Consider the following 115,343-nt stretch of genomic DNA (forward strand, 5'->3'; position numbering starts at 1 on the left):
ACCAGCAGAAAGCACATCTCTCAAATTCGCTTTCAACAAAGGTCGATAGCACAACGGCAGCAGGCAGAGTGATGCAATAGTAAATCGCGCCCCGATAAAGCCGAAAGGTGGTAAACCCTGTATTGTTTCCTTAGAAAAGATCCAACCAAGTGCCGCGATCATCGTTGTCGCAACCAGAATAACCGTCGCTTTGCGTTCTGAGTTAAACATAAGTACTCACAAAATATGGAACACAGTATCGCAGCAAGGGAAGTTTGCTGCGCTGTTGTATCAATTTGAAAGGAGTTTCTGTCGAGCGGAAGTGAAAGCCCGACTCTCTCCTATGTTGTTAAGCAGATTGAAGTTCTGCGGTCGGATACATTAAAGGCAGGCAAAGTCTTAAGGCAAGCGTTTTCGTATACTAAATTGCCTAAGCATCTTATGCATTAAACAAACTGGCTAAAACTTGGACCGGATGTCGAACTACCTCCCCTTCAAAACGCTTAACTTGACTGCGACAGGAATACCCCGTGGCTAACACACGCTCAGTGGGCAGGTTCTTTATATTCGGTTTCCAACTCAGCTGATAAATAGCTTCAGACGTACTTTTCTTATCCACTTCATGGCCGAATGTCCCTGCCATACCGCAACATCCCGTAGGTATCACATGCAGCTTTAAACCAAAGTGATAAAAAATAGACTGCCAAGATTTCTCAGTCAGCGGTATTTTTGTCTTTTCTGTGCAATGCGCCATCAAATACCAAGGCTCTTCATCTGATGTGCTTACAGCTGGCCATTCATCGAGTGTATCCACCAGCCATTCATGAGCCGTATAAACTGTAAATTCGCCTCGCTTTTCTTTTAGAACCTGATGGTATTCATCACGATAACAAAGCACTAAGGCTGCATCGATACCGATCATAGGAATTTCAAGATCAGCAACTTGGTTGAGAAAGTCCGAGGTGTTTTGTGCATTTCTGGCGAATTTCTTAAGGAAACCTTTTACATGTTGAGCTTTCCCATTAGGTTTGAAAGGCAGAACAACAGGGTGTTTCCCTAACCGCTGCAATAACTGAATAAAGTCCGCAACCAACTCGGCTTCATAAAAGCTGGTAAATGGATCTTGAACAATCAAGACGTAATTTTGCTTCACTTCTGGGGAAAGCGATTCTAGATACGCAAAGTCGAACGGGCTCACTCCAAGTGCCTGACATCGACTTTGCAACGTAGGGATCGATAGCACTGGCGAATCAACAAAACCGATGGATGTCTCTAATACTTGCGTAACAGGCCTACTAGATGCAATTTGATTAACCAGCTTGGGAGCTTTTGCCATAATCGGCAACAGTTGCTCAATATTCGACACCAGATAGTCGCGCAGCGGTCTGCGATAACGAGAGTGATAGAGGTTTAAAAAACGCGCTCTAAAATCAGGTACATCAACTTTAACAGGGCACTGACTCGCACACGCTTTGCACGCTAGACAACCGCTCATCACCTCATAAACTTCATGCGATAGGTCATCAGATGCGGGGCGAGATATCAGTTGACTCAGCTTCTGAGCCAAAAGCTTAACCGATAACGTTTGATTGAGAAGTTGCTGTTCGTTAGCGAGCAAATCGAAGCCACTGTCATTAAGACGACGCAGCCATTCACGCATTATCCCTGCCCTCCCTTTCGGAGAGTGGCGACGATCGGCTGTTACTTTAAATGATGGACACATTGGGCTATCAGCATCGTAATTAAAACACAGCCCATTGCCATTGCAAGACAGCACGGGCTTAAGCGACTCTCGGACTTCTACGGGGATCTGACGATCATAGTAGCCACGCTTAGTCGCTGTGACTTTTACCATTTCAGCGTCGCTATTCAGTGGCGTGCAAATCTTGCCCGGGTTCATTTTATTGTCGGGGTCAAACGCCGCTTTAATACGCCTTAATTCAATAAAGAGCTCATCACCAAAGAAGGCAGGTCCATATTCTGAACGATATCCTTTACCGTGCTCTCCCCACATTAAACCATTGTATTTTGCCACCAGCGCGACCACATCATCGGATAGTTGATGCATCAACGCTTCTTGCCCAAGGTCACACATATCGAGCGCCGGACGCACGTGAAGGACGCCAGCATCCACATGCCCAAACATGCCATAATGCAGGTTATTGCTGTCTAGCAACGTACGAAATTCCGCGATAAAGTCCGCCAAATTTTCAGGCGGCACACAAGTATCTTCCGCGAATGCAATCGGCTTTGCCTGACCTTTGGTCGCGCCAAGCAGCCCAACCGCTTTCTTGCGCATGCCATAAATAGCCTGGATGTCTTGGGGTTCGCGACAGACTTGATAACCGATGATACCACTGCGTCGGTGAGCCATTTCTTTATCGAGAATTGAAAGTAAACGTTCAACTTTATCCTCAATATCATCGTCGTGACTGCCTGCGAACTCGACAAAGTTAATCCCTTGCATCTCTTTGCCCCGCACATCTGAGATCGCGTGTTTTACCGAGTGCCAGACAATGTCTTCTCTTGCAAGATTGAGCACCTTTGCATCAACCGTCTCTACCGATAGCGCCTCTGCTTCGACCATCAAGGGAGCATTTCGCAATGCAGAATCAAAGCTATCGTATTTAACGTTCACTAACCGTCGCGTGGTAGGTATTCGCGTAAGATTGAGCTTGGCTTCAGTGATAAAAGCTAACGTGCCTTCAGAGCCACATAATATTCTCGTGACGTCAAACTCTTCACTCTTGTCGTTGATGGCGTTTTTTAGGTCATAACCAGTAAGAAATCGATTCAGAGGAGGAAACTTATCCAGAATCTGTTGACGCTTGTCTCGACAAACTTCCTCCGTAATTTTTAACGCTCGCGATACTGCATCACTGTTTAACCATTTGTTTTGTTGAATTGCTTCGGTATCGATTACCGAACCATCCGCCAATATGGCTTTGAGCGCCAACACATGATCCGAGGTTTTACCATATTGCAAAGAGCCTTGGCCTGATGCATCGGTATTAATCATCCCACCTAATGTTGCGCGGTTGCTGGTCGACAGATCTGGCGAGAAGAAATAACCATAAGGGCGAACGATGTCGTTGAGTTGATCTTTGACTATCCCTGTTTCCACTCTCACCCAGCCTTCCTGCTCGTTAATCTCTAACACTCGATTCATGTAGCGAGACAGGTCAACCACAATCCCCGAGTTCAATGATTGTCCGTTGGTGCCCGTTCCGCCTCCTCTGGGCGAAAAGGTCAGGTGCTTAAATTCATCACGTGCACTGACTTTGCCAAGTATTACCACATCATGATGGTTGGCAGGAAAGACGACCGACAAAGGAAGTTGCTGGTAGACGCTGTTGTCAGTCGCCATACTCAATCGAGTGGTATAACGAGCATCAGTATCCCCCTTGAAACCAAGCTGTTTAAGGGTGTTAAAGAACTTGATAACCAAAGGATCAGAGTAAACCTGTAGCGGAAGTGCAGGAAGCATAATTTGAATCGGTGCCTTACGGTTGTCTTTTTAGGTTCGTAACATGAATGCGGAGTTAAAAGTGGTAGAGGCGCTTGGGGTTATCGACCAGAATCTTGCCAAACAGTGTCGTATCTTGCGTCCAGTGCCACAAGGTATCTAATAGCTGGCCATCATTTGGCATCTCAGCAGCAAAACATGGATGAGGCCAATCCGAGCCCCAGACGCATTGCTCTTCATTCGCTTCTAACAAAGCTTGAGCAAACGAAGAAACGTCATCATAAGGCGGTGATTGAAGCGACAAACGATACGGCGCCGACAATTTTGTCCACACTTTCCCTTCGGCCTTAAGCTTCAATAAGGTTTGAAAACCAGGATGAGAAATAAGCTTGTTTGTTGGCATATGTCCAAGATGATCAATCACTACGGGCACGGGTAAAGCCCTTAATCGCTGATATAAGTCATCAAACTGCGAAACATCAATTAAGCATTGAAGGTGCCAGTGTCGCTCTGCAAGGCGAGCCGCTAAACGTTCAACATCTCGCCACTCAATACCACCTTTAAACAGCAAATTCATCCGCACCCCACAAAATCCGGCTTCTTGTAGCTCATCCAGCGTTTGCTCGGAAACATCCGCATCCACGACCGCGACGCCTTTGTAGTCGTAACCTTGCTGGCGTAAATACCGTAATGTATCAAGATGCAACTGGTTGTCATTGCCATACACACTCGGCTGAACCAGCACGCCATGACGGATGCCTAATTGCTGGTGCAAATGCAGGTACGCGCCAACGCTGGCATCGGGTGGCGTGTAGGTTCGCGTTTCACAGTACGGATAACGTGAAGAAAAAACGTGGGCGTGACAATCAACCGCGCCTTCAGGAATCGCGATTGTTGGTTTATGTACAAATGGGTCCGCCGCTTCACAAAATGGAATTATGCTCATCAAAAATCATCCTGTCAGAAAGGTAGAGGTGCCATCAACGAGAGCACCTCTTGAAGACTCAACTGAAGTTCTCACTCAACCAGTTTGCGATCACGCCAGAGAACTGAATAAACTTAGGATCGTCGTCCAACATCCACTCGGTGTGACCACCTTCCGGCAGTAAGAATAGAGATTTCGGCCCAGGGTATTTCGCGTACAGCGACTTTGCTTCGGTCACTGGGTGAAGGTCGTTTTCTGCACCGTGCGCAATCAAGATTGGCGCGTCTGCAAATCGCTCATCCAGTAGAGCTTCCGGTTTGAAATTGATGAGAGAATCCGCAAAATCCAGATCAGATGTCACGCCGTAGCCCGGCGCTTTGACCAGTTCAGTGAATACATATTCGCGGCTTACTGGATCAAGCGGGTAGATTTCAAATGGATCAATCCCCTGCTTTTCTCCACCAAGAGCAAGACGTGTACGCTCTTCTAACATAAATTGACGGAACGCTTTCCAGCCGTGCTCGCCACGTTGAGCAACCTGAACACGTACCGCATCATAAAAGCCGTTCATGGAGATAAGGCCATCAATCGCATCTTGGCAAACTCGGTAAGCATCAAGAATTAATCCCCCCGCCATGCCCCAGCCAGCCAGTACGACTTTGCGGCCTTCCTCGTCAGCGCGCTGTTTCACAACCGCAACCGCGTTCGCGATGTCGCGTACTTGTTCATCCAAAATAACTCGCTCACGAATGCCCTCAGATTCACCAAAGCCACGGTAGTCAAATCCGAATACCGTAAAGCCCTTCGCAGTTAAGGCTCTCGCGTAACGCTCTGGGTGAATATTTTTTTGCCCAGTAAAGCCTGAGCAGACAATAACGATCGGTAAGTCTGGGTTGTTAACGTTCTCGTCAGTAAAGAAAGCGCCATCAAGGCGTAGACCATCACTAATTACTGGGGCTTTTTGTTCAATCATAATTATCTCGTCCAAATGAATGTGTATGCTCGACAAAGAAGTCCTTGTCTTAAGTCACATCATGTTCGAATTTTGATAGCAATAATTTAACAATTGCGACATTCTTATCCAGAAATACGACATAGATGAACTGCCCACTTGGTGACCACAGAGAATGAAAACGACACACACGTATCGCATTGGTTTTTTCCTTATTCCTGATTTTTCGATGCTCTCTTTTTCGGCGGTTATCGAACCTCTTCGAATGGCCAACCGCCTCGCTGGTTGCGATTTGTATCAGTGGGATATTTATGGATTCGAAGATAAAGAAGTATCGGCCAGTAATGGCGTTTCATTCTCGCCAACACAGTCAGTCAACAACATTGCTCATTTAGACTTGCTGCTGGTTGTAGCAGGTATTGGCGCACACGTTGCTGCTGCGAGTGGCTCGATGAATCAGTGGTTAAAGCAAGCGCTTCGTCAAGGCATCGCCGTGGGCTCGACTTCGACAGGCAGCGTGTTGCTAGCAAAAGCTGGCCTGTTAAAAAACAAAACGTGTACCGTGCATTGGGAGTCCGCCAACAGCCTGGCAGAGGAGTTTCCAAACATTAACGTGACCAGTGAGTTGTACGAATTCGACCCACGCACACCAACTTGTTCGGGCGGCTTAGCCGGTTTGGATATGATGCTTCATTTAATTACAAACCAACATGGGAGCGACTTGGCGAATCAAGTGGCTGAGCAATGCATTCACCCTGCGATTCGACCAGCGCATGATAAACAGCGGATGTCGTTAATTCGTAAGCACAACATCCGCCACCCGCGCCTGCTCGACGCTGTAGAGATCATGGAAGCCAACATGGAAGAGCCGCTAAAGTGCTATGAAATTGGCGAACAAGTAGGATTATCGGTCAGGCAGATGGAAAGATTATTTTTGCAATACTTGCAAGACAAACCAGGTAATTATTACCTTCAATTGCGCTTAGAACGAGCTCAACATTTGTTGTTGCAAACCATGCTGTCCATTACTCAAATCAGCACCGCTTGTGGGTTCAGTTCTACATCGTATTTTGCGCGCTGCTACAAAAAACGCTATGAAAAAACGCCGCGTGAAGAGCGACGTTTAGCTTAAGGTTGAGTAAAAGAAAAGAAATTCGATCTCATCGTGATGTGTCAGGCGACGTGTCAGACGGCTTATCGGACAACGTGCCTTGGTAAAGCAGTGATAGCCAAGCAAGCACCTGCTCTTTACTGGCTTTATCAAGTTGCAAACAGCCCTCTTCTATCGCTGACACGCGCGAAGCGGACAATTCTTTCTCTGCCAAAGTGCGAAACTTACCTTGCATCTCGTCTCGACTGAGAGGATTTTCAGGATTACCTCGCGCAATACAGGGAGGCGAAGTCAGTTTGTCGCCATTTTTCAACGTCACCACGACATGCGCCCAGCGTTCGGCTGGAAACTTATCATTGTAAGCAGGCTCTTCAATTAACTTCATCCGCTCCGTAATTGCCAAGCGAGCAGGATCTTTCAGTCCTTTGGTAACGGCTTCTACCGTGACCGTATTATCCATGACCACACTCGCGACTGAAAATGGCAAACTGTACTGAGCCTGCTCGGTTGTCTCAGGGCGCTTGGTATGCAGGCACACCGCCTGGTGAAAGCTGTGAACTTCGATAAGTTCAATCTCATCAGGTTCTAGTTTATTTTCTTGTTGCAGCGCTCTCACTGCTTCAACCGCGGGTTGAGCCCAACGACAAACCGGATACGGTTTAAAGTATTGCTCCAGAATATACCAGCGCTGCCCTAAATCTGCCCACAAAGCGTGAGTTTGTTGGTCCAGCAGAGTCACGGCTGGCGCGCCAGTAAATCCTTCTTCTGCCAGCTCTGCACTGGCAAAGCCCGCCATCGCTCCCCAGCCAGAGCCGTCTTTGAGCATGGTTGGATGTTCAATACAACGCATCATTTGGCTGCGGGGACCATAAAACTCAGCAATGCCGAGCGCATGCTCTGTTTGTGCCTCCGTTAATTCTTTTCTTCTTGCAGACACCGCAGCGACGCCCAGCACATTCCAAGCACCAGAAGTATGGTAGTCACAAGCGGTTTGATGCAGCGCGATTCCGGCGCGAGTTGCTATTTCGTAGCCAATGACGAGGGACGTTAATAACTCTTCTCCCGTAATTGCTGACTCATGCATACTGGCGAGCAGCCCCGGCAAAACAGCGACGCCAACATGGCCTTTCGTCAGGACTTGGCCGTCGTGCGCGTCCATACTGTCAATCAACATGCCGCCATATAGAGTTGCCCCACAACCACTGGCCGTGTGATCAGAAAACAGCATCGGCGTATCACCGGCAAACTGCTTCTGCGCGAGTTTGGCTACCATGTTTTGCAGCTGCGTCGCTTTACCAGCTGCGGCGACACCTAACAAATCCAAGACGCAATATTTCGCTTGTTCAATAACGTCAGCAGGAAGCTGTTCAAAGGTTAATTCGTGAATAAATCGATGAATAGATTGCATCGTCTACTGCTCCAGTTTTAGCGTTTTGCCTTCGACAATAGTGTTGTGATCAATGGTGTATTGCTGTCTCGCATGGTAGGCAGCTCGAATCTGGCTTTATCAATATCGTCCAATGACAAGGTTGCAGTTATCAAGGTTTCACCGTCTTCTGCCTGCGCCAATAGCTCACCCGTTGCAGACAAAATACAGCTTCCTCCCCAAAACCACGCTTCGCCCTCTGGCCCGTAACGGTTGGCCATCAAAACTGGAGTTCCGTAGAGCACCGCATAAAATTTAACGTTAACTAACCAGTTGTCTTCATTGGAAAAATCTTTACTGACAATACTGCTGGCCGAATTGATCGGCGCGAGCAAGATTTCAGGCTTATCGAGTAGCGCGCAATGAACCAAAGGTGGATTCCATAAATCGGCACAAATTAAAACCGAGCCTCGCCAATTATCATCAAGAGAAACGCTGGTGGTTGCGTCTCCCGAATGAAACCACTTGCCCTCTTCAAGCCCACCATAGGTTGGTAAATTGATTTTGCGATGCACAGCAACCACCGTACCACCGAGCAACCAAGCCATCGCGTTGTAGTATTCTCCCGGAGCGGCCTGTTCCACAAAGCCGACAATCACGGACATGTGCGGTGCAAGTTGCGCAAGCTCTTTAAGCCGAGCATCATCACGCTTCATGGCAACTTCACGCACAGAAGATTGGAGCTGGTATCCGGTCAAGGAGAGTTCAGGAAACAGCAATAGCTGCGACCCCAACGCCGCAGCTTGCTTTATGTAATCCTGATGAGTATTCAGATTGGCATTCACATCGCCTAACTGGGCGTTGATTTGGGCCACACTGACTTGCAGGATAATCATGGTATTACCCCAAGTTATGCTCAGATAGGAACTGGCTTGCGACTTCTGAGATCGAACGTCGCTCCACATCAACTTGTTGATTCAAAGTCGACATCGTATCGCCATCGATCGCCGCAGAAAGCGCGTTCATTTGCTCGGCAAGCTCTGGGTTCGCATCTAGCGTTTCTTGACGAACCACAGGTGTGATCGCGTAATCAGGGAAGAACTGTTTGTCATCCGTTAAAACGGTAAAACCGAATGCTTTGATACGACCATCTGTTGCAAATACAAGCGCAGCATCGACTTCTTTCCCTTTTAGCGCATCATAAGTTAACCCCGTATCCATACGTTTCACTTGGTCTCTTGAAGCTTTAAATTTGTAGGTTTTCTGTAAAGGTCGGAAGCCATCTTTTCGTGCATAGAATTCCGCATTCAAAGCAATGGTCATTGGCGGGTCTTGGCGCATTTGCTCGGCGAAGTCGGATAAGGTTGAGATGCCACGTTGTTTCGCATCGTCACTGCGCATAGCGAGCGCGTAGGTGTTGTTCGCTTTTGAAGGGTTAAGCCAAACTAGGCCTTTCTTGGCATCCAGTTCCTTAACGCGTTGATACACTTGCTCTGCTGGGAGCTTGTCTTTGACTTTGTTGTAGATGATCAGTGATGTGCCCGTGTATTCCCAATAAAGATCAATCTGGCCGTTTTCTTGCGCTTTACGCAAAACCGCACTGCCCATGCCCGAACGTTTATCAACGTCGTAGCCTTTTTTGGTTAAATATTGAGACGTGATCTCCGTTAAAAGCTGTTGTTCTGTAAAGTTTTTACCACCTACGACGATTTCCGCAGATGCGTGAAAACTTGAAAGCACTACACCAACGGCCAGCAAGCGGCGAGTAATTTGCTTCAACATGTTTGACTCCTGTCTGTGTTCAATTTTTAGGATTGTTATTGTCTAGCTCTAATAGGGTTACAGCCTTTAGGTACAGTGACATAGGAAACGGCTCCTACCACACTGTCGATAGCGATAGCCAACATTGCTGTAGGAATAGCGCCTGCCAGAATCATGATGGGTTCATCCAGATCAATACCGGTAAAAATGAGTTCCCCTAACCCACCGCCACCAATTAAGAAGGCCAGTGGCACGGTGCCCACGTTGACAGCTAACGCCGTGCGGATACCGGCAAAAATGACGAACAGCGCATTAGGAATTTCAACCTGAAATAACATTTGTAACTCGGTCATACCAATGCCTGACGCCGCTTCTTTTAAATGAGCGGGCACTTCTTTCAGCCCGATGTAGGTGTTTCTGACAATCGGCAACAACGAGGCAATCGTCAGTCCAAATACCGCAGGCACGGTGCCAATGCCAAGAAAGCTCATTGCCAGCGCGAGAATGGCTAAAGTGGGAATCGTGGTCCCCACATTCAAAACCTGCATCGCCGATTCTGCGACTTTCTGAAAACGGGGACGGCTGAGCAATACGCCGACGGGAATCGCGATTAGGATCGCCAACCCACCAGACAGCAGCACCAGTTCAATGTGCTGAACCGTCAAATAAACAATGTCTTCTTGGTAGTAGAGGAAATCGTCGATCGTACCCGCGCCTTGTAAATAAATACCCAACGCAAAGACACACGCCAATAAAACGAAATAGTAGGTTTGTTTGAGCTGATTGGTCACGATGCCTCCTTAGCCTGATGCAATGGCTGCGGCTGACTAGGAGAGGTATCGCGCTGATAAGTTGCACCGAGATAATGGGTAATGCCGCGCTGTGTGACTTCGCCCACTAAGCGGCCATTCTCGTCAACACACGGCATCCAAACAATGTCGTGCGTGAACATCTTCGACGCGACTTTACGCAGATCATCCGTGGTTCGGGCGATTGTTTTCAGGCCGACATAATGTTCGCCGCAGTACCCCTTCATATTGATTGCGGTAGCTTTTGGCACATAACCGATAGGTTGGTGTTGGTCATTCACTAATATCACGGCGTCGCGATACCCATACGCGTCAATTTTGGTTAGAGCGTCGGCAAGCGTATCATTAGGTTTCACGTACGCAAAAGTGGTCTGCATGACGGACTCAGCCGTAACTAAGCGTAGACGTTTAAGTGCGCGATCATCTCCGACAAAGTTTTTCACGAAATCATCTTTCGGGTGTGCGAGCAAATCGTCAGGCGTATCGTACTGAACCAGATGACCATCACGGAAAATCGCGATTCTATCGGCCATTTTGACCGCTTCATCAATGTCATGACTGACAAACATGATGGTTTTGTTGAGCTCCTGCTGCATTTTAAGGAACTCATCCTGGATTACTTCACGGTTGATCGGGTCAATCGCACCAAAAGGTTCATCCATCAGCATGACGGGAGGATCCGCAGCTAGCGCTCGAGCAACTCCAATTCGTTGCTGCTGTCCGCCAGACAACTCATTTGGATAACGATTAAGGAAGACACTAGGATCAAGAGCAACCATCTCCAATAGCTCTTTTGCACGCGTCATGTACCTTGCCTTATCCCATCCTAATAACTTGGGAACCACCGCGATGTTTTCGCCGATCGTCATGTTGGGAAATAAGCCAATTTGCTGAATAACATAGCCAATGTTGCGGCGCAGAGTGACCGTATCCATCCCAGAAGTATCTTCACCGCCAAGATAGATCTTGCCCGATGTCGCGGGAATAATTCGGTTGACCATTTTCAGCGTGGTAGTTTTGCCACAACCGGATGGGCCAAGTAACACACAAATTTCACCACTGGGAACTTCCATCTCAATGTGATCTGCGGCAGTCACCGGGCCATTAGGCGTTTCAAAAATTTTGGTTAGCTTGTCAATTTTGATCATTTGAATGTCCCTATTATTTATCCTTTATCGAGCTGCAGTCAGGCCCGGTGGCGTTAATCTTTTTTGTAGTCGAATCAATCCGTAATCCGCGATGATAGCCAGAAGGCTAACGGCGATGGCACCAACGATCAGTTGTCGAGGATCACTTTGCGAGATGCCGCGGCTGATAAACACGCCCAACCCTCCTGCTCCGATATACGCGGCGATCGCCATAACGCCAATATTCATTACTACTGCCGTTCTCACACCCGCCATAATCACCGGAATCGCCAATGGAATTTCCACCATTTTCAAACGCTGAAAAGGCGTCATCCCGATGCCGCGAGCTGCCTCTCGGAGTGACGGTTCTACGTTGTGAATGGCGGTATAAGTGTTGCGAATAATAGGCAGCTGAGAATAAAGCAGTACGGTAATCACGGCGGGCACGTAGCCAATCCCATGACCAATGGTCGATAAGAGAGGAATCATCAAACCAAACAGTGCGATTGAAGGAATGGTGATAATGATGGACGCTACGTAAAGCACCACTTTCGCAACGCGCTCATTTTGTGTGATAAGAATGCCGATAGGTACGCCAGTTAGGATGGCAAGCCCAACAGCCAGAGCGACCAAAGAGATGTGCTCCATGGTAAGCGTACCTAGCAGCGCTAAGTTATCTATGGTGAAATTTAGTAAGTCCAAGTAGGTCTCCCCCAACTGTGATTCGCAACCAAGTTAACAGGAGATTAAATTACGCTACTTTTTATTAACAGTGTTGTAAAATAGCGACACGTTAAGATAGAAATACGAAATATTAAGGAGGGAAATAATTAGCTTTCTCATCACCAAAAAAAGCGCTTTATTGACGATGAGCCGCAGTAGTAAACAAGTTGATTATATCGGAACTGAAAACAGCCATTGATAGCATGAAGAACCAACTACAATGAGCGGTTAAATTGCTCCACAGCCTCTACGACACGGCTAGCGCCATCTTGTATTTCGTTCATCACATTCCCCGCTTTTTCTGAAAGCTCTAGCGTATCTAGTGCTTCTTTTTGGCATTTGGCGATCAGTTGGACAGCATTATCGGTTCGCTCTAAGTTTTCAGTTACCATTGTGACAATTTCATCAGTGGTCGCATTGGTTCTTGTGGCAAGCTGTCTGACCTCGTCAGCAACAACGGCAAAGCCTCTACCATGCTCACCCGCGCGAGCTGCTTCTATCGCCGCATTTAACGCTAGTAAATTAGTTTGGTCTGCAATACCACTGATGCTATTAACCAGTTCACTAATGCGTGATGAGTGCGCTTTGAGCTCGTCAATGGCCGTATTCGCTTGCTGCATCTGGTCAGACAGTGTTTGCACCTTTTCTAGCGTCGAACCTATCACTTGCTGACCTTGCAGTGTTTGTGTTCCGGTCTCTTGAGAAACTTCATTAGCCAATTGCGCAGCCTGAGCCATTTGCTGCTCTTGCATCACCTGCTGGGTGATGTCGGTCGCGAACTTGACTACCTTGTAGAGCTCTCCTCTATCGTTACGGATAGGGTTATAGGAGGCTTCTAACCATACCTCTTCACCGTAACGGTTAACTCGCTTAAATCGGTCTGAAGCAAACTGTCCTTTTGCCAAACGTTGCCAGAACTCGCGATAAGCTTCAGAACCAGCCTCTTCCTGATCGCAGAACATACGATGATGCTTTCCTTTAATTTGATCCAGTGTATAACCCATCGTAGTAAGGAAATTATCATTGGCCTTTAATACATTACCATCTAACGTGAACTCAATAACCGCCATAGAACGGCTCAACGCATTCAGCATGTCCTCTTGCTCACGCGATGTTTTGATCGTTCGCGTAAGCTCAGAAGCAAACACAAAAAAGCTTTCGACTTCTTGATGTTCGTTTAAAACAGGCTGGATAACCGTTCGTAACCACGCTTCTTCGCCGTTGCCTTTAAGTACTTGCATCGCGCCATTCCAAAATACTTTGTCTTGAACGGCTCTCTTCATTCGATGAAAGTGCTCTGTATTGCGCGAATTTGATGGAACCAACTCGGTAATCGGTTTCGCTAAAATATCCGCATCAGTGAAAAAGAGTTGTTGCTGAAGTTTTGTATTTACAGAGGTAATGCAGCCTTTCTTATCCAGCGTTAAGCGAAGCATTTCTTCATCTAAACTGTGTTGGATTTGCTGCAAGCGTTGCAGATCCTGCTTTAATCGTTGGTTTTCTTGCTGAAGCGACTTATTAAAAAACATAACTTTCTCTCATTTGACTAATCTTCGAACTAGTCAACGGTTTATTACTTATATGCCCAATAGCCTGCAAAGATACGATTTCGTTTGATCGTTCTTCAAACGCAATTCCTGTCTCCGAGCTGAGACACCTACATGACATAAGGCTATTTTTCTTTGGTATGACTTAAGCGCAGTATACTGAAATTTCTTCACCGCCCAAATTGTTTATATATTTATCAATATTAAGGCAATTGGCAGCTATTATAGATCCGTATTAATGCGGATAGTTGTATGGAGAAAGGATGTATTTGGATCAAAAAAAGCCCTTTCCATAAAGGAAAGGGCTTTGACTTAGTTCCCAAAATTTTTGCCGTTTTACAGCAGTTCCACCGACTGTTGAGCGATTACCCACTCTTCATTGGTAGGAATAACTAGTGCTTTCGCACCGAGCAACTCAGATGTTGCAATAACACCTGCGTTGCCAAATCTTGCATCTTCGTTGCCTTTCTCATCTTCAACAAAACCTAGCAGTTTTAGGTTTTTCAAGATTTCACGACGAATTGGTAGTGAGTTTTCACCAATACCACCAGTGAAGATGATGCCGTCTAATGAATCCAGAGCAGCTAGGTAAGAAGTAATGTATTTCGCAACACGGTAAGTGAAGATTTCAAATGCCAACTTCGCACGTGAGTTACCCGCTTCCATGGCTTCTAGTACACCACGTGCGTCACTTGTTACACCGGATACACCTAAGAAGCCTGACTTCTTGTTCATCATCTCGAACACTTCGTCTTTTTCCCAACCTTTACGGAAAAGGAACTCGATAACACTTGGGTCGAGGTCACCACAACGAGTACCCATCATTAGGCCAGCTAACGGCGTCAAACCCATACTTGTATCAACACATTCGCCATTTTTAACCGCACTCACTGATGCACCATTACCTAAGTGCACGGTGATAAAGCTGCTTTCTTCAACCGGCTTATCTAGCATTTTCGCTGCTTCACGGCTTACGTAGTAGTGGCTTGTGCCGTGAGCACCGTAACGACGCACTTTATGCTCTTCGTAAAGCTCGTAAGGAAGCGCGTACATAAACGCTTTGGCAGGCATTGTTTGGTGGAAAGCAGTATCAAACACAGCGAATTGAGGCAGTGAAGGGAATGCTGCCATTGCTGCTCGCATGCCTTCTGCATTCGCTTTGTTATGAAGTGGCGCTAGCTCAGCAAGACGCTCAACTTCTTGAATAACTTTTTCATCGACTTTTACTGTGCCTTTAAAGGTTTCGCCACCAGCAACAATGCGGTGGCCTACAGCTACAAATTTTGAGCTCAAACCCAAAGTCTCGAGTAGTTTTACCACTCGCTCAACAGCGTACTGATGATGGTTACCGCCAGCAGGAATTGCTTCAACGGTTTTTTCTCCCTGATATTTCCAACTGATTTCAGCTTCAGGTAGGCCAAAACACTCACCAATACCTGATACCAAAGCTTCACCGGTTTCAGAATCAATAACAGCAAATTTTAATGAAGAGCTACCAGAGTTGATCACCAGTACAAACGAATTAGACATGAAATAGTTATCCTGTTGTAGAGCAGAGGTTGTAATAGCGCTTGTGCGCTGCGTACTTCTTGTTTGCCCCTCTATTATTCAATAATTTTTTAATCTTTCAACAATCTTTTAGTAAAAGCGATTTGATTGAACAAATTTTGTTGATCTGTAGCAAGTTTTGATTTTATTTGAAGACTAAAAAATATGACTTGTTAAACATAATTTATGAATAGGTCAATTTGTACAAATTCAGAGATATGAGCTACGTTGTTTATTGGGTGAACAAAAATAATAAACCAATCAATAAATCGGGGTAATAATGTGCCCACTATTGCATTTCTATTAGTGATCTTAGGTTTGATTTTGCTCTGCTGGGGATGGCAGATGACAAAAAACATCTGCTCGAGAACTGATGTACCCGGGTGGACTTTCCTATTGTTGTTAATCAGCTGTTTCATTTTTGCGTATGCCGCTTTTTTACACGCTATAATGCAAAAACCTATCGCTTCCCTCTTGGAAACCGGAGTTTCTCTCATTTTATTCGGTGGCAGCATTTTTGTGGTGCTGGTTATCAAATGGAGCAACGACTCCATACTAGAACTTCATACCGTTGCTGAAAAAGAGAAGCGTAATGCCGTTCACGACGCACTTACTGGACTCCCTAACCGTAAATACTGCTTTGAGTTAATCGAAGATAGAATACAGTCTGGAGACCCTTTCTCAGTGATCCTTTTCGATGTCGTTAACTTTAAACAAGTCAACGATGCTATGGGACACTTTTGTGGAGACCAACTGCTGATTCAAATTGGGCAACGTCTCCAAGAGAAACTTAAAGGCAGTGACAAAATTTTCCGCGTTGGTGGCGATGAATTTGTCATCCTCACCTCTTCAGCATGCGAGGAAACAGGCAAAAGTCTCATCGAAGAGTTAGATTCGGCACTGTCTAATCGCTTCCATTTAGATGAGTTTCAAGTCTCTTCCCGCGTTGTTTTCGGTGTCAGTACCTACCCTTATGACGCTCTGTCCAATGATCTATTGATAAAGCACGCGGACATTGCCATGTATCACGCCAAACGAAATGGCAACCTCTTTGCATTTTATAATGAGGACATGAACGTCGGGGCCAAGTACCAGCTCGAAATCTCTTCTCGTATTCAATGTGCGCTGGAAAAAGAGGAGTTCCAGCTATACTACCAACCGTTGATTGACGCACATACTAACTTAGCTGTCGGCTTTGAAGCCGTGATCCGTTGGCATGATGAAAATGGTAAAACGATTTCGCCTAACGACTTCATCCCCATCGCGGAGCGAAGTAATCAAGTGCACAACATCACCATGTGGGTCCTCAACCAAGTTGAAAAAGACCTCCAGACCTTTATAGAAAAAGACATTAAACTTCCTGTCCACGTTAACTTATCTGCAAAAGATCTCTCGTCTAATTTATTGTTCAACCGCTTGGAAACACTGCTCAAAGTAAACCCTCAATTTGCTGACCTTATAAGCTTAGAGATTACTGAAACGATGGCGATTGATAGAGTTGTTGAGCTCAACCCCCTAATTCACCAAATCAAAGGATTGGGTATTAAGATCAGCTTGGACGACTTTGGCACCGGGTATTCATCTCTGTCGCTTTTGAGAGATCTCCCAGTTGATCAAATTAAAATCGACCGATCATTTCTTTGCACCGCAAGCCGGACAGAGGGCACCCGCTCTATCGTTGAGAACACAATAGCGTTAGCGCATGGCCTAGGGTATTCAGTCGTCGCAGAAGGCGTTCAAGACATGGATACACTGCATTTTTTACGCAGCCGTGGCTGCGACATCATTCAGGGCTACTTGTTCTGCCCAGCCCTACCCTTAAACGAAGTAATAACCTGGGTAAATGAGCACGATGAAAAACAAAGCCGTATTCGACGCGCATAAAAAAGCCGAGCATTTCGCTCGGCTTTCAATTCTTACGGCAATTTAATCAATTGCTCTAATCACTGATTCGTGATTATGCTTCTTGAGTGCGACGACCACGGCCGTGACCACGCTCACCACGGTGGTTCCCACGGTGATCACCACCACGGTTACGATCGAAGCGACGTTCGCCACCTTCACGGTTACCATCGCGGTTGCCGTCACGGTTACCATCGCGGTTGCCGTCACGGTTACCACGGAAGCCACCTTCGCGACGACCGCCTTCACGACGATCACCACCACGGTTGCCGCCTTCGCGGTTGCCACGGTAACCGCCGCCATCACGACGACCGCCATCGCGACGACCACCGTCACGGCGACCACCACGAGACTCTCGGAAGTCATCGAAGTCACATACTACAGCACCAACATCTTGTTGACGGATGCGTAGTTTGCTTAGCTTGCCCGCAGCTTCAGAAGTCATTGCTTTTGGTAGCTGAACGAATGTGTGGCCTTGTGCTAGCTTGATCGCGCCGATAGAGCCTTTACCTAGACCTAGTTCGTTCGCTAGAGCACCAACGATGTCTTTAACTTGAACACCTTGCTCGCGACCAACTTGAAGCTGGTAAGTATCCCAATCTTGGTTGTTGAAGTTACGACCGCCGTCACGACCACCTTCACGGCGCTCTTTACGGCGTTGCTTATCACGCTCAATCGCTTCAACCATTGGATCTTCGCCAATGTAGAACAGAGGACGTTTACCTTGCTGGCGCTTAAGAAGCATAGCAGCAAGCGTTGCTGGGTCGATTTCTAGAGAAGTTTGTAGTTTCTCTACTAGCTCAGCAAATTTGTCTAGAGCTTTGTGCTCTTTCTCTGCTTCAAGCTCAGCACCTAGCTTAGCTAGACGAGCTTCAGCAACTTGGTCACGTAGAGGAAGTTGAATCTCTTCCATAGATGACTTAGTTACGCGCTCGATGGTGCGAAGCATACGGATTTGGTTAGTGCGAACAAGAAGGATCGCTTTACCTTTACGACCAGCACGGCCAGTACGACCGATACGGTGGATGTAAGACTCAACATCGAATGGGATGTCGTAGTTGAATACGTGCGTAATACGTGGAACGTCAAGGCCACGTGCCACAACGTCAGTTGCAACTAGGATGTCGATAACACCTTGTTTGATGTGATCAACAGTACGCTCACGTAGAGACTGAGGAATATCACCGTGCAGAGCAGCCGCTTTAAAGCCACGTGCAGATAGCCAATCAGCTAGACGCTCAGTGTCTTGACGAGTACGTACGAAGACGATTGATGCATCAGTTTCTTCCGTTTCAAGAAGACGAGACATCGCTTCATCTTTCTCTACACCCTTCACTACCCAGAACTGCTGTTGAACTTTGTCTACAGTGTGGTTCTTACCAGCAACGTCAACCATTACAGGCTCACGTAGGAAACGCTCAACGATTTTCTTAAGCATCGGAGGCATTGTTGCAGAGAATAGAACGCGTTGAGCAGACTCTGGTGCGTGTTCCATGATCGCAGTAACGTCATCAACGAAACCCATGTTTAGCATTTCGTCAGCTTCGTCTAGTACAAACGTGTTTACTTCATCTAGGTGTAGACGTTCACGGTTGATAAGGTCTTGTACACGACCTGGAGTACCAACAATAACTTGTGCACCGCTCTTAAGAGCACGCATCTGATCTACGATAGAAGCACCACCGTAAATCTCTAAAACTTTAAGACCCTTGATGTTCTTACCAAGGTTTTTCATTTCAGCCGCAACCTGAATCGCTAACTCACGCGTTGGCGCAAGAACGATAGCTTGTGGTTTACGTTGGTTGAGATCGATCTTATTTAGAAGAGGCAGAGAGAACGCTGCCGTTTTACCTGTACCTGTTTGAGCTTTACCCAGCGCGTCAGCACCTTCCAACAGGTGTGGGATTGCCGCAGCCTGAATTGGAGTTGGTGACACGAAACCCATTCCGTCTAGAGCAGAAAGGATAGAATCATTCAGAGATAAATCGCTGAATTGAATAACAGAATCTTGCATTGGGATCCTACTTAATTAAACAAAAAAACAGTCCCATATGCTCTTCCAATTCGATACTGATTCATCCAGTTACTGATTCCATTCAGACAGGAACACAGCACAGTACACAACCGCGATAAGCCATTAGGGACGACTAAGGGAGGCGGATTATTCCTTAAAAGCATAAAAAAAGCCAGAAAAAATTGAATTACATCACAATTTATTCTCAATAATGGCATTTTTAGCATATTTTTCCACCATCCCCACCATTCCCCGTAGATTTGCGCAGCTCGCAGATGAGTTTTTCATCAATATTTAAGCCGATTTCCTGCAATTCGATCAGCAAAATTCACGGCGAAATTGCGCTCCACAGGTAGTAATAATAGCTCGCAATGATTATAGTGTGCCCAACTCCATAGGTAATTTAAGAAAAGATGTTTCAAGATAACCCACTACTCGCTCAGCTTAAGCAGCAAATCCAAGAAAACCTGCCGAAAAAAGAAGGCTCAATAAAAGCCACAGATAAAGGCTTTGGCTTTTTGGAAGTGGACAGCAAGACTAGCTTCTTCATCCCACCTGCGTACATGAAAAAGTGCATGCACGGTGACAAAGTCGTCGCCATTATCCGCACAGAAAATGAACGCGAAGTTGCAGAGCCACAAGAGCTGTTAGAACAAGCCGTGACTCGCTTTATTGGTCGAGTCAAAATGTTCAAAGGCAAGCTAAACGTAGCTCCTGATCACCCACAGCTTAAAAAGCTTTCTCTTAAAGCGAAACTAAAGAAAGGTCTCAAACCTGACGAGTTCGCTGAGGGAGATTGGGTTGTCGCACATCTTATTCGCCACCCTCTAAAAGGCGATAACTCTTTCTTCGTGGAAATTTCTGAAAAAATCACAGACGCGAACGACAAAATTGCACCTTGGTGGGTAACGCTTGCTCAAAACGATCTACCAAACTCTGAGCCAGCAGGCATCGAGAACTGGGAACTGAAAGACGACGCCGATCTAGAACGCGTAGACATGACACACGTTCCTTTCGTGACTATCGATGGTGAATCAACCAAAGATATGGACGATGCGCTGTACGCAAAGAAAACCGAATCTGGCGATTTCGAACTGACTATCGCTATCGCAGATCCAACCGCCTACATCACACCAGAAGATGAAATGGATAAAGTAGCACGTGAGCGTGGCTATACTATTTATCTTCCGGGCCGCAATATTCCAATGCTGCCTCGCGATCTAGCAGACAACCTATGCTCTCTGATTGAAGGCGAAATCCGCCCTGCTATTTGCTGTACCGTAACCGTAAATAAAGACGGCGTAATTGGCGACGATATCAAGTTCTTTGCAGCAAACATCAAATCACACGCACGCTTAGCATACGATCACGTGTCTGATTGGCTAGAAAACGGCAGCTCAGAAGCATGGCAACCATCTGAAGAGATCGCGACGATCGTTCGTGACCTTTACGACTTCTCCCTTGCTCGCGCAGAATGGCGTGAGAAAAACGCAGTGGTCTTCCCAGACCGTCCTGACTACCGTTTTGAGTTGAGTGAAGACAACGATGTGGTTGCTATCCATGCAGATATGCGCCGCAGTGCAAATCGCTTGGTTGAAGAGTCAATGATTACCGCAAACATCTGTGCTGGTCGTACACTGCGCGATAAATTTGAAACAGGTGTTTTCAATACTCACGCTGGCATTAAGACTGAGAAGATTGAAGAAGTGGTTCAACTTGTCAATCCAGAAGGTGCACTGGAATTCACAGCGGAGTCAATTACTACTCTAGAAGGCTTTGCTGCATTGCGTCGCTGGTTGGCTGCGCAAGAAACCTCTTATCTTGATAATCGTATTCGTAAGTTCCAAGCCTACAGTGAAGTAGGTAATCAGCCTCTTCCTCATTACGCTATGGGGCTGGATATCTATGCGACTTGGACATCACCAATTCGTAAGTACGGCGATATGATCAACCATCGCATGTTGAAGGCCGTCATCCTAGGCAAAGAGCCAGTGCAAAAACCTGATGATCAAGTCGGTGAAGAACTAGCTCTGCACCGTAAACATCATAAAATTGCTGAGCGAAATGTCTCAGATTGGTTATATGCACGTACGCTTGCTGATGAGCCGAACAAGAAAACTTGTTTCACAGGTGAGATTTTCGATATTAATCGTGCTGGTGCACGTGTCCGACTTCTCGAAAATGGCGCAGCAGCCTTTATTCCTGGTGCACTAATTCTTGATAATAAAGAAAGAATTGAGTGCAATGGCGACAACGGTACCATCTCTATCGATAAAGAGGTCGTATACAAACTTGGTGATACATTGGAAATTGTCCTTGCGGACGTAAACCAAGAGAACCGCAGTTTAGTTGCAAAGCCAACCCAGGTATTTGCTGAACAACCAGCAGCACAAGCAGAACAGACTGTAAGTGAATAATACCGAATGAAGTTAAAAGGCGCTCTATTGAGCGCCTTTTTTATTTGTTATGTAAAAATGATAAGAACGAATATGCCGAACATTGAGATCATTCGCTTTAATCACTTCACTGCGCGCAAAAGTGAGCGTTACACCGCAACACATAATGGCTTATATGTTGTTGAAGAAGGTGCCCTATTAGTTCATCAACCAAATGGTGAACAGTTTGAACTTAAAGCAGGAGATTTTACTCTCTACAACTCCGCTGATTTGAGCAGCGCAGAAGCCATCCCTAGTGAAAAAGGCTTTAAAGCACTGGCTCTAGTCTTCAACCCAAATCTATTCTGTGACTTTAAAAAAGCACACCCAATGCTACGCTCCAAGACGGAAGAAAGGCGCTTCTATCCTTTTTCAGCGCAAACCAGCTGCGAAGTAGCACAACTAAAAGACACATTGGTCAACTTAGCGAGTCGCAATGCTCCAGACTACACACAAGGTCATATCGCAATGGCACTGCTGTCGTTAATGGTGGAGGTAGAGCCAAACATCCTATCAATCATAGATGATGCAAGCAGCCTAAGCGACTCTCAAAAGGCCATCAAGTATATTGAGAACAATATCGAGAAAGATATCACTCTGGAAGGCTTAGCGGCTCATATGAGTATGTCTATCGCGACGTTAAAACGCCGCCTCGCCGCAGAGGATCTTTCATTTTCACAGATATTAAAAGTGAAGCGGATCAACTTCGCCGCAACCCAGCTGCGCATGTCAGAAAAATCTATAACAGAAATAGCGTTTGAATCCGGATTTAAAAGTGCAGCGCATTTCAGTACCGCATTTAAATCGGTTTACAACATGACACCGAAAGACTTTAGAAACCAAGTCGTTAAATCCAAAGTATAAATCATGGTGACATTGGCAGCTTTTAGAGTTGGAGCGCTCCCTATTCCCAAAAACACGCTTGAGGATCGCTTTCCAATTCGGTGAGTAGTTCTTCAAGCGTTTGGCTGTATGGAAGTGGCTTATAAGGTATCCACCTTAATAATTCGTTGCGGTACGTTGGGACGTAGAAATACCAAAGCTGATTGCCCTCATCAAACACGATCTTCGCGACGGGAGAGGTATATTCGCTGTGCTGTGAATCAAGAAGAAAATGCGCTCTATGAAGCTCGACACCATTCTCCACTGGCTCATATAGGCACTTACCCTGCTCGACAGGCAGGTTAGCATTACGCGCAGAGCAGAGCGATTGAACTGATTTGTATAAACGACTTGTCGCCATTTGGGACACTGACATCAACGTTCTCCCGATGGATGATAGTTAGAGCTGTCGATCCTAGTATATAACCTTTACATCACCACCGATGCTGATTATCTGCCTACCTCAAACAAAGGGTGGCTATATTCTCATTTCCTCAGATTATCATCTCACTTTGCTTGGAAACGCTACCTACATCACCTCTTGGTTAGAAAGAATTCCCTTGTTTAGACCTGACAGTTCACAAAAGTGTAACCTGAACGCAATATCATAAACGCTGCTTTATACCGTATATGGAGTTTAATATGTTACGTTTTACTGTGGCGACGTTATTGGCCATAGCAGTCTCCCTCCCCGCCATTGCAAAAGAAATTAATATCTCTGGGTCAACCTCGGTTGCTCGCGTAATGGATGTACTTGCAGAGGAATACAACAAAACACACCCGGACGATTACATTGCAGTTCAAGGTATTGGTTCTAGTGCGGGTATTACAATGGTTAATAAAGGCGTAGCCGAGATTGGGATGAGCTCTCGCTATCTGACAGAAAGCGAAAAAGGTGAAGATCTCAACGTATATCCTATCGCTTATGATGGCCTAGCTGTTGTTGTAAACCGTACAAACTCTGTAAAAAACCTTTCTCAACAACAACTGTTTGATATCTACAAAGGTAAAATCAAGAATTGGAAAGAGGTTGGTGGTGCAGATCAACCTATCGCTGTTGTCACTAGAGAGGCGTCTTCAGGCTCACGCTACAGTTTTGAAAGTCTGCTAGGACTAACCAAAATCGTAAATGATCGCCTCGTCTCAGATATCAGCCCGAACAACTTGGTTGTAAATAGCAACAGCATGGTAAAAACCATCGTGAACCATAATACTCGTGCAATTGGGTTTATTTCTGTGGGATCAGTAGATCGCTCAATAAAAGCGATTCAATTAGATGGTATTGACCCAACTTCGGCAAACATTAGCAATCACAAATATAAATTGGCGCGGCCATTCCTAGTACTCTACAAAGTCAATAAGATTAGCGAACCAGGTAAAGGATTCGTCACCTTCCTTCGTTCAGAACAAGGACAAAAAGCGATTGCTGATTACGGTTACACTCCAGTAAAAAGCTTTAATCAATAAAACCAAAAAGAGAGCATATTAATGCTCTCTTTTTATATGTTTTCTATCTGGCTCTGGAATTAGAAATGCAGTTGAATAACAGAAACGACAACAGCACCAGGTCGACGAATACCTTCGATTTCCACTTTAATTTCACGCTCGATCTCCAAACCTTTTTTGATCGGCGTTACTTTTGTCAACGTGCTGACAGCACGAACGTTGTTTCCTGCTTTAACAGGGTAAGGGAAACGAACTTGGTTTAAGCCTAAGTTAACGACCATTTTGGCTGTTGGGAACATTGGCTTATCAGGGTCCACTGAGTCAGTCAATTTAGGCAACAATGCTAATGTTAAAAAGCCATGAGCGATGGTTGTCTTAAATGGAGATTCAACTGACGCACGTTCTGGATCTGTGTGAATCCACTGCATGTCTTCCGTTACCGCACCAAATTGATTGATACGTTCTTGAGATACATGCACCCAGTCACCAATGTGAATCACTTCACCAATTTTTTCACTTAACTCGTCATACAGCTTTTGAGCCTCAGGTGCCATTACGATTGGTGTAGGTTGAGGCGCAACCTCTTCGTTAACAGCTGGCTGTTGGTGATCACGAACTTTTGAGAAAAGAAAGCTATTCTGAGCTTTTCCTAAAAAGTCACTCCAATAATCGCGTAACGTTGGAGACATCCAATTCATAAACTCGGATTGATGAGCAGAAATCGCATCAACTTTGTCTTTAAATAGATTTGTGACCTTCATAAACACCCTTAAAAAATTTAAGCACAACTGGCTATACCAGTTAATTTTGAATTAGTTCACAAAGTCTTGCAAATACTTTCGGGCGAACACCTGTACCCTAAAAGCAAGTTATTTCTTAAATATCATGAAGATAACAATAAAACACCATTTTATTGACTTGCGCCAAGATAAAGTAAAAACTCTATAAATTGCTACTATTTGTCTCTTTTTTACCCCATTTTCAAACTGTTTAACATCACATCAGCGACTATAAAACGAGCAAACAGTACTTCTATTATAATTCAGCACTTTACAAGCCGGACTATGCTCCCTATTATACGTTCCGCAACGGAGAGATGGCTGAGTGGTTGAAAGCACCGGTCTTGAAAATCGGCATACGTTAATAGCGTATCTAGGGTTCAAATCCCTATCTCTCCGCCACTTATTCTTAGAAAAAAGCCTTTGATTATCAAAGGCTTTTTTTCGTATCTGAAGCATAGAAAAGTCATCTAACACAGATAGGTGATACATATGTATTTGATAAAACTGGCTTCTGGCGTGTAATACACACGTATTGCCACCCCTGTTTTTCTACAAAACTCCCATGACTATCCGAAGGAAGTTCGCTTCTCTTTGCTTACTAAAACGCGCCGTGAAGCGATTAAACGTAATACTCGCTTAGCCAGTGCTATCTGCTCTCTCTTCGACAGAGCGCTCAATCAGTACATGCCTTATAAAACCGTTCAAAGCCATTCTCCTGGTTTTGATTAAGAGTGTACGCGAGGAATCTAAGACGAGTTCGAAGATGGAGCCTCATCATGCGCCAGTTACCGCCGAAACTCCGCCACCAGCTCCTATGGAAGCCTTACCTGAACAACCAGCCAAGGACTCGAAGTACTTCGCAAATGAACTAGATGATTTTATTCGCTCGAAAAGCCTTGAGAACATTACTCACCTCTCTTATGTTCAGCTTAAGCAGCGTTGTACAGACTTCATATTCTTTGTAAGGAAGCGGAAGCTTCCAGTAACGCCTAAAACAGCCATACCCGAAAGAGACAGGTCACTCCTCACAAATCTTCATTTAAAAAATAGTTTAAAATAGACACTATTTTGTAGACAGTTTAACGCAGACAAAATGCCATTCTAGGGACATAGAAAATGATAAGAGCTTATTTAAGAGCCTCAACTGATGAGCAAGACTCTTCTCGTGCTAAGCAGGAATTACGAGAATTCGTTAAATCCAATAATCTACAGATTGCGTCTTTCTACCAGGAGAATATCTCTGGCACAGCAGTCGAACGTCCTGAACTAGATCGGCTTATTGAAGACTCAGAAGATGGCGATATTCTATTAATTGAAAAAATGGACAGATTGACACGCTTACCATTCCAAGTATGGGAAACACTTAAAGCGCGAATCAAAACTAAAGGGATATCAATCGTAGTCGTTGATCAACCTATGACCCACCAGTCTTTATCTGATGTAGATGTGTCAATCTCGGCAATTCAGCAAGCGTTAACAAGCTTCATGTTGGATCTCGGTGCAGGCATGGCTCGTGATGATTACGAAACATGCCAGAAACGTGCTCAGCAAGGTATCGCAAAAGCAAAGAAAGAAGGACGCTATAAGGGACGACCAGTAAACCGCAGAGACAGCCCATAAGTGCCGAACTGTTAATTTGCTAGTCTCTGACGGTGAAACCGTCAGTGCCGCATGTAAAGCGCAAGGCGTAGGTAGAGCAACTTATTACAAGTACCTATCTGCCCAAGGTTGACGACTCAAATATACTCTTTAGCGTATAAACAGAAAATATACGCCATAGAGTATATGAGGATTTGATTTACTGGGTAGAAGGAAGATAGAAGATGTACGTTAGTGATCCATCAGCGTTGGCAAACTGGCTGCGAGAAGCAAGGCAAAACCGTGGATTGACACAAAAGCAGGCTTCAGAGTTAAGCGGGCTAAGGCAAGCAACGATATCTAAAATCGAAAATGACCCTGCACCTTGCACGATCGAAACCTTGCTACGGCTGGCTAGAGTCTATCAATTAGAACTTCACCTTCTGCCTATGCTGGCTAAGGGTGAGAACTACAAGCACGAAATTTCTAAGTTGGAATGGTAAGTGAATATAGTCTCGGTGATTCAGATCTTGCTGACTAGCTAAAGCTAATTGTTACAAATACCATAACCAATCAAACCAATAAATTGAATTAATCGATTTGATTAATGAAATTTAAGTTTATAATAGGAAAATCAATATGAATGAGATGTTCTAACAGTATGGAATTAGCATTTATCTGGGTTGAGAAATTTAATAGTCTGGTCGATTTTTCACTTAATCTTAGTAACAAACATAAATACAACTATAACAAAGAACTTAACTCTTTAGAGCGCAGTGAAGAACTATCATTACCAGAAAATTTTTTTGGTGATGGTGTAACATCTGTAACTGGTATTTTTGGAAAAAATGGCTCTGGTAAGACAAACTGCCTAAAGTTGATTGGTACGGTTATGTCAAGAGCACGATCTAGAATTAAATCTAATTTTATCGTGGTTGTTGATGGCAATGATGGGCCATTAATTTATTGTAGGGTTACAGGGAAGGATAGACTTGGACCAACAAATAACTTTAATGGAAGAGTTGTTGAGTATAAGGATGAAATTCCAGGATTAAATACTGTTTTTTTATCAAATACATTTGATAGCTCGGATATGGGGTTTGATAAAAAAATACTAAACCTTTCTATTAATAACAGAGCTAAGTCGGGAAACGAGTTTTTAGAAATTTTTGAATTTCTTTCTAACAAAGAAGTAGGAGATGGTTTTTCTATTCCTACTGAAATAGGTGTCACAATTAGGCCGTTAAAAAATAGAGGTCAAAAATTTATTGCTAGTTCTTTTGATGAAGATTTCTTTAATAACAATGAAAATGACATAATGGAATTAGCAGATAGGTATGACAGATTAATTAAGAGGGTAAACAATAGAATTAAGAAAAAAATTCTGCCGATTTATATTCCTTTTGTTATTGTCTTTAACGAGTTTTTCGACCTATTAAAGGATGGAAGTAATGGAGATATAGATAATCGTGGTCGTTTCAATATCTTGAATGATTTATTGAAATTACTAGAGGTTGAATCTATTTCTACTAATGCTATAAGAAAAGCGTTTATGGACATGTTAAATACAAGTCCACTTGATTCAAAAAATGTAAACATTAGAAAATCAAATAGAGAATTTGCTTATAAATTAATAGATGATGTTGAATATCTTGATAATTATTTTAAAAGCAATCCGAATATTCTAGAAAAAGTAGACTACTCTGGGATAAGCGGTTTTAGGTTTACATTGGTACCTGACTTCCATGATTCAAAAATGATAAGAGACATTTCAGTTATTTCTAAATATAGTAAGCCTGTTTTCCTTGATATGAGTAGTGGTCAGAAAGCTATAATTGGTATTTTATCGTCTATATATTCTCAAATAAAAACTAGGAGAAATGATACTCTTATTATGCTTGATGAGGCAGATTTGTATTTGCATCCTGAATGGCAACTTTTATTTATGAAGAAAATGGTGGAGATATTATCAATAATAAATAAAAGTAGTATTCAATTGATCGTGACAAGTCACTCTCCATTGATAATGACGGATTTTCCTAAACGATGTTTAATATTACTAAAATGCAAAAATAAGTTAACTAGAATTGATAATAATGAATTTAATCCTTTTGGGGCAAATTTGTATGATCTGTATTCACAAGGATTTTTCTTAAAGGAAAGTAAAGTTGGAGCACTAGCTTATGAGAAAATAATATCTTTACTTACAGAGGTAAAAGAAAATCCTATTGGTAGCCCTCTTAGTGAAAGCTTCTATCAAACATTAGAACTAATTTCTGATGAAGTAAGTAAAGTGCAAATAAAGAAATTGGCTAAATACTATGATTAAGATATCCAATTCATGCCTCGTTGATAAGTCATCAGATAAACTAGATGAAATATCAAGATATCATCTTAGTAGAGTCAACCCCTTAAAGAGGGATGGTACTCCTCATCAAAATTCATTGTCGAGCCGATTGATAAATGCGAAAAGAAAGTTTTTATCGGATGGGTATTTGGTCGAACACTGTGCGGGTGATGTCGAGCATCAAAAAAGGCTAGGTGATTTTGTAGACTATTTTTTGTCAAACAACATGCTAGGGTTGGAAAGAGTCATTCTATCTACTCCTTTAGAATTTAATACTATCATTGCTGAAATTGAAGGTATACTTACCCCTGAAGACTGGCATTCTGAAAATGGGAATAAAACGGATTTTTATAATACCATTTCTGATGATGTTTTTACATATAACAACTATAGACAATCAAAAGGCTGCATTGATACATATAAAAAATTGCTTGGGGAACAGGCTCAGTGCTTTTACTGCAATAATAATAAGCTTGATATAGTAGGTTATGAGAATGGTATTGAAAAGTTATTCTTAGATTTAGACCATTTTTACTTAAAAAGTAAATATCCATACTTAGCTTTATCTTTTTTTAATCTAATACCTTGCTGTGGTCTATGTAACTCAACAGTTAGAGGAAATGTTGATTTTAACACAGAAACTCATATTAATCCCTATGAGAACTGTTTTGATTCAGAATATTCATTTATATTAGATCCTGAAGAAATAGTTAAACTAAATCTAGGAGCTGATAGCCCATTTACTAGCATACGCATAGTACAATCTTCCGACTCTATACGTTTAAATGACCGAACAATTGATGATTTACGCTTGATTGAACGTTACAGGAATGAAATCCCTATAATCAATAGTTTATCAATGAAATATAGGAAGCTAAGACATCTAAGAGATTTGGATTTGGAATCTTTTGACATAACCATTCATGGCTACAAGTATAGCGAAATTCCAAAAGACCCTGGATTTATACCAAGAATTCAAATGGCAAAGCTCAAGAGAGATATAATAGCTCAGCTTTCAGAAGAGGAATGAAAGCTATAGCTTCTGTTATGCAGTAATAACTTGGGAAATATCGAACTGATATGCTCCACTTCTGTACTATTAGGTGAAGCTTCATGTGACAGTGGTGGTTGAGCCTCTGTGACCTGCCCCCGAGAACTAATCCAAAACTTCATTAGTAATGCTTGTTAAATTACCGCTGTTTCGTGCCTTTCTTGTTGTCGCTGCAAACTCAGAAGGAGTTAAGTAACCCAGAGCTGAGTGGGGGCGATTTTCATTGTAATCCATTCGCCAGAGGCTGATTAGGTCACGAGCATGACTCAAATCCTTAAACCAGTGCTCGTTTAAACATTCATCTCTGAACTTACCATTAAAACTTTCAATATAAGCATTTTGTGTCGGTTTTCCTGCTTGGATTAATTTTAAAATCACACCATGCTGATAAGCCCATTGGTCAAGCGCTTTCCCTGTAAATTCTGGGCCTTGATCCGTTCGAATTGCTTCTGGATAACCTCGAAACGCAGCGATAGACTCCAGCGTGATCACAACTTCATCCCCTGAGATCCCCGTAGCTACAGGAATATCTAGGCACTCCTTTGTGTAGTCATCCACAATCGTCAGGCATTTAATCCGTCTGCCGTTACTGAGCGCATCCATCACAAAGTCCATAGACCAAGTGTGATTTGGTACTGAAGGAAGCAAGAGTGGCTCTCGCTCAACACACTGTGATTTTCTACGTCTCCGTTTGCTGACCGTTAAGCCTAATTCGCAGTACAAGCGATAAACTCGCTTATGGTTAACATCAAAACCTTCTCGCCTCAGAAGGCGATGGATTCGACGATAACCAAATCGACGTCGCTCCAATGCCAGTTCTTTTATACGAGCATGAAGCTTCTCATCCTCGCGATTAGCTTGAGGTTGATATCGCAGTGACGCGCGTTGAATACCGACGAGCAGACAGGCTCTGCGTTCTGAAAGTTGGGTGCCTTTCTGAATGACTTTAACAGCCTTGCGCTTGTCCTCGACGGTCAGTACTTTTGGCTAAGAGCAATTTTCAGGGCTTCTGCATCCAGTAATGTTTCAGCCAGCAACTTTTTGAGTCGAGCATTTTCGTCTTCCAGTGCTTTAAGCCGACGGGCTTCAGAAACATCCAGTCCCGCGTATTTTTTACGCCATGTATAGAAAGTCGCATCCGATATCCCATGCTTGCGGCAAAGCTCTCGGGCGGGGATACCTGCTTCCGCTTCCTTTAGAATGGCAATGATTTGTTGTTCATTGAATCGCTTTTTCATGTTCATCATCTCCTTGGTTGGATGAACATTACTAAGTGTAGACTGGACTAGATTACGGGGAGCAGGTCAATCTAAAAGCGTTCAATAGTGTCATTTCTCAAGATAAGATTGTTGGTTCAGTATCCAAAATAAAGAAAGATATTACTAAATTAGAAAAATCTTTATTATCATCCGAGAAAGGTATCGACAAGCTAGAGATCATTTCTAAAATTAATAGGATTGATGACGAACAAAACTCATTGTCTGATGAGATTCTTTCATTAGATTTGAAAATCAAAAACATCTATAAAACCAATGAAATACTAAAGACCAATGAGCAGCATCATTTGCTTGATGAGCTGAGATCAATCTATGAGTATGCATCGGTAAAAATAGAATCTACTCTTGATGATTATGAACAAGCACTCTCCTTCCATAACCATCTTTTGAATACCAAACGAGAGTTTGTTTCCCTGGGGCTAGATAAGCTGCAACAAAAGCATGAACAAGCAACTATCAAGTTTGGTCAACTGAAAAATCAGAAACAGATGCTTTTTGATGATCTTAAGTCAAAAAAGAAAATAGAAGAGATATCAGACACGATGAAGGAAATCGGTGCACTTGATAAAGAGTTAGCCAAACTAACAGCGATCATCGAGAAAAAAAATGATATTGATTCGAAACTGATACTTGAGAAACAAAGATTAGCTGAGTTGGCTAGTGAGTTGGAAACAGAACTGAGCAATGTAACCTCATTTGAAGAAAAATATATCGAAAACTTCAAAGTCTACACTCGTGATTTCTATGGTGTTGAGTACAACTTTAGTCTTCACCTAGACCAAGAAAAAGGTGAATGTTCCCCACATGTTGACGATGTAGAATCAAACAATGAGGGTGGATTGAAGAGACTCGAAGTTGTAACGTTTGATCTAGCATACATCAAGACAGTTTGTGATATGCAAGCATTGAGGCCTAACTTTGTACTACACGATTCCATTGATGAAATCGACATACAACACGTTCGTAAAATGTTTGATGAATCAATTCAACTCTCGGGACAACATATTGTCTCAATGCTGTCTGATAAGCTAGAACAAGAAGATTATCTTAAGTATAAACAGCACATCATCATGGAGCTATCTCAAGACAATAAGTTCTTTAAACTCTAAGCTCAAAACACTACCAAAACAGGTTCCTGTTTTGGTAGTTTATCGTCCTGTTCCATGAAGTGCTATATAGGCTTAACATAACCCAAAGCATCTCAGATTTCGGCAGGCTCATATTCTAAGAGTCGTCTTATCCAGTTTGTTTTGTATTACAATAAACTATGTAAATACAGTAAGTTGCCAGTTCCCATATTCGTCCCACTCTCTCCGCCACTTATTTAGAAAGCTCGCATTTATTGCGAGCTTTCGTCGTTTTAGCTCTTACAAAAACGAGATTTAGAAATCCTCGCTCGTAAACGAATCCAGCACTTCACTATATTCCAGTTAAAAGCCCGCCAATTTTTAGCGGGCTTTTAACTTCGATTTTCTAAAGTTTAAGCAAACTTCTTAATCATTTCAGACAGGTCATTGGTGCAATTTTGCACTTTGGTGTTCATATGATTCGTTTCAGTCATCAGTTCATACGATTCACTGTACTTTAAGTTAAGCGACTGGATGTTTTCGTTAATCTCATCCGTTACGTAAACCTGTTCTTCTATCGCTACCGCAATTTGTTGATTTCGCTCGACTACATCCTGAACGAGAGATTGCAGCTGTTGGATGCTCTCTAAAGCCGTGCCTAATAATGTTACCGTTCCAGTCGACATTTCATTGCCTTTCTCTAGCGCAGAAACCGCTGATTTACTGCCCTTTTGAATCCCTTCAATGGCCGCTTTAATTTCTGTTGTCGATTCCTGTGTTCTTTTAGCAAGGGTTCTCACTTCATCCGCAACGACTGCAAACCCTCTCCCTTGTTCGCCTGCCCTCGCCGCTTCAATTGCTGCATTCAACGCTAATAAGTTGGTTTGTTCAGCAATATCATTGATCACTTCAACAACAGTTCCTATTTGCTCGGTTTGTTGGTTCAAACGCATGACCACTTTAGAGATTTCGCCGAGCTCATCCACCAGCTCTAGTACCGAGTGGTTAACATTATCTATAACGCTACGGCTATCTATCATCGTGTTCTGCGCTTCTAGCGTAGCATCGGCAGTCGCTTGAGCATTATTTGATATCTCAGATGATGAGGCTTGCATCTCGTTGACCGCTGTAGCGACCGAGTCGATCTCTACTTTCTGTGCACTCAAGTTTTCCGTCACTTGCTGGCTATTAGTCGCAGCACTGTTGGCACTTGCACGCGTTTCTTCGCAAGAGTCTTTTACAGACACCCCGACTCGCCCTAATAGCGCATCTGCAAATTGCTTACGCATCTTCATACCCAGCTCAATTTCAGCCAGATCGTTAATTTTTCCGCAATAAATATACTCCATTAGTGGATTGTTGAAGTCTTGCCTAGCCTGTCTAGCAAGCTTCTCAACTGGCCTGGTTAATACATAAATTGAGAACACGGAAATTAATGCAGCAATGCCAAAGGCCACCGCTGGTGATTGGTTCATTTGTAGAGTTAGCAAGCCAAGAAGGTTGGAAATGAAAAGAAAGAAGGCTGATCTCATCCACAAACGCGTACGAGGAAGATACATTTGCAATGGTTTACCGTTATTCCGAAGCTTTGAATACGCTTTTTCCGCTCGTTGAACATGTATACGCTCAGGTTTAAATCGAACCGATTGGTATTCAACAACTTCACCATTGGATTTGATAGGAGAAGCAAACGCATCAACCCAATAATACCCTCCGTTTTTACGTCGGTTTTTCACCATTCCCATCCAGTGTTTTCCGGCTTTTAGGTGCGTCCATAAATCTTTAAAAGCCTGTTTCGGCATGTCTGGGTGGCGTACAACATTGTGAGGCTTACCGATAAGTTCACCATCATCAAACCCCGCGACTTCATTAAAGTTTTCACTGGCATATTTGATATAGCTGGACGTATCGGTGATAGAAACTAGGCTGTAACTCGAAGGGTAATCATATTCCGTTTCACTCATAAACATGTGTCCTTACATTGATTAATTAAATAAACGGCAAGTATGAGTGTAGCAGCATAACATTTATGCGCATAATGATAAGCTCATTGTAAAATTCAATAAAATTACTGATAGGTCAATTTATTACCTGCAAACATAGTGGCGGTTTCACTCTCAAATAGCACTACCCTTGAGTGCTCACAAGATGCTGCATTGATTAAAATTAATACACAAAAGCGCTTCCTTACTGAGTTCGTAAATTGTTATAAATACACGATTACAACGAAAACAAGGAAGACAAACATATGACTATTCGTTTTAGTCAGCTTGCCGCTCAAGGGAACACGGCTCACCTATTTATTGACGATTGGAAAATAGACACTCAGCAATCTTGGGGAATATTCAGCGCGGATGGGGATATTGGATCTCTACTTGGAGACCTTATTTGTGGTGAACTTTCACCAATAAGCGGGAAACTTGAGCTTGATGGGCTGTCCGTTGCTCAAGTGTCGTTATCAGAGCAACAGCGATTACTGGAAAGAGAATTAGAAAAGGACGATACAGACTTTCTTGATCGTATCGACCAAGGCAGTACCGTTTACTCACTCATTCAGGAGCGCAGCCAAGACGCTAATTTAATAGATCAGCTGATTACCGATCTAGACCTAACTCACCTTAAACACAGTGGCTTTCGTGTTCTCTCTACTGGGGAAACAAGACGAGTGATGCTAGCTCGCGCTTTAGCAACACAGCCTGATTTGTTACTGCTAGATAACCCATTTACTGGTTTAGATATTGCCCATCGAGCAGCTCTCGCTCACTATTTACACTCGCTTTCTCAAACCGTACAGCTACTGGTCACCTTCTCTCGCGAGTCTGATATACCTGAGTGGATTGATCGCGTTGCGCTTTTCAGTGCAGGAAAGCTGGACAGTACGATGGATAAATCCAGTTGGGATAATCATCCAATCATTGAACAAATTAAATCTCAGTCCGAGCAACAGAGTGAAGAAATGATGAACTTGATACGTCAGCATCAGCACTCGACACACTTCGACAACCCAATATTTAAACTAACAAATGGGTCTGTTGAATACACTGATAAGAAGATCTTTACTGACTTAAACTGGCGAATAGACAAAGGTCAGCATTGGCAGATCAAAGGCCCAAATGGCTGTGGGAAGAGCACCTTGCTTGGGTTAATCTTTGGTGATCATCCTCAGTGCTACAGCAATGACATTGATATCTTTGGTAAAAAGCGAGGGTCTGGCGAGACAATCTGGGAAATTAAGCAGCACATAGGTATGGTATCTTCAGCGTTACACCTTCAATACCGCGTTAACTGCAGTGCGCTAGACGTGATTTTGTCCGGTTTTTACGACTCCATAGGGTTGTATAACCAACCCACTCGTAAAGAAGTGGACATCGCAAACGAATGGCTCGACATCCTACATATGAGCCAATACCGAAAAACCTCATTCAAACAATTAGAGTATGGTCAACAGCGCCTGTTGTTGATTGCAAGAGCCATCGTTAAACAACCAACATTACTGATTTTGGACGAGCCATATCAAGGGTTAGATTTTCTTGGTAGGCGTTTAGTTAAGAATACACTTGAGCTCATCGCCCGAGAGAATTTAAGCCAGCTATTGTATGTATCTCATTACCAAGAAGACCGCTTGGATAGCATCAAGAATGAGTTAGAGTTTGTTTTTGATGACAATGACCAATGTTATCGGGCTAACGTTTACCAATCATAATGACTTCGCTGAGCAAGTTGATCATAAGGTAAAGGCTTGGAGTAAAAATATCCTTGATGATATCGCACTCCCATCTTTTTCAAATGGTCGGCTTGCGCCGTTGTTTCTACACCTTCAGCGATGAGTTGTACTTTTAGCTCTTCCGCAAAGTGAACAATAGCTTTTAAAACAGAAGCACTAAGGCTAGGTATGCCAATAGTTTCGACAAAACACTTATCGATTTTTAGGTAATCAATACGCATGTGCTGCAGAAACGCCAGCGAGGTTTGACCGGTACCAAAATCGTCGATTAACACATCAATGCCATGTACTCGCAGCGCTGCAATGCACTTTCTGGCTTCAGCATCAATGAGTTGACGTTCTGTTATCTCTATGCCTAATGAGACGTTATTTCGACATAACTTCCTGTCAATGAGTTGAATCTTTCTAATCGCGTTTGGCCCAACTAAGTAACCGGGCGGCACATTAATACCAAGGTGAACAGACTGATTAAAGTCTAATTTACTAAAGTCTTCTGCCGCTTTATCGAGAACGTAATCCGTGAGCAAAAAGACCAATCCACTTTGCTCCGCCGCTGGCACAAACTCATCAGGAGAAATGAACCCTTTATTCTGATGTTCCCATCGCACTAGGGCTTCAAAACCAAATAGTTGACCAGTATCGACGTTAATCTGGGGCTGGTAATACAGAGTCAACTCGCCTTTCTTTATGGCTTTCTTTAAATCTAAGACCAAGCTTCGATGAGGATCGATAAATTTATTTAACGCATATAAGCAAAGATAGATAACAAAAATGATTGGAATTGAATACAAAAAATAGGAAAGTGTTCTTTGTTTGACAAATAGATCGCTAGCTTCACTCAAAGCTTCATATTCAAACATTTGCGACGATTTGATGCCAATAGGGTTACTTCCCGTTCTCAACGCTTCTTCAGGTGCAACTTGGTCATGGATAAATAAGGCAGAGCGTTTTAAACGTAAATCGTTATTAAATCCTATCTTCGCATTAAAGTAGTCATGATCAATAATCGTCACCGCTTGATAACCTCGCTCTCCTTCGGTCACGACGAGCAAAAATTGGTCATATACACTATCCACGTTTCCCAGTGCTAACGCTTGTCCCTCAGGAAATGTAATGTGCTCGGCTAACGGCTTAGAAATTACGCCCAGTTTAGAAGAACACGTAATGATCCCATCTTTTACAATCAGCATTTCTTCGATATCTCGTTCAAACATCAAGTTTTGCTGAAGCTCTTCACATCGTCTAGGATGCAACAAAGCCGTGCGGTTTTCGGTCTCTATTTGGAATAAAATTTCGTCTGCGATTTGAACATTTTTTTCTAATAGATGGTTGAGGTTGTTTTGCACGCTTTCACGAGCTAAATACAAGACTTCGCCAACAATCAAAGGAATGGGCAACAAAAAAATGATGGCTTTTTTAAAAAGCGCCTTATTCAGCATATAAAAGTAACCTTTTATAAAACCGATTTACTGATATGGTATCTGGATTCTGATACCCACTAGCAACTCTCGTTTATAATATTATTTATTTAGATTAACTCAGTATGCGAAACACTTAGTAATACCGCAAACTAAACAATGCCTTAATCCCTCCTGTTCCAATTTAGCATCAAACGACTCAAACCTGAGACGTCAATACGACATCATTTTTGAGCCTATCGGTACCGAGGCAAGCCCTCAGTCGTCAAATTCTCACTCTACGAGAATTACCCATTAAAATTATTTTTCTTTTCTCAGTGATTAAGAATTATATTTGTCGTAATTCATATAACACGTTACAACACTCTCATGACGACAAACAAAGCTAATGCGAACCAGGTAAACGAAAAAGCACTGCAGTTGTTAATGCAAGTTGCAGTTAGTCCATTCCCAGTCTCTGCGAAAACGCTAAGCGAGCAATTGAACGTTCCTTTGAGCAGTCTCTACCGACACTTGAAGCTGCTCAAAGAGTGGAACTTGATTGAAGAAAGCGTACACGACAAGACATTTGTCGTTGGCCCGGCAGCATTGCTGCTCATGCATAGCTATGAGACCGCACAGCATGGTTTAGATATGGTCGAAACCATACTGGCTCGGTTGGTACAACAAACAGGGGAAATGGCCGCTTATATGGTACCTGCAGGGTATCGCGCGCTTTGTGTCAGACAAAAAGAAAGTATGCAGGCGCTGCGTTGCAGCTTCGTCCAGGGTCAAAGTCAACCTCTGCTACGTGGTGCCTCATCTAAAGTGATGCTCGCTTTTATGCCTCAAAGTCGATGCGAGAAAATCTTGAGATACTTTAATCAAGATCACCGACGAGACGAATGGGAACAAGAGCTCACAACCATCCGTAAACACGGATATGCCGTCAGTACTTCAGAAATTGACCCGGGTGTTTCTGGCATCAGTGCACCAGTGATGAAAGGAAGCAAACTGATCGGCGCGGTCTCGGTGATGGCTCCGGCCCACCGAGTCGAAAAGGATAAGCAGCGCATTATTTTGCATGTGTTGCAAGCGGCAAGGGCACTACCACCAGAAAGGTAATTCATCATGTTAAGCTTTTTCAAACGCTATAAACTCCACCACACCGTGAAACAGCCGCAGCATTACCCTTTTTCTTTTATGACAGTGTGTGAGTATTTGCCCCCCATGTCTAAGGGCGCGTTTGAATTAGCTGATCAAAGTTTGGAAAATGCTAGCGATTGGCTATACCAACAGCATGATCATGAAACCGCTGAAAACTTTGGTCACTTCAACCACGACAAGCTGGAAAATGGGGAGTTTCAGGAAGCGTTAAGTCTTTCGCTTTCTCGTCATTCTATTCCCGTTTTAGTGACCAACTGTACCGAGGCAATCTTGTCCATGTTACCTGTGGTCGTGTCTTATCGAGACGAAGTGGGTGTGGTAAATATTGGACATGACATGAACTTGAAGCCAACACTTGAACCACGTTTAGGCTCGGCATTCCATTTTGCTCTTTCTCGCTATCAAAACGTGCGATTATTTTTTGCTGGTGTTAGCGAACAAGATACAAAGCAAGAAACGTGGGAATACGCGGAGGATCAAGGTTGTGACTGGGTAACCGATAAAGAGTTTTCTTTTCGTCATCGCAATAATGTAAAGCAGTTGATCGGCAATTACCTCGACCATTGCGACCAAATAATCCTCAGTATCGACCTTGGCTCCCTAAAAACCAAAAACAGCCTTGATGGTACCTCAGAGATTGATATCCAAATGGTTCTACGCACCATTAGGCAATGTCTGGTTGCAGGTAAAGTCAGAGCCATTCAACTCGTAGGCGATCGCGATCGTCTGGTCTATTCGAGACAAACGAAAGCCATACTAGAAGAGTTATATCAAATGGCGCCACTCATTGTTCACGCAGCCTAGGATTAAGTTCTGTTCAGAATCAGGACGCTCAAGCTACTGATTCTGAACCAACATGGTTAATTATTATCTTTTACCAACAAATAGTTACATAAATAAAGCGACTCATGTCACACTTAGCTATTGAACTAATCTCATACTTACGTTCTAATAACGCCACTATGCTTTGGTATGACATACGAAATAAAAATAGCCAAAGTTCAATAAGTAAGCGGATTAAAAACCAAAAACACCGCCGACATTTCAACTTCTGTGAGCACTTGCTCACGCTCGCTTGATGCCATCTTGTTCCACTTTTTTAGGACATTTGATGATGCGTCTTTGCAGTATTTTCGCTTCGGTTCTTGTTTTACCGCTAGCCTCACACGCCACCACTTATGACGTCAAAGATCTATCTGAGTTAGGTCAACTTTGCTCACACAAGAGTTTTAGTATCGGAAGTGATGGTACGACTTATCACTGTACAGGGAAACTAGTCCTACCCGCAGGTGACAAAATTGTCTCCTCATTACCGGAAAAAGAGATAACGCTAGAAGCAGCTCATGGCATTGTGTTAGAGGGGAACAATACGATTGGTGAACCCAATAAGCGTATCTCTCTACACGCACTCGCTACCGGATTAACGGTTAACAATGAGAAAGCTTCAAGCATTGACGATTACCAAAATAAGCACACTGTTATCTATGGTGATCTTCTATCGGCTTACCCAACAAAGCTGCATAACATTCTCATAGACGGGAATATTAAGCTAACAGGTTCGACACTTCACATTGATGGAGCGTACAACACCATTATTGGTGATATTTCGACACACAGCACGACCGATATATTCAACGCTAACGTTTGTGGCACCATTGAATCAAAAGGCCATCAATTGCATCTCAAGACGAAGAACCCTCTCCAACGACATTTCGTCGTCGGTGACATTGTGGCGCACAGTTCTCTGCTTATTGATGACATGGCGGTTTACGGCACTACTCAGACTAAAGGAGCATCTGCCGCATTGAACGGTTCGTTCTATGGCTCTACTACAGCAATTAAATACTTCCAAACATTGAACTTCAATAACGCTCCAAATCAGCCAAGTCAAGTTTGTGGTGAAATCCAACAAACGCCAGGAAGTGCACAAACGAAAGCACAAGACAACAAATACACGCAATACTGTGGATTGGGCGACACCGATTGTCACTACTCCTCTCAGGTCTGTCCGATCACCCCTCAAGATGTTCCGAATTGCAGCATGCAACCTCCATCAGAGAACGACTTCGACCTAAGCGTCACACCATCGGACGATATGGCACTGATGTGCGGCGACGATCTTCCGCAATTTACAGCAACAACAACCAATAATGGAGAAATTGTAAGCGCAGAAGTCAGTGCCGCCCTATCACACCCTGACTTGTTCACTTTAGAGGTGATCAAAGGTCAGCAGACATTAAAAGCAAACCAATTTATGTCTGACGACAATGGTGAGCTCGTTGTTCGAGTGGTCCCGAACGATATTGATACCATCGCGTTAGGTACTAACTACACGCTGACTTTCACTATGGCAGAAGACACCAGCAAGCATCAAACGGTTAGCTTTATGTTTACGCCATTTATGTTTGAGGCCTACTCAAAGACGAAAAGCGCCACTTTAAATGAAATACGCGTTATTGCAGGTAAACCAGAAAACGTGCATACGCGATTGCTGGCTTGTGCCTCCACAGGCGAACCTGTAGTGGCAAGCAACTACAATGGTACTCCTAAGGTTTTTCATCCATTGGTTCAACCATTAGGAGGAAGTGAAGGAAACTTTAGCTATTCAGCGGAATTTAAAGACGGCTTGTCTGAACATGGTCTTATCACGAACGAGTCCGGCATATTTGAAGTGACATTGTCCGATCATTTTGAATGTGAGGGATTTGAAGAGTGCCCAGAAGAAGGCAAAGTGGAAGTGAAAGGAACATTTAATGTGTACTCGCGACCATGGACACTGGCTATCTGTGACAACCAACGTGCTTTGCCTTCTGGCACCTCTGAACAAGGAGATGGGTTTATTGCCGCCGGAGAACTTTTCTCTCTAACAGTGAAGCCGATCATTTGGCAAACTGACGGCTCTGTAAGTGGTTCTGTTGAATCAGCACGTTATTGTGATGCCTCTATCACCCGTAATTTTATGCTTGATGACGCTCCAGCGGCATCCGTTGTCTTGTCGAGTGAGCAACATACGCCATCAGAGACAGCGAACCAAACCTCGAAATTGCTAAAAAGTAGTTACTCACTGGCTCAGGCGCATAATTCAGCCAAGAATGATCAATTCGTCTTTAATGGATTATATTGGGAAGAAGTCGGGAGCTTGAGAGTAAAAACAAACCTAGAAAGTAAATATCTAGGTATGACTGTTAACGAAGGCTATCGTTACATCGGTCGTTTTTACCCAAAATATTTTCAAGTGCAAGACCAAGGATGGCACTACCCACATGGCCAAACTTTTGCTTACATGAATCAACCTTTTGAAAAAGTCACTTACGATGTTGTCGCACTCAATGCGAATAAAGAAAACGTGAAGAACTACGTCCACTTTTCATCTAACCTTCAACAACATTTCGATTTAGGCGAGCTAAGCTCATACTCCGAACGGTTTTTGCCGCCTAAGCCTAAGAAGGTAGACTGGAAACTACTGGGTAGCGCGAGTGTTGGAACGTTTGTTATCGAGAAGCCCTCAACCAACGCGACTTGTAACAATAGCCCATGTTGGAAAAAGAACACAACCGATAAACAATACCCTGATGGTCCATTTAATAATGGGACTAACAGTGATATTAGCAAAATAGGTATAGTCACGACTAAAGCCGTTGATGAGGTAAACTTCTTTGATAACAGCGAAGTGCTCACACAACAACCAGATATTCGATTCGGTCGCTTGAACTTTCAAGATGTGGGTGGCAACCAAGGCATGATGATCAAAGTGCCACTTGATGTGGAAATTTGGCAAAATGGTCGATTTACGACTAACTTCGATGACAGCTCAACAACGGCGAATGGTGAATATTACTTCAGCACGCCAATTTGGTCGCATGCGCCTGCAAACAACGCCCTGCTTTCTGGCGTTGGAACGATGAGTATTGACAGGATGACCGATATCGTTGCAAGCCAAATTGACTCAGCGCGCGAGCAAATACAATTCCACCTAGATTTAGACAGCTCAGGCAATCGCATCCCTTGGCTGAAATACGACTGGGATAGCTCTACAAGTGAAGAGGAAAACCCACCCGTCATTGTTACGTTTGGTATTCACCGAGGAAACGATCGCATTATTTATCGTGGTGAACCCAATATGCTTGGCCTAAATTAACACGAAACGGCAAACAAAAAGAGCCCCTCAATTGAGGGGCTCTTTTAACACAAACTGTGTAATTTACTTTGCGCCACGACGCGCTTTCAGGCGCTTCACCATAGCAAGACGACGCTCTGCCGACCCTTGGTCTGTTGCCGACTGGTTCGGATTATTACGACGACCTTGACGATTCTTGAATGCTGGTTTTGAGTGCAGCTTTTCAATGTAAGATTCACGCTGTTTTGGTTCATAGCCTGCAAGCTCAATACGGCGAATGCGTTGCTGGATTAGATTTTCAACCTGAACCACCGTGAGCTCTTCATCTCGGTTTACAAATGAAACAGCATGACCTTGTTTACCTGCACGGCCCGTACGACCAATTCGGTGAACGTAATCTTCCGCTAGGAAAGGCATGTCATAGTTCACAACGTGAGGTAAGTCTTCAATATCTAGACCTCGAGCAGCGACATCGGTAGCCACCATGACACGTGCTTTACCGGACTTAAACTCTTCTAGCGCACGACGACGAGCACTTTGAGCACGGTCACCATGACAAACCACCGCTTTGATACCATCAAGTTTCAGCTCTTTTACCACTTCGTTTGCGGTCTCTTTATAGTTCACAAATACCAACACTTGTTTCCAGTTTTTGCGACCAATTAGCTCTGAAAGCAGTTCCGTTTTTCTCTCTTGATCAACTGGATATAGCACGTGAGCAACTGTTTGTGCCGTAGTATTTGCACGCTCTACTTCGATACGTTTTGGTTTACGCAGAATGTCTTTCGCTAACAGATTTAGCTGGCTTGAAGTCGTTGCCGAAAACATCATGATTTGCGGATCTGTATCCACATCCAGCATGATCTTACGAACTGCATGAATAAAGCCCATATCCAAGATACGGTCTGCTTCATCAAACACCAAAAACTCTAAGTGCGCCACCGAGACATTACCTTGTTCGATGTGCTCTTCCAATCGACCAGGTGTAGCCACAAGGATATCAACACCATTTTCCAGTGCCGCAACCTGAGAAGACATTTTACGGCCACCGAAAATCGCCGCCACCGACAGATTGGTGTACTTCGTGTAAGCTTTGATGTTGTCAGCAATTTGTTCAGCAAGCTCGCGAGTTGGAGCCAAGATAAGTGCACGAGCAGTCTTACGAGAAGCGCTACGGTTACTGTCTAACAACTGCTGAATCATAGGCAGAGAAAACGCAGCCGTTTTACCAGTACCTGTTTGTGCTGTAGCGAAAATATCATGGCCTTTGCGAGCCATTGGAATCGCCTTCTGTTGAATTGGCGTTAACTTTTCATAACCGCATTCTGCCAGTGCTTTAACCACTTCTGGCGCAAAACCTTGAGATGAAAATGACATTGAGCGTATTCCTTAAACAAACCACTAAAAATAGCTTTAAAAATTTAGCCGTGCACTATACCCGAATTTGAGTGATTTATCTCACTTTTCTCATTGAAACGCTACCAAAGCAAAAACGGCGAACGCAGACAGATTGCAGGCTCACCGTTTCCGTTTAATATTTGTTCGATTTAACGCTTAATGCCAGACAGCTGAAGGAGAATTTGCTCAAGCTCATCCCATGGCAACAGCTGAGAATCTATCACTTCTAATCGTGATTCAAACCCTTCTAAGCTGATTTCATTCACCGACACGACTCGGTTGGCAACATTAAACGCGTAACACCCCTGATCCGTGTTGACCACCGCTTTAACACGTTCAGCCGTTAAGTCCGAAAGCATTGAGAAGAGTTTATCAAAATCAAACGTGTACTCTGCCCCAAACAACCACCCGCAACTAAAATACCCTTGCCCTTTCTTCTCTTTACGCACAAAGGCTTCACCTGGCGGCAACTGGAATTGAGGCTCTTGGTGAGCATGGTCATGATGATGTGACTCGATATGGGAAGAAGCGCTGCCGTAAACCCGTTCGATATCCAAGACTTCTATCGGTAACTCACCATCATGAATAAGCTTACTGAATACTTTTGAGGGAGATTGGTCCGTCACCCAGTCATTAAACACATCAATGTCGTGACTGGTACAAAGGTCAACCTTACTGCCTATAACCACATCTGCGCTGTCTAACTGGTCCACGAAATTTTGGTTAGAAAGGTACTTTTCATCACTTAAGTTACGCGGATCAACCAGAGCGATCGTCGCTTTTAGATCAACGTAAGGTTCATACTGTTCTGAGGTAAGCGTCGCGATAACCTGTTTTGGATGACCAAGGCCTGTCGGCTCAATCAATAAACGGTCCGGTTTTTGGCGCAGTAACGCGGTAATACCGACCGACATTGGCACGCCCGCCGTACAACACATACAGCCACCCGGCACTTCTTTAATCAGCGCACCTTGGTCGGTCATCAATGCACCGTCGATGCCAATCTCACCAAATTCATTGACCAAAACCGCCCAGTTTTCGTTTTCCGGTTTGTTCTTCAGTAGATTTAAAATCGTGGTCGTTTTACCGACACCCAAAAATCCGGTCAGTATGTTGGTTGGTACTCGATTTGACATGCTTATCTCCGACACGTTAGTGCATTAATGCTCCAGCAAAGTATACGGAGAATGTGACTCGCTTCAACGCTTTTTATCGCGCTCATCAAGCTCATTGCGTGATGCGTGGGTACACATTTTTTGAGAATGATCAGAGTGACTTATCAACTCTGAACGCTTCATATCAGAAAGATACATACTGGTGTAAATGACGCAGGTAAAAAACGCGATAATAGCGACTACGATGGGAAGAACTCCGAGCGTGTTTTCGAATTTAAGCGCAGCGATAGCCAATGCGAAAACAACGACAGAGATAAGTGCGATTGACTTACTTTTGTTGCTTTTCATGATAACTCGCCTTTCGTAAGGGTAGCCCCTAATACCTCCTGTATTAGGGAAGTGCCAGTTTGAACAACATCCAACCTGACTATTCAATGCTACTCCTTTCGCTACTTGTGAAATTTGACAAAGCTAACATTTATTACAACATCAAACGATGAACTTATTACTAGCTTTCAGACACTTAGTGGACTGTAAAACACTTACTAGCAAATCGACCCGCCGCTGACCAATATGTCGTTTTCATTGGCAATACAAACTTGAGCCACCAGCCTTAGCCCTTCGACTATCATCTCCAGAGACATGGAAGGCTGACTGCCATCTACTGCTTGTTCTGGCAATAATGGGATATGAACAAACCCATGACGAATAGGTTTGTCTTTTAGATAATGTTGGATGCCATAAAAAAGGTGGTTACATACAAATGTTCCGGCACTGTTAGAAATCTGGCTAGGTATCCCCTGCTTTTGCAGCGTTTGAACAATACGCTTTATCGGCAGTGTCGAGAAGTAAGCATCTGGGCCGTCAGCCACTACGGGTTCATCAATCGGCTGATGACCAGCGTTATCTGGTATACGAAAATCATCCACATTAATTGCGACACGCTCTGGGGTGATCGCGCCACGTCCGGCCGCTTGCCCAACGGTAATCACACAATCTGGCTGGTGCGCTTCTATTGCATCAATAACGGTATTCACTGACTCATGCCGAATCACAGGAACTGGGCAAGTAACGATCATGCCATCTTCTATTGCCGCAGCCTCTAATCGCTTGACCGCTTCTAAGGCGGGGTTAATGGCGTCACCACCAAAAGGTTCAAAACCGGTAATCAGGACTTTCTTCATAACAGCCTTTAGGAAAAGAGTTTCACAAATTATTGCACTCCCCTTCACCCCATCCAATAGCAAAAGTATTGTTGACATAAACCAGACAACATTATGTGACTCATGTCTAACCAGCGAGGGTTGTCACCTTTATTGAATCTACACAAGTTCCGGACTATGGAGACTAACTATCGATGATTAGTGGCAGGGCTTGGCTCTCTCATTACATGACTCACGCAGAAACTTGGTTTCCACGCTTAACTTAGGTAGAGTACGCGACCGCAATGCAATTCGAAGAGATTGAATACAATGAATATTGATAACCATGTAATCGAAACGATTGAAGAGTTAGAGGCATTTCTGCATTTAGTAGAAAGCGGCGCTCTGGGTCTTGAAGGTGTCACTGGCGTTGCGCTAGCCACCTCTAATACCGATGGCCGTCCATTTGTTGCCGTATTAGGAGAAAAGCACCAATTGCTCCTTGGCCGCTGGGTTTCGCAGCACGTATATGACAATGGTAAAGACATCGTTCGTAACGGCCCAACCAGAAAACACTAAGCGCTCAGCACCATCTATAACACCATACCGTCTTATTACACCAAGCGTATGCTTTGAATGCAATGCGCTTGGTGTACTTAAAAAATAAAAAAAGAAAAGGCTAGCCTTTATTAATTTTGTCGGTATACTGCACATCAGCTCTTACGGAAAGAGCTATTAATGTAATTAAAGATCAAAGTTTCTCTCAGTTCCACATCGAATTCCTCGTTTACGTTCCTGCGACAAAATAGTTATCTCTAAAATCATATAGTAGCACTTGATATTAGCTAAAAATTCAATATTTAAAACAATCAAATATAGAGGTATCTATGTCTAATAAATTAACTGGTTCAGTAAAATGGTTCAACGAAACTAAAGGTTTTGGTTTTATTTCTCAAGACAATGGCGGTGATGACGTATTCGTTCACTTCCGTTCTATTGTTTCTGAAGGCTTCAAAACTCTTACTGAAGGCCAAAAAGTATCGTTCGTTGTTGAACAAGGTAACAAAGGTTTACAAGCTGCTGAAGTAACTGCACTGTAATTCTTTGTGTGGCATCAACGTTGTTGGTGCCACAATCCCCTTCCACTTATTGCCGCCCTTACTATTCTCTATCTAAGTTTATATACCCAAATCACTTACCTCTCCCACACCGTCATTAATCACTTTCAATAAAGTCACTTTGGTATACATCTTTAGGTAATCACACTACCTACCTTGCAATTCCAGTTTGGAATTAAATTAATCTGATTCATATCTGAATCACTTCGCCTCATGCTTTGCTCATATAAATAAAGTTTATAAAATAAAAGCGATTGGCGAATATAAGAGAAAAAAATGAAATTAAATATATCCGCACAATCAATAAATTCTAATAATTACGAGCACATTATCCCTAGCCGAGACGTTATCCTTAGCCTATTCGATAAAGTCAAAAATCACTTAAGTCACGAGCAAATTTCTCGCTCTACTGGCTTAGATGAGAAACCACAAAAAGACGCTTTAAAAAAACGTTTACGCGCTATGGAGCGCGATGGCCAGTTGATTTTCACGCATCGCCGTGGTTATAAAAAAGTCGATCAAACCGCTTTGGTTTCTGGAAAGGTCAGCATTCACGCAGACGGCTTTGGTTTTGTCACTTACGACAGTAATGAAAAAGACCTTTTCTTACCTAAACACCAACTTACTCATGTGTTTGATGGCGATATCGTACTGGTTCTGAAAGGCAATGCTCAGCATCAAGGACGCTCAAATCATCGTTTCATCAAAATAGTGGAACGAAAAACAACCCACATCGTGGGCTTGTTAAAGAGAAAAGGTTCGAACTTCTATCTAGTGCCAGAAAGCGCGAAACTGACTCAAACCATTCATGTCACACCAAATGATCTTATCACCAAAAGTGCCGGTAAACTCGTTCATTGTAAAGTCACTGCCTATCCAGATCACAGACAATCAACAACAGTTGAAGTGGCTGAAGTATTAGGGCGTCCGGGAGAAGCAGGGATTGAAGTTAAATTGGCGTTACGTCGACATGGCATCAATGATCATTGGGATGATGAAGTTCTTCACGCTGCTTCCGCATTTGGCAATCACGTAGAAGAAAAAGACAAAACGTCACGAGTGGATTATCGAGATTTACCGTTCGTCACTATCGATGGGGACGACGCGAAAGACTTTGATGATGCCGTTTACGCATACCAAATGGACAATGGGCATTGGAAGTTATTCGTCGCGATTGCAGACGTATCTCACTACGTTCAGCCAAACGACCATTTAGATCTTGAGGCGCAATCTCGTGCAACGTCCGTTTACTTCCCCGGATACGTTGTACCAATGCTACCAGAAACATTATCTAACGGTTTGTGCTCGCTTAACCCGAATGAAGACAGATTGGTTATGGTATGTGAGATGACCTTTGACGACGAAGGTAACATGCTAGATTCAGAGTTTTCTGAAGGGATCATTCACTCGCATGCTCGTTTAACTTATAACGAAGCTTACCGCATTGTTTCCCAATCAACGGAAGCAAAAAAATACCAAGGTAAGAACCCAAAGCAAAACATTAAACAGCATCTGGTGAATCTCCATCGCTTGTATTTGAACCTATCTGGTCAACGTCAAGTCCGTGGTGCCATTGATTTTGACACGCAAGAGCTTTCATTCACGTTAAACAATAAAAAGAAAATCGCGTCCATCGTTCCGGTAGTTCGAAATGATGCCCACCGAATGATCGAAGAATTCATGCTGTGTGCCAACGTTGCCACCGCTCAATTTTTGCAGCAACAAAAAATACCGAGCTTATACCGCGTGCACTCTGGTCCTCAGATGAAAAAACTGTCTTCATTAAGAATGATGCTTGCAGAGAAAGGGCTAACGCTTGCGGGTGGTGATAAACCAACTTCTCATGACTACAACGCATTACTGGAACAAGTGCGAGATTTGGATGAGTGTGATGTGATTCGTACCCTACTGCTACGTTCTCAGAGTCAAGCCGAGTATTCGCCGAAGAATATGGGTCACTTCGGTTTAGCCTATGACGCATACGCACACTTTACTTCGCCAATTCGTCGTTACCCAGACTTACTCGTTCACCGCGCCATTCGCGCTAAACTTCGAGAGCAAAAAACAGGCAAGCTACGCAGTCTGCTCATGAAACTAAAACCTATTCGTCAATTGACAGGTGCTGCGAACAACTACCCTTACGATACAAAAGTAATCGAGCAACTGAGCGTGCATTGTTCGCATCAATCTCGTCAGGCAGATGAAGTGAGTCGAGAGGTTGAGTCAGCACTGAAATGTCATTACATGAAGCCATTTATCGGGCAACACTTCATGGGGACGGTGTCTGGAGTCACACACTTCGGAGTATTTGTTGAGTTAGAGGAAAACCGAATCGAAGGTCTCATTCCTTTATCAAGTTTCCAAAATGGTGAGTTCGAATTTGATGCAGTCAAACAAAAAATTTCCTGCCAGAGCACCACGTTTACTTTAGGGACGAAAGTGCACGTGTTGGTTAAAGACGTCGATTCGAAACAAAGAAAGATCATGTTCAATTTAAAAGATGCAGAACACACGGTAGGTTAGTCTGTTGTAGTCTATTTTCTAACCCATTGTTCAAAAATAAAAAATAAGCTTTAGATACCGCGATTAACTTGTGACATTTCGCTGACATCAGCTCATTCTAAAACCCTAATATCTGGCAAAGGAAACGAATCTAACTTTTGTTTCCAGACACCATCGCAGAGTGTATTTCCAGCACTCTGTTTGCCTCGAGAGGTTCTTATGACAGCCTAGGATCTCTCGGGGCTTTTTTGCGCCTCTTAAACCCCTCCTTATGTTGTATCCAACCCGTTACCAACCATACAAATTGTACTTTTTAACTAGTTCACTAGATCGCGAATTCTGATTTAAGCAACTGATCACACAACCTCTTCCAAATTTTGGGTATAAAAGTATCAATACTTTCGTTAACTAGGATGTAAATAATGAAAAACTCGTTTGATCTCACCATGCCCAATGAAGAAGGATACTTTGGTGAATACGGTGGTAGCTTCGTGCCGCCGGAGCTTGAACAAATCATGCGTGACATCAACGCAGCTTATGAGGAATGCAGCAAAGATCCTGAATTTAAAGCGGAGCTTGCTCGTTTGTATAAGCACTTTGTTGGACGACCTAGCCCAATCTTCCATGCGGAAAACTTGTCTAAGAAATACGGAGCAGACATCTACCTAAAGCGCGAAGACTTAAACCATACAGGCGCACATAAAATTAACCACTGCTTAGGAGAAGCCATTCTCGCTAAAAAGATGGGTAAGAAGAAACTGATTGCTGAAACTGGCGCAGGACAACATGGTGTCGCGCTTGCGACAGCCGCCGCACTGGTTGGCTTGAAGTGCGATATTTACATGGGTGAAGTTGATATTGCCAAAGAGCACCCGAATGTCGTCCGTATGAGAATCCTTGGTGCCAATGTCATCCCTGCTACTCACGGGCGCAAGACTCTCAAAGAAGCGGTTGATTCTGCCTTCGAAGCCTACTTAAAAGATCCTGACACACAACTTTACGCGATAGGATCCGTCGTTGGCCCTCACCCATTCCCTAAAATGGTACGAGATTTCCAGTCAATTATCGGCAACGAAGCACGTGTTCAATTCAAAGAAATGACTGGTAAGCTACCCAATAATCTCGTTGCATGTGTTGGGGGAGGATCTAATGCGATGGGGCTATTTACTGCTTTCTTAGACGATGAACAAGTCGCTATTCACGGCGTCGAGCCCGCGGGCCGCTCTTTGAAAAAGGTTGGCGAGCATGCTGCAACACTCACACTCGGTGAGCCAGGTATCATGCACGGATTTAAGTCTTACATGCTTAAAGATGAGCAAGGCGAACCTCAGGAAGTGTACTCTGTAGCAAGTGGCTTGGATTACCCGTCGGTTGGGCCTCAGCATAGTTACTTAAAAGACATTGGCCGTGTCAATTACGGCTCAATCACCGATGACGAAGCGATTGATGCATTCTTTGAACTGTCTCGCGAAGAGGGGATTATTCCAGCGATTGAATCCGCACACGCTGTCGCTTACGCGATTAAACTCGCGAAGCAAGGAGAAACTGGCTCAATTCTGATCAACTTATCCGGTCGCGGTGACAAAGACATTGATTTTGTCGTTGAACACTACGGCGCAAAATACGGCATTGAATCAATTGTTTAGTCCCTGTTTGGTAGGCTAACTGTCTATACAAAAAGCTACTATTACTAGGTAGCTTTTTGTTTGCGCCTTACTTTCCCTACATGCGCTTTGAAGGCTTAACTACACAGTCCAAACCTTTTACTTTTGAGAAATAGGCATAGCTTGAGAAAGCCATCTTACTTACCACTCCAACTAGTCCTTTAGAACATAATTCGATTAACCGATCAGAGCAGGAATACCCGGAAGCTGACCAACGACAGCAAGCGAACCTGCACAAACGATAAATGCAGTGCCAGGAATCAGGTATTTATCTTTTCGCGAGAGTTCGTTAGCACGCTCATGGTCGCCGATAAGTCCAAGGTTATCCAGTAGCATCGTGATTGCCCAGCCAAAGACTGGATTAACGAATGCACAGGCAAAAATACAGATACCTGCACTGAGTGAATCTTTATGCTTGTGGATCATCTGCATACCCGCTTCAAGAAGTGGTAAGAATACACCGACAATCAAAGCAACGCGCAGAACAGGTTCCCACATCGCTAGATCCATAGGGTAACCAATGACTGCCGCAGCAATACACATGAAACCCGTTAGCAGCGCACCGCCTGGAATCGGACGTTTGGCAATGGCGGCAGGAATCATGTACGTGCCCCAAGAAGAAGCCAGGTTACCGCCACCCAATAGTGAACCAACCCCCTGACGAACAGACGCTCCGACCATAGTGTCGTCGACATCCATTAGTACGCCTTTCGCCTCTTTTGGATAGTTAAGTTCTTGAAACACACGATGGCCTAGGTAGTCAGGAGACCACATAGCGACTGCCAGTAGAGCAAATGGAGTCACGGCAATAAAGTGCTCCAGGGTTGGCCAGCCTAGTTGCCAGCCAGTATTTTCACCCCACCAATAGAATGGACTGAAATTAGGCAGGCCCGGCTCTGTGGTAAAAGCAAACTCAGCGCCCATCAAATAAGCAACAATACCCGCGAGTGCAGAACACAGTGGGATTGCCAACCAACGCTTGTTGATCTTAGCTAGGTAGGCATAAACCATAACCGTTAGACCAATAACCACAAACGAGATGTAACCTTGGTCTGTACTCGCAGCCCACGCCTCAGTCTTATTGATCTGTCCGAGCAACCCAACGGCGCCTAGGTAGATCAGTAACCCTCCTCTAACCCCAATGCCAGTCAGGGTCATGAGTTTAGAACCACCTTTAGTCAAAGCGAGAATTAAACCAAAAGCACATACCATCAAACCTAGCGCCAGAGGATGCCCTCCTGCGGCAGCAATCATAGGAATCAGCGGTATCATTGGGCCATGAGTACCGGCTAAGTTTGCATTCGGGTTTAGGATGGCAGAAAACAGAATAACGAACAGAGCACCCGCGATAAGCAGTTCGTAACGCACGTTTTCTGCAACGAACTCCGGAGATAAGCCGAACTGAGCAGCAAATGCAGCAACCATGGCGGTGACCATCACCACTTTACCAATGGTTGCGGCTAATGCAGGCACCCAGTCTTCGATTTCAATACTGTAATCACGTGATGGCAAATGAATACCCCAGCGACGAAAGCTCATGATGGTTAAATCATGGTTTAGAAAGTCTTCACGACTTTCAAATTCATGCGGTTTTTTACGCACGTCCCTGTAAAAGGTCTTACTTGAGTCAGACATTGAGCTATCCTTTGTTATATTTCAACGTTGAACTATGCCAACTAGAGTTTCGCTTGGTATACAGACCAATACGAGACAACACCCACATCAAACATCGAGGCCACACCAAGAAAGTGGTATGGCTAATTTTTGATTTGAACCTATTAAGCACGTATTGCTATCGGTAGGAATATTAGACATTAGTAAAAGAACAACAAAAATCTCACTTATTACACAAAGATTTAACATTACATTAGAATACGCTGATCTTTAGTGAGAGTTTTTGAACAGCAATTCAAGAAGAGGAACAGCCGCAACTCCACCTGTGCTTTTCAAGGTAGAAAAAACATATCCGTATTCACACAGGTAATTGGTTAATTTTGCTCATGCAAGTACGCACTAACAACATCAAATCGAGTTGCAATCCAAATCCTCGCAGCCTAACTATAGATATCTCTGTAATGTATACTTTGCTAAACTCCACCCTTTGATGAGTAAGGCCCCTAAAATGATGACTGACGAAGAAAGAATCGAACTGCAACGAAACAACCCACTGCACGGGTTAAAGCTAGAAACTATGTTGCAAGAGTTGGTGGATTTTTATGGCTGGGACATTCTAGATACAGCAATGCGCTTTAATTGCTTTAACACTAAGCCTTCGATTGCAAGTAGTGTGAAGTATTTAAAGAAGACCGAATGGGCGAGAGAAAAATTAGAAAACTTTTACCTTTATCGCTTTAAGCGCATGCCACGCGCAAGTGAAGAAGAATATGATTTACCACCGAGAGCTCGTACTTTCCCTCATGGTCTTGAACCTAAAGAGCCAATGCCGCTAACCGTTGACTCTATCCTCAAGTCACAAGCTAAAGCTGCATCCGCATTTAAAAAACGTTCACCTCGTGGACGTCCGACGCGTCGATAGCACATTATCTTGAAAAGCAATAGAGCCCTACTGGTAGCTCCAGCAAGGCTCTATTGTTCTTTAAAGAAATGGCTAGAAGAAAATACTCAAGCTAGTGCGCCCCCTTCTCCAGCGCCTCCCATAAGTAAACTCACATGTAGTTTACGTTTTCTATTGATTGCGCTTTTTCTTCTTTTTCCCTGTACCTGCTGGTTTTGCACGCGGCTTCATCGGTAAAAAGTAGGCTTCACTTTGGTCGTCTTCCACTTCAAAGCCCTCTACCTGCTCACGTTCAAGTTGGAACTTATTTTTCTTTTCTATCACTTTGAAATGGTGATAGTCATCGTAATCGATAAGAGATAGCCCTAGACCCACTTCACCAGCACGACCACTACGCCCTATTCGATGCATATAGTCAGCAGGACTACGCGGGAGATCGAAGTTAATCACCACTGGCAGCTTTTCAATATCAAGGCCACGTGCTGCGATATCGGTGGCAATAAGAACTTGAATCTCGCCAGACTTAAAACCGTCAAGTACACGAGTACGAGCGCCCTGCCCTTTATCACCATGGAAAACTTCAGCAGTAATACCGCGTTTTGACAGCTTTTGAGCTAAATGGTTGCAGGCATTCTTAGCATTCACAAAAATCAAAGTCTGTCGCCACTGATGCTGTTTGATTAAGTGCGCGAGTACCGCCGTTTTCTCACCTTTATTTACACTAAACACGCGTTGCACCAAAGTGCTGGCTTCTGCGCTCTGCAACTGAACTTCAACAGGGTCGCGGAGCAAGTGCTGAGACAGCGTCGTGACTTTATCAGGGAAAGTAGCAGAAAATAGCAGCGTCTGTTTCTTCTCTGGCAGTAACGCAAGAATCTTATTGAGTTCTTCGGTAAATCCGAGGCTCAACATACGGTCAGCTTCATCGAGCACGAGCGTTTTTACTTGGTCCAACTTAATCGCGTTACTGGATACCAGATCAAGTAATCGACCTGGCGTAGCTATAATAATGTCACAGCCACCACGAAGCGCCAGCATTTGTGGGTTCACCGACACACCACCAAATACGGCAACCGTTTTGATCTTATCTCTAAGATGGTATGAGTAAGATTTGACGTTGTATGCCACCTGTGATGCCAGCTCACGAGTTGGAACTAAAATCAGGTGAGAAACGAAGTTACCACGGCGATGATTTGTTTCGTCTTGCTGAACAATTTTTTGCAGAATTGGCAGCGAAAAAGCAGCGGTTTTACCAGAGCCAGTATTGGCACCGCCAACAATATCTTTCCCTTCAAGGATATAAGGAATGGTATGAGATTGAATGGGCGTCGGTTGGCTGTATTCTAACGCTTCTAGTCGCTCGACTAAGGTTGGAATCAGGCCAAGATCGGCAAATGTCGCTTGCTGTGTTTTATCTGTCATTACGATGAGTGGCTCAGTGCTAGTAAAGGCCGTGTATCTTATGCTATTTCGTGTCTGGATGTTAGCGATAATGGCCCAAACAGAATATTGGTGAGAGAAGCACTGTAGAGAGCAGGAATCTCCTTTCACTAACATGAGTTAATGGTTTCGATAACCAAGGCTCTGCGACTCACGGTGGTAGCGTTCGCGACGAACAAAGGGAAAAAGAGTCAGGCCTTCTGATTCCTGTAAAGCAAAATACATTGTATTTTGGGGAAAGAGATTGCAAAGGCAGGCCACATCCGAATCAAAGGCTTAACCACACTATTTAGCCCTGCGGTGTTGAGAGCTTAATACAGCTTGAGAAAACTCCAGGTCACTAATGTCCATCGTTATCTATTTAGCTAATGTTGTGGACTCGGTTGTATAGATTACTTTCGCCCGATACCAGGTTCTTCTCAGTGTACGTTTGACTGCTGTAGCCACAATCGTTGCTGATGTCGTATATGGAAATACCTGTTGTCAGAAAGGTAACGCGCCAAGATGAGTAATGTTGCATATCATCCTCGTAAGCCCAATTCCTTCACGAGGTAGTAATGGAACAAATTAATTTACCCCGATATCTGATATGTAGCTTCGCCTTTGTGTTGCTTTATCCTACGGCAATAGATCTCTACTTGGTTGCTTTACCACAAATCGCCAATGACCTGTCTGCGAGCGAATCACAACTTCATATTGCCTTTTCTATTTACCTCGCTGGTCTAGCATCGACGATGGTTTTTGTTGGGCGAGCTGCTGATTGTTTTGGACGCAAACCTGTTGCCATTTGCGGTGCAGTGATTTTTACCCTTGCATCAATGTTCGCGGGCTCTGCTGAGACCAGTAATAGCTTCCTAATAATGCGCTTCTTCCAAGGTGTAGGTGCCGCATGTTGCTATGTAGTGGCCTTTGCCATTTTGCGCGACACTTTGGATGAGCAAAAGCGAGCTAAGATTCTGTCGATGCTCAATGGAATTATCTGTTCTATCCCAGTACTTGCCCCCGTGATCGGCAATCTGATTATGATCAAGTTTCCGTGGCCCGTGTTATTCACTGCCATGGCGATGATGGGTATTGCGATAGGCTTAATTGCTTGCTTTGTCTTAAAAGAAACCTTGCCTAAAACCAAGCGCACACTTTTAGATATGAGTGAAGATTCGAACGAATCACTATATAACCGTTTTTTTATATCGCGCGTTATTTATACATCTTTAGGCGTCACAGCGATTCTCTCTTATGTAAATACGTCACCAATGATAATAATGGATTCGATTGGTTTTACTCGAGGCGAATATTCAACCACGATGGCACTACTCGCGATGGTAGGTATGACGGCATCGTTTTCAGTCCCATTTGCTTTGTCTTACTTCAAACAAACCACATTGATGTTCGCTGCACAGATGACCAATTTCCTGTCGGCTATCGTTATTCTCGCGGCTCACTTGAATAGCGATAGTCCGACACTTTATATGGTAGGATTCACTCTGCTCAGCATGAGTTTCCCTATGGGGTTTGGTGTGGCGATGAGTCAAGCGTTAAGCCAATTCTCACGCAAAGCTGGACTTGCAAGCTCTATGCTTGGCATAGGTCAGGTTTCTTGGTCTGCACTTTACATTTGGTTGATGGCGACGTTAGGTGTGTCGGCTGTGATGATGTTAATGATAGCGTTGGTTGCTAGTAGCGTTATTGGACTCTCCATAATATTATTATTTCCAAATCAGAACGTTAGTGAGCCTCATGAAGAAATCTCTTGCCCGACTTGATCTTAATTTACTGCTCACTCTGCAATTGCTACTGCAAGAGCAGAGTGTTACTAAAACGGCGAAAAAACTTAATGTAACTCCCTCAACCGTGAGTAAGTCTTTAGGCAAATTGCGCGCTTGGTTTGATGACCCGCTTTTTGTGAATACGCCGCAAGGCCTAAAACCAACAAATCTCGCGACAAACGTGCAAGTGCTTTTGTCAGACTGGATGCAGATCGGTAACCAGATTGTTTCACACCGAGGTGATGATGCGCCAAGCGGGGTTAAATTTCATCTTGGAGTAGAGTCGCCATTGTCACTCATCATGGCGGATGAACTGACCAAACGAATCCATGATTTTTACCCAGACTCAACGGTAAAGTTCCATAACTGGGATTACGACTCGTTAGATGCCATTACCAGCGGTGAAGTGGATATTGGTTTTACTGGCCGTGAAAGCCATCCTCGCTCCAAAGAGTCGTTAGAACTGCTCCCGTATTTTATTAATTTCGAAGTGCTGTTTTCGGATTTACCTATGGTGTATGTCCGCAAAGATCATCCTGCGCTCAAGCAAGAGTGGAATTTGGATACTTTCTTAAGCTATGCCCACATCAATGTAGCATGGGAGAAAAATGACAGTTGGGCATTGGATGAGATCTTGGCTGAACAGGGATATACTCGAAACGTTAGCCTAACGATGGCGAGTTTCGAACAAGCTTTATTTGTTGCAGAAAAGCCCGATCATCAAATGTTAACCACAGCACCAAAATATTGTCAGCGATACTGCGAACAGCTTCACCCCAACTTAATAGCGTTGCCTATCCCCATTGCGGAAGATTATCAGCACAAGCTACTGATTCCATTTACTATGATTTGGCACAAACGCAATAACAAGAACCCTAAAATCGTGTGGTTGAGGGAGACGATAAAGAGCCTGTATGGCACAAGTTGAACGGGTAATTTTGAAGTACATTTAAAGCAAAGGAATGAACATTCTCCCCCCCCCTTTATGTTGTCAATAACCGTAGGAGTGTGGTCTTGCCTTCCATTAGATTAAATATTTAAAAATCTTGAAATCTATTATCCACTTCGAAATTGATTTCAGCTCATTTGGGGCAGAAAGAAGCTAGAAGCACTTGCTTATGTTGGGTGAGTAAATGTATGTAAAGCCTCAGTACATAAAAACGAACCTAATTTAGGTAAGCTCTTGGCAACTATATGCCACGACTCGAAAAGTAACGCGTGGGTGAATCGCCATAGACCCGACGAAACATCGCGATAAAGTTACTGGGCGTCGAATAACCCAAAGCATGTGCAACCGCTCCTACAGATTCTCCGCGTGCCATCATTTCTAACGAATGTATTAGCAGTGCTTGTTGCCGCCATTCACTAAAACTCATGTTTAACTCACTTCGAATCAATCGTCTTAACGTCCGAGATGAGACGGCCCCGATATTTGCCCAATGCTCCACAGAATGTTTGCTGTTTGGGTCTATTAAAATTGCTTGAGTAACTTTTTGCAGTCTCGGATCTCTGGGCTGTGGGATGTGGAGTGACTCATGAGGGCTATTGACGATTTCATCAGATATTACGGCAAGAATACGTAAAGACTGTATGGATAGATCGTCTGTTTTGCTCCATATCGATGCTCTAACCGATAAGGCTTTCAACACATCGCTCATTTGGATCACACAAGGTCTCATTGGAAACCGCTCACAACTCTCTGGAGTAAACAGTAATGAACGACCTTTCAGAGAACCACAAAAATAAACACTGTGCATCGCACCTGGGGGGATCCAACCAGCTCGGTGAGGTGGTAGTATCCACGTTCCTTCATCGGTTTTGACCTGAATTAGCCCTTCATCTATACACAGTAACTGGCCTCGATGATGGCTGTGCCAATTATGTGGCCGTTGCTCCAAATGGTTGAAGTCGCTCCTTTCATGCTGCCACTCCTTAGCGATCAAAGCGGCGCCATTTTTCCATTCGCTGTAATCAGAGTTTGTCACTTTATTTACTCAATTCCATTTTGACCATTATTCATTATTTTCTGTCCTCTTAACGTTACCATAGCAAGTTAGCGTTCGAGTAACATTTTAGCAACGACCATTTTATCGAAGGCAGAACCATCATGAACGAACCTATCTTTATTATCTATTACATTACAGCAGGCTTGGGCATTGGCTTTCTCGCTGGACTCGTTGGTGTGGGTGGTGGTGGAATGGCCGTCCCTATTTTTGCGTTTCTATTTTCACTACAGGGAATAGCTGATACAGAAGTGGTCCATCTTGCGTTAGGGACATCAATGGCTTCGATGATTATTACAACATTGGGCAGCATGCGCGCTCACTACAAAAAAGAGAATGTAGACTCGACAATGGTAGTAAAAATGTTGAGCGGAGTTCTAGTCGGAACATTTTGCGCCACATTCGTAGCATCGTATCTACAGGGGATCTATCTGGCAGGGTTTTTCAGCGTATTCATGTTGTATGTAGCTTATAAGATGTTTCTCAACACTGAAAATGAGTACAACCCGAACCCACATGGGGCTATCGGTAACATCACTGTAGGCTCTGTGATTGGCTCTGTATCAGCACTTGTCTCTATAAGCGGTGCGGGGTTGATCATCCCCTATCTTGTCCAGCAAAATTTTGAGGTAAAACGAGCTATTGGCACCTCTGCTGCGATAGGTTTCCCTATCGCGCTATCAGGAAGCCTCGGTTACATGTTAAACGGATGGGAAAATACAGATTGGAACAACTTAGTATTAGGATACATATACCTTCCTGCAATGATCAGCTTCTCCATTAGCAGCTACTTAACTACTAGCCTCGGAGTGCGTTGCGCAGAGTATTTCCCAAATAAAGTTCTTAAGAAAATCGTTGGTATTTTGTGTGTTCTTCTAAGTTTTAAAATGCTGGTACAAGTACTTAATTAGGGCAAATAATACCGTCATTAGTAGGTCTTGTAATATGGTGTGGGGACAAGCCTGAAAAACTTATTCCTCGCTTTGCTTGTTCAAGCAGACAATGTGTAAGAAAGTACCGCATTGTTGCACTCTTATGACTTTGTTAACCTAGCCAGAATTACATCCAAAATTTGTTGGTGATTATCCTTTCTGGAAACCTCGTCACGCTCCTGACAAAGTGCTTCCTCCCTTTCTGATGCGAGAATTTTAATGCCACGCTCAGTACATTCTGCGAACGCACTAAACTGACTCGCACTGGGGATCTCTTGAAATGTCACATTGGGAAGAGCAACGAGTGATTCGGCTGGTGTCAGTGCGGGATGTAGCCGATCAGAAAGCATCACCAAGGTGATGCTATTGTTCATCAAGGCCAGAGTTTCAGGGACAAAAGTTTTTGTTAGCTCAGGGGTGATAACGACGACCGATTTCAGTTTGTTTTCAGACTGAAATCGGGGGAATTTTTGATCCGGGATGTTGGTAATATCAACGTTATTTTCACGTAACCAATGACAGTCTACATTGGTGACGTTGTGGCACGATGTTCGATATTTTTCCGGGCTTATTTGCGCTCCGGAGAGCATCAGCATAGATGTCCCGCCCAGAAAAAAAGCCGACACCCTGCACTGCATCAGTATCTACGCCTCCGGACAGTATCCCGACCGAACTTAATTCGTTCAGCCCAAGCACCAAATCACTGGTTCTGAATGTGATTTCATCAACAGCCATTTCTGCATTGATTTCTTTGGTGCAGGAGGCTTTGGTACAACAACGACATAACCTTGTTGCGCCAGGCTCGAGGCTATCCAACCACTGTGGGAAAATGCTGACCGTGTTCCGCCCTGCGACAAAAGCACAACGGGAAATTTTCCACTTGCTAAAGGGGCATCTAACTGCGTTTCGACTGATTTAAAAATGTTACCCCTACCAAACGTGAAGTTGGTTTTTCCGTTCGTTGTGGGATACCAATAATAGACTTCCACAGGCTTGTCTCTGTCTTCACTGAATGCCGTTTTGACTGTTAGCGCAGAATGGTATTTCGGCTCATTCGTACTGGCGCTGACACTGACACACAATGTAGCGAGTAGAAACGACATTATTATTTTGGTTTTCATTTTTCCCTCAGCCGGTCAACACATTATTCTGCACGGCATCTAGAAAAATAACGCGCAGGAGATTCTCCATATATTTTGCGAAACATAGCAATAAAGTTACTTGGAGTCGAGTAACCCAAAGCAAGTGTCTGCTTTGAACTACGCCAGCAAGCTTTTGGACAAAAGTTGGTTAGGAAATTTACTCTATTTAGACTATTAGGTATTAGGAAAAGTATGGGTGTTGCACTATTCCCCTTAAGGCATGCTCAATATTTGCCCATTGAAAGACCGTGCTCTTCAATAGATAATCTCTAAGCATCATTAGCACCCACGACATGTCTGGGAGGGACATCATAGCGAGAGCGGCGTTATGTTGCTTAAACAATGGTGGGCGATGATAAATGTCAGTCATAGTGCGCATTGGTTTGTGGATTTGGAGCGTACAGCGAGAGTCGAACTCGCATCATCATATTGGAAGGTAGAGAAGTAGGCTTTGCGTTCATATTTCTTGATAATCAGTGATTTGACTAGTCAATTTTAATCAAGAAGGCTAAGTCAGTTAGAACGCTATAGCATGAAAAAGTGCTATATTGAAAGCATCACATCTTCACGCCCCCACAGAAGGAATAATACTATGCCGACCTACCAGGTCACTTACTTCAACGTGAGACACGCCGTGATGGATAGCGAAGCTATCTTCATGAAAAACCTAACGAACGCAAAGCGCTCAGCAGAGCATCATGCGCCAGAGGGTACTGATCAAATTGAAATCAAAGATTTAATGGATCAAGTTCTGACTCGGTTGACGCTTGAGCAAGGCTGGGTTGATAACATCGAAGACTGACATTGCCTAGCAATCACGGTTCGTTTGGAGTGTCATCGATAAATACACAGGCTTGATTAGTTTTTCGTATTAGCCTTTGACACAGTTTAATTTGTTTGTCTGTCAAAGCCTGTTCACAGTAGAGTTGGTCGAGTAAACCTGCAAGCATGTCTCTTTCCAAGTTACTCAGTTTTTCAGAATGCATGAGGAGTGTCGTATTGATAAGTTCAGAGAGGTTTCTTGAACTCACAATCCCCATTCCTTATCCCACTTCTTTTGTTCCTCAATATCTTCTATTCGTTTGCGGACATCCTTTCTCTTCAACTCTTCTGGTATCCGCTTAATCCTTTTTCCTTTCGGATTAAGACCAAGTTGTTTCTGCTTTTGTGTCGGTTTAGGTAACTTGCTCACATATAATCCTATTTTGATGATTGACTGAATTTCGCACAGCATCCACGTTGGCTATGAAAGAAACAATGATACTACACAAGTCAGCATAAAATAGACAAAAGTGAGTAACAGCACTAGTTAAATTAGCATTGTAAGTATCGCAAAAACCAGCTAGTTGCAACTTCGGCTATTTGCTCGCAGTCGGCATAAAGTCATTTTTTGTTAGCTAACGCATTAGAAACTTACTAATATTTTTTAAAATCATAACATTACAGCCAAATTAAAATATGACCGGAGACTAAACTAACTCTTTTCAATTTAAGGCTTATACTTAAAGTAGCTCCGCGAATTTGAGTTATTTTTTCATTATAAAACAAGTTTCCTTTCACAGTTATTTTCGAAATTTTTCGTTTAACTTCTGCGACAGCCCTCTTGAGTGACTATGAAATAGCTCTAGTTACCAGAGCCTTAACCTATAGGATTAGTCGAGGTATATATGTCTGACAGAGAAACTGGATCAGTAAAATGGTTTAACGAGAATAAAGGCTTTGGATTTATCACCAAAGATAGTGATGGCAAGGATATTTTTGTCCATTTCCGTTCGATTTCGTCTGATGGGTTTAAGACCCTGTTGGAAGGGCAAAAAGTAAGTTTTGAAGTTGAACCTGGTGAGAAAGGACCACACGCAACAAACGTGGCTCTCATCTAGATACGGCTGAAGGCATAGCAATCAAAAGCTTTGCCTTCATTTTTTGTCTAGTTATTGTTTGATGGTAAAAGTCCATTCCAACTTCTTCCTTCTTTTCGAAATTCAACTCTGATCCTTTCAGGTTATAGATTTTCAGCTGATCAAAGCTATTTGGATATGGGAAATATAAAAGTGTCCCAAAAAACAGTCTATGACAAGGAGGTGCCTTTTATAAAGGTCAACCATCATTGAAAGGAAACAAATCATGATACCCACCAACGAGAAAACATGGCTCCAAACATATCTAAGTTCACTGAATTTAAAAGGTACAGAATATAGATACTGGTCATTAAAAAAACTTGCCCAAGATTATCAAGTAAACCTGTCCAAAATTCCCGTAACTAAACGTCTGCTTATTGAAAATGTAATGCGACAAACCTCTGATTTAAAAGAGTCATCTCGAATTATTGAAGCATTGCTCTTTAAAAATAAGGCTCTCGACTCAGAGAACAACGGTCATTCATCAGAATTGAGCTTCTATCCTAGTAGAGTACTGATGCAGGACTATACTGGGATACCTGCTTTAGTCGATTTAGCCGCAATAAGAGATGCAGTAGCTAAAGAAGGCGGAGATCCGAGTTATGTAACACCTAAATGTCCGGTTGATCTTGTCATTGACCATTCGTTAATTGTTTATCAATCAGGTTCAGAATCTTCGATACAAACAAATCGTGCACATGAAATGGCACGAAATAGAGAGCGTTATACATTTCTAAAGTGGGCACAAAAAAACTTCCGTAACTTGACAGTGATCCCTCCCGGTAAGGGGATATGCCATCAAGTTAATCTGGAATATCTATCTCAAGTTGTGCGCGAAGACGAAAAAAGAGTGTTAACACCAGACACGGTAATAGGAACCGATAGCCACACCACTATGATAAACGGGTTAGGCGTGTTGGGTTGGGGAGTGGGAGGCATAGAAGCCGAAGCTGCAATGCTTGGTCAGCCACTAAATATCGCTATCCCACGAGTTGTCGGAGTACTTCTTGATGGGCAATTGCGTCCCGGTGTGACTGCGACCGATTTGGTTTTGACGATCACAGAAAGGTTAAGGTCTCATGGCGTGGTAGGTAAGTTCGTTGAGTACTATGGTGACGGCTTAGCCACTCTATCGGTGGCAGACCGAGCAACGCTTGCCAATATGGCACCAGAGTATGGAGCCACTTGCGGATTTTTCCCAATTGATGAAAATACTATCGCCTATTTAACCCTGACAAACCGCCCTTCTTCACTGATTGATAGAGTGCGGGCGTACGCTCTAGAGCAAGAGCTATGGTGGGATACAAACTGCCCTTCACCAGAGTATGACGAAAATGTTGTAGTCGATTTATCTGCCATCGGTACCTCAATAGCAGGGCCCAAACGACCTCAAGACAGACTTAATATCAGCGCCATTAAGCAAGTGACTCTTGACCAATGTGCTATTGAAGGTGCCGCAAACTCAAACCAGCCAGGCTCATCCAGACCCTTACATCATGGTGATGTCGTCATTGCAGCTATCACCTCGTGCACTAACACGTCAAACCCCGCTGTTATGTTGACTGCGGGTTTGGTGGCTAAGGCAGCAGTTAAAAAAGGGTTAACCGTTCCTAGCTACGTCAAAACTTCTCTCGCCCCCGGTTCATTAGCTGTCGCTCGATATCTCAATGATACGGGTTTGCAAGACTACCTCGACCTATTGGGATTTCATCGAGTTGGATACGGTTGCACAACATGCATTGGTAACTCTGGCCCATTAAAAAACAATCTTGAAACTGAGATCTCGGAAAACAGCCTGAATGTATCGGCGGTATTATCAGGTAATCGCAACTTTGAAGGTAGAGTGCACCCCTCTGTTAGCCTAAACTGGCTTGCCTCGCCACCTTTAGTCGTCGCATTTGCGTTAGCGGGTACGACCTGTATTGACTTAGAAAAAGACCCAATTGCGCTCAATAGTAACAACGAGCCCGTCTATCTAAAAGATCTGTGGCCAAGCCAAGCCATGCTGGATGAAATGCTAAATCAAGTCCATGAGAGCCACTTTAGATTGAGCTACAGCGACATTACTGAAGGTGATGAAGAGTGGGAACAATTGTCAATGAAAGATAGCCCCTGCTACCCTTGGGACGAAGGCTCTACTTACATACAACGCCCTCCTTTTTTGGAAATACTACCGCCGACTTTTCCTGTTGAATCAGCGCGTGTATTAGCCATTTTGGGGGATTCAATTACGACCGACCATATTTCACCAGCAGGCCGCATTTCAGAACATAGTCCGGCGGGTCAATATCTACTTTCAAAAAACATCACACCTGAAGAGTTTAATAGTTATGGTTCACGCCGAGGAAATCATCACATCATGGTTCGTGGGACTTTTTCAAATGTACGTTTGGAAAACAAAATCGCCTCCCCGACGATAGGCGGTGTCACGCGGTGTTACGGCGATACCAAACTGGATGACTGTAACATGTCAACCACTGAGAAAGCGCCTCCCATCATTCCTATTTACGACGCCAGCAGGAGGTCAATCGAACTTAACGTTCCGTTGGTAATATTTGCTGGCAAAGACTATGGTTCAGGCTCTAGTCGTGACTGGGCGGCAAAAGGTTGTTTGTTATTGAATGTGAAAGCGGTCATCGCGGAATCGTTTGAGCGAATTCATCGTAGTAATTTAGTCGGTATGGGCATACTGCCTCTTCAACTGATGCGACCAGATGAATTAAATTCACTGACTTTAGAGGGTAATGAGACTGTTTTTATTGCCCCCCACGAACCTATTAAGCCGTTATTGGAGCTCAATATTATCGTAGTAACAGCGCAAGGTGCTGAGCTCACCATACCTGTTACTGCTCGTATAGATAACCCTAAGGAACTGGAGTATTTTAACTCGGGGGGTATTCTTCAATATGTTCTGAAGCAGCTGACAGCTAATATTCCTAAAATGTCATAGTGAAGTCTCGCGTCTTAGATTACGGGGTAGCAGTCTGCGGTAGTTTTTCACCGCAGACTGTCTATACATTTCAGATTCAGATGTTGTTCTGTTTTTCTCTTACAGAGAAATACCGTAAAAAAGTGAGACCGAGTAAAGCTGAACAGATGGAAGCTGAGAAAATTCCAAGTTTTGCTGCATTAATTTGATCAGGGCTATAGGCTAACTCTGAGATAAACAAGGCCATCGTAAAGCCAATGCCAGCCAACATCCCCCCCCCAAAAATCATTCCCCAATTCATATTTTCTGGAAGCATGGCTAACCGGAGTCTTACGGATATCCAACTGAACAGCACAATACCTATAGGCTTGCCAAAAACAAAACCCAAAAAGACAGCAAAAGTAATTGGAGACGTTGCGTTCGTACTGGTTAGTGAAATCCCAGCATTAGCAAAGGCGAATAGTGGTAAGATGATAAACCCGACCCAAGGATGAAGTAACATTTCTAAGCGCTCGACCGGTGAAAGCGTTTCACGGGCCGCCGCCGCAGCTGTCCTTAAAGTCTCTCCTTCAATCTTATCTCCGCTCCATTGCTTCATAGGAGATGATGCCACTATTGAGTCCACAATAGTGGAGAGGTGTTGCTTGCTGACCCACTTATTTGTGGGGGTTAATAAGCCTAGAATCACACCAGTAATTGTCGGATGTATACCAGACATGTCGACCGACAACCATATCATTCCTCCAACAAGAGAGAAGAGTACAATACTGCGAACTCCCAAGAAGCTCATACCTCGAACAATAATAAAACCTATCAATGCATAAACCACGGGCCGCCATTCAATGTCATTACCATAACCAATAGCCACAACAAAGATTGCGCCAATATCATCGACTACGGCCATTGATAACATGAATATTCGTAAGCTACTCGGAATACTTCGTCCTAAGAGTGCTAGGCACCCGATTACAAATGCGGTATCCGTCGCCATCACAGTCCCCCAACCATGATGCCCTGGCTCACCAAATTGGATAAATAAATAGAAAAGAGGAGGTAACAACATCCCACCAAGAGCGGCAGCAATGGAAAGTACAGCTAATTTTGGATTACGAAGTTCACCCAGCACCAACTCACGCTTAAGTTCTAAGGCAATGAGAAAGAAAAACAAAGTCATTCCAGCATCGTTTATCCATTTGTGTAAAGAACGCTCAAAGACTAAATCACCGAAAGTAATCCCTACCGAAATCTGCCAAAAATGAGCAAACTCTTCACTTAGATTTGAATTGGCAAGTAAAACAGCAAGTACTGCTGAAACAAATAGAACAATGCCTGCTGCGGATTCAATATGTATAAAACGGTTTACTGGTTGAGCAACCCAATCAATGTACTCTTTGGGTAATCGAGTCGGATTAGTTGGTACTATTGGGATTTTTTTACTCATTGTTTTCAACTGTAGGTATTAAGTTACCTTCAATGCTATTGAGAAACCTGAATATGTCACTGTTAGTAGATAAAACAAGCGTTGTATTTTCTGAAATGATAGTTGAGTAAGACTGCATTGTTCGCGTGAACTCATAAAGGTCTCTCGCTTGAGGGCTTTTATTGTAAGCTAACGAATAAATTTCGGCGGCTTTGGCATCAGCTTGTCCGCGAATCTCTTCGACTTCACGATAGGCTTCAGACTGGATTTTATTCAAATCTCTGATGCGGTCGCCACGAATCCTCGCAGCTTCCCCATTCCCTTCGGATAAAAAACGTTCCGCGATTTGCCGACGCTCACTAACCATTCGCTCGTAAATTTTAGGGCGAACACTTTCATTATAATTAATACGTTTGAAGCGAATATCGAGCAATTCAATACCAAATATCTTTATTTTTTCTGACGCAGCAGAGAATATTTCTTGTTCTACTAGTTGACGCCCTTTTTTAATAGGAACAAGGGTGCCAATTTTTAACTCTCCTTCAGTGTCACTTAATAAGGCATCTCGTAACGGTTTTCTGTTTTTGTTGGTACGAATTATTTCGATTAGTTCATGCTTTGCGACAGCATTTCGCGTCTCACTTCCCAAAATATCGTCAAGACGAGATTGTGCACTACGCTCATCTTTGATTCTTAAAAAGTATTGAAGTGGGTCGATTATTCGCCACCGAGCGAATAAATCAACTGAAATATACAGCTTATCTTTTGTGGGCATATCGGAAGGGTTGCCATCCCACTCCAACACTCTTTTGTCTATAGTGTTAATCTCATGAATGAATGGCATTTTTATCTTTAACCCGGCATCCACAACAGGTTCTCCTATTGGCTTACCAAACTGAGTAATAATGACCTGTTGTACTTCACTCACGGTGTAAAGTGCGTTGTATATACCAAGAGAGACACATAAAACTAATGCGGTTATGACTCCTATTTTTTTCGGTTTCATTGTGCATCTCCTTGTGTCTTATTGAGATTAAGTAAAGGTAAGATATTGTTTGCTCGCTCATCAATGATAATTTTGGCCCGAATATTCGGTAATACAGCTTGCATGGTTTCTAAGTAGATTCTTCGTTTGGTCACTTCTGGAGCTTTAACGTACTCAAACAATAGTGCATTAAATCGCGCTGTATCCCCCTCGGCTTCATTCACTCTTTTTAAACGATAACCATCAGCCTCTCTGATCCTTTGATCTTTTTCTCCTAAAGCTAAAGGGATCACTTTGTTGTAATCTCGACGAGCTTCATTAATAAGCTTTTCTTTTTCCTGTTGGGCTTGGTTCACTTCGTTAAATGATGCCTGAACAGGTTGAGGAGGGTTGATGTTTTTCAATTGCACTTGGTCAATACTGATTCCTAAGGCATATTTCGTTGAGAGCGCCTGCATTTTTGAAAGCGCTTCATATTCAATTTCTTGTCGGCCTATTGTGATCACTTCATCCACAGTTCTATCCCCGACAACTTCACGCATTACGGACTCAGAAACATATCGAAGCGTTTCACTAGGTTCCCGGACTTCGAACAAAAACTTAATAGGTTCAGAAATTCGATATTGAACTACCCACTCCACAAGGGCAGCATTTAAATCACCAGTGACCATTTGTGTCTCTTGGCGACGATCGTTCACTCTGGGACTTTGGTGAGGATCATTAGCTCCTGGCGTCGTAAAACCAAACTCTTGTTTCAGCTGACGTTTAACTGGAACTATTTTTACCGTGTCAATACCAAGTGGAACCTTGATATGGAGCCCCGCAGGAACATTATTTACATACTTACCAAAGCGTTGTATGACAGCGACAGAATCACTTGGAACGGTATAAAATGTTGACCATAAAATGAGAACTAAAAATAAAATAATAAATGGAGAAAAAAAGCTCGACGGTCCGCCACCGATAAGAATTTTCTTGAAGTGCTGAAGAATAGTATGAAAAGCTTTTTTCAAATGTGGAGGATCTTGCTGTCCTCCACCCTAGGGGTTTCCTGAAGAATTGTTACTTGGGAGCATGAGCATGCCCTCCGGCTATAGGTAAGGAATTTGACCTATGCAAAATTGAATGAGGTAGGTAGCGCTTAATCAACTAGAGTAAATTGTGTGCAGTTTACGATTAGTTACTAAGTGTTGCCTTAGGATAGGGAAGCTCTACTTAAACTTCTAATATAATTAGAAATTATTAGCTAGAAATCATACTAGCTTTCATATCTCAAGCTCTACAGTACCCCCTAATTACTAGGCTCTTTTTATCGCTAACGTTATGCGACGTGTGGTTATGTGAGAGCATACATCTTTAACTATTATTATAGGTTATTTATGTCCGTATAAGGACAGATTTGGCAATTTTTCTACAACGGAACGAGCCTTGTAGAGAAGTATGACTCGAATAACCTAAAAGAACGGCCGCTCTAGCAAGAATCGGGATAAGATAAATCAGACTAGAGAGCACTGAATCAATACTGGACACAGGCTTTTCAACGGTGGAGAAAAGCCTGTGCTAATGCTTCTAGCAGTCAGTTTGCTCTGAAAGTCTCAAAGCTTATTCCCGTTCAACTCCAAGGTAACGAATCGTATTGTCTAGCTTCGAATGTCCTAGTAAAATCTGTACTGCCCTAATGTTTTTTGTTCTGGCATAGATCAAAGTAGCTTTGGTGCGACGTATTGAATGAGTCCCATAATAGTCTGCATTCAGCCCCAGTTTTACAGCCCAACACCTTATAATCGAACGATAAAATGAGTAACTGATAGGTTGCCCTTTACGGCGACAACTTGGAAACAAAAAACTGCTTCTAGGGGTGCAGAGTAGATCCATTGACTAATACTCTGCTGAGTTCTAGGAGTGATTTCATAGTGCACATCAGTGCCCGTTTTTTGCTGTATGCATTGACCCCTCTCATAAATCACTCCTTGCGAAGAGACATCGTATACGTGTAGTTTTCGTAAATCACTCGCTCTCAACTTACTATCAATGGCTAGGTTTAGCAGAGCAAGTTGCCTTAGGTCGTTTTCAAGCTCAAGCCTGGTTCTGATTCGCCAGATTTCTTCAAGCTTAAATGGCCTTTTTATGCCACTGCACTTTGTACAAGATAACTTTCTCATGATGACCTCCTCTCAATGTTGTTGGTCAACATTAAGTTTGGCAGTCATATTTAATAGGGGGCTGATACAAAACGATGCGCCTTAGAAGTTTTTGGACATACTCTTCCATCCACGGATTCTGGGCTAGATTGTTACTACAACTTTAAACTTGTAGGGATTAACTAAATTAAAATAAAGGTATCTTTAATTAAATAAGTCTGTATAGTGTTTCTTGCTCTGACAAAGAGTTGTTTCAAGATAAAGTATAAAGAAAGTCTTCCAGCGTCATTCCTAGCAAGTTTCTCTCTGTAATCTCCCTTAATTCGCTATCCTAAAATAATACCTATGTTCAGTGCACCTTAATTTTTAATTTTATAAGGGGCATAATATGTCTAATCAAGTAATTGGTACAGTAAAGTGGTTTAACGAAACTAAAGGTTTCGGTTTTATTTCTCAACAAAATGGCGATGATTTATTTGTTCATTTCCGAAGCATTTTAGGCGATGGTTTTAAGAAGCTTGTTGAAGGTGATAAGGTTTCTTTTACTGTAGGTAAAGGGCCAAAAGGTCTTCAAGCAGAAAATGTAACGACTATTTAGTCTTACAGTTGAATTTTAACTACCTTGTCATGTTTGTGGCAAGGTAGTTGCTCTGACAAAGAGTTGTTTCAAGATAAAATATAAAGAAAGTTTTCCAGCGTCATCCCTAGCAAGTTTCTCTCTGTAATCTCCCTTAACTCTCTATCCTAAAAATAATACCTATGTTCAGTGCACCTTAATTTTAAATTTCTAAGGGGCATAACATGTCTAATCAAATAGTTAATAATGAAAATAGAATTAATAAAAATAATACTATTCAAAATACCGAAACTTCAATCAATAAAAAAACACAAGTTAATAGCCTTCTCCAAAGAATTGCCAATGGTGAAAGTGGTGTTGTTTTGGAGGAAATACTTTGAGAAATAATGGTCGAAAGAAGATCTGGTTTAAGTTGAAAAAGTTCGAATCAAACACTAAAAAAACTAATTAAAATGATTATCCTGTTTGTAAAGGGTTGCCATCTGGTAACCCTTTCTCGTTTTATGCTATAGCCAAATTGTTTAACTAGAGATTAGTTAGCATAGAGGCCTATACCTAAGCTTCTAACAAACTTAGGGGCACAGGCTTTTCAGGAGAAAAGCCTGTAGCAGCTTCTATCTGTCAGCAGTCTGTTTTCTCAGACAACCTCAGAGCGTCCTCTAGCTCAACGCCAAGGTATCGAATTGTGTTATCAAGCTTCGAGTGTCCAAGTAAGATCTGTACAGCCCTGATGTTTTTCGTTCTGGCATAGATTAAAGTGGCTTTGGTGCGACGCATGGAGTGAGTACCGTAATAGTCAGCATTCAATCCAAGCTTTACAGCCCAGCTCCTGATAATTGCTCGATAGAATGAGTAGCTGATAGGTTGCCCAGAGCGGCGGCTACTCGGAAATAGAAAACTACTTGCCTCTAGGGATGCTGCAAAAATCCATCGGCTAATACTTTGCTGTGTTCTTGGTGTAATCTCATAGTGGACATCGGTGCCCGTTTTTTGCTGGGTGCACTGAACCCTGTCATAGATAACTCCTTGCGAAGAAACATCGTAAACGTGTAACTTTAGCAAATCACTCGCTCTTAACTTGCTATCTATAGCTAGGTTCAGTAACGCGAGCTGCATCAAATCGTTTTCAATCTCCAGCCTAGTTCTGATCCGCCAGATCTCTTCAAGCTTAAATGGCCTTTTGATGCCACTGCATTTTCCAGAAGATGACTTTCTCATGATGACCTCCTCTCAGTGTTTTTGGTCAACATGAAGTTTGGCAATCATATTTTATAGGGGATGGGTTAGCTGAAACGCCTATGGAAAAAACGAGTTATCACCCTTCCTAAATTAGCAATTAATGAATACCCCTTGTGTATAGAAAGCCGCTTTGCCTAGTGCTGATCGTGTAGGCTAGGTTTGTACATTACGAATCATCAGAGCCTACAGGCTCCTTGTACATGAGACGTATCTAGTTAAAACGTAACCCGATTCGCTTTTTCTGAAATTCTTTGATTTGTTGGATGGTTAAGGTTCGCTTCTGTTTGTTTTTTATTTGTATATGACATAACTCAAGCGTTAGTCCGAAAACCATAGCAAAGTACACATAGCCTTTATTGATATGAATGGCTAAACCTTCCGCCATTAGTAGTCCGCCCAATAAAACCAAAAACAGTAAAGCCAATGTTTTAAATCCAGGGTAACGAGTAACTAAGTCGTTGATTTTTTCCGCCGTTAAAATCATAAAAATCGCGGATGTCAAAATAGCGGCTATCATAACTGGTACTTCAGATGTTAAACCAACGGCGGTTATGACTGAATCCATAGAAAAAACGGCATCTACCGCCACAATCTGGAGAAGTACGACGGCTAATCCAGTCCTAGCTCGAGTCGAATATGACGATGGTGTATGTCTTAACCATGACCAAAGTTCTTTCGCACTTTTAGCCAACAAAAAACCACCACCCAATATCATAATAATATCTCGTCCGGTGAACGTTGTATGGGCGAAGCTCAGCAAAGGATTAGTCAGAGACATCACCCACGAAATAGAAAACACAAGACCTATTCGCGTTAACACCGCCAGAGCAATACCTAAATTACGTGCAACTTTGCGTTGCTGTACTGGGAGTCGTTCACATAGAACTGAAATGAAGACGACATTATCGACACCCAAAACAATTTCAAGGATCAATAACGTGGCAAATACTACCCAGATTTCGGGTTGTAGAAAGAGCTCTAGCATGTGCTTATCTCCTTAATACAAGAAGACAATGGGATAAAACGGCACCTAAAGGGGTCGTCCATAGAAGTAATTTACCTCTCTGTTTAGAAATGGAATAAGACTAAGCATTCGTTTTAATAACGCTAATTTTTTAATACGCTATCTGTTTTATTGGGGAGCTCGATATTTAACATCGGATGTTTATGTGGTAATAACTGGATGTCATTAGCAAGCGCGCAAAACTGTTCAAAACTGATAGGTGCTGAATGATTGACCTTGGATGTAGGCCAATCATCGTATCTCTCTTTGCTCATCATGAAGTGATGATTGCTTGAGGTTGGGTTGATCAATCGTGAGTGACTCGACCGTGTATTTCGATTAAGCGGAAAAGCCACCGTCGATCATCAAGTCAGCACCAGTGATGTAACCCGCTTCTGAGCTAGCGACGAATGCTACTAAGCTCGCAATCTCCTCTACTTGACCATAACGACCAAGTGCACCAATAGCTTTTACAGGCTCTGAAGTATCGCCATTGTCTGGGTTTAAGTCGGTATCTACCGGACCTGGTAAAATGTTGTTGACGGTAATGCCTCTAGGGCCTAAATCGCGAGAGAGACCTTTGGCCAATCCGGTTAGTGCAGACTTGCTCATTCCATAGATAGAACCGCCAGCAAAAGGAATGCGCTGAGCGTTCGTGCTACTGATATTGATTATTCTGCCATTATTATTCATGTGCTTCGCAGCTTCATGAATCGCCACAAACACACTTCGTACGTTGGTATTGATGGTCTTGTCCCAATCATCCATCGTCAAATTTTCAATACTGTCCCAGATCAGCGTACCTGAATTGTTTACGACAATATCAATTTGACCAAGTTGTTCTATGGTTTCGCTGATTGCATTTCTGATATCTTCAGGTTTAGTGCTATCCGCCTTTATTGCGATGACTTTGCCACCTTGTAAAGTTAAACTCTCCGCAAGCGCTTTGGCTTTTCCGTGGGATGACACAAATGTAAAAGCAACAGACGCTCCCTCCAATGCCAATCTCTCAACAATGGCGGCACCAATACCGCGACTGCCACCTTGGATAAAAGCGACCTTACCTTTGAATCTATTGAAGTTATTCATCATGTTTACCTTAATTGAAAAGTCGATGTAATCATCTCGTTGATGTACGCAGAATAATCGATTCACATCTGCTTATTAAGTCCATATAATGACAAACATAAAGTCCTACAGGGAATCAATTGATGTTAAAAAGCCAGTTTGTGGAAGTTCGTCACTTTGTCACCGTTGCGCAGTTGGGGAGTTTTACCCTTGCGGCCCAAGCGCTTGGGATGACCGGTTCAGCTTTAAGTAAAAGCGTTGCTCGACTAGAAAAGCAGCTAGGCACCAAACTCCTTCATCGAACAACTCGACGCATCGCGTTGACCAATGATGGGGATTCCTATTTAGCCGACTGCCTTAAAGCGATGACTATTTTAGAGGAAGCAGAGAAGCGCTTAAGCAATCAACAATTATTGCCATCAGGGCGTGTGCGTATTGATTTACCCGCAGTTCTCGGTAGAAGAGCAATCCTACCCAAGTTGCTAGAATTAACGTCCAAGTTCGAGCAATTAGATCTATCTATTACCTTTAATGACCGTCCTACGGATTTAGTCAGTGACGGGATTGATCTTGCGATCCGCGTTGGGCACTTAGAAAATTCGGGCGATATTGTTGCACGTAAAATAGGGGAGCAAAAAAGGGTGATATGTGCCTCTCCCTCTTATTTAGCAACGCGAGCACCGATTACCAAAAAAGAAGATATTGCCCAACATGATTGCATCGTCGGTTGGCCTATAGGACAAAGGCATAGTTGGCTGCTGAAAAATGCTAAAGGGGCAACCGAATCTGTTGATATTTCAGCACGTCATGAGATAGCCGACTGTGAAGGTATTTTGCAATCGGCTTTATCTGGTGCAGGTTTGGCTCAACTACCAGTGTGGTTAGTGAAGCAATACCTTGATGATGGGCAATTATGCCCTGTATTAGAGAAATTCAATGGCGAAGGAGCCCCCATCAGTATTGTTTGGCTAAAAACACCTTACATTCTGCCTAAAATAAGAGTCATCATAGATGAAATCATTGCATTATCGAGCCGTCATCCGGATATTTTTGAGGCTTCTTTGTAATGTTGACTAATCGAAGCACGACATTGCAGGTCATTTGGGTGTTATTGTGTTTTAGATAGTCCAACGATATTGAGGTCACTATCAAAGTTTGATAGTGGCCTCAATCATCATAAAACCTACATACTAGCTAACAATATTTACATTTGTCTTAGGTATCGCGCAGCAAGCTAGGGCCATTCCTTTCGCCTTATCACTGTCTTCAATTCCTGGGGCATCGGGCTGGTAAACCTCTCCTGATTTCACTGTGACTTTGCAGGCGCCGCAGAAACCAGCTCTGCAGTTATTCGAAATAGAAAGCCCTGCAGCTTCAGCTTGCTCCAGAACGGTGCGCTGGTTGCTTCCTTCAAACACGACACCATCAAGGTTGATTTGAACCCTTTTTTCGCTCCCGTCCGCCACTCTTGCAACGCCAAATGTCTCTTGATGGTACTGTTCTTCAGGCAGCCCACTCTCTATCATCAAGCGCTTTACACTCTCCATGAAACCACTAGGACCACATACAAAAACTTGACGTTTGTGAAACTCTGAAATTTGATTTAAATGAGAACGACTAAAATGCCCCTTTTCGCCTAGCCAATCAGTTGATGGCTCGCTAAGGGCTAGAGTCACAGTGACATTGGCGTGTTGTTTTTCTAGCATAACGAGCTCTTCCATGAATGGAATATCCGCTTTCGTCAAACATTGATGATAAAACGCAATATCACGAGTGTCTCGTTGGTCAGTCAAATACCGAAGTATGGATATCATGGGTGTCACACCGCTACCGGCAGAAAGCAGCAACAGCGGGTCATTCGAGCCTTTAGTAATATGGAATGTGCCTTTGGGTTGATCCGCAATAATGGTATTGCCAACTTGTAAGTGTTTGAATAACCAGTTGGAGACTTCACCACCATTGACTCGCTTCACTGAAATCGACAAACGCTCTGGTCGAGAGGGGCTAGATGACAGCGTATACATTCGTTTAGTCAGTTTGCCATTGACCGTGATCTCAATAGGGAGGTGTTGTCCCGCTTTATACTCAGGTACCAAGCCATTTTTAGGCTCAAACCAAAATGTCTCGAAGTTTCTTGCTACAGGTTCTCTTTCAACGCAAATCAACTCTTGTTTTTTTGCGTCGAGATCTTCATAAAACTCCTTGGACTTATACTCAAGCACTTCGATAGCATCATTGATGGAGATAACACCTTCGTTTTTCGCTACAAGGTTTTGCCCGAAAAATATTTTGCCTTGCTCGTTGGCTCTAAAACGCGAAAAGGTTGTCAATGGCTCTTTACTGGCCCTAAACTCCCTATTTCCCAGATCAAGTGTCGTTAAAATGCACCGCTCACACGGCTCTACAATTTCAAATTCGACGTCACCTATCTTGATACGTTTCCATGAGTCTTCGATAAAAGGTTCGTCTGATTGCACCACGAGGTTAGTACGAAACTGTTCCATGGTGTGGACGTCGCTGCTGCGTCTATTCAGCTCCGCTAATGAGCCAGAGCTAATAAGCAAGATAGGAAAACCGTCGGCAAAGCTCACATTATGACCAAGGTTTTCTCTCATGCGGTTAGATTGCTCGCCAGTAAACAGTAACTCAACTCGCTTTCCTATCACTTGGCTAAACCAATCGTTCGCTTCATCGGTTGTTGTATAGGCGGAAAAACGGTCTCTCCAAACACTGGCATCTATAGCCTGCATTTTAAACGTAGAATAGTGTAATTTTAGCGGCTCCACCCCGGGGTAAGAAAAAATGATACCAGTAGGCAGTAGACTGGAACTCACTTGAACCATATTTGGATACTGACGCGCCGTCACCATCGTTGGGTATTTAGCTAAGGCGGAGACCGCCTCGCCAGTCAGCGCCAGCATAAAGCGACGATCAAAAGCAAGGCCTTGCTTTTCAGTCCACGAAGAAGAGAGTGAAAGCCCGCCAATAGATTTGACTGGATAGATAGTGATTTGGGAAAGTACGGTAGGATTTACCACAATGTCACCCTTTATTATTGTGTTGATTGATTGAACCGCAAGCGATGATTTTAACGACCGAGCAAGGCTGATGGTTTATCTTGTGAGGAGGTAGGTTGCCTCGCTGAATTAAGCATGAAGCGCATCAAAGCCGACGCATTCAATGTCATTTTTTCTTAGCCAGAGAGAAAACTCATCGCTGGTTAAAATCTTCCACTCTTCAACGCGGGCATGGGCATAGCTAGAGATGTCCTCTAGCTCTTCGTTAAGCGTTCTGGCAGGGTGACACATCAATTCAATCGTGCTGTTAGGCATGCTGTCTTGATAAGCCAGCAACATGGCTTTGAGATATTCAATATTAGCGCCTTCGGCATGAAATCCCATATCAAACGCATCTGGTGTCGGGACCGATAACAAGTTTTGACCTCGTATAAAGCTATCAATACGCCTGACGGGGAGGCCTATTTCATTGGCTGCTTGTGTAAAACCTATTTTAAGAGGGCGATAGGCGCCTGCAAAATGGTGACTATCGATATGATTAATATTAAAGCCTTCGTCTATAGCGGCTTGATATTGCGCTTTAAGCTCTCTCGCCACTTCGTTAGAGGAGACATCGGATTTATTAAATAGGGTCTTTCTATCAAAAAAATGACCATTCTCGTCGACCAGTGTTGGAACCAATGTAGGATCTGAAATGGGTTGACCAGATGTCACTGTAAAATGCAGTCCAACTTCAGAAATAAGGCCACGTTGATAGAGCTGTGACGCATGAGCGACGCCAGGTTGGTTCATCATGATGGTGGTCGATTTTACGGTTCCGGCACGAAAACAATCCGCAATCCCCAAGTTCACCGACTCCGTCAGCCCAAAATCATCAGCATTTAATATAAGTTTCATCGTATCTCATCCAAGTTGTATTTTATCGATTCTAGTAATAGCGCTATCAGTTCCGATGCCCGTATTGAGCTTTCCGTCATCGACAACGTTGCGCTTCTTGATTGAGTCACCATTAACGTCCTTGTAATGTGACATTACACAAATTAATCTATAGTGACTCACAGCTTCGGACAAACGAACAATACCTCTAAATGAATTAACTAGAGTAATGCATGAGCTCAATAACCAATCAACAACAGCAGCTTTCTCTGCTTCATACTTTTAGCGTTGCAGCGCGCTACTTGAGTTTTACCAAGGCAGCAGAAGAGCTCTTTCTGACTCAAGGTGGGGTGAGCCAGCGAATTAAAAAACTGGAAATGCAGCTTCAATTCAATCTATTCATTAGAAAAACCCGAAAGTTAGAGCTAACCCCGGAGGGACAAAGAGTTCTGAGTGTTTTGAACTCATCATTTGAGTCCATATTTTCCACCCTTTCTGACATTCAAACCGGAGAGCTGACTGGTAGCTTACATATAGCGACATCACCTTATTTTGCCTCTGCTTGGCTGATCCCGAAACTCCCTTCACTTCGTCAGCTATACCCAAATCTAAGCATCAAGCTGCAAACCAAACAAAATCAATCTGATTTTCAATTTGAGCCTTACGATGTGGCGATTTTTTATAGCCAAGGGCGGTATCCAAACCACTACAGTGAGCGACTGTTTTCAGGGAAAAGAACACCTGTGTGCAGTGTTGATTACGCCGCCGAGCATGGCCTTCACAATGGGTTGAGCGCTCTATCTGACGTTAATTTTATCCATAGAGGGGATACGAGTGCGTGGCAGCATTGGTTAGATGAGATGAATGTCGGCATCGACTGCGAAAAGCGATGTGATTTCTATAGTGATAACAGGCTGGCGATGGAAGCAGCGGAATTATCGCTTGGTGTATTCCTTGCTCGATATGAATTTGCGCTACCTTTAATCCAAGCGGGGAGATTAGTCGCGCCATTTCCACATATTGAATCAGGAAAGGGCTACGATTTGGTTTGTCCTAAAGGCATGGAAACGAGAGCAAAATTTCAAGCGTTTTCTCGCTGGGTACATTCTGAACTAGACAACGAATAATGCGTGCTCGTTGTATCGCGATATGACTGAGCACGAATCAACTCAATCGCCATTGTTCTCTGAATCTCTCCAACGCTTTAGACTCATCACCGCTCAAATGAAAAAATACCCTAGTGTTTACTCTAGGGTATGTATTAACAACAATGATAGACAGTCTATAGCAGCAATGAAGACCGCAATAGAAACAAAACTCAGCTCAGTTTTGTAAATTATTTTTTGTCAAAGAAGTCAGTAACAATACTTTCAACCTGGACGGGGCACTCCTCCATCAACCAATGGCCACATGACTCCAACACATGACCTTGAACGTCGTTGGCATACTCTTTCATTTGATTAATTTGAGTTTTACCTAAACTGCCTTGACCGTTACCTGATATTGCCAAAATCGGCATTTTCAACAAGTTATTCTCTGATAGATTGTCATTTTGAATCACAGACTCTGGGAGCGCTCTGTAATATTCAAAAGCGGCATGTAACGTTTGAGGCTTTTTATAAGAGTCAGCATACATACCGAAGAGTTCATCTGAAAATGCATTCTTGTTTTCTGCATGCTCAAGAATGAAATGTTTAAAAAACTTATCTTCATTACCGGAGATAAGTGATTCAGCTAATTCATTCTTAGCAGAGAAAAAACTAAAGTGCCACGCGGTCGACTCTCCCTGAGGTGTATAGGCTGGGAACGTATAGATGAGGTCGCTTGGTACGATGGTCTCTAATAAAGCGACCTTATCAATATCATTCTGATGCTGAGCCAGCATTGGGTAGGTCACCCAACCGCCAATGTCATGAGCGATAACATTAAATTTCTCTTCCGGACTAAAGGTTTTAGCTAAAGAATGGATATAAGGTGATACGTCTTGTCCTGTATAAGAGGAGTTGAGCGGCTCAGACAGCCCCAACCCTGGTAGGTCCATGGCTACAACTTGATACTCTTCAGCTAATTTAGGCATTAATTGGTGCCACTCGTACCATGACTGAGCAAAACCATGAACCATTAATAATAAAGGTCCTTCACCTCCAACTACGTAGTGAAGCTTTACGCCATTCACGTCTTTAAAGCTACTTTCAAAGCCTGCAGGGATTGGAAACTCACTGTTTTTTTGACTCTGCTCATTACCCGCAAAAGCCATTGAGGAAAGTAAAATACCCGATGAGGCTAAAAGTGTTTTCTTCCATTTTTTCATAAGGTTAATCTCATAACGTGTTATACCGATATGCCCTCACATTAAATGGCATACCGAAGCAGGGCGCAAAATGTGTCATGGCATGTTCGAGTCGTCAACTGGGTATTTTTTAACAAATCAACGTAACGGCTAAATTGTGTGCATTCATCACACCTTCTATTTATCGAAAGAAACCAGAGATTAAATCATTTAAAAACAGATGCTTGTTTTGCTTTCTTCTGAGCTTGATGTTCAGTCTAACGCTGCAAAAAACACACATTAAGTCCTCGTGGGAATATGTATTAGTAATCTAAAGGACTCAATTCGGCGTGTGTTATCCCCTATTATGCAATCCAACTTGATAATTACATTCAAAAGATTCTCGGTATCTCTCGCTGAGGCTTTGAGGTTCGATGTGACGACGAATAACCCCCATTGCCACTTCTGTTGTAAGAGTGACAGCGTGGTAAAGCATGGCTATGGCCCTAAAGGCCATCAAAGGTATCGCTGCCTGAGTTGCTGTCGCACGTTTCAGGTGAACTATTGTTACGAAGCCTGCAAACCAGGCATTAGGGGCAGAATTATTGAAATGACCGCACAAAATCATGGAAAGCGAGCAACCAGTCGTCACTTGCAAGTTTCGTACAACACGGTTCTAAGCGCATGTCATCGGGATAAATAGAAGCCATTCCCCCTTTGAAAATGCGAATTCTGATAATTTGCCGAATTCAATTGCATTGATAACGGCATTTTTATTGGACGAAAAACAACATTTTTGCGTCACCTATCCAAAGCATGGATTGAGTGTTCTAACAACAACCAATGTTAACGGTACATATATTCCATACGTTAATAATCATTTGAGTTGAAACAATGAAAAAACAAAGCTTGTTTATCTTTGCTCTATCTTTAGCCGTTTTTGGCGTTATCACGACAGAGCTGGGTATCATCGGTCTTCTTCCGCAAGTCATGAAAGATTTAAACATTGACGTACAAGAAGCGGGGCTATTAGTTAGTATCTATGCTGTCATTGTCGCCATAAGCGGACCCTTCATCACATTATTGATGTCTGGATGGAATAGGAAGTATGTTCTAGTCGGCATTCTTTCCTTATTCGTGCTCTCGAACCTTGTGTACGCCATGACGCAAGATTACTCAACCATGATGATATTTCGCGTTCTACCGGCTTTAGTCCATGCTGTTTTCTTTTCTGTTGCCTTAGTGGTTGTCACATCTATGGTTCCAGTTGAAGAACAAAGCAACGCCGCCGCTAAAGTTTTTGGTGGAGTAGCGGTTGGTTTGGTCTTTGGTATTCCGATTAGCGCTTTTCTAGCTGAAGAATATTCACTTGCTTATGCCTTCTACTTTGGCTTAACTGCTTGTGCTATTGCGTTAGTGAGTGTGATGTTTTTGATGGAAAGCGCGCCTGTAAAGGAAAAAATGTCATTCGGCTCTCAAGTGACTATTTTACGTAGCAAGTCCATGTGGCTGTCGCTATTCACCGTTATATTCATCTTTGCAGCGATGTTTTCTTCGTACAGTTTTATTACTCAATACTTAAGCACAGTAACGAATATGAACGGTACGTGGATTAGCGCCATGCTGATGGTGTTCGGTGTATTTGGTATCTTTGGCAACTTTATCTTTGGTAAGTTACTCAGTCAGAATATGCGAAAAACTGTAGTACTGTACCCTGTACTATTCAGTCTTACCTTTATCACAATTTACCTTATGGGATTTTCTTTCTACTTTATGATTGCCATGGTTGCATTTTGGGGCGCTGTACACTCAGCAGGCTTGATCGTTAGCCAGACATGGATAATGGAAAATGCGGGAGATGCTAAAGTGTTTGCGAATAGTCTTTTTGTATCTTTTTCAAACCTAGGAATTACTATTGGCTCGGTAATAGCGGCGTGGTTTATCGCTCAGTTCGGTGTAGAAAATCTATTCCTATCAAGCTTAGCATTTACGGTATTAGCGTTGATTAGTATCTTACTAAATCAGAAAAAAAGTCCCGATCTTAAACTTTCAGAAGTGAATTAATCCGCGAAAGTGCTGGCTTTCATTAGAGAAGCATAACCGCAAAGGTCAGCACTATTTCTATTACTTGCTCATTCCTGATTGGATTAAACATGTTAGTCCAATCTGCCATTCATTTTGCATTAGATTACTTAATCCAAACTGTATGTCGCTACTTTGAAGTGTCTATTAGTTCTAACAAAGTTTGGGGCAACACCTTGTCGGTGAACAATAGGAACCCTACTAAATAGGGTTCATTTCGACTAACAATCCGTGCCTTCTGAAAGTAACAATGCATCTTCTAATTCGACACCAAGGTAGCGAATAGTGTTATCTACCTTTGTATGCCCCAGTAAAAGCTGTACCGCTCGGATATTTTTAGTTTTTGCATAGACCAGTGTCGCTTTTGTTCGTCTCATCGAGTGAGTACCATATAGGTTCGGATCTAACCCAAGGTTTAACGCCCACTTTCTAACTAGATAGCGGTAGTACGAATAGCTTATAGCTTTGTGCTTACGTCTTTGACTTGGAAAAAGAAAATCTCTGCTGCCTAGTGAAGCAATCAAAATCCATTTAATTAGGCTTTGTTGAGTTCTTGTCGTTATCTCAAATTGAACTTCAATGCCCGTTTTTCGCTGAATATGTTTAACGCGATTAAATATCCTATCTTGCGAAGATACATCACAAACTCTGAGAACGAGCAAATCACTCGCTCTAAGTTTGCTATCAATAGCTAAGTTGAGCAACGCAAGCTGCATCAAATTATTTTCAATTTCTAATCTGGTTCTGATCCGCCAAATTTCCTCAAGCCGAAAAGGCTTTTTGACGCCACTTCGTTTTGTTTTGTTGAAAACCACCATGATGAACTCCTTTTTGATTTGGTCATCACGATTGTAGTTGGAAGAAATGGACAGTTTCCTTATCTAGGTTACCAAAAGTATACTAGTTGAAACTATTCTGATCTTGCCCTACGTTTTGAATTACTTAGTAATAGTTAAATCCAAGGAGCCAAGATGGGATACTCAAAGAAACTGAAAGCAGGTGCTACTTTCCCTGTATTGGAAGCAACTAAAATAGATGGAACAAAAGTGAAGTTAGGTCAGCCACAAGGTGAAGCTACTTGGCAGGCTGTATTCGTTTATCGTGGTAAACACTGCCCACTTTGCACAAAATACTTGAATGAAATAGAAACTTATAAACAAGCCTTTTCCGATGCCGGTGTCGATATTCTGGCTGTCTCTGGCGATTCAAAGGAACAATTAGAACAACATCTAGAAAAGCTCGATATAAGCTTCCCGATTGCTTATGGTTTAAGTGAGCAACAAATGAAAATGCTAGGACTTTACATTTCACTACCGCGCTCTGAAAAAGAGACTGACCATAACTTTGCAGAGCCGGGGTTATTTGTAATTAATGAGCATGGAAATGTTCACGTAGTAGATCTATCAAACAACCCATTTGTGAGACCTGAACTTGGTGCACTTACACGGGGGTTAGCTTGGATTCGCGACCCAGATAATCATTATCCAATCCGAGGTACGTTAGATTACTAAATGTAGCTTGCTAGAACGAGACAGTTCCGAATAACTCTCGTATAAAAAAGGCAACACCTTAAGATGTTGCCTTTTTGCAATGTTAACTTTCATTGAAATTACTTGAGTTGGATATCGTTACTTTCCGACCACTTTCTTAACTCATCAAGAATATTCAAGGCACTTCTTCCAAACTCGGTAAGCTCATAGCTTACGGCTAGCGGCTTTTCATTTAGCACTCGACGTATCACCATATTTTCGTTTTCGAGTTCCTTTAGGCGTTGGTCTACCATCTTCTTACTTGCGCCACCGAGCATGCGTGAAAGATCATTAAACCGAACCGGACCATCTTTCAAATGATAGATAATTGAACCTTTCCATTTAGCTCCTAAAATCCTCATTCCTTTTTCAATAGCACATGGCTCGCCGCAGGCATGAATAACACTTTTGTGTCCTTTTGCATTTATTTCAACTTTTGCTTTCATACAGCCTCGCTAAAAACGAATCCAGACCGTTACTAGAATACTTCGTTGAGGTGCGCTTCAAATCGAGCGAAGTCATTCTCAATATCGGCATTCTTCATAACATCGTAACATGCAAAAGTAGGCAGTGCAGACATACCAAAAAATCGAAAATTTGCGTGCATGTGGAACATCAAATCATCCACACTTTTACCTTGGAATAGGTATTCATCTTGGCTATTAAACGATTCTTGTGGAGCATTAAATGTTAGAGAAAGCATGTACTTGGTGTTTGTAAGTGTACCGCCTGTACCATAGTTTTTAGTCGGTTCATCTTCACTGCGGCCATCGAAAGCACACAACGCACCTCCCATTCCGGCTGTGAACACTTCATCCATATATTTCTTGAAAGACCAAGGGATCGTCATCCAATTAACAGGGGATTGCAGAATGACTCGATCAGCCCATTGAAAGTGGGCCAATTGTTCATCAACAACATACTCTTCTTGCATGGTCACAACGCGAACAATATGTCCTTTTTGCTCTAAAAGTGTAACAGCTTTGTCAACCAAAGACGCATTAAGTTTGCCTTCTGAAAATGGCGATGGCTCGTGGGCATTGATGATAAGAATGTTGCTCATTGTTAATTACTCCGCATATAAAGATTGGATAGACAAGTGAAGTCATAGCTCCTTGTCTGCTGCGGTATATATTAGTTACCTAAAAAGCGAATTCAATTAGTATACTTTTAGTAACCTAGTCAAAAAATTAGTTGGATTGACTTAAGTGATAGCTTTATATAGAGATCTTAGTATTAGTTTCTTTAGTGCAAAACCTGTTTAATTCTTCAACGTAATATTCAGATGTAACTCGCCTTGGGGCATTTCTGTGTTACACACCCCGTCAGCACACCTTTGAACATAAGCTTCTTAAGATACTCACTCCAATTTGAAAAATATGGATAAATTTTTGCGTGGAAAACCGTGAGTGAAGTGTCCATTTCCACAGTTGTAATACACCCGACCGAGGTAGCCGGAATGGTTCTACCCTAATTTAGCGGACAGTTAAGATAAATATGCGATCTATAGAGTATTATTTCAACTTGTTACATAGCTAAACCTACCAACATCAAATTGATATGGATAATTGTTAAGTGGTTTATCACTTTGACAATTAATCTTTTTGAATGCTTCCATGGTTGGGTCTGTTATGGATATGTATGTAAAGTTAGTCTGAACCTTTTTGATTAAAGAGTTATATTCAATATATCCAAGCAAGAAGCCAGCTGAACTTAAATCATACTCTTTAGCTATAAGTTGAAGGTTCCTCATATAACGCATAAGAAATGGGTTTATATACTTGAGTTCATCACTTTTGCATATGAGTACAAATTCAAAAAAATCCAAATTTATCTCTGACGGTGTTCCTTGAAATGGTTTTATCTGATTACTTGATGAAGTTAGAGACATACCATCTATAACCATTAGTTGTTTCGTCATATCACTAAGGCTTAATAAAAATAGTCCTTCATCATATAATTTCTCTGAAACAAGATTGTTTCTAACTTGATCTATTAATGAATTGGCATGCCCAAACGCTGGTAATACTTTATCCTCTGTTCCAGTTTGTACTAGAGAAAGCACCAAATTATTATTATTTGTATTTAACCAAACTGCATTATTAGTCGGTGTAACACAGTGTGCGATTGATGTAATCATAGAGGTTTATCCTTACATATCAGAGTCATGTCCAAAAGTAAACAACGCATGGGTGCATTCTTTTTCAGTAAAATTCTGATACTTTATCTTTCTGACCTGAATATAATAACACCAAATATTGAGCGTTATTATGATTAATTTATTTGCATTTCATAATTATTTAACTAAATAAGGATGGCTGTTAGTTTAATTGTCATATAAGCAGTGATCTTATATTGTAAAATCAATCTAAAAATATAACCATCCCTTTTTATATTCAGCTTTTATCATTTTTTTAAGCAAGCTCAACTAAGCAAACAGAGCATGGTCGGAAGTATTGTATAAAAACTTAACAATTTCGTAGTCTAAATTCCAAGAGAATTCTGTTGTAGGACTCTCACATGAGTGTTCTATTAATGTTGCTGCTGAATCAGCCTTAGCGAATGTGTATAAAGCTGATGTTACTGGAGTATCAAACACTTCTACTAAAGAAAGAACAGCCATCGAAATACCGAAGTATTGTGGTGATGTTGGCATACCAGCTGCAGTTTGCTGATAGATACTCATTTCACTGTTGAGATATGTCATCATGGGGGATACATCACCACCAATCCCAGCCAGCATACGGTTAAATAGCTGCTGGTTAGCGTCTGTGATAGTTCCACTTCCTGAAAGATTACTAGTGGAGCTACTTGTTTGTGACATCCCATGGATGCTATTCATGGCTTTAACCATCGCACTTTTATCTTGGGTATATACGCCGTTTACAACATCTTGACCGCTAGTATCAAGTACAGCTTGCTTTATGAGGTTAGGGATCCCAAGGGCTTCCTTAAATGCCTTAGCCATAATTTGTTTTTGATTTGTAGTCCAGCCATATTGTTCAAAGTAAAAAACAAATGATCCTGACATTGCATGTTTCCATGTGCCACTACCATCAGCTGCAGGAGTAGAATGTATTGTGACTAGTTCTTGATGATTATTTTTTACGTTCATTTTAAGTATCCTTTACTAATTGAATTATTAAAACAGATTTAAACCGGACGACGCAGAGATGCAAAGCTTCAATTTTTATGAATTCAGTTGCACATACCAGATTTACATGAAGTCTAGTTGAAGTTATTGCATACGCAAGCAAGTACTGCCAAATTTCATAATAATGCAATGTACTTATCGTAGTTGGGGGGATTGGTTGAAAATTTTTTCAAATGGTTATGTAATAGTTTTATCTACTGGTTTAATGATATTGATCAGACTATCAATGACCTACCCATTTTCAGGCTCTAACTCCACATATTCAATCACCAATTAGAGTAATGGCACTAATTCACTTTTAAAAAATACGGTCTACTTTCTTCAAATCATTACTGATTGTGAATTCTTTGCGTACGATACTCATTAAGTCCAGTGGGGTGCGATGACTGGCTTTGATGTGATGGACGCACCTCCCTTCTAGCGTTGTTGTACCAAACTTATGGTGCAACCAGTGAGAGCAGGAGTAAAAAAGTATGTCTATCAAAGTTGTCGGCATCGATATAGCCAAAAACCTATTCCAAGTACGCGTGTTGAGTACTGATGGAGAAATAATATCCAATCGAAAAGTTAAACGAGATAAGTTTCTTGGTACTGTTCGCCAATTGCCAGAGAAAGCTGACCTTGCGATGGAGTCGTGCGCACCTTCGCATTACTGGGGGCGGATATTCCAAGAATTAGGACATACAATCGCTCTTATTCCAGCCCATTACGTGAAGCCATTCGTTGGGCGACAAAAGAACGACGCCAATGACGCAAGAGCGATTTGCGAGGCCTTTTCCAGACCCGACATTCACTTCGTTCCTGTTAAATCGGTAGAGCAACAAGACCTTATATAGTCTAGATAAATAGACGCTTCTTGTAGTAGTCAGATGTAATATCGGTGCAGGATTTGATTAGTACGTTTACGACAATTCAGTATATACCCTTAAATTAGCCTTAAGGTGGGTTGTGCTCTGAGGTGAGGACTAGCCCGAGAGCATAGCTACCTTTTAAGAGCAGATTAGCTGAATCGACCACTGTTTTAATCAAAAATACGCAAGGTTTCTAGTGTTGCCCTATGATAGATGAGCATTAAGAAAAGTAAGGTAGATTCAGAAGTGATGCCTGCTATTGAGTAAATGCGTTAACACATTTCGGGGCAGAAATTTGTTAGCTCGGATCGCGCTGAGAAGTCCTTGGACACAAAACCTTGTCAGTTATATTACTAAATTAGAATGTAACGGATTAGCTGATATATGGGAAATTAACGCCGTGTTAAGGTATGAGCTACGCTACCACAAACTTGACTATAGCACCGTAAATACTGAACCCAACGTGCCAAGCGTTGGGAATCATTCTTAAACGCTTTGTTAGTTGAACTCACTCCATCGACAAAGCGAACGTTATTCAATACATAGGCAAAGAGGTCCAAGCCCCGTGGGCGATGCCACTTAATATCGACACTCCACAATCATACCAAGTATCTTTTGAATACTTCCTTCGTTGAGGCTTAAGGTCAGTTTAAACAACTTGCAAATTTAAGCCCTTTCTTTTTACCGTACTCTTGCAAAAATTCTTCTAATGGTATGGGTTTGGAAAAAAGAAAACCCTGTAAGTATTTGACATGATAGTTAGCCAAATATTCTTGCTGTTCTTCCGTTTCAACACCTTCAGCAACAATCTCGAGAGAGAGTCGATTCGCTAACTCTATCGTATTTTCAACTAAGTGCCTGGAGGTAGGGTTACTTTCAACTCCTTGAACAAACATTTGGTCTATTTTTATGTAGTTGACTTGAAATTTTTGAAGGTTAGCAAGACTAGAATGCCCAGTACCAAAATCGTCTATCGCGATTTTGCACCCCAATTTTTTGAGGTTGCTAAACAGCACTTCGGTTGACTCAGAAAAATCCAATACTTCTCGCTCAGTTAACTCCAAAACAAGCATGATATTTTCTTGATTTACAGTTTGAATAAATTCTTTACACTCATTCGCCAAACCCATACCACGACAATGCTGGGGTGATATATTCACGCCGACGTGAAATGGCTTCGTTAGATGACTACTATAGGCACATAGTTGCTTTGCCGTTTCCTTTAACAGCAACTGAGTCATTGGTACTATTAGACCTGATTCTTCAGCTTGGGGAATAAATAAGTCTGGACGTACCACTCCTTGAATAGGATGCAGCCAACGCATTAAGATTTCCACTCCCTCTATTTCTCGTGTTTTAGCATTAACAACGGCCTGAGCATAAGGAACAAACTCCTCTTTTTTTATGGCTCTCTTTAACTCTTCATCAAGACTTTGGGGACGAGTTGTATGCCACCAATAGTAAACTAGGAAGGAAAGTTGTATTAACAGAATTAATAGAATGTAGAATTTTTTTTCGTGCCAAAACGCTTCCTGTAGTGAAGAGTATGAAAAGCCAACAGAGACGCTATAGGGAAAAAAGTCAGATTTAGAACTCTCCACCCCAACAAGCTGTTTCGTTGGGTCGCTATTTAAAAGAGCACCGTTTTGATCTAGCCATATCTTACCCAAAGAGAAATAGGTAAGGTGAGAATCAACTGTTGAGCTAAAGAGAGTTTGTCTAAGATGAAGCGCGTCAATTCCACTTAATGCCGCTATCTTATCCTTACTGGTACGCAGGACGATAAGTGGGTGGTTTTGTGCCACTTGACTTCCAGGCATTAACAGTAACTTATCCGAGACATACCTCTCGTCATCATCCTCAAATATCCTGTCTCCCCAAAGGGAAGTGCAGTTTATATAACCGTCAACTGATATATTTGTTGTTCTAACATAAGGCATTGATGCTGCAATCTTTCTTAGCTCATAAGATGCCTCATCACAGTTATTCCCACTCAGTGCTAAGCTTAAAGTTTTCTCATTTGCTTTTTCAGCGTAAAAGAATATGGTGTCAATCTTATGGACGATACTATCAGCCCTATTCAGCGCTTGTTCTTGCAACAAACTCACAAAATATTTATACGAAAATTGCAAAACTATTAAACTAAGAGCGACACTCGCCAGAGTAACGAACAGTGGTCTTACTCTACTGAAGTCTATCATTTGGCTGCCTCACCCCTTACTATCCGAGTTAATCTAGTTACTTGTTGTAGCAATGCTTGTAATATTATCTGAATTGTTCTGTTGCTCCTAATTTTCTTACATACCTGCACATTTCGGAGCATTCCTTTATCTCTTTTAAATCAATCACTATTTTTTACTACTTAAACAAGAACGTAAGAAAGCGACAATGGCTAAAAGAGAACTCCAATGAACAAAATCAAAGAGGTGTTACGCCTTAGGTACAACTGCGACCTATCAAATCGCAGCATCGCTTTTTGCCTTAAACTCGGAACTCCTGACTAGCTTTCAGCAAAGCTGGCTGGCCTTTAGGTTGCAGTGACACAGAACTCACTCAGGCACTGTATCACGGCAAGAAAGCCAGTCGGGATAAAGTCATGCCAGAGTTCACGCAATACGCTATCGTACTCAGACGTAAAGGCATGACGAAGATGCTACTCTGGAAGGGATATCACAAGCTTACACTCAGTTCTGGGGGATGAAGGCTGGATTATGCAATCTTTATTCTGGAAGGCGCTCCCTCACGTTGTCGGCAAACCAACATGCTTGAAAGCAATAGATAACCCAAGTTATTGGTGACATTCGATATAGAAACACATTGGGAATCACATTTACTTCTGATGAGGATTACAATTTATAGGGCAAAATCTGTTAACTAGTGCGTGCTGTAGGTGTTTGCCCATAAAGCGAAAAGGGGCAGAAGTGCTTCATAGTGATTTTTGCAACAGGTTGTTGCAAAATTGGGGTTGGAGTTTGTCCAACAGCCTGTTGGACATTCGATGAAGCAGGCAATTTCCTAATTGTGCAGCAGCTTGTTGCACAAATAAATCTCATGTTGGTTTCATGCGCACTAAACACGTCTTGGGGCAGGAATGTTCCAAGAAGTTCTGGCTGACACTTACTACCTTCCAAGCTGTCCTTTCGGCCAAATGTAAGCTTTGTTCGCCGCTGTGCCAACAGGAACTAGTCTCATACATTTTTATGTCTTGCAGTTACTTAAACCTAACCCAAATGAATTAAGTCAAATCCTAGTTCAACAATACAGCTAGGCTTTGTTGCTTAATTCATTCGGTAAGAAGACCTGACTGTCCATATTGATTAATTCTTATGCAAAGTGCTGAATTTCAGGCATACCAAGCACTGTAAGCTTGTTCAGCACTTTGATCATTGTATAAGTCTCACCAACCTGAGCATTGTAGTTTCTCAAACGCAGTTTCCCACCTAGTAACTGCTTTACTCGGTACATGGCTATTTCTGATAGAGAGCGCTTATGGTAGCCATACCGCTTTTTCCATTTCTTGTTTGGCCAGTTGAGCTTCTGACAACCTACAGCTAAATTGCGGGGATGACCTCTCTCCCAGAAGGCTGCCCCTTCCCTTGGCGGAATGAGCGAAACCGCTTGTTTGATGCGGATATCTTCGTAATACAGCCTTGTGTCATAAGCTCCGTCACCTGATACCTCAATGATTTTACGACGTGTCTGCCTAAGTAAGTTAGGAAGCACTTCAGCATCAGTTACGTTTGATAAACTCAACTCTGTTGCGACTATTTCGTGGGTGCTGGTATCTACTGCTAAATGTAGCTTACGCCAAACTCTACGCTTCCCGTCAGTACGATGCTTCTTGACCTTCCATTCACCTTCGCCATAGACCTTAAGACCAGTGGTATCAATAGCTAGATGCTGTATCACGCCTCTGGTTTTCGTTTTGAATGAAACCTCAACTTCTTTAGCTCGACGACTTATACAGGTGTAATGCGCACAAACTAGCGGGATGTTAGCCAGTTTAATAATGAGTCAATAAATCCTTGCAGCGCTCTCAATGGCATAGAGAATACTCGTTTCACCATCAATGCAGTAGTAATGACCAAGTCGCTGAATCGACGCGGTCTACCTCGATTGCCTTGTTTGTTTCGTTTTCACTCGGCTATCGCTTCCTCATCAATCCAAAAAGGTCAGAGAGCCACGGTTGATTAGCGCTTTTTTGTACTGTTTCCAGTTAGTTGTTTTGTAACGAGGTTTCGGCATGAGACTACGATGTTTAATGGATGTAGCCGAACATATCGTAGCTTCTTAATTTAGTTCCATCGATTTAAGCAACAAAGCCATCCCTAGATCCAAATACTAATATTTAGTTTATGAATCTTTCCATCCAGAGGCACACGCACTATATTATTGGTTATTTGAATATCCATGCCATCAATCACTGCTCTGATATTTTTTTCCGCTATTAAAGAGTCTTCTACAGAAACTCCAGCGTTAGAGGAATCAACAAGATCAACCACTTGCACGACGGCAATAAAGTATTCGGTCTTGTCTATTTTTACGCTGACTTCAAAGCACGGCCAATCCAACGGAATGCAAGGTTGAATAGTCAGTTCTTTGCCTTCTCGATTAATACCCAGAATACCTTCCATTCCTGCTTGATACATCCATCCAGCTGATCCTGTGTACCAAGTCCAACCGCCTCGCCCTGTGTGAGGTGCGACGGCATATACATCCGCTGCAACCACATAAGGTTCGACTTTATAACACTCTGTACCTTCGGCATTCAGGGTGTGATTAATTGGGTTTAGTAAATTAAACAACCTGCTAGCTTTATTGCCATCCCCCAATTTTGCATAAGCTAGAATCGCCCACATGGCAGCATGAGTATATTGACCACCGTTTTCCCTTACCCCCATTGGATAGCCTTTGATATAACCTGGGTCGTGACTGGTTTTATCAAAAGGCGGTGTAAACAATAGAGATAATTTTGACTCGGGTTGAATCAAATATTGATCGACCGAATCCATGGCTTTTGCTGCGCGTTCTGGTTCGCCCTCTTCAGACAACACGGCCCAAGATTGCACAATAGAGTCGATTTGACATTCATCACTATCTTTAGATCCTAGCCAACTGCCGTCGTCGTAGCTCGCTCGGCGATACCATTCACCATCCCACGCTTTTTCTTCAATAGCTTCTTTGACTCTAGTTGCATGCGTCACCCAGCGTTGTTCTCGTTCTCCTTCGTCACGAATTTGCGCCAGAGGTGAGAATAACTTAATAGTACGAATCAGCAACCAGCCTAACCAAACACTTTCCCCTTTACCGCCTTCGCCGACACGATTCATGCCATCATTCCAATCGCCTGTGCCTATCAGTGGCAGACCATTTTCGCCCGTCAGTTCAATACATTGATCCAACCCGCGAGCACAATGCTCAAACAAGGTTGCCGACGCGTCCGTTTCAACAGGATGGAAATACGCATCATGCTGATTCGCAGCCAATATTGGCCCTTCTATAAAGGCTATTCTCTCATCCAAGATGGACATATCACCCGAAGTTTCAATGTAAATCGCGGTGGCATACGCTAGCCAGACTCTATCGTCAGATATATGCGTACGTACACCCTGACCTGTGTGAGGCAACCACCAATGCTGTACATCCCCTTCAATAAATTGACGGCCCGCTGCACGCAAAATATGTTCTCGAGTCATATCGGGGCGACGAAAAGTCATCGACATACCATCTTGCAATTGATCCCTAAATCCATAAGACCCACTGGCTTGGTAAAACGCCGAACGAGCCCACATACGGCATGCGACTGTTTGATATAGCAGCCAACCATTGAGCATGATATCCATCGCTCGATCTGGTGTTTTCACCTGAACCGCGCCTAACAAGGTTTCCCAGTACCCGGTTACTTCCGCCAGAACCTGATCCAAATCAGCATTTCGATATTGCTCTATCAACTCTCGAGCTTTGCCGACCGAATCACATTGCCCCATCAAGATCACCACCTCCACCGATTCATTTGGTTTTAGCTCAACGACACATTGTTGCGCACTACAGGGGTCCTGCCCTCCGCCCGTGCTACCAGATAACGGCGAATCTCTTAGCAAAGCGGCAGGCGCACTCATCCGACCATTACGTCCTAAAAACTCCGAACGATCAGTCGTCCACGACGATTGCATCCCGCTCATATCAGTAAATGCAACACGCCCTGGGAACGCTACACTCCAACGATTGCAAGCGAATAATGCATTTGACCCTGCTGTATCTAAATCTGTGGTAATAAAAGGTGCGGTTGCTCCGCGGGCGGTGCCTAATACCCATTCGATATAGGACGTCACCGACAAACGACGGTGCTTTCCTGATTGGTTATGTAGCGTTAGGCGAGATATTTTAATAGGGTCTGAGAGCGGTACATATTGTAATAACGTTAAGCCCAAGCCATTGATTTGATGTTCAAAGCGACTGTAACCATATCCATGATGGGCAATATACGCCCCCTGATCATTCAGATGCGATCGAAGTGGGTCTGCCGTAGCGCTAAACAACGCTAAGCTGTCTTCGTCGCGTACGTAAATCGCTTCGCCCGATGCATTAGTAACAGGATCATTGCTCCATGGAGTTAGCTGATTCTCTCGGCTATTTTCTGCCCATGTATAACCCCCTCCTTCCGCTGCCACATGAAAACCAAAGTGTTGGTTAGCAATAACATTAATCCAAGGAACAGGGGTAAACGCGCCTTTTTCGAGAATAACAGTATACTCGCACCCACCTAAACTAAACCCACCTAAACCATTAAAAAACTCGAGCCCTTCTTTCAGCTCAGCTAACTGTTCTTTTACGCTTGATTTACGCGATTCAAGCGACATATTGTCACCATCAATGACGTCATACGGGACTTTCAAAGCAGGCGGCCAAATAGGCGATGAAGGTAGGCGTTGGATATGCTTACTGATGGAGCCACGACGTGCAACAAGCACGACTCGAGCAACAGATTTAAGTAAATCGCAAACCGACACATCCACTAAATCTGCACGCAGAACATGTACATTACCTTGCACATGATCGCCATTGAATTTATCAACATGCTGAGGACGAGACTGGCTACTTCGCACTGCGGCTTCAATGGCGCTTTGCAAGTCTTGTAAATAAGAACACGCGTGCTCGTTGATTATTACAAGGTCCACCGCCAGCCTTTTCATACGCCAGTATTCATAGGCGCACAATAATTGCTTCACTTGTTCAATATCTTTGACGTCATCAATACGCAGCAGCACAATGGGTAAATCACCACTAATCGAGTGCGGCCACAACACAGACTGACCCGCCATGCCACGATGAATGAATTCGGGTGAAACACGAAAACGCGGATCTGCGTAAATAATCGGTGCCGCTAGTCGTTGAAAATCATCCGCCTCGGTTGGACTAATATCCAAATGACGCAATTGCACTTGCGCCAACGTCCACGCCAAGGTTTTCGCTCGATCATAAGCGCTGCGGTCATGATGTCGATCAACAAGATCCATTAATTCTTCACGAGAAGACGCAACGACTGTCCAAAACGACACTCTCACCACACTGCCTGCTGGCACATGTACGGCATAGCGCAACGAGAAAATAGGATCTAGAACAGTTCCGATTGAATTATTGAGAACGACACTCTCAACCGACGAATCGTCACAATCAAACGCCGCCGCAGTGGCAATGGAATTACCTCGCCCAATAAACAAGGCTCGGTTAGTCTCATATTGAGGAGCGGCTGTCACTTCCCCTTCGACAATGGCAAAATGCGCAGCCCAAATTGAAGGTTCTTGTGGAGCACGTTTGCGTCGGGTCGCAATTAGCGCATTGTATTCAGGGACATATTCCGTTTGCACAAACAGCTTAGCAAAGGCCGGATGAGCATTGTCAGTAGCTGGCGTTGTTAACACCAATTCAAGATAAGACGTTAGTTCAATGTCATGCGCTGTGCGACCATTATTGCTCAATGAGATACGACGCACTTCACCATCGTCTTCACCAGATACCAAAACATCCATCGTCGTGGTGAAATCGCCATCATGGCGCACAAATTCCGCATGATCTTCTTCAAACACTCCCGCCGGATAATGACCTTCATCTTGCAGAGGTTGAGCAGAACTCGACCAAAGCCGACCTGTATTTTTATCCCTCAAGAAAATGAAACTACCGTAATCATCACATGTGGAGTCCTCCTGCCAGCGCGTCACAGCAATGTCGCGCCAACGACTGTAGCCCGCGCCAGTGGCGGTTAACATCACCACATATCGACCATTCGATAACAAATGTGTAATGGGCGAGCCTTCGGCTGTTGGACTTAGGCATCGTACTATCGGCGCAATCACCATTAGAGAAGACGCGTAGGTTTTCACTTCTTCTGCCCTAGAATGACTAATGCAAACATCCCTTGGCATACGTTCTTGTAATAAGAGCTCACATGCCTGAATCATGGGTTCTTGATGAAAACGCTGTCTAAACACGCCTTCCAGTAAGGCATTGGCAATGGCCACAATAGTCATGCCCTGATGATGTGCCATGAAACTGCGTACAATGGCAACTTGGCTTTCCGTAGGCAAACGTGCTGGCGTAAAGTCCAACGCCTCGTAAAAACCATAACGGCCACAAGCACCCATGCTGGTTAAGCGATCGTAATTATCAACCGCCGCCTGAGGGTCAATCATGGTGGCAAGCCCCGTTGCATAAGGTGCGATCACTCTATTTTCCGCCAAGCCGCGTTTTAGACCAAGTCCCGGCACACCAAAATTGGCATATTGATAAGTAAACTCGATATCACGCGCATTATAAGAAGATTCCGACACGCCCCAAGGGATTCCAAGTTGTTTACCGTATTCCTGCTGACGCCCAACGATCAGCCGATTGGTCTGTTCAAGTAAACTGCCTGTTGGCGCTCGCATAACCAGCGACGGCATCAAATATTCGAACATGGAACCCGACCAAGAAATTAGAACCGAGCCGTTGCCCATGGGTGTTGCTGCGCGACCAAGACGAAACCAATGCTTGGTCGCCACATCGCCTTTGGCGATAGCAAACAAACTCGCCAATCGTGCTTCCGAAGCCAATAAATCGTAGCAACTTGGATCGAGACAGTTTTCGGCAAGAGAATAACCAATCGACAAAAGTTTGCGTTCAGGGTCGATGAGAAAAGCAAAATCCATCGCTAACGCCATGTCACGAGCTATGCTCGCGAGCACATTTAATCTAGCCAGCAAAGAGTCGGAAGAATTGCGCAGCTCAAGCGTATCGCGCTCCTGCTCAACCATCAGCTTATTTGCGGCTTCGATCCAATAAATGAAATCAGCATGACGACCCTGTGCAATTTCTTCGCCAGAACCTAATGGTCGCTCACGTGCAAGCTTGGTAGCTTTATTAGTCAATCGAATTAAAATTGGCGTTAAGGTCTCGATAGTCTGGCGGCTGTTTAATTTACTCTCTATATCGTCCAAAGTCGCAAGCAATGGATGCGAGCTATCCGTTATGGAGATGCTAATATCTCTAACATCCGGACTAACAGGGTTAGTTAGTGGTTTTGATTCAGCTACTAAGGATTGTCTAGCCAACGCAATATTATCCATAAAACCTGAGCGCACCATTGAGTTTAGATTAGCGGTTAAAGTGTCTTGAGATGGCCCAGCCACGAATTCTTCGCGCCATTGCTTGCAGCTATTTGCCAGCGTTATCAAATGCCCAGCAAGATTGCCGCTGTCCACCGATGAAATGTATTCCGGCAACAAAGTATGCAAGCTTTGTGTGCCGTACCAATTGAAAAAATGGCCGTTGTGTTTTGGTAGTTTTTCCAGTGTAACAAAGGTCGTTTCGAGTCTGTCAATCGTTTCGAATAACCCAGCCCAACCAAAATCTCGCGCCGCCACTGAAGACAACAGATACAAACCAATATTGGTCGGCGAAGTACGATGCGCCACCATAGGCTCTGGGTCTTCTTGGTAATTATCAGGCGGTAAAAAATTGTCTTCCTCTGTCACAAAGGTTTCAAAATAGCGCCACGTTTTGCGCGCAGTAAGGCGTAAAGTGACCGCGCCAACATCGAGTTCATCTGGTCGCAACACTTCCGGTGATCGACTAACAAACAGGGCGACCAAAGGCGCAAGACACCAAAGCAAAGCAAACGGGAACACCAGCAGCCACACTGCCGGATTCACCACGATGACAAACAAGCAAACCGCCAAAGCAAGCAAGGTGCCACAGGCCATATTTTGATAAAAACCCGTCACCTTGAGTCGCGGACTCGCATGACTCTGCGCCGCGGTTTCCCATTCCAAACAACGTCGATGCGTCACACCTAAACGCAACAAGGTGCGTGCGATCGCATCCAAGGAGCGCCAGCTTTGATCAGGAAGAAAAGTGATAGACAAAAAAGTCTGACTCAAAGCAAGACGTAAATCCCCTAACCAAAGTCGAAAATGGTTGCTGGTGTCCACGCCAGAACGATGAGGAATCATCGAAAAAACACAAGGCAGCAAAGGCGGAATAGCCATGACAGCCAATAACACAGCCGTAAAAAACAGCACCGACGACGGAAATAACAGCCAACTTAACACCAAGGACAACAAGGTTGTTGGAGCCACCAGCGACCGCCTTAAATTATCGAGTAGCTTCCAACGCCCCAGACTGGAAACCCCCTTATCTGTTGGCTTACTCATAATCCACGGCAACAGCTGCCAATCGCCTCGCATCCAACGATGCTGGCGTTTCGCGGCGACATCGTATCGGGCCGGAAACTCTTCCACCACTTCCACATCTGAGACCAAACCAGCACGAGCAAAAATACCTTCGAACAAATCGTGGCTCAGCATGGTGTTATTCGGCACACGATCCGCCAGCGCGGCTTCGAACATATCGACATCGTAAATGCCTTTGCCAGTAAAAGAGCCTTCGCCGAAAAGATCTTGATACACATCTGAAATCGCAGCCGCATATGGGTCTATACCGCCAGGAGCAGAAAATATACGCTGGAACAAAGAACCTTCCGTACCGACTGATAAAGACGGTGTGACACGAGGTTGAAGAATCCCGTAACCCGCGACAACTCGCTGTTTGACTTTATCCAAACGTGGACGATTCAACGGATGCGCCATTTTCCCGATCAATCGCAACGCTGTTTCTCGTGGCAAACGCGTGTCAGCATCAAGGGTAATCACGTAACGAACATCACTCGGCACACTAGGCGCTTTGCCCTGAATAGCAATAAAAGTGGTGTCCGTTGCGCCGCGTAATAATCGATTAAGCTCATGCAACTTACCGCGTTTTCGCTCCCAACCCATCCATACATTTTCACTCGGATTAAACAGTCGACGGCGATGCAGCAAGATAAAACGTGGACCAGATGGACCCTCTTCGTAGCGCTGGTTTAATTGCTCTATTTCAAATGCCGCCCGTTCCAACCACACCGTATCGCTTTCTAATTCTTCCAAATCAGCATCTTTGCCATCAGTTAATAAGGCAAAGCTCACATCACCGCCGATGCCGCTAAGATAATGCACTTCTAGACGTTCAATTTGTTCTAATAAATCCTCTTCTGAAGTGAGCAAAGTCGGCACGGCGATTAAGGTTCGTAACGAGCTCGGGACGCCAGCTTTTAGCTCAAGCCCCGGTAACATCACCGCACCAAATCGCCATGTCACTAAACGATTGACGATGGCAAACGCCACTTCTGTGGCAGGAATAAAGGCCACCACTGCCCACAGCAACCAAGGTTGTGCATGAAACGCTAGGAATCCAGCGAAGAAAATACTAATGGCAAGAAAAGCCAAGGCGGCAATGGCAATCGTACCGCAGTAACCCGCGACGCCAAGGCGTACGTGAAAACGCCTAACTCTTAACTGCATGGTCGGTGTATAGGCGATGGATTTTTCGAAAGCCAAACGCCCTTGTTCAATCAGATAATAACCTGGGTCCCCAAGGCGGTTTCTTTCTACCTTGGCTTCTTCAGAAAGTGCTTCTTGCTCTGACTCTTCATTCTTTGATTCAACACTCTTTGACTCAAAAGACTTTACGCTGTCTTTCGCCATTTCTACGGCGCGCTGGGCAATGTCTATTTCCGAATAATCACAGCCTCGTGCCAGTTCCTCTACGGCACTGCGATACAAGTTACGCGTCGAAAAATCCATTTGGGCATATAGGTCATAACGGTAAAATTCTTGATCGACCAGACTGACTTTCTCAAACAATTCCGACCAATCAACATCAGAAATCAAGCGCATACTGGTGATCACATTGCGGATGGTGACGTTCGATGCACCTTGGCGTTGCTGGGCATGCTGCACCACTTCTTCTACAGAAAGACCTTGTAGCTGCAAACGCTGTTCTAGCCAGTCAAGCGCGGGCGTAGTTTTCGGGTCTTGGTCACGTAATCTCTTTGCCAGTTGCGCAGCAAACACTTCCGATAAAGGCCCCGATGAACGTGCGGCGATATCTTCTTGTAACGCCGAATAAGCACAACCTTCCACTAAAAGTCGTGCTGCTAAATGATCTGCGTCTTGGCGTGCTTTTCTACCAACGGCAATTTGATCGGCTAAACGTCGCAAGTTTTCAATCAATACAATACGCAGCGTGATCGCCACCGCCCATAATTCACCGATGGTAAGCGGTTGCACAGTCTGATAAGCATGAATAAAACGCACGAGAGCCTCTGGATCAATATGACTATCTGTGTGGGCTACAAACGCCCAGGCTAGCCCAAATACTCGCGGATATCCGACAAAAGGTCCGCTAGCCAATTGGGGTAATTGACGATAATAACTGTCTGGTAGATCGTCTCGAATTTCGCGGATTTGTTCTTCCACTAAATGATAGTTATCTAGTAGCCATTCTGCTGCGGGAACAACACTACGTCCTTGTTCTAGCTCCGTTGCACAGCCTCGATAAGACTTCAACAACGATCTAGCATTATCATCCAACCTCACTTGTAACGATAAGACCGACGTTTTTTTGTCGAGAACCTGCTGAGCCTTAGCCAAACTTTTTGCATGCTCTTCAAGCCGCGCTATACCAAATAAAGCCTCGCGAACGGGCGAAGTGCTACGCCATATTGTTTGGGAGTGTTGTTGCCCAAGTCGTCCAAATAAGGAAGTAACGGTATGTAACATAAGCATCTGCCCCTTAGGTAGGGAATCTTGTAATCAACCCTCTTAGTTATACTTTATACTAGTAAAGCCTTGGGATAGGTGTCTGTGCGCAAGCGAACAGACATACAGAAGCAGGAAGATCAAGGTGACGATGAGCTCTACAAAACCGACGCAGAAATAGGACGATTCATTATGTTACGCAGCATGACCGACTAAGAGAGATATACAGTTGCCGCACAGGTAGCAATATTGGCGAGATGATCTATTTTTTGATTGATATCGAGAGATGAGGCATACGTTATTTATGCTAAGGCAGTTAGTTAACTGACAAGCCCCAAGGGAAGATATCATCTAGTGTGCGACTATAAGTGAAGTGTTAAAAGAAAGTATTGTCGGTTTCCATTACCAAAGAACTGGTTTGAAACAGCCCTGATATTAATGCCGACAGGCCTGTTTCTCGACATAATGAAATGGATCGTCTTGGCTATTACTGTTATGTGTTTTGATTCCTGAATCTGACAGCCATTTGTGCACTTCTTTGCATCTGCCTTAAATATAAGTACGAGATAAAAATATCGCGTTAAGCTTTAACGCTCGATAAGAGAAATCTTTGTACCTTCGATGCTGGCACGGTCAAAGCGATATCGATGAAGAGTTATCTGGATTTAATGCGTTAAATTAGAATCTAGGCCATGATTTAAGTGAGTAAATTGCCAAATAAAGATTGGTGGTTCGTTAGCGCACGGAACTTTGAGTAATACGGAACTTTGAGTAATTAAGTGATAAGTATGCTTTTCTATCGCCTTATTGCGACCTGATTTTCACTTGAAAACATTTAAGGATTGTCCTATGCATGATGCAATAGATACGCCTTTTTCACCATTCCAAAACCATCTCTTAGCAGCCTTACCTAAGGAAGTGCAACCCCGTATATTTCCTTTTGTTGAGTTAGAAAAACTGGAATTAGGGCATATAATATATGAAGCAGGAGACAAGTTGGCTTATGTGCACTTTCCTGTCGATGCCATTGTGTCTCTGCTTTACGTGATGGAAAGTGGCGCGTCAGCCGAAATTTCTGTGGTTGGCTACGAAGGTTTGGTTGGCGTTGCCTTGTTTATGGGCGGCGAAAGTACGTCTAGCCGAGCCGTAGTGCAAAGCGCGGGACATGCGTATCGCCTAAAGGGTAGCAAATTAACGGAAGAATTTAATCGACACGGTAAACTACTGGAGTTGATGCTGCGTTATACACAATCCTTGATCACACAAATGTCGCAAACCGCTGTGTGTAATCGTCATCATTCGATTGACCAGCAATTATGCCGTTGGTTGTTATTGTCACTTGATCGTTTGCCCGATAACCATATCATCATGACCCAAGAACTGATTGCCAACATGTTGGGCGTGCGCCGTGAAGGTGTCACCGAAGCGGCTGGTAAATTACAAAAGCTCGGCGTGATTGATTATCACCGTGGTCATATCACTGTACTAGACAGGTCGAAACTCGAAGAATTGAGCTGTGAATGTTACGCCGTGGTGAAAACAGAGACAGATCGCTTGTTGCCTTATATGTTACTAAAAAAGTAGGCCTGATTCACTCATCTAAAATGGTGTTTTAACGTGATGACATTATCATTCATTAGCAAGCGGCTATGGTTTGCTTGTTTGAGCACCGCATAGGCTTCAGTAATTTCTTTGAACAAGGACTGCTCATAAATATCTGGATGATATTTATGGGCAAGCAATAGAACTACTTGAAGGTCAATCCGCTATAGCTAAAACGTATGTCCCTCATAGCTACTCAAATCATGCTGATTCGGATTTAGTTTTCACGATGAGTGTTGCAGAGTTGCATCGATAAACTCACCAGTTTGGGGGGAAGTTTAAATAAGATTGATTAAGGAAAAGTCATACTGACCATAACTGGATTAGTACTAGCCCCAAGTAACAATGGGGCAGAGGCTTGCTAACCAGGATCTAGCTGAAACGTCCAGAATGATGTTTCGGAAAATTGAACATTGGAAATTAATGAGTAACTTCAAGTATTAAAAAACGGCTTTGGGAGAGTTAGCGCATGACGTGTACATACGCTAACAGAGTGGCTTGTGCCAAAAGCGTGAAAGACAATTTTAATCACACAAGCTAGGGTCTAAAACATAGGTCCGACTTGAGGATTTTAATGTGAGTTCTCGTTCAGAGGTGCATTCGATATAGCTTTTCTCATGAAGTTTTACCTTCAATGCTCCATTTACCTTCCAGCCAGTTAGAAAAGCTAATACAGATATCCCCCCAAGAATGATTATAAATATCTTGGGTATCCAGAGGAGCTTTTTCCCTGTAATTAAGCAGATGACCATGAATACAGACACAACAAACATTGCCCAAGAAAAAGCAAATGTAGAAGCATCATTAATCGCTCCACTTACGACTATTCTATCATGAAGCAGTTTATGTGCATCAAACACCTCTATAACATCGTGAGCCGATAGTAGGAAAAGTGATGAAAAAATCAAACAGAAAGCAAATGCCTTTAAGCGGTTAATTTTCATCAATTAATCTCTCAACTTCTTTTTTCATTGGTTCAGTATATCTATATTTGTCATCTACTTCAGATACTTTCTTACCAATGTAAAATGCACTTATGGCAAAGAAACCTAGTAACAATGCTGTAGGCGGGGTAGCAAACGCTAGGATTAATCCAGCTCTTAATACTAAAGTAGCACCTTGAGCTATTACGCCTGCAACCACACCTTTAGATATATCCGCTGTAAATTGGCCGACCACTTCACCTAGCGTTTTTTCATCATGCAAAATGTAGTCAACTGCATTAACCGCACCACTAAACACAAGCTCTACATAGATGTTGCCTTTCAAGAAACTGACATTGCCTTGAACGGTATTTAGGGCGTGACCAATTTTAAGCATTTGTGGTGTTGCTTCTTGCCAACGGATACCTAGGTCTAAATATTTAGGCTTGTAGTTCTCAACCACAATATTCATTACACCATTGATATTTACAGCTTTGGCAGTTGCTCCCCATCCACCAAGCTCTTTAGCGACCTCATAAGCGCCTTTAAGCCCCATACCTACGCCAGTGTAGTCCTTGCCGTTCGAAAGTTGTCCATGCGAGTCTTTGATGAGCAAGTCTAAATACTCGTTACCTTCTTCAACAGTCAGTACCGCAATACTCACGTTCTCTTGTTGAGAAGTGTCCCACTGATATTGTTTAGCTTGCTTTTGTAAATCATCGTTCCATTCTTTTTCTGTTAGGTCGTAAGCTTGTTGGACAGCTTTGCGTTCAGCAAGAACGCGCTCTCTGTTTTCAGCCCATCGTTTCTCATCGCTCGCGGTAGATCTCAGCTCTTCCTGACGTTCTCGGCTTTGACGTGCTGCTCGTTCTCTATTGGTTTCTTGTCTTTCTTCTGGGGCTACAGGAGCGGATTCATATCTCATGGGAGTCGGTTTTACTGATAAATAAAAAGGATAATAACAATATTTTCAGTGATTTATCATCCTCAACAAGATTACATGATGATTTAACCAATTAAATAGGCAAATTGCCAAGTCAAACAAGCATAGTAAAGGGGCAAGTCGTGTTGATTTGTATTCTATCGGATAACTTTTTGTAGGGTACAATTTACATCAGCAAGATATTAAAGAGCATTTACTCTGAATGATTTTGGGGCAGATACGAGTCAGCTTAGATCTTGCTGACTCGGTAATAGACATTATTATTCTAGCTCTAACTGACTTAAACCATGGCTACTGAGCAATTAATTACCAACCGATCTTGTTGCTTGCTTAATGTCTTCGGAAATTTTACGAAGGCATCGTCTCGCACTGGCACTTACTCCCGATAACTGATGAAATCCGTGAATGACACCTAAGTAGCGTTCACAATACGCCTCCACCCCAGCATTGAGTAATTGTCTATAACATTGCTCTCCTTCATCTCTCAAAGGATCGAATTCCGCCGTAATAATATAGGTTGGTGGTAGTCCTTTAAAATCTGCGCAAACAAGTGGGTTAAGCTGTAAGTTTTGACTTAACGAATCTTTTTCCAAGTTAGCGGTGTACATTGAGAATCCAGAAAGCAACATATTAGCGGTAATAACGTAATCAGTACCGTTTTCAACGTAACTCTTAGATTCTCCGAATGGATCTAGCATCGGATAGATCAAAATTTGCTTTTGAGGAAGCCATTTCTGATTTTGTTTTAAACGTAAACATGTAGTTAACGCTAACTGACCTCCAGCGCTATCACCGACGAAGACAATCATATTTGTGTCGCCACCGTAGTAACTACCAAACTCCTTTATTGCAAGCACTGCGTCGTACACATCATCATGCGCTGCTGGATAACAACTTTCAGGCGCTAAACGATATTGAATGCAGATGACTATACTGTTCGATAAACTTGCAATCTGGCGTAATTGCTGCTCGTGAGTTTTAAATCCTCCACTAATAAAACAACCACCATGGAAATAAACAGTAATAGGTAAACCCTTGGTGTTATTCGGTTTGTACACTTTTAAAACGATACCGTTAAGCTCATCTGTGAACTCTTCAAACATGTTAGGGCTATTCCCGGATAAAACTGTGCTAGATAAGTAACCAGTCCTTCTACTAGCGATATCCAATGTCGAAGGGCACTGTTTCCCTTCAGTTATAAAGCCCTCTACTAACTCTTTTATTCCCGGTTCTAATTGGTTATTCACTTATACCACCTATGGATACTCAACTACTTTAGTAATTGTGCGGCAGTGGTGTGTATATGTACAGTTAAAATACCCGTCAAATCTATAGTAAGCACTCGTGTTACTATTAGTTTTATTTAGGCATTTAATGTCACTAGTTTTGAATATGGTTGCAATAGGTAAATTGGAATGGGGCAAAACTGTTTCAGCAACTTTGCTAAATTATCAATTAACGAATAACTACAGGTATGGCATGTTGCTTTACTGAGTAACCTGTGTTGATGAGGCAAATCACAATCATAAAATCAATATGTATAGACATATAGACTGTGTTGTAAGCACACCATGCATAGCAAGGCATAATGTGGCTTTTATGCGACAAAATCCATTTTGTCACCATTTTTTGGGGACATGACTTTAATTTTTTATATTTACAATGGAGGCAATTATATAGCGTAAGAAATTGAAATATATGGACAATTTAATTATCACCGCCGCCGTTAATGGCGGAATCACCCCAAGAAGTAAGAACCCCGCAGTCCCACACACGCCAAAAGAAATTGCAGATGCTGTCGTTCAGTGCAGTGAGGCAGGCGCCAGTGTCGCGCATATCCACGCCCGTGATGAAGCGGGTAAGCCAAGCTACAACAAAGACGTTTGGCGCGAGATCATCGAGCGTGTCCGCGAACGTTCCGACATTATCCTCAACCTAAGTACCTCGGGCCTCAACTTACCACACGGCATGCCAGAAGAGGAAGCCTGGAATCATCTTCAGTACGGGCCAGACATCGCTTCCTTTAACTGTGGGTCAGTGAATCATGGCGACAAACCCTTCATCAACAGCCCCGCACTGGCAAAAAAACTCGCACTGGCGCTGAAGGAGCATCAGGTGACCCCAGAGATAGAAATTTACCATTCCGGGGTAATCCACGAGGCCATCACCCTTCAGCAACAAGGTTACTTGGACAAGAAGTTGGTGTTTGCTTTTGCGATGGGCATTCATGGTGGGGTCCGGCCGACCTGCAAAGACTTGCTGCATCTGGTGGACTGCCTTCCTAACAACAGCATCTGGTCAGCCATCGGGATTGGGCAGGCGCAGTTGCCGCTGAACACCTACTCGATTTTATTGGGTGGCCATGTCCGCACGGGGCTCGAAGACAACATTTATTACCGAAAAGGTGAGCTCGCTACCAGCAATGCCCAGTTGGTGGATCGCATCGTCAGACTGTCTCACGAATTGGGACGGGATGTGGCCACTATCGATGAGGCCAGAAAACTCTTAGGCCTAAACCCACAACCTGCCAAGCCCGACACCATCGCTGAGATAGCTGTGTAACCGCCTTCAAAACAAGGACTAGATAACGTGTTAACCCTCAAATCCCAATCTAACATTAGCCCGTACACCGTGGTTATTAAAGGCGCTGAACTGAGCGCCGGCAACCCTGTGGTGATCCTTTTGCATGGACGCCGCCAAACTACAGACGATATGACGAAACTGATCAACAAATTGAACTTGGCTGAGGCGACCTATTATCTGCCGAGTGCACCCGGCGCCACCTGGTATCCCCGAGGGTTCACCCGCGCTCTTGACGACAACCAGCCACAGTTAAATCAGGGGCTCGAGGTGATCGATCACGTCCTGCAAAACTTGCTCTCACAAGGCGTGAGCCGCGAGCGCATCTGGATCATGGGCTTCTCGCAGGGCGCGTGCATGGCGGCCGAGTTCATCAGGCAATCTCAACAGCCGATGGGGGGCGCCATTTTATTCACTGGTGGACTGTTTGGTCCTCAGTGCCCGACAGCATCGGATCAAAAGCCCGTGTTTGATGGCATGACGATGTTGCTCTCGGGCAGTCATACCGATACTTGGGTCTCCGCGGAACGTGTCACTCAGACGGCCGACTATTTTGAGCAGTTAGGAGCGAGTGTCCACCTTGAGATCTTTGCCGAGCGAGAGCACCGCATTATCCGATCGGAAATCGATCTGGCCAGAGGATTGATCACCGCCAGCTTCGCGGCGTCTCACAAGGAGGTGGCGCATGTCTAACGCGTACCTGTGTGATTTCGTCAGAACCCCGATTGGCCGCTACGCCGGTGCATTGTCGTCGATCCGCGCGGACGATCTGGCCGCCATCACGTTAAAAGCACTCACAGAACGTCACCCAACGCCGACTGGCGTCGCGTCGACGATGTGATTTTGGGGTGTGCGAACCAAGCGGGTGAAGACAACCGTAACGTCGCCCGAATGAGTTTGCTGCTGGCCGGACTGGACACCCAAGTGCCGGGGTCCACTGTCAACCGACTGTGTGCGTCTGGGATGGAAGCTGTGTCTAACGCCGCGCGGGCCATCAAAGCGGGCGAAGCGCACCTGATCATTGCCGGCGGGGTGGAGTCGATGTCACGCGCACCGTACGTGCTTGGAAAAACCGACTTGCCGTTTGCCCGCGACGCCGAATTCTATGACACCACCATGGGCTGGCGTTTTGTGAATGCCAGATTGGATGAGATGTACGGCACCTGCTCGATGCCAGAGACCGCGGAAAACCTGGCAGTCAAATTCGGCATTAGCCGAGATGAGCAGGACGCGTTTGCCCGGTGGAGTCAGACCAAATACGCCGCGGCGCAAGAACGGGGGTTCTTCCGTCACGAAATTGTCCCGGTCGAAGTCGCGCGCAAACGTCAGAGCCCGTTGGTTATCGAGACCGATGAGCACCCCAGACTCTCCAGTCTCGAGACCTTGGCCAAACTCAAACCCGTGGTGCACCCACAGGGCTCCGTAACAGCGGGAAATGCATCGGGCATTAACGATGGCTCGGCGGCACTATTGGTCGCGTCGGAGCGGTCACTGACCGATCACCAACTGGTGCCCAAAGCGCGCATTGTGGCCACGGCGTGTGCCGGCGTTGAGCCCAGCATTATGGGATTTGGCCCGGCACCGGCGATCAAAAAGGTCCTTGAACTCGCTCAGTTGTCGCTGGATCAGATGGACGTGATTGAAATCAATGAAGCCTTCGCCTCACAGGTCCTCTCGGTGGTCAACCACCTGAGGATTGACGGCGACGATTCGCGCCTCAATCCCAATGGCGGCGCGATTGCGCTGGGCCACCCACTGGGCATGAGTGGCGCGAGGGTGATTGGTACAGCAATGAATCAACTCATCCAGCAACAGGGACGCTATGCGCTGTGCAGTTTGTGTATCGGAGTCGGCCAAGGCATGGCAATGATCATCGAGCGCGTGTAACACGCACCATCACGCCAGAGGGGCCCTGACTCGATAGTCTCGATCGAGGGCCACTCATCACCCTTTTAGACAACCCACTCTCAGGAGTACCATCCATGGAATTCCAATCCAACCACACCACCCAACCGGGGATCACCAAACGCCTGCGCCGTTTGCGGACTACCCCCATGATCAGAGCGCTCGTTCGGGAACATGAGGTTCAATTAAGCGATTTGATTTATCCGATATTTGTCGAAGAAACCATTACCAGTCCGGTGCCGGTCACCGGTCTGCCGGGATTGACCCGGCTCCCTGAAACTCAACTCGTCGATGAAACCCATGCGCTGGACGCGCTTGGGATCCGCTATGTAATGCCCTTTGGTATCAGTCATCACAAAGACGACATCGGGAGTGACACCTGGTGTCGAGACGGTCTGCTGAGTCGTATGATCAGCACGATTAAATCAGCGTGTCCGCACATGATGGTGATCCCCGATATCTGCTTTTGCGAGTACACCACGCACGGTCATTGCGGTGTCATGACCGATCAGGACGTTGACAATGATCAGACGGTGGTTCACTTGGTGAAGCAGTGTGTCAATGCCGCGCAAGCCGGGGCGGACATGCTCGCCCCCTCTTCCATGATGGACGGCCAGGTAAGGGCGATCCGCCAGGGCTTGGATGAAGCGGGATTTGAGCATGTCGCGATACTGGCACACAGCGCGAAATTTGCGTCGGCGTTTTACGGGCCATTTCGACAGGCAGTTGAGTGCGAACTCAAGGGCGACAGACGCACGTATCAGCTCGACTACGCCAATGCCAGACAAGCGCTCAGTGAAGCCTTGCTGGATGAACAAGAGGGCGCGGACATTTTGATGGTCAAACCCGGTACCCCTTACCTAGATATTTTGGCCCAATTGCGCCGTAAAACTAAGCTTCCACTGGCGGCCTATCAAGTCAGCGGGGAGTATGCGGTCATCAAATTCGCAGCGCAAATGGGCATCTTAAACGAACAGGAAGCAGTGTTGGAAACTCTGATCGGCTTTAAACGAGCGGGCGCGGATCTCATCGTCACCTACTTTGCGAAACAGTTCGCGATCTGGCACCAATCGGCGCCAAACACAATGTTAACGAAGGGGTAACGCATGGGCTTGAAAGACTACACCCTGTGCGTTTTCATCATGGCGATCTGGGGACTGAATTTTTCCGTCGTCAAACTGGGGTTGGATACACTAGATCCGATGCTGCTGACCGCTTTGAGGTTTACCCTGGCGGCCATTCCAGCGGTCTTTTTTGTTAAGAAACCCGACGTACATTGGGGATATCTGGCAGCCTATGGCCTGACGTTTTCAGTCGGGGTTTGGGGACTGTCCACCTGGGCGATCGGGGCGGGCTTATCCCCTGGCATGGCAGCGTTGCTTATTCAAACGAATGTGGTGTTCGGTTTGGGGCTGGGCTGGCTGTTACTCAAAGAGTCGGTGAGCCCGCTTCGATCGCTCGGGGCATTGATCGCATTGTGTGGTTTGGCCTTGAGCCTGACGGTGTCTGACGGTTCTGTCACGCTGACCGGAGTGGGGTTGATTTTGGTGGCGGCGCTGTGTTGGTCGATATCAGGGGTGCTGTTAAAGCAATCCAACACCCAACACGTGTTCTCGTTCAGTGTGTGGTCGATGCTCTTTGCGCCGCTCCCTCTGTGTCTCCTGTCCTACCTTCAGGTTGGGACCCAGGGCTTTACGGCTTTGGTGGACAATATAACCCTACCCGGTGTGTTTTCCATTGTGTACCAGGCATATGCCACCACGTTGTTTGGCTACTGGATCTGGAACAAGTTGGTGGTGTCTTACCGCTTGTCGCATGTGGCCCCGTTTACGTTGCTCGTGCCCCTTTTTGCACTGTTGGGTTCAAGCGCTCTGTTTCATGAGGGCATTTCTTCACAAAAAGTGGTAAGCTGCGCCCTGATCGCTTTAGGTTTGTTGATTGGCAGCGTGCCTGCCGCCAAATTCACCGTGCTAGCACAGCGTCTTAGATAAACGCCATCCCACGAGTACAACAAAGGAAGGTTCGCATTATTACTCATCGTCAACCGTGTGTTCAGACCGCACGTAACCTTATGAATCTCGTCTGGAATGACAAGATGACGGAGGCCGTGACGGAAGTGATGACCTCCCACACCGTGATAGAAAGTCCTCTTCAACTATCGGTAGGTTCTAACTCCTTTTGCGAGACGCTGAGCGTGTGGCTGCGCGCTTTTCCTACATTAGAGTACAAAGAAAACCGCGTGATCACCCGTAAGAACGACATTGTGATTGAGTGGACGGCGAAAGGAAAGCATTTGGGGGAGTTCTTAGGTGTGTCGGCTACGGGGAAAGATCTGGTCTACCAGGGCAGCTCACAACTGACGTTTGTCAATAGTAAAGTCAGCCATTACGCTTCGGTCGTGGATTCCCAAAGTATACTCAACCAACTGATGGGCCGTTATACCACTCGCACGGAGCCTCTCAAGCCGAGAAGCGCTTCAGAAGAGCTGTATGCGGTCATCCCACAACTACTTTCCCCTTTCTTAACCCAGCGTCAGGTCGAGTGCCTCTCACTATCGACACTGAGTTTGTCGGTAAAACAAGTGGCGGCAACGTTGAACATTAAAGAGAGCTCCGTGCAGACACACCTCAAGCGTGCCTTCGAACTGCTGAACGTCAGCAATAAAAAAATGTTCATGGCGTACATCTGTGAGAACAACACAATTGAACTCTTAGTCAGAATGGGGATCTACCTGAAGCAAAGCATCTAGCACACAACTCAAAACCAAAAAGTTAGCAGTAGAGTTAAGGAGTTAGACTGTTCTGAGACATAACCGTGGATGTGCTGACTCCGGATAACTTTTAGTAAGGCAAATACACACCATTTAAGTAAATAGTAGTATTTATTCTAACCAACTTCGGGGCAGGAACTTGTTAGCTAGGATCGTGCGGAGAAGCTTCTGGACAGAAGCGTGTTAGCTCTTAGGCTTATAACACGCATCTATTTTATTAGTAATAACTAATGCACTGACTAACTAAATGCCTTTTTACCATGGGCAACATAACCCACAGAATAAATGTCTCCATCCATTTCATTAAGCAGTTCTGAGTGAGTTATCCACGTGACACCCAGCGTATTCCAGGAGGTAAAATTCAGACCGTAAACATCTGCATCCAGACTGACTTGGTGATGTATACAGGTAAAAGAACATTCCGAATCGGGTACCTTTGCTTCACCGTCAACAAACCAAATCTTAACTTCAGGTTGGCCAAACTGCTCACAGAGGCCTCTAAAACCATCGCTTTTAAGAAAAGAGACCATTGACTGATGATCCTGCCAAATATAAAACGGAGCATAGCTGTTTACTGAGGTTTTATAATTCTCTGCATCCTTACGTGAATATAGGTATGCCTTAAAAACCAAGCCTGGATACCCATCTAACAGATATCCTTTTTCTCTTATTCGCGCTTCAATTTTTTCCATTGGATAATCAGCAGGGAGAACTATTTTATATTGCATTGCTATCATTTTACTTTCCCCGCTACGTCTTTCCATGAGAGGCCTGAAGAAAAAGACCAGTCTTCTGCCTCGTTAAATTGAAGAACCACCATAATATCTTCTTTACTAATGGCTGTATTTTCCTGAAGTTGTTCACACAGCGCTTTATACAAAGCTCGCTTTTGCTCATGGCTGCGCGGTTTTCCTGCGAAGATATGAAATAGAGCACCCAATTCGCTGCGCCCTTGGGTTAAACTTGGGTAGTATTGATTAAATACTTTCTGCTGTGGACTGTGAACATCGAACATTTGAAAACAATCTCCACGTGGCACGTCAAAATGTTTTTCTAAACACTGCTGTAGAATCTTTGAAATTTGATGTTGATAATTTTCAAATAACTCATTACTTACTGATATCCGTGTCAAAGGCATTAGTAAGTCCTCAAACTGTTAATATCATCTAAGCGCTCGATTGCTGAAGCCGTCACAGGCCAACCCGCATAAAAAGCCAAATGTGTCATTGCAGCACTCAACTCTTCTTTGCTGAGTCCATTATCTAATGCCCGTTCTAAATGCCCCGGTAATTGTTCCATTCGATTTAAGGCAACCAACGCGGTAACTGTTATCAAACTACGATCCCGCAGGCTCAGACTTTCATCACGCCAAACTTGTTCAAACAGTACCTTAGAGGTGAGTTGATAAAATTGAGGGGCAACTCTAGCAAACGTCGCCATTAAGTCTTTTTCTTTTGAGGTCATATGTTTTCCTTAGCTAATTGAGCTTACGAAACAATAATAAGTTGATCTTTTAATATAAAAAATCAAAACTATTTATAGTAACTGTTTTGATTTTCGGGATGATCGGTCATGCGTAATTTGGATTTGGATGCCTTGAGATGTTTTGTCTTAGGTATTGAGCTGGGGAGTTTTGCTCTTGCCGCAGAACGACTTAACCGATCACCTTCTGCTGCCAGTGCTCAGTTAAAAAAGCTTGAGCAGCAATGCAATACTCCATTAGTCGCTAAAATAGGCCGACATCTAGAGCCTACTGAAGCTGGAGAAATAGTTCTGGCTTATGCCCGACGTATGCTTCAGCTAAATGACGAAGTTCTGCGAAGGTTAATGGGAAATACACTTGAAGGAAAAGTCGCCTTTGGCTTACAAGAAGACTTCAGTGAGGTTCTGTTACCACAACTTTTAGGCGCATTTTCACGAACACACCCACAACTGCAATTGCAATCTGTCGTTGGCCGCCATCAAGAACTCATCAATGGTATCAAATCTGGTGAAGTAGATTTCTCATTAGGTTGGGAAGGAGAAAAAGCAGCACCATATAGTGAGTGTTTGGCAGAACTACCACTGCATTGGTATGGGCCGACAAACAAGCACTTGAAAGAATCCGTTCAGTCAGCCAAGCCCTTACCTTTAGTGATGCTCGATTCCGCATGTATGATAAGACAACAAGCAACAGAAGCACTGGATCACGAAGGCATCCCATGGAAAATCACTTTCGTTGGCCGAAGCTTAAGCAACTTATGGCGAGGAGTTGAGGCCGGGCTAGGTATTACTGTCCGCTCTTCTTTCAGTCATCCAGACAGCGTCAGCAAGTTGAATGGATTACCCAAACTTGGAAAACTTCGATTATGCCTTGATCGCAATCAATACCAGCTAGAGGAAGTTCAAGCTCAGCTATATGGTGAATTAAAAAAACAGCTTTTGCAGTATCTTGAAAAATAGATTTATAAATGACCAGACATTTTTCTAATTAGATACGCTCAGTCAAAAGCTAGTTTTGACCAATTTTGTTTTATGTGATCTAACTCGTTTCGGGGCAAAGGTGTGTTGCAGTTCTTAAATGGGGAAGTGTTTTCCTCATATTCCTCAACCAATGCAGCTAGCCTTTCAAGTTTACAAATTAGTCTGATATTTGCTCTATCGAAAGGTATTGAGGTTACTTACCTTGGCGAGATTTTTTAAAGTGCTCAATACCGTGTTGTATGCGACATTCAACACTTGTGCTGTTTCCCTAACTCCAGAGCTATTCATTGACATATCGACAATTTTTTCTTTTACATCTGGCTTGCGGGCTTCGTAAACTTAATCGAGTTGAAAGCCCTTTCGACACTCGATAGACCTGAAACGAGGAAAGCCAGAATGCCCTTTTCCATGTTCACGGACGGGCTCTGTTTTATTACAGAAACGACATTGAACTTGGATAGTAGCCATGAGTTAAAAAACATCAGAAATCAGGTGGCTATATTAACATCTATCAACCGATTTGAGTCATGACCAATGAAAGGATAGTTAGGTTTTTATTGCGTAAATTATCGGTAAGAATAGTGCATATAACAGGCAATAAGCCAGGTGTGTAGAATTATTCTATTTTAGGGATTTTGCTCTAAATCTAAATGAATCTTTGCATTTCAATTTCAATAAAGCTTAGTTATTGATCATGTTTCTGAGTATGTGAATCATTCTCAACTATGCACATGATTGCTCATTGTCTAGTTTGATTTGTGTAACGTCAC

At 43.6% G+C, this 115,343-nt stretch carries 89 protein-coding genes, 1 tRNA gene and 8 pseudogenes (1 of these 98 running past the window's edge); 45 read left to right on the plus strand and 53 right to left on the minus strand.

Going from position 1 to position 115,343, the window contains the following annotated elements; all coding sequences use genetic code 11:
• The 4 genes from FKN16_RS09935 to FKN16_RS09950 form a co-directional block, all read right to left on the minus strand.
• Nucleotides 1-210 carry the 5' portion of a DMT family transporter gene (locus tag FKN16_RS09935; RefSeq protein WP_170902591.1) on the minus strand. The gene continues 669 nt to the left of window position 1, outside the view, so the window shows 210 of its 879 coding nt (coding positions 1-210); it begins with the start codon at nucleotides 208-210; its stop codon lies beyond the left edge, outside the window.
• Between the two features lie 208 nt (nucleotides 211-418).
• On the minus strand, nucleotides 419-3,466 hold the full coding sequence (locus tag FKN16_RS09940; RefSeq protein ID WP_170902592.1) for an FAD-binding and (Fe-S)-binding domain-containing protein: 3,048 nt from the start codon (nucleotides 3,464-3,466) through the stop codon (nucleotides 419-421).
• A 55-nt stretch (nucleotides 3,467-3,521) separates the two neighbouring features.
• A complete protein-coding gene (locus FKN16_RS09945) occupies nucleotides 3,522-4,391 on the minus strand; it encodes an amidohydrolase family protein (RefSeq protein ID WP_170902593.1) in 870 nt (289 codons plus the stop codon).
• Nucleotides 4,392-4,449: 58 nt separating this feature from the next.
• Nucleotides 4,450-5,343 carry an alpha/beta hydrolase gene (locus tag FKN16_RS09950; RefSeq protein ID WP_005375755.1) on the minus strand — a complete coding sequence of 298 codons (894 nt, stop codon included), beginning with the start codon at nucleotides 5,341-5,343 and terminating at the stop codon, nucleotides 4,450-4,452.
• A gap of 154 nt (nucleotides 5,344-5,497) precedes the next feature.
• Between FKN16_RS09950 and FKN16_RS09955 the strand changes: the two genes are divergently transcribed.
• On the plus strand, nucleotides 5,498-6,454 hold the full coding sequence (locus FKN16_RS09955; protein ID WP_170902594.1) for a GlxA family transcriptional regulator: 957 nt from the start codon (nucleotides 5,498-5,500) through the stop codon (nucleotides 6,452-6,454).
• 28 nt (nucleotides 6,455-6,482) lie between these two features.
• Here the strand turns inward: FKN16_RS09955 and FKN16_RS09960 are convergent, their stop codons facing one another.
• From FKN16_RS09960 to FKN16_RS09995, 8 genes are all read right to left on the minus strand, one after another.
• Nucleotides 6,483-7,841, minus strand: a complete 1,359-nt coding sequence (locus tag FKN16_RS09960) for an MmgE/PrpD family protein (protein WP_170902595.1) — start codon at nucleotides 7,839-7,841, stop codon at nucleotides 6,483-6,485.
• A gap of 17 nt (nucleotides 7,842-7,858) precedes the next feature.
• Nucleotides 7,859-8,695, minus strand: a complete 837-nt coding sequence (locus FKN16_RS09965) for a nitrilase-related carbon-nitrogen hydrolase (RefSeq protein WP_170902596.1) — start codon at nucleotides 8,693-8,695, stop codon at nucleotides 7,859-7,861.
• A 4-nt stretch (nucleotides 8,696-8,699) separates the two neighbouring features.
• Complete coding sequence (locus FKN16_RS09970) at nucleotides 8,700-9,581, minus strand: glycine betaine ABC transporter substrate-binding protein (protein WP_170902597.1); 882 nt, start codon at nucleotides 9,579-9,581, stop codon at nucleotides 8,700-8,702.
• Between the two features lie 35 nt (nucleotides 9,582-9,616).
• The gene (locus FKN16_RS09975) at nucleotides 9,617-10,351 is read right to left on the minus strand and encodes an ABC transporter permease (RefSeq protein WP_124008047.1); all 735 of its coding nucleotides are present in this window, start codon (nucleotides 10,349-10,351) and stop codon (nucleotides 9,617-9,619) included.
• Complete coding sequence (locus FKN16_RS09980; RefSeq protein WP_046873661.1) at nucleotides 10,348-11,517, minus strand: ABC transporter ATP-binding protein; 1,170 nt, start codon at nucleotides 11,515-11,517, stop codon at nucleotides 10,348-10,350. The genes FKN16_RS09975 and FKN16_RS09980 overlap by 4 nt, the downstream gene beginning before the upstream one ends.
• 24 nt (nucleotides 11,518-11,541) lie before the next feature.
• Nucleotides 11,542-12,198 carry an ABC transporter permease gene (locus FKN16_RS09985; protein WP_031780180.1) on the minus strand — a complete coding sequence of 219 codons (657 nt, stop codon included), beginning with the start codon at nucleotides 12,196-12,198 and terminating at the stop codon, nucleotides 11,542-11,544.
• A 236-nt stretch (nucleotides 12,199-12,434) separates the two neighbouring features.
• Nucleotides 12,435-13,748 (minus strand): PAS domain-containing methyl-accepting chemotaxis protein, encoded by a 1,314-nt coding sequence (locus FKN16_RS09990; protein WP_048625215.1) that lies wholly within the window; start codon nucleotides 13,746-13,748, stop codon nucleotides 12,435-12,437.
• Nucleotides 13,749-14,102: 354 nt separating this feature from the next.
• Complete coding sequence (locus tag FKN16_RS09995) at nucleotides 14,103-15,296, minus strand: acetate/propionate family kinase (RefSeq protein ID WP_006742422.1); 1,194 nt, start codon at nucleotides 15,294-15,296, stop codon at nucleotides 14,103-14,105.
• Nucleotides 15,297-15,659: 363 nt separating this feature from the next.
• Between FKN16_RS09995 and FKN16_RS10000 the strand changes: the two genes are divergently transcribed.
• Nucleotides 15,660-17,198 carry a bifunctional diguanylate cyclase/phosphodiesterase gene (locus FKN16_RS10000; protein WP_031780182.1) on the plus strand — a complete coding sequence of 513 codons (1,539 nt, stop codon included), beginning with the start codon at nucleotides 15,660-15,662 and terminating at the stop codon, nucleotides 17,196-17,198.
• A 73-nt stretch (nucleotides 17,199-17,271) separates the two neighbouring features.
• Here the strand turns inward: FKN16_RS10000 and FKN16_RS10005 are convergent, their stop codons facing one another.
• Nucleotides 17,272-19,230 carry a DEAD/DEAH box helicase gene (locus FKN16_RS10005; RefSeq protein ID WP_170902598.1) on the minus strand — a complete coding sequence of 653 codons (1,959 nt, stop codon included), beginning with the start codon at nucleotides 19,228-19,230 and terminating at the stop codon, nucleotides 17,272-17,274.
• Between the two features lie 413 nt (nucleotides 19,231-19,643).
• On the opposite strand from FKN16_RS10005, the gene rnb reads away from it, so the two are divergent.
• Both rnb and FKN16_RS10015 read left to right on the plus strand, forming a co-directional pair.
• Nucleotides 19,644-21,647, plus strand: coding sequence for an exoribonuclease II (gene rnb, locus FKN16_RS10010; RefSeq protein ID WP_012842481.1), 2,004 nt, complete (start codon nucleotides 19,644-19,646; stop codon nucleotides 21,645-21,647).
• A 72-nt stretch (nucleotides 21,648-21,719) separates the two neighbouring features.
• Entirely contained in the window at nucleotides 21,720-22,529 is an 810-nt protein-coding gene (locus tag FKN16_RS10015) for an AraC family transcriptional regulator (RefSeq protein ID WP_170902599.1), read from the plus strand.
• Nucleotides 22,530-22,569: 40 nt separating this feature from the next.
• Here the strand turns inward: FKN16_RS10015 and FKN16_RS10020 are convergent, their stop codons facing one another.
• Nucleotides 22,570-22,923 (minus strand): DUF3024 domain-containing protein, encoded by a 354-nt coding sequence (locus tag FKN16_RS10020; RefSeq protein ID WP_012842479.1) that lies wholly within the window; start codon nucleotides 22,921-22,923, stop codon nucleotides 22,570-22,572.
• Between the two features lie 266 nt (nucleotides 22,924-23,189).
• Between FKN16_RS10020 and FKN16_RS10025 the strand changes: the two genes are divergently transcribed.
• Nucleotides 23,190-24,014, plus strand: coding sequence for a phosphate ABC transporter substrate-binding protein (locus FKN16_RS10025; RefSeq protein ID WP_005391035.1), 825 nt, complete (start codon nucleotides 23,190-23,192; stop codon nucleotides 24,012-24,014).
• A 59-nt stretch (nucleotides 24,015-24,073) separates the two neighbouring features.
• On the opposite strand, the gene FKN16_RS10030 is transcribed toward FKN16_RS10025, so the two are convergent.
• Complete coding sequence (locus tag FKN16_RS10030) at nucleotides 24,074-24,754, minus strand: MaoC family dehydratase (RefSeq protein WP_114322926.1); 681 nt, start codon at nucleotides 24,752-24,754, stop codon at nucleotides 24,074-24,076.
• A gap of 329 nt (nucleotides 24,755-25,083) precedes the next feature.
• Here FKN16_RS10030 and FKN16_RS10035 point away from each other — a divergent pair.
• From FKN16_RS10035 to FKN16_RS10060, 6 genes and pseudogenes are all read left to right on the plus strand, one after another.
• A tRNA-Ser gene (locus tag FKN16_RS10035) sits at nucleotides 25,084-25,174 on the plus strand.
• A gap of 192 nt (nucleotides 25,175-25,366) precedes the next feature.
• Nucleotides 25,367-25,504, plus strand: a complete 138-nt coding sequence (locus FKN16_RS24530) for a hypothetical protein (protein WP_249370528.1) — start codon at nucleotides 25,367-25,369, stop codon at nucleotides 25,502-25,504.
• 387 nt (nucleotides 25,505-25,891) lie between these two features.
• Nucleotides 25,892-26,507 (plus strand): annotated as a pseudogene (locus FKN16_RS10045) (recombinase family protein).
• Between the two features lie 91 nt (nucleotides 26,508-26,598).
• Nucleotides 26,599-26,856: a helix-turn-helix transcriptional regulator gene (locus FKN16_RS10050; protein WP_124009167.1), complete on the plus strand. Its 258-nt coding sequence runs from the start codon at nucleotides 26,599-26,601 to the stop codon at nucleotides 26,854-26,856.
• A 158-nt stretch (nucleotides 26,857-27,014) separates the two neighbouring features.
• The gene (locus tag FKN16_RS10055; RefSeq protein WP_170902600.1) at nucleotides 27,015-28,682 is read left to right on the plus strand and encodes an AAA family ATPase; all 1,668 of its coding nucleotides are present in this window, start codon (nucleotides 27,015-27,017) and stop codon (nucleotides 28,680-28,682) included.
• Complete coding sequence (locus tag FKN16_RS10060) at nucleotides 28,675-29,730, plus strand: hypothetical protein (RefSeq protein ID WP_170902601.1); 1,056 nt, start codon at nucleotides 28,675-28,677, stop codon at nucleotides 29,728-29,730. The genes FKN16_RS10055 and FKN16_RS10060 overlap by 8 nt, the downstream gene beginning before the upstream one ends.
• 126 nt (nucleotides 29,731-29,856) lie before the next feature.
• Here FKN16_RS10060 and FKN16_RS10065 read toward each other — a convergent pair.
• A protein-coding gene (locus FKN16_RS10065) for an IS3 family transposase (protein WP_249370531.1) occupies nucleotides 29,857-30,989 on the minus strand; the annotation gives its coding sequence in 2 pieces (ribosomal slippage) (nucleotides 29,857-30,737 and nucleotides 30,737-30,989; 1,134 coding nt in all).
• 239 nt (nucleotides 30,990-31,228) lie between these two features.
• Between FKN16_RS10065 and FKN16_RS10070 the strand changes: the two genes are divergently transcribed.
• On the plus strand, nucleotides 31,229-32,137 hold the full coding sequence (locus tag FKN16_RS10070; protein WP_249370532.1) for a DUF2326 domain-containing protein: 909 nt from the start codon (nucleotides 31,229-31,231) through the stop codon (nucleotides 32,135-32,137).
• Between the two features lie 371 nt (nucleotides 32,138-32,508).
• On the opposite strand, the gene FKN16_RS10075 is transcribed toward FKN16_RS10070, so the two are convergent.
• Nucleotides 32,509-34,059, minus strand: coding sequence for a PAS domain-containing methyl-accepting chemotaxis protein (locus FKN16_RS10075; protein WP_170902602.1), 1,551 nt, complete (start codon nucleotides 34,057-34,059; stop codon nucleotides 32,509-32,511).
• Between the two features lie 284 nt (nucleotides 34,060-34,343).
• Between FKN16_RS10075 and modF the strand changes: the two genes are divergently transcribed.
• The gene (modF, locus tag FKN16_RS10080; RefSeq protein WP_170902603.1) at nucleotides 34,344-35,798 is read left to right on the plus strand and encodes a molybdate ABC transporter ATP-binding protein ModF; all 1,455 of its coding nucleotides are present in this window, start codon (nucleotides 34,344-34,346) and stop codon (nucleotides 35,796-35,798) included.
• Here the strand turns inward: modF and FKN16_RS10085 are convergent.
• Nucleotides 35,786-37,258 carry an EAL domain-containing protein gene (locus tag FKN16_RS10085; protein ID WP_170902604.1) on the minus strand — a complete coding sequence of 491 codons (1,473 nt, stop codon included), beginning with the start codon at nucleotides 37,256-37,258 and terminating at the stop codon, nucleotides 35,786-35,788. The two genes, modF and FKN16_RS10085, sit on opposite strands and share 13 nt — an antisense overlap.
• 348 nt (nucleotides 37,259-37,606) lie before the next feature.
• Here FKN16_RS10085 and FKN16_RS10090 point away from each other — a divergent pair, with 348 nt between their 5' ends.
• The 3 genes from FKN16_RS10090 to FKN16_RS10100 all read left to right on the plus strand — a co-directional run bounded on the left by FKN16_RS10090 (nucleotide 37,607) and on the right by FKN16_RS10100 (nucleotide 42,521).
• Complete coding sequence (locus tag FKN16_RS10090; protein ID WP_005391048.1) at nucleotides 37,607-38,341, plus strand: IclR family transcriptional regulator; 735 nt, start codon at nucleotides 37,607-37,609, stop codon at nucleotides 38,339-38,341.
• Between the two features lie 6 nt (nucleotides 38,342-38,347).
• Nucleotides 38,348-39,187 carry an arginase family protein gene (locus tag FKN16_RS10095; RefSeq protein ID WP_005391051.1) on the plus strand — a complete coding sequence of 280 codons (840 nt, stop codon included), beginning with the start codon at nucleotides 38,348-38,350 and terminating at the stop codon, nucleotides 39,185-39,187.
• Nucleotides 39,188-39,494: 307 nt separating this feature from the next.
• Entirely contained in the window at nucleotides 39,495-42,521 is a 3,027-nt protein-coding gene (locus tag FKN16_RS10100; RefSeq protein ID WP_170902605.1) for a DUF6701 domain-containing protein, read from the plus strand.
• A gap of 63 nt (nucleotides 42,522-42,584) precedes the next feature.
• Here FKN16_RS10100 and FKN16_RS10105 read toward each other — a convergent pair whose 3' ends face one another.
• From FKN16_RS10105 to pcp, 4 genes are all read right to left on the minus strand, one after another.
• Nucleotides 42,585-43,877 (minus strand): DEAD/DEAH box helicase, encoded by a 1,293-nt coding sequence (locus tag FKN16_RS10105; RefSeq protein WP_005386186.1) that lies wholly within the window; start codon nucleotides 43,875-43,877, stop codon nucleotides 42,585-42,587.
• 170 nt (nucleotides 43,878-44,047) lie between these two features.
• Complete coding sequence (locus FKN16_RS10110) at nucleotides 44,048-45,034, minus strand: GTP-binding protein (RefSeq protein ID WP_170902606.1); 987 nt, start codon at nucleotides 45,032-45,034, stop codon at nucleotides 44,048-44,050.
• A gap of 63 nt (nucleotides 45,035-45,097) precedes the next feature.
• On the minus strand, nucleotides 45,098-45,361 hold the full coding sequence (locus FKN16_RS10115) for a hypothetical protein (protein WP_005391057.1): 264 nt from the start codon (nucleotides 45,359-45,361) through the stop codon (nucleotides 45,098-45,100).
• A 197-nt stretch (nucleotides 45,362-45,558) separates the two neighbouring features.
• On the minus strand, nucleotides 45,559-46,197 hold the full coding sequence (gene pcp / locus FKN16_RS10120; protein WP_170902607.1) for a pyroglutamyl-peptidase I: 639 nt from the start codon (nucleotides 46,195-46,197) through the stop codon (nucleotides 45,559-45,561).
• A 288-nt stretch (nucleotides 46,198-46,485) separates the two neighbouring features.
• Between pcp and FKN16_RS10125 the strand changes: the two genes are divergently transcribed.
• From FKN16_RS10125 to trpB, 4 genes are all read left to right on the plus strand, one after another.
• Entirely contained in the window at nucleotides 46,486-46,734 is a 249-nt protein-coding gene (locus tag FKN16_RS10125) for a hypothetical protein (RefSeq protein WP_005375646.1), read from the plus strand.
• A gap of 308 nt (nucleotides 46,735-47,042) precedes the next feature.
• Nucleotides 47,043-47,255, plus strand: a complete 213-nt coding sequence (locus FKN16_RS10130) for a cold-shock protein (RefSeq protein WP_005375644.1) — start codon at nucleotides 47,043-47,045, stop codon at nucleotides 47,253-47,255.
• A 294-nt stretch (nucleotides 47,256-47,549) separates the two neighbouring features.
• Nucleotides 47,550-49,796, plus strand: coding sequence for a ribonuclease R (gene rnr, locus FKN16_RS10135; protein ID WP_170902608.1), 2,247 nt, complete (start codon nucleotides 47,550-47,552; stop codon nucleotides 49,794-49,796).
• 401 nt (nucleotides 49,797-50,197) lie between these two features.
• Entirely contained in the window at nucleotides 50,198-51,421 is a 1,224-nt protein-coding gene (gene trpB, locus FKN16_RS10140) for a tryptophan synthase subunit beta (protein WP_170902609.1), read from the plus strand.
• 195 nt (nucleotides 51,422-51,616) lie between these two features.
• On the opposite strand, the gene FKN16_RS10145 is transcribed toward trpB, so the two are convergent.
• Nucleotides 51,617-53,074, minus strand: a complete 1,458-nt coding sequence (locus FKN16_RS10145) for a DUF3360 domain-containing protein (RefSeq protein ID WP_085344663.1) — start codon at nucleotides 53,072-53,074, stop codon at nucleotides 51,617-51,619.
• 487 nt (nucleotides 53,075-53,561) lie between these two features.
• Here FKN16_RS10145 and FKN16_RS10150 point away from each other — a divergent pair, with 487 nt between their 5' ends.
• Nucleotides 53,562-53,975, plus strand: a complete 414-nt coding sequence (locus FKN16_RS10150; protein ID WP_005391068.1) for a VF530 family DNA-binding protein — start codon at nucleotides 53,562-53,564, stop codon at nucleotides 53,973-53,975.
• Between the two features lie 150 nt (nucleotides 53,976-54,125).
• Here FKN16_RS10150 and FKN16_RS10155 read toward each other — a convergent pair whose 3' ends face one another.
• A complete protein-coding gene (locus FKN16_RS10155; protein ID WP_170902610.1) occupies nucleotides 54,126-55,376 on the minus strand; it encodes a DEAD/DEAH box helicase in 1,251 nt (416 codons plus the stop codon).
• Between the two features lie 379 nt (nucleotides 55,377-55,755).
• Nucleotides 55,756-55,914 carry a hypothetical protein gene (locus FKN16_RS10160; RefSeq protein ID WP_164665753.1) on the minus strand — a complete coding sequence of 53 codons (159 nt, stop codon included), beginning with the start codon at nucleotides 55,912-55,914 and terminating at the stop codon, nucleotides 55,756-55,758.
• 37 nt (nucleotides 55,915-55,951) lie between these two features.
• Here FKN16_RS10160 and FKN16_RS10165 point away from each other — a divergent pair, with 37 nt between their 5' ends.
• Together FKN16_RS10165 and yidZ are read left to right on the plus strand one after the other, a co-directional pair.
• Nucleotides 55,952-57,157, plus strand: a complete 1,206-nt coding sequence (locus FKN16_RS10165; protein WP_170902611.1) for an MFS transporter — start codon at nucleotides 55,952-55,954, stop codon at nucleotides 57,155-57,157.
• Entirely contained in the window at nucleotides 57,132-58,088 is a 957-nt protein-coding gene (yidZ, locus tag FKN16_RS10170) for an HTH-type transcriptional regulator YidZ (RefSeq protein ID WP_085569282.1), read from the plus strand. The genes FKN16_RS10165 and yidZ overlap by 26 nt, the downstream gene beginning before the upstream one ends.
• A 262-nt stretch (nucleotides 58,089-58,350) precedes the next feature.
• On the opposite strand, the gene FKN16_RS10175 is transcribed toward yidZ, so the two are convergent.
• Nucleotides 58,351-59,145, minus strand: coding sequence for a helix-turn-helix transcriptional regulator (locus FKN16_RS10175; RefSeq protein WP_170902612.1), 795 nt, complete (start codon nucleotides 59,143-59,145; stop codon nucleotides 58,351-58,353).
• A 122-nt stretch (nucleotides 59,146-59,267) separates the two neighbouring features.
• Here FKN16_RS10175 and FKN16_RS10180 point away from each other — a divergent pair, with 122 nt between their 5' ends.
• Nucleotides 59,268-60,074 carry a sulfite exporter TauE/SafE family protein gene (locus tag FKN16_RS10180; protein WP_006742023.1) on the plus strand — a complete coding sequence of 269 codons (807 nt, stop codon included), beginning with the start codon at nucleotides 59,268-59,270 and terminating at the stop codon, nucleotides 60,072-60,074.
• A gap of 122 nt (nucleotides 60,075-60,196) precedes the next feature.
• On the opposite strand, the gene FKN16_RS24540 is transcribed toward FKN16_RS10180, so the two are convergent.
• Nucleotides 60,197-60,691, minus strand: coding sequence for a hypothetical protein (locus FKN16_RS24540; protein WP_249370533.1), 495 nt, complete (start codon nucleotides 60,689-60,691; stop codon nucleotides 60,197-60,199).
• Nucleotides 60,692-60,693: 2 nt separating this feature from the next.
• On the opposite strand from FKN16_RS24540, the gene FKN16_RS24545 reads away from it, so the two are divergent.
• Nucleotides 60,694-61,014 (plus strand): hypothetical protein, encoded by a 321-nt coding sequence (locus tag FKN16_RS24545; RefSeq protein ID WP_249370534.1) that lies wholly within the window; start codon nucleotides 60,694-60,696, stop codon nucleotides 61,012-61,014.
• A gap of 815 nt (nucleotides 61,015-61,829) precedes the next feature.
• Nucleotides 61,830-62,039: a hypothetical protein gene (locus FKN16_RS10190; protein ID WP_005378991.1), complete on the plus strand. Its 210-nt coding sequence runs from the start codon at nucleotides 61,830-61,832 to the stop codon at nucleotides 62,037-62,039.
• A 225-nt stretch (nucleotides 62,040-62,264) separates the two neighbouring features.
• On the opposite strand, the gene FKN16_RS10195 is transcribed toward FKN16_RS10190, so the two are convergent.
• A complete protein-coding gene (locus FKN16_RS10195; protein ID WP_165603430.1) occupies nucleotides 62,265-62,429 on the minus strand; it encodes a hypothetical protein in 165 nt (54 codons plus the stop codon).
• Between the two features lie 475 nt (nucleotides 62,430-62,904).
• Between FKN16_RS10195 and FKN16_RS10200 the strand changes: the two genes are divergently transcribed.
• Together FKN16_RS10200 and acnA are read left to right on the plus strand one after the other, a co-directional pair.
• The gene (locus FKN16_RS10200; RefSeq protein WP_005378997.1) at nucleotides 62,905-63,117 is read left to right on the plus strand and encodes a cold-shock protein; all 213 of its coding nucleotides are present in this window, start codon (nucleotides 62,905-62,907) and stop codon (nucleotides 63,115-63,117) included.
• 244 nt (nucleotides 63,118-63,361) lie between these two features.
• Nucleotides 63,362-66,085, plus strand: coding sequence for an aconitate hydratase AcnA (gene acnA, locus FKN16_RS10205; RefSeq protein WP_170902613.1), 2,724 nt, complete (start codon nucleotides 63,362-63,364; stop codon nucleotides 66,083-66,085).
• 76 nt (nucleotides 66,086-66,161) lie between these two features.
• Here the strand turns inward: acnA and nhaA are convergent, their stop codons facing one another.
• The 4 genes and pseudogenes from nhaA to FKN16_RS10225 form a co-directional block, all read right to left on the minus strand.
• A complete protein-coding gene (gene nhaA / locus FKN16_RS10210) occupies nucleotides 66,162-67,505 on the minus strand; it encodes a Na+/H+ antiporter NhaA (protein WP_170902614.1) in 1,344 nt (447 codons plus the stop codon).
• Nucleotides 67,498-68,490, minus strand: a complete 993-nt coding sequence (gene hflC / locus FKN16_RS10215) for a protease modulator HflC (RefSeq protein ID WP_170902615.1) — start codon at nucleotides 68,488-68,490, stop codon at nucleotides 67,498-67,500. The genes nhaA and hflC overlap by 8 nt, the downstream gene beginning before the upstream one ends.
• On the minus strand, nucleotides 68,487-69,482 hold the full coding sequence (gene hflK / locus FKN16_RS10220) for an FtsH protease activity modulator HflK (protein ID WP_170902616.1): 996 nt from the start codon (nucleotides 69,480-69,482) through the stop codon (nucleotides 68,487-68,489). Before hflK ends, hflC begins: the two co-directional genes overlap by 4 nt.
• A gap of 589 nt (nucleotides 69,483-70,071) precedes the next feature.
• Nucleotides 70,072-70,631, minus strand: a pseudogene (locus tag FKN16_RS10225) (tyrosine-type recombinase/integrase).
• 367 nt (nucleotides 70,632-70,998) lie between these two features.
• Between FKN16_RS10225 and FKN16_RS10230 the strand changes: the two are divergent.
• Both FKN16_RS10230 and FKN16_RS10235 read left to right on the plus strand, forming a co-directional pair.
• The gene (locus FKN16_RS10230) at nucleotides 70,999-71,208 is read left to right on the plus strand and encodes a cold-shock protein (protein ID WP_005379008.1); all 210 of its coding nucleotides are present in this window, start codon (nucleotides 70,999-71,001) and stop codon (nucleotides 71,206-71,208) included.
• Between the two features lie 203 nt (nucleotides 71,209-71,411).
• Nucleotides 71,412-71,567: a hypothetical protein gene (locus FKN16_RS10235; RefSeq protein ID WP_167394233.1), complete on the plus strand. Its 156-nt coding sequence runs from the start codon at nucleotides 71,412-71,414 to the stop codon at nucleotides 71,565-71,567.
• A 241-nt stretch (nucleotides 71,568-71,808) separates the two neighbouring features.
• Here FKN16_RS10235 and FKN16_RS10240 read toward each other — a convergent pair whose 3' ends face one another.
• The 3 genes from FKN16_RS10240 to FKN16_RS10250 all read right to left on the minus strand — a co-directional run bounded on the left by FKN16_RS10240 (nucleotide 71,809) and on the right by FKN16_RS10250 (nucleotide 74,518).
• On the minus strand, nucleotides 71,809-72,405 hold the full coding sequence (locus FKN16_RS10240; RefSeq protein ID WP_047009881.1) for a tyrosine-type recombinase/integrase: 597 nt from the start codon (nucleotides 72,403-72,405) through the stop codon (nucleotides 71,809-71,811).
• 232 nt (nucleotides 72,406-72,637) lie between these two features.
• Nucleotides 72,638-73,411, minus strand: coding sequence for a TerC family protein (locus FKN16_RS10245; protein WP_170902617.1), 774 nt, complete (start codon nucleotides 73,409-73,411; stop codon nucleotides 72,638-72,640).
• Nucleotides 73,412-73,768: 357 nt separating this feature from the next.
• On the minus strand, nucleotides 73,769-74,518 hold the full coding sequence (locus tag FKN16_RS10250) for a 3-oxoacyl-ACP reductase family protein (RefSeq protein ID WP_170902618.1): 750 nt from the start codon (nucleotides 74,516-74,518) through the stop codon (nucleotides 73,769-73,771).
• 122 nt (nucleotides 74,519-74,640) lie between these two features.
• Between FKN16_RS10250 and FKN16_RS10255 the strand changes: the two genes are divergently transcribed.
• Nucleotides 74,641-75,564, plus strand: coding sequence for a LysR family transcriptional regulator (locus tag FKN16_RS10255; RefSeq protein WP_016792128.1), 924 nt, complete (start codon nucleotides 74,641-74,643; stop codon nucleotides 75,562-75,564).
• A gap of 123 nt (nucleotides 75,565-75,687) precedes the next feature.
• On the opposite strand, the gene FKN16_RS10260 is transcribed toward FKN16_RS10255, so the two are convergent.
• Nucleotides 75,688-77,535 (minus strand): hybrid-cluster NAD(P)-dependent oxidoreductase, encoded by a 1,848-nt coding sequence (locus FKN16_RS10260; RefSeq protein WP_170902619.1) that lies wholly within the window; start codon nucleotides 77,533-77,535, stop codon nucleotides 75,688-75,690.
• A 108-nt stretch (nucleotides 77,536-77,643) separates the two neighbouring features.
• Entirely contained in the window at nucleotides 77,644-78,411 is a 768-nt protein-coding gene (locus FKN16_RS10265) for a carbohydrate deacetylase (protein WP_170902620.1), read from the minus strand.
• A 212-nt stretch (nucleotides 78,412-78,623) separates the two neighbouring features.
• Between FKN16_RS10265 and FKN16_RS10270 the strand changes: the two genes are divergently transcribed.
• The gene (locus FKN16_RS10270; RefSeq protein ID WP_170902621.1) at nucleotides 78,624-79,517 is read left to right on the plus strand and encodes a LysR substrate-binding domain-containing protein; all 894 of its coding nucleotides are present in this window, start codon (nucleotides 78,624-78,626) and stop codon (nucleotides 79,515-79,517) included.
• A gap of 209 nt (nucleotides 79,518-79,726) precedes the next feature.
• Here FKN16_RS10270 and FKN16_RS10275 read toward each other — a convergent pair whose 3' ends face one another.
• Nucleotides 79,727-80,701: an alpha/beta hydrolase gene (locus FKN16_RS10275; protein WP_102332977.1), complete on the minus strand. Its 975-nt coding sequence runs from the start codon at nucleotides 80,699-80,701 to the stop codon at nucleotides 79,727-79,729.
• 852 nt (nucleotides 80,702-81,553) lie between these two features.
• On the opposite strand from FKN16_RS10275, the gene FKN16_RS10285 reads away from it, so the two are divergent.
• Nucleotides 81,554-82,723 carry an MFS transporter gene (locus FKN16_RS10285; protein WP_104972759.1) on the plus strand — a complete coding sequence of 390 codons (1,170 nt, stop codon included), beginning with the start codon at nucleotides 81,554-81,556 and terminating at the stop codon, nucleotides 82,721-82,723.
• Nucleotides 82,724-82,962: 239 nt separating this feature from the next.
• On the opposite strand, the gene FKN16_RS10290 is transcribed toward FKN16_RS10285, so the two are convergent.
• Complete coding sequence (locus tag FKN16_RS10290; protein WP_077681356.1) at nucleotides 82,963-83,559, minus strand: tyrosine-type recombinase/integrase; 597 nt, start codon at nucleotides 83,557-83,559, stop codon at nucleotides 82,963-82,965.
• 153 nt (nucleotides 83,560-83,712) lie between these two features.
• Here FKN16_RS10290 and FKN16_RS10295 point away from each other — a divergent pair, with 153 nt between their 5' ends.
• Nucleotides 83,713-84,252 (plus strand): redoxin domain-containing protein, encoded by a 540-nt coding sequence (locus FKN16_RS10295; RefSeq protein WP_017058056.1) that lies wholly within the window; start codon nucleotides 83,713-83,715, stop codon nucleotides 84,250-84,252.
• Nucleotides 84,253-84,350: 98 nt separating this feature from the next.
• Here FKN16_RS10295 and FKN16_RS10300 read toward each other — a convergent pair whose 3' ends face one another.
• From FKN16_RS10300 to FKN16_RS10315, 4 genes are all read right to left on the minus strand, one after another.
• Complete coding sequence (locus FKN16_RS10300; RefSeq protein ID WP_017058055.1) at nucleotides 84,351-84,716, minus strand: helix-turn-helix domain-containing protein; 366 nt, start codon at nucleotides 84,714-84,716, stop codon at nucleotides 84,351-84,353.
• A 32-nt stretch (nucleotides 84,717-84,748) separates the two neighbouring features.
• Entirely contained in the window at nucleotides 84,749-85,333 is a 585-nt protein-coding gene (locus tag FKN16_RS10305) for an NAD(P)H-dependent oxidoreductase (protein ID WP_136998878.1), read from the minus strand.
• Between the two features lie 456 nt (nucleotides 85,334-85,789).
• Nucleotides 85,790-86,410 carry a hypothetical protein gene (locus FKN16_RS10310; protein WP_102547521.1) on the minus strand — a complete coding sequence of 207 codons (621 nt, stop codon included), beginning with the start codon at nucleotides 86,408-86,410 and terminating at the stop codon, nucleotides 85,790-85,792.
• Between the two features lie 288 nt (nucleotides 86,411-86,698).
• Nucleotides 86,699-87,385: a hypothetical protein gene (locus tag FKN16_RS10315; RefSeq protein ID WP_102547522.1), complete on the minus strand. Its 687-nt coding sequence runs from the start codon at nucleotides 87,383-87,385 to the stop codon at nucleotides 86,699-86,701.
• Nucleotides 87,386-87,897: 512 nt separating this feature from the next.
• Here FKN16_RS10315 and FKN16_RS10320 point away from each other — a divergent pair.
• Nucleotides 87,898-88,254, plus strand: a pseudogene (locus tag FKN16_RS10320) (transposase); the annotation flags it as partial.
• 665 nt (nucleotides 88,255-88,919) lie between these two features.
• On the opposite strand, the gene FKN16_RS10325 reads toward FKN16_RS10320, so the two are convergent.
• On the minus strand, nucleotides 88,920-90,476 hold the full coding sequence (locus FKN16_RS10325; protein WP_170902622.1) for a cyclic diguanylate phosphodiesterase: 1,557 nt from the start codon (nucleotides 90,474-90,476) through the stop codon (nucleotides 88,920-88,922).
• A gap of 207 nt (nucleotides 90,477-90,683) precedes the next feature.
• Between FKN16_RS10325 and FKN16_RS10330 the strand changes: the two are divergent.
• Nucleotides 90,684-90,952, plus strand: a pseudogene (locus FKN16_RS10330) (IS21 family transposase); the annotation flags it as partial.
• 22 nt (nucleotides 90,953-90,974) lie between these two features.
• A pseudogene (locus tag FKN16_RS24825) lies at nucleotides 90,975-91,073 on the plus strand (GNAT family N-acetyltransferase); the annotation flags it as partial.
• 526 nt (nucleotides 91,074-91,599) lie between these two features.
• Here the strand turns inward: FKN16_RS24825 and FKN16_RS10335 are convergent.
• Nucleotides 91,600-92,520 (minus strand): annotated as a pseudogene (locus FKN16_RS10335) (IS5 family transposase).
• Between the two features lie 83 nt (nucleotides 92,521-92,603).
• Entirely contained in the window at nucleotides 92,604-101,195 is an 8,592-nt protein-coding gene (locus tag FKN16_RS10340; protein ID WP_212756497.1) for a glucoamylase family protein, read from the minus strand.
• 1,041 nt (nucleotides 101,196-102,236) lie between these two features.
• Here FKN16_RS10340 and FKN16_RS10345 point away from each other — a divergent pair.
• On the plus strand, nucleotides 102,237-102,971 hold the full coding sequence (locus FKN16_RS10345) for a Crp/Fnr family transcriptional regulator (RefSeq protein ID WP_170902624.1): 735 nt from the start codon (nucleotides 102,237-102,239) through the stop codon (nucleotides 102,969-102,971).
• Between the two features lie 542 nt (nucleotides 102,972-103,513).
• On the opposite strand, the gene FKN16_RS10350 is transcribed toward FKN16_RS10345, so the two are convergent.
• The 3 genes from FKN16_RS10350 to FKN16_RS10360 all read right to left on the minus strand — a co-directional run bounded on the left by FKN16_RS10350 (nucleotide 103,514) and on the right by FKN16_RS10360 (nucleotide 106,102).
• Nucleotides 103,514-103,933 (minus strand): DUF1240 domain-containing protein, encoded by a 420-nt coding sequence (locus tag FKN16_RS10350; RefSeq protein ID WP_047101632.1) that lies wholly within the window; start codon nucleotides 103,931-103,933, stop codon nucleotides 103,514-103,516.
• Nucleotides 103,923-104,837, minus strand: coding sequence for a hypothetical protein (locus FKN16_RS10355; protein WP_170902625.1), 915 nt, complete (start codon nucleotides 104,835-104,837; stop codon nucleotides 103,923-103,925). Before FKN16_RS10355 ends, FKN16_RS10350 begins: the two co-directional genes overlap by 11 nt.
• Before the next feature lie 320 nt (nucleotides 104,838-105,157).
• Entirely contained in the window at nucleotides 105,158-106,102 is a 945-nt protein-coding gene (locus FKN16_RS10360) for an alpha/beta hydrolase (RefSeq protein WP_104972764.1), read from the minus strand.
• A 451-nt stretch (nucleotides 106,103-106,553) separates the two neighbouring features.
• Between FKN16_RS10360 and FKN16_RS10365 the strand changes: the two genes are divergently transcribed.
• The 6 genes and pseudogenes from FKN16_RS10365 (at nucleotide 106,554) to FKN16_RS10390 (ending at nucleotide 112,089) form a co-directional block, all read left to right on the plus strand.
• Nucleotides 106,554-107,417: a 3-keto-5-aminohexanoate cleavage protein gene (locus FKN16_RS10365; protein WP_104972760.1), complete on the plus strand. Its 864-nt coding sequence runs from the start codon at nucleotides 106,554-106,556 to the stop codon at nucleotides 107,415-107,417.
• Between the two features lie 27 nt (nucleotides 107,418-107,444).
• Nucleotides 107,445-108,128, plus strand: coding sequence for a dienelactone hydrolase family protein (locus FKN16_RS10370; RefSeq protein ID WP_048624875.1), 684 nt, complete (start codon nucleotides 107,445-107,447; stop codon nucleotides 108,126-108,128).
• Nucleotides 108,121-109,322 (plus strand): annotated as a pseudogene (gene pcaF / locus FKN16_RS10375) (3-oxoadipyl-CoA thiolase). The gene FKN16_RS10370 and the pseudogene pcaF overlap by 8 nt, the downstream one beginning before the upstream one ends.
• Nucleotides 109,323-109,417: 95 nt before the next feature.
• Entirely contained in the window at nucleotides 109,418-110,443 is a 1,026-nt protein-coding gene (gene hemB, locus FKN16_RS10380) for a porphobilinogen synthase (protein ID WP_170902626.1), read from the plus strand.
• Nucleotides 110,444-110,446: 3 nt separating this feature from the next.
• On the plus strand, nucleotides 110,447-111,331 hold the full coding sequence (locus FKN16_RS10385; protein WP_170902627.1) for an EamA family transporter: 885 nt from the start codon (nucleotides 110,447-110,449) through the stop codon (nucleotides 111,329-111,331).
• Nucleotides 111,332-111,411: 80 nt separating this feature from the next.
• Entirely contained in the window at nucleotides 111,412-112,089 is a 678-nt protein-coding gene (locus FKN16_RS10390; protein WP_048624871.1) for an ester cyclase, read from the plus strand.
• Between the two features lie 260 nt (nucleotides 112,090-112,349).
• On the opposite strand, the gene FKN16_RS10395 is transcribed toward FKN16_RS10390, so the two are convergent.
• The 3 genes from FKN16_RS10395 to FKN16_RS10405 are packed head-to-tail and all read right to left on the minus strand — an operon-like array spanning nucleotide 112,350 to nucleotide 113,574.
• Nucleotides 112,350-112,847 carry a DUF4865 family protein gene (locus tag FKN16_RS10395; RefSeq protein WP_170902628.1) on the minus strand — a complete coding sequence of 166 codons (498 nt, stop codon included), beginning with the start codon at nucleotides 112,845-112,847 and terminating at the stop codon, nucleotides 112,350-112,352.
• A complete protein-coding gene (locus FKN16_RS10400) occupies nucleotides 112,844-113,248 on the minus strand; it encodes a tautomerase family protein (RefSeq protein WP_170902629.1) in 405 nt (134 codons plus the stop codon). The genes FKN16_RS10395 and FKN16_RS10400 overlap by 4 nt, the downstream gene beginning before the upstream one ends.
• Nucleotides 113,248-113,574, minus strand: coding sequence for a carboxymuconolactone decarboxylase family protein (locus FKN16_RS10405; RefSeq protein WP_170902630.1), 327 nt, complete (start codon nucleotides 113,572-113,574; stop codon nucleotides 113,248-113,250). Before FKN16_RS10405 ends, FKN16_RS10400 begins: the two co-directional genes overlap by 1 nt.
• A 108-nt stretch (nucleotides 113,575-113,682) precedes the next feature.
• Here FKN16_RS10405 and FKN16_RS10410 point away from each other — a divergent pair, with 108 nt between their 5' ends.
• Nucleotides 113,683-114,552 (plus strand): LysR substrate-binding domain-containing protein, encoded by an 870-nt coding sequence (locus tag FKN16_RS10410; protein WP_170902631.1) that lies wholly within the window; start codon nucleotides 113,683-113,685, stop codon nucleotides 114,550-114,552.
• Between the two features lie 221 nt (nucleotides 114,553-114,773).
• Here the strand turns inward: FKN16_RS10410 and FKN16_RS10415 are convergent.
• Nucleotides 114,774-115,041 (minus strand): annotated as a pseudogene (locus tag FKN16_RS10415) (IS1-like element transposase); the annotation flags it as partial.
• Nucleotides 115,042-115,343 lie beyond the last annotated feature (302 nt).

This window comes from Vibrio sp. 11-4(1) (assembly GCF_013048625.1).
In the GTDB taxonomy this organism is placed as follows: Bacteria; Pseudomonadota; Gammaproteobacteria; order Enterobacterales; family Vibrionaceae; genus Vibrio; species Vibrio diabolicus.

Coding starts and splice junctions, on each gene's coding strand:
- FKN16_RS09940 (WP_170902592.1), bottom strand. CDS start 3,466: ATGCTTCCTGCACTTCCGCTACAGGTTTACTCTGATCCTTTGGTTATC.
- FKN16_RS09945 (WP_170902593.1), bottom strand. CDS start 4,391: ATGAGCATAATTCCATTTTGTGAAGCGGCGGACCCATTTGTACATAAA.
- FKN16_RS09950 (WP_005375755.1), bottom strand. CDS start 5,343: ATGATTGAACAAAAAGCCCCAGTAATTAGTGATGGTCTACGCCTTGAT.
- FKN16_RS09955 (WP_170902594.1), top strand. CDS start 5,498: ATGAAAACGACACACACGTATCGCATTGGTTTTTTCCTTATTCCTGAT.
- FKN16_RS09960 (WP_170902595.1), bottom strand. CDS start 7,841: ATGCAATCTATTCATCGATTTATTCACGAATTAACCTTTGAACAGCTT.
- FKN16_RS09965 (WP_170902596.1), bottom strand. CDS start 8,695: ATGATTATCCTGCAAGTCAGTGTGGCCCAAATCAACGCCCAGTTAGGC.
- FKN16_RS09970 (WP_170902597.1), bottom strand. CDS start 9,581: ATGTTGAAGCAAATTACTCGCCGCTTGCTGGCCGTTGGTGTAGTGCTT.
- FKN16_RS09980 (WP_046873661.1), bottom strand. CDS start 11,517: ATGATCAAAATTGACAAGCTAACCAAAATTTTTGAAACGCCTAATGGC.
- FKN16_RS09990 (WP_048625215.1), bottom strand. CDS start 13,748: ATGTTTTTTAATAAGTCGCTTCAGCAAGAAAACCAACGATTAAAGCAG.
- FKN16_RS09995 (WP_006742422.1), bottom strand. CDS start 15,296: ATGTCTAATTCGTTTGTACTGGTGATCAACTCTGGTAGCTCTTCATTA.
- FKN16_RS10000 (WP_031780182.1), top strand. CDS start 15,660: ATGACAAAAAACATCTGCTCGAGAACTGATGTACCCGGGTGGACTTTC.
- FKN16_RS10005 (WP_170902598.1), bottom strand. CDS start 19,230: ATGCAAGATTCTGTTATTCAATTCAGCGATTTATCTCTGAATGATTCT.
- rnb (WP_012842481.1), top strand. CDS start 19,644: ATGTTTCAAGATAACCCACTACTCGCTCAGCTTAAGCAGCAAATCCAA.
- FKN16_RS10015 (WP_170902599.1), top strand. CDS start 21,720: ATGCCGAACATTGAGATCATTCGCTTTAATCACTTCACTGCGCGCAAA.
- FKN16_RS10020 (WP_012842479.1), bottom strand. CDS start 22,923: ATGTCAGTGTCCCAAATGGCGACAAGTCGTTTATACAAATCAGTTCAA.
- FKN16_RS10025 (WP_005391035.1), top strand. CDS start 23,190: ATGTTACGTTTTACTGTGGCGACGTTATTGGCCATAGCAGTCTCCCTC.
- FKN16_RS10030 (WP_114322926.1), bottom strand. CDS start 24,754: ATGAAGGTCACAAATCTATTTAAAGACAAAGTTGATGCGATTTCTGCT.
- FKN16_RS10050 (WP_124009167.1), top strand. CDS start 26,599: ATGTACGTTAGTGATCCATCAGCGTTGGCAAACTGGCTGCGAGAAGCA.
- FKN16_RS10055 (WP_170902600.1), top strand. CDS start 27,015: ATGGAATTAGCATTTATCTGGGTTGAGAAATTTAATAGTCTGGTCGAT.
- FKN16_RS10060 (WP_170902601.1), top strand. CDS start 28,675: ATGATTAAGATATCCAATTCATGCCTCGTTGATAAGTCATCAGATAAA.
- FKN16_RS10075 (WP_170902602.1), bottom strand. CDS start 34,059: ATGAGTGAAACGGAATATGATTACCCTTCGAGTTACAGCCTAGTTTCT.
- modF (WP_170902603.1), top strand. CDS start 34,344: ATGACTATTCGTTTTAGTCAGCTTGCCGCTCAAGGGAACACGGCTCAC.
- FKN16_RS10085 (WP_170902604.1), bottom strand. CDS start 37,258: ATGCTGAATAAGGCGCTTTTTAAAAAAGCCATCATTTTTTTGTTGCCC.
- FKN16_RS10090 (WP_005391048.1), top strand. CDS start 37,607: ATGACGACAAACAAAGCTAATGCGAACCAGGTAAACGAAAAAGCACTG.
- FKN16_RS10095 (WP_005391051.1), top strand. CDS start 38,348: ATGTTAAGCTTTTTCAAACGCTATAAACTCCACCACACCGTGAAACAG.
- FKN16_RS10100 (WP_170902605.1), top strand. CDS start 39,495: ATGATGCGTCTTTGCAGTATTTTCGCTTCGGTTCTTGTTTTACCGCTA.
- FKN16_RS10105 (WP_005386186.1), bottom strand. CDS start 43,877: ATGTCATTTTCATCTCAAGGTTTTGCGCCAGAAGTGGTTAAAGCACTG.
- FKN16_RS10110 (WP_170902606.1), bottom strand. CDS start 45,034: ATGTCAAATCGAGTACCAACCAACATACTGACCGGATTTTTGGGTGTC.
- FKN16_RS10115 (WP_005391057.1), bottom strand. CDS start 45,361: ATGAAAAGCAACAAAAGTAAGTCAATCGCACTTATCTCTGTCGTTGTT.
- pcp (WP_170902607.1), bottom strand. CDS start 46,197: ATGAAGAAAGTCCTGATTACCGGTTTTGAACCTTTTGGTGGTGACGCC.
- FKN16_RS10125 (WP_005375646.1), top strand. CDS start 46,486: ATGAATATTGATAACCATGTAATCGAAACGATTGAAGAGTTAGAGGCA.
- FKN16_RS10130 (WP_005375644.1), top strand. CDS start 47,043: ATGTCTAATAAATTAACTGGTTCAGTAAAATGGTTCAACGAAACTAAA.
- rnr (WP_170902608.1), top strand. CDS start 47,550: ATGAAATTAAATATATCCGCACAATCAATAAATTCTAATAATTACGAG.
- trpB (WP_170902609.1), top strand. CDS start 50,198: ATGAAAAACTCGTTTGATCTCACCATGCCCAATGAAGAAGGATACTTT.
- FKN16_RS10145 (WP_085344663.1), bottom strand. CDS start 53,074: ATGTCTGACTCAAGTAAGACCTTTTACAGGGACGTGCGTAAAAAACCG.
- FKN16_RS10150 (WP_005391068.1), top strand. CDS start 53,562: ATGATGACTGACGAAGAAAGAATCGAACTGCAACGAAACAACCCACTG.
- FKN16_RS10155 (WP_170902610.1), bottom strand. CDS start 55,376: ATGACAGATAAAACACAGCAAGCGACATTTGCCGATCTTGGCCTGATT.
- FKN16_RS10160 (WP_164665753.1), bottom strand. CDS start 55,914: ATGCAACATTACTCATCTTGGCGCGTTACCTTTCTGACAACAGGTATT.
- FKN16_RS10165 (WP_170902611.1), top strand. CDS start 55,952: ATGGAACAAATTAATTTACCCCGATATCTGATATGTAGCTTCGCCTTT.
- yidZ (WP_085569282.1), top strand. CDS start 57,132: ATGAAGAAATCTCTTGCCCGACTTGATCTTAATTTACTGCTCACTCTG.
- FKN16_RS10180 (WP_006742023.1), top strand. CDS start 59,268: ATGAACGAACCTATCTTTATTATCTATTACATTACAGCAGGCTTGGGC.
- FKN16_RS24540 (WP_249370533.1), bottom strand. CDS start 60,691: ATGCTGATGCTCTCCGGAGCGCAAATAAGCCCGGAAAAATATCGAACA.
- FKN16_RS24545 (WP_249370534.1), top strand. CDS start 60,694: ATGTCCCGCCCAGAAAAAAAGCCGACACCCTGCACTGCATCAGTATCT.
- FKN16_RS10190 (WP_005378991.1), top strand. CDS start 61,830: ATGCCGACCTACCAGGTCACTTACTTCAACGTGAGACACGCCGTGATG.
- FKN16_RS10200 (WP_005378997.1), top strand. CDS start 62,905: ATGTCTGACAGAGAAACTGGATCAGTAAAATGGTTTAACGAGAATAAA.
- acnA (WP_170902613.1), top strand. CDS start 63,362: ATGATACCCACCAACGAGAAAACATGGCTCCAAACATATCTAAGTTCA.
- nhaA (WP_170902614.1), bottom strand. CDS start 67,505: ATGAGTAAAAAAATCCCAATAGTACCAACTAATCCGACTCGATTACCC.
- hflC (WP_170902615.1), bottom strand. CDS start 68,490: ATGAAACCGAAAAAAATAGGAGTCATAACCGCATTAGTTTTATGTGTC.
- FKN16_RS10230 (WP_005379008.1), top strand. CDS start 70,999: ATGTCTAATCAAGTAATTGGTACAGTAAAGTGGTTTAACGAAACTAAA.
- FKN16_RS10235 (WP_167394233.1), top strand. CDS start 71,412: ATGTCTAATCAAATAGTTAATAATGAAAATAGAATTAATAAAAATAAT.
- FKN16_RS10240 (WP_047009881.1), bottom strand. CDS start 72,405: ATGAGAAAGTCATCTTCTGGAAAATGCAGTGGCATCAAAAGGCCATTT.
- FKN16_RS10245 (WP_170902617.1), bottom strand. CDS start 73,411: ATGCTAGAGCTCTTTCTACAACCCGAAATCTGGGTAGTATTTGCCACG.
- FKN16_RS10250 (WP_170902618.1), bottom strand. CDS start 74,518: ATGAATAACTTCAATAGATTCAAAGGTAAGGTCGCTTTTATCCAAGGT.
- FKN16_RS10255 (WP_016792128.1), top strand. CDS start 74,641: ATGTTAAAAAGCCAGTTTGTGGAAGTTCGTCACTTTGTCACCGTTGCG.
- FKN16_RS10265 (WP_170902620.1), bottom strand. CDS start 78,411: ATGAAACTTATATTAAATGCTGATGATTTTGGGCTGACGGAGTCGGTG.
- FKN16_RS10270 (WP_170902621.1), top strand. CDS start 78,624: ATGAGCTCAATAACCAATCAACAACAGCAGCTTTCTCTGCTTCATACT.
- FKN16_RS10275 (WP_102332977.1), bottom strand. CDS start 80,701: ATGAAAAAATGGAAGAAAACACTTTTAGCCTCATCGGGTATTTTACTT.
- FKN16_RS10285 (WP_104972759.1), top strand. CDS start 81,554: ATGAAAAAACAAAGCTTGTTTATCTTTGCTCTATCTTTAGCCGTTTTT.
- FKN16_RS10290 (WP_077681356.1), bottom strand. CDS start 83,559: ATGGTGGTTTTCAACAAAACAAAACGAAGTGGCGTCAAAAAGCCTTTT.
- FKN16_RS10295 (WP_017058056.1), top strand. CDS start 83,713: ATGGGATACTCAAAGAAACTGAAAGCAGGTGCTACTTTCCCTGTATTG.
- FKN16_RS10300 (WP_017058055.1), bottom strand. CDS start 84,716: ATGAAAGCAAAAGTTGAAATAAATGCAAAAGGACACAAAAGTGTTATT.
- FKN16_RS10305 (WP_136998878.1), bottom strand. CDS start 85,333: ATGAGCAACATTCTTATCATCAATGCCCACGAGCCATCGCCATTTTCA.
- FKN16_RS10310 (WP_102547521.1), bottom strand. CDS start 86,410: ATGATTACATCAATCGCACACTGTGTTACACCGACTAATAATGCAGTT.
- FKN16_RS10315 (WP_102547522.1), bottom strand. CDS start 87,385: ATGAACGTAAAAAATAATCATCAAGAACTAGTCACAATACATTCTACT.
- FKN16_RS10325 (WP_170902622.1), bottom strand. CDS start 90,476: ATGATAGACTTCAGTAGAGTAAGACCACTGTTCGTTACTCTGGCGAGT.
- FKN16_RS10345 (WP_170902624.1), top strand. CDS start 102,237: ATGCATGATGCAATAGATACGCCTTTTTCACCATTCCAAAACCATCTC.
- FKN16_RS10350 (WP_047101632.1), bottom strand. CDS start 103,933: ATGAAAATTAACCGCTTAAAGGCATTTGCTTTCTGTTTGATTTTTTCA.
- FKN16_RS10355 (WP_170902625.1), bottom strand. CDS start 104,837: ATGAGATATGAATCCGCTCCTGTAGCCCCAGAAGAAAGACAAGAAACC.
- FKN16_RS10365 (WP_104972760.1), top strand. CDS start 106,554: ATGGACAATTTAATTATCACCGCCGCCGTTAATGGCGGAATCACCCCA.
- hemB (WP_170902626.1), top strand. CDS start 109,418: ATGGAATTCCAATCCAACCACACCACCCAACCGGGGATCACCAAACGC.
- FKN16_RS10385 (WP_170902627.1), top strand. CDS start 110,447: ATGGGCTTGAAAGACTACACCCTGTGCGTTTTCATCATGGCGATCTGG.
- FKN16_RS10390 (WP_048624871.1), top strand. CDS start 111,412: ATGAATCTCGTCTGGAATGACAAGATGACGGAGGCCGTGACGGAAGTG.
- FKN16_RS10395 (WP_170902628.1), bottom strand. CDS start 112,847: ATGATAGCAATGCAATATAAAATAGTTCTCCCTGCTGATTATCCAATG.
- FKN16_RS10400 (WP_170902629.1), bottom strand. CDS start 113,248: ATGCCTTTGACACGGATATCAGTAAGTAATGAGTTATTTGAAAATTAT.
- FKN16_RS10405 (WP_170902630.1), bottom strand. CDS start 113,574: ATGACCTCAAAAGAAAAAGACTTAATGGCGACGTTTGCTAGAGTTGCC.
- FKN16_RS10410 (WP_170902631.1), top strand. CDS start 113,683: ATGCGTAATTTGGATTTGGATGCCTTGAGATGTTTTGTCTTAGGTATT.